The sequence below is a fragment of the Streptomyces sp. 3211.6 genome (genome assembly GCF_003634815.1).
Classification (GTDB): Bacteria; Actinomycetota; Actinomycetes; order Streptomycetales; family Streptomycetaceae; genus Streptomyces; species Streptomyces katrae_A.
Map to the genome: position 1 here is coordinate 3,899,543 of NZ_RBXC01000001.1, position 110,915 is coordinate 4,010,457.

Annotated in this window: 114 protein-coding genes and 2 pseudogenes (1 of these 116 cut by a window edge); 78 read left to right on the forward strand and 38 right to left on the reverse strand. The window is 73.1% G+C overall.

What is annotated here, in order from left to right; genetic code table 11:
• Positions 1-113: 113 nt before the first annotated feature.
• The 4 genes from BX286_RS17900 (at position 114) to BX286_RS17915 (ending at position 2,870) form a co-directional block, all read left to right on the forward strand.
• Positions 114-635 carry a MarR family winged helix-turn-helix transcriptional regulator gene (locus BX286_RS17900; protein WP_121015483.1) on the forward strand — a complete coding sequence of 174 codons (522 nt, stop codon included), beginning with the start codon at positions 114-116 and terminating at the stop codon, positions 633-635.
• A 137-nt stretch (positions 636-772) separates the two neighbouring features.
• Positions 773-1,249 (forward strand): hypothetical protein, encoded by a 477-nt coding sequence (locus BX286_RS17905; protein ID WP_100863372.1) that lies wholly within the window; start codon positions 773-775, stop codon positions 1,247-1,249.
• A 74-nt stretch (positions 1,250-1,323) separates the two neighbouring features.
• Complete coding sequence (locus tag BX286_RS17910) at positions 1,324-2,244, forward strand: NmrA family NAD(P)-binding protein (protein ID WP_121015485.1); 921 nt, start codon at positions 1,324-1,326, stop codon at positions 2,242-2,244.
• A 65-nt stretch (positions 2,245-2,309) separates the two neighbouring features.
• Positions 2,310-2,870 (forward strand): DUF1772 domain-containing protein, encoded by a 561-nt coding sequence (locus BX286_RS17915; RefSeq protein ID WP_121015487.1) that lies wholly within the window; start codon positions 2,310-2,312, stop codon positions 2,868-2,870.
• 205 nt (positions 2,871-3,075) lie between these two features.
• Here the strand turns inward: BX286_RS17915 and BX286_RS17920 are convergent, their stop codons facing one another.
• Positions 3,076-3,435, reverse strand: coding sequence for a hypothetical protein (locus BX286_RS17920; RefSeq protein WP_079428364.1), 360 nt, complete (start codon positions 3,433-3,435; stop codon positions 3,076-3,078).
• Between the two features lie 515 nt (positions 3,436-3,950).
• Between BX286_RS17920 and BX286_RS17925 the strand changes: the two genes are divergently transcribed.
• Positions 3,951-4,301 (forward strand): MerR family transcriptional regulator, encoded by a 351-nt coding sequence (locus BX286_RS17925; RefSeq protein ID WP_079428366.1) that lies wholly within the window; start codon positions 3,951-3,953, stop codon positions 4,299-4,301.
• Positions 4,302-4,385: 84 nt separating this feature from the next.
• Here the strand turns inward: BX286_RS17925 and BX286_RS17930 are convergent, their stop codons facing one another.
• Positions 4,386-4,862, reverse strand: a complete 477-nt coding sequence (locus BX286_RS17930; RefSeq protein ID WP_100863369.1) for a cupin domain-containing protein — start codon at positions 4,860-4,862, stop codon at positions 4,386-4,388.
• Positions 4,863-5,452: 590 nt separating this feature from the next.
• Here BX286_RS17930 and BX286_RS17935 point away from each other — a divergent pair.
• On the forward strand, positions 5,453-7,147 hold the full coding sequence (locus BX286_RS17935; RefSeq protein ID WP_261993458.1) for an ice-binding family protein: 1,695 nt from the start codon (positions 5,453-5,455) through the stop codon (positions 7,145-7,147).
• A 313-nt stretch (positions 7,148-7,460) separates the two neighbouring features.
• Here the strand turns inward: BX286_RS17935 and BX286_RS17940 are convergent, their stop codons facing one another.
• The gene (locus BX286_RS17940) at positions 7,461-8,351 is read right to left on the reverse strand and encodes a helix-turn-helix transcriptional regulator (RefSeq protein ID WP_079428372.1); all 891 of its coding nucleotides are present in this window, start codon (positions 8,349-8,351) and stop codon (positions 7,461-7,463) included.
• 291 nt (positions 8,352-8,642) lie between these two features.
• Here BX286_RS17940 and BX286_RS17945 point away from each other — a divergent pair, with 291 nt between their 5' ends.
• The 4 genes from BX286_RS17945 (at position 8,643) to BX286_RS17960 (ending at position 10,247) form a co-directional block, all read left to right on the forward strand.
• Positions 8,643-8,843 (forward strand): hypothetical protein, encoded by a 201-nt coding sequence (locus BX286_RS17945; protein ID WP_079431815.1) that lies wholly within the window; start codon positions 8,643-8,645, stop codon positions 8,841-8,843.
• A gap of 207 nt (positions 8,844-9,050) precedes the next feature.
• Positions 9,051-9,626: a DUF5994 family protein gene (locus tag BX286_RS17950; protein WP_079428374.1), complete on the forward strand. Its 576-nt coding sequence runs from the start codon at positions 9,051-9,053 to the stop codon at positions 9,624-9,626.
• Between the two features lie 5 nt (positions 9,627-9,631).
• The gene (locus BX286_RS17955; RefSeq protein WP_123995771.1) at positions 9,632-9,910 is read left to right on the forward strand and encodes a hypothetical protein; all 279 of its coding nucleotides are present in this window, start codon (positions 9,632-9,634) and stop codon (positions 9,908-9,910) included.
• A 52-nt stretch (positions 9,911-9,962) separates the two neighbouring features.
• A complete protein-coding gene (locus tag BX286_RS17960) occupies positions 9,963-10,247 on the forward strand; it encodes a hypothetical protein (protein WP_079428376.1) in 285 nt (94 codons plus the stop codon).
• A gap of 42 nt (positions 10,248-10,289) precedes the next feature.
• On the opposite strand, the gene BX286_RS36625 is transcribed toward BX286_RS17960, so the two are convergent.
• From BX286_RS36625 to BX286_RS17970, 3 genes are read right to left on the reverse strand one after another with little or no spacing between them, the layout of a single operon-like run.
• On the reverse strand, positions 10,290-10,460 hold the full coding sequence (locus BX286_RS36625; RefSeq protein WP_167747593.1) for a hypothetical protein: 171 nt from the start codon (positions 10,458-10,460) through the stop codon (positions 10,290-10,292).
• A 30-nt stretch (positions 10,461-10,490) separates the two neighbouring features.
• The gene (locus BX286_RS17965) at positions 10,491-10,847 is read right to left on the reverse strand and encodes a PRC-barrel domain-containing protein (RefSeq protein ID WP_079428378.1); all 357 of its coding nucleotides are present in this window, start codon (positions 10,845-10,847) and stop codon (positions 10,491-10,493) included.
• The gene (locus tag BX286_RS17970) at positions 10,844-11,338 is read right to left on the reverse strand and encodes a DUF5994 family protein (RefSeq protein WP_079428380.1); all 495 of its coding nucleotides are present in this window, start codon (positions 11,336-11,338) and stop codon (positions 10,844-10,846) included. The genes BX286_RS17965 and BX286_RS17970 overlap by 4 nt, the downstream gene beginning before the upstream one ends.
• A gap of 251 nt (positions 11,339-11,589) precedes the next feature.
• Here BX286_RS17970 and BX286_RS17975 point away from each other — a divergent pair, with 251 nt between their 5' ends.
• Positions 11,590-11,865, forward strand: coding sequence for an isoamylase early set domain-containing protein (locus BX286_RS17975; RefSeq protein ID WP_079428382.1), 276 nt, complete (start codon positions 11,590-11,592; stop codon positions 11,863-11,865).
• Positions 11,866-11,923: 58 nt separating this feature from the next.
• On the opposite strand, the gene BX286_RS36110 is transcribed toward BX286_RS17975, so the two are convergent.
• The 4 genes from BX286_RS36110 to BX286_RS17990 form a co-directional block, all read right to left on the reverse strand.
• Positions 11,924-12,115, reverse strand: a complete 192-nt coding sequence (locus BX286_RS36110) for a hypothetical protein (RefSeq protein ID WP_148710279.1) — start codon at positions 12,113-12,115, stop codon at positions 11,924-11,926.
• Between the two features lie 114 nt (positions 12,116-12,229).
• Positions 12,230-12,790 (reverse strand): type 1 glutamine amidotransferase domain-containing protein, encoded by a 561-nt coding sequence (locus BX286_RS17980; RefSeq protein WP_100863366.1) that lies wholly within the window; start codon positions 12,788-12,790, stop codon positions 12,230-12,232.
• A gap of 14 nt (positions 12,791-12,804) precedes the next feature.
• Positions 12,805-13,128 (reverse strand): plasmid stabilization protein, encoded by a 324-nt coding sequence (locus tag BX286_RS17985; RefSeq protein ID WP_079428386.1) that lies wholly within the window; start codon positions 13,126-13,128, stop codon positions 12,805-12,807.
• Complete coding sequence (locus BX286_RS17990; protein WP_121015491.1) at positions 13,100-14,371, reverse strand: cytochrome P450; 1,272 nt, start codon at positions 14,369-14,371, stop codon at positions 13,100-13,102. The genes BX286_RS17985 and BX286_RS17990 overlap by 29 nt, the downstream gene beginning before the upstream one ends.
• A 239-nt stretch (positions 14,372-14,610) precedes the next feature.
• Here BX286_RS17990 and BX286_RS17995 point away from each other — a divergent pair, with 239 nt between their 5' ends.
• From BX286_RS17995 to BX286_RS18020, 6 genes are all read left to right on the forward strand, one after another.
• Positions 14,611-15,087 carry a DUF5994 family protein gene (locus tag BX286_RS17995; protein ID WP_121015493.1) on the forward strand — a complete coding sequence of 159 codons (477 nt, stop codon included), beginning with the start codon at positions 14,611-14,613 and terminating at the stop codon, positions 15,085-15,087.
• Positions 15,088-15,348: 261 nt separating this feature from the next.
• A complete protein-coding gene (locus tag BX286_RS18000) occupies positions 15,349-15,552 on the forward strand; it encodes a cold-shock protein (RefSeq protein ID WP_079428392.1) in 204 nt (67 codons plus the stop codon).
• Positions 15,553-15,838: 286 nt separating this feature from the next.
• Positions 15,839-17,131, forward strand: a complete 1,293-nt coding sequence (locus BX286_RS18005; protein ID WP_107438279.1) for a DEAD/DEAH box helicase — start codon at positions 15,839-15,841, stop codon at positions 17,129-17,131.
• Between the two features lie 82 nt (positions 17,132-17,213).
• Complete coding sequence (locus BX286_RS18010) at positions 17,214-17,477, forward strand: CBS domain-containing protein (protein ID WP_079428394.1); 264 nt, start codon at positions 17,214-17,216, stop codon at positions 17,475-17,477.
• 76 nt (positions 17,478-17,553) lie between these two features.
• Positions 17,554-17,862 (forward strand): SCO5918 family protein, encoded by a 309-nt coding sequence (locus BX286_RS18015; protein WP_079428396.1) that lies wholly within the window; start codon positions 17,554-17,556, stop codon positions 17,860-17,862.
• A 195-nt stretch (positions 17,863-18,057) separates the two neighbouring features.
• Positions 18,058-18,396 (forward strand): MerR family transcriptional regulator, encoded by a 339-nt coding sequence (locus BX286_RS18020; RefSeq protein WP_079428398.1) that lies wholly within the window; start codon positions 18,058-18,060, stop codon positions 18,394-18,396.
• 107 nt (positions 18,397-18,503) lie between these two features.
• Here the strand turns inward: BX286_RS18020 and hisS are convergent, their stop codons facing one another.
• Entirely contained in the window at positions 18,504-19,829 is a 1,326-nt protein-coding gene (gene hisS, locus BX286_RS18025; protein ID WP_121015495.1) for a histidine--tRNA ligase, read from the reverse strand.
• Positions 19,830-20,024: 195 nt separating this feature from the next.
• Between hisS and BX286_RS18030 the strand changes: the two genes are divergently transcribed.
• From BX286_RS18030 to BX286_RS18065, 8 genes are all read left to right on the forward strand, one after another.
• Positions 20,025-20,801: a YqcI/YcgG family protein gene (locus tag BX286_RS18030; RefSeq protein WP_079428402.1), complete on the forward strand. Its 777-nt coding sequence runs from the start codon at positions 20,025-20,027 to the stop codon at positions 20,799-20,801.
• 2 nt (positions 20,802-20,803) lie between these two features.
• On the forward strand, positions 20,804-21,658 hold the full coding sequence (locus tag BX286_RS18035) for an arginase family protein (RefSeq protein WP_079428404.1): 855 nt from the start codon (positions 20,804-20,806) through the stop codon (positions 21,656-21,658).
• A gap of 61 nt (positions 21,659-21,719) precedes the next feature.
• Positions 21,720-22,688 carry a cysteine synthase A gene (gene cysK, locus BX286_RS18040; RefSeq protein WP_079428405.1) on the forward strand — a complete coding sequence of 323 codons (969 nt, stop codon included), beginning with the start codon at positions 21,720-21,722 and terminating at the stop codon, positions 22,686-22,688.
• Position 22,689: 1 nt separating this feature from the next.
• A complete protein-coding gene (locus BX286_RS37460; RefSeq protein WP_237292941.1) occupies positions 22,690-23,967 on the forward strand; it encodes a homoserine O-acetyltransferase in 1,278 nt (425 codons plus the stop codon).
• Positions 23,877-24,572: an SDR family oxidoreductase gene (locus BX286_RS18050; protein WP_237293332.1), complete on the forward strand. Its 696-nt coding sequence runs from the start codon at positions 23,877-23,879 to the stop codon at positions 24,570-24,572. Before BX286_RS37460 ends, BX286_RS18050 begins: the two co-directional genes overlap by 91 nt.
• A gap of 27 nt (positions 24,573-24,599) precedes the next feature.
• Positions 24,600-25,526, forward strand: a complete 927-nt coding sequence (locus tag BX286_RS18055; protein ID WP_079428408.1) for a RimK family alpha-L-glutamate ligase — start codon at positions 24,600-24,602, stop codon at positions 25,524-25,526.
• 5 nt (positions 25,527-25,531) lie between these two features.
• Complete coding sequence (locus BX286_RS18060; protein ID WP_121017681.1) at positions 25,532-26,506, forward strand: DMT family transporter; 975 nt, start codon at positions 25,532-25,534, stop codon at positions 26,504-26,506.
• A 221-nt stretch (positions 26,507-26,727) separates the two neighbouring features.
• The gene (locus BX286_RS18065) at positions 26,728-27,432 is read left to right on the forward strand and encodes a LuxR C-terminal-related transcriptional regulator (protein ID WP_079428410.1); all 705 of its coding nucleotides are present in this window, start codon (positions 26,728-26,730) and stop codon (positions 27,430-27,432) included.
• A 79-nt stretch (positions 27,433-27,511) separates the two neighbouring features.
• Here BX286_RS18065 and BX286_RS18070 read toward each other — a convergent pair whose 3' ends face one another.
• Complete coding sequence (locus tag BX286_RS18070; RefSeq protein WP_187344157.1) at positions 27,512-28,465, reverse strand: UbiA family prenyltransferase; 954 nt, start codon at positions 28,463-28,465, stop codon at positions 27,512-27,514.
• 135 nt (positions 28,466-28,600) lie between these two features.
• A complete protein-coding gene (locus BX286_RS18075; protein WP_121015499.1) occupies positions 28,601-29,533 on the reverse strand; it encodes an alpha/beta fold hydrolase in 933 nt (310 codons plus the stop codon).
• Positions 29,534-29,638: 105 nt separating this feature from the next.
• Here BX286_RS18075 and BX286_RS18080 point away from each other — a divergent pair, with 105 nt between their 5' ends.
• The 5 genes from BX286_RS18080 (at position 29,639) to BX286_RS18100 (ending at position 33,207) form a co-directional block, all read left to right on the forward strand.
• Positions 29,639-30,268, forward strand: coding sequence for a TetR/AcrR family transcriptional regulator (locus tag BX286_RS18080; protein WP_100863363.1), 630 nt, complete (start codon positions 29,639-29,641; stop codon positions 30,266-30,268).
• A gap of 138 nt (positions 30,269-30,406) precedes the next feature.
• Positions 30,407-30,904 carry an AMP-binding protein gene (locus BX286_RS18085; RefSeq protein ID WP_315974743.1) on the forward strand — a complete coding sequence of 166 codons (498 nt, stop codon included), beginning with the start codon at positions 30,407-30,409 and terminating at the stop codon, positions 30,902-30,904.
• A gap of 83 nt (positions 30,905-30,987) precedes the next feature.
• Positions 30,988-31,590 (forward strand): hypothetical protein, encoded by a 603-nt coding sequence (locus BX286_RS18090; protein WP_121015501.1) that lies wholly within the window; start codon positions 30,988-30,990, stop codon positions 31,588-31,590.
• A 215-nt stretch (positions 31,591-31,805) separates the two neighbouring features.
• Positions 31,806-32,213 carry a hypothetical protein gene (locus BX286_RS18095; protein WP_261993459.1) on the forward strand — a complete coding sequence of 136 codons (408 nt, stop codon included), beginning with the start codon at positions 31,806-31,808 and terminating at the stop codon, positions 32,211-32,213.
• 103 nt (positions 32,214-32,316) lie between these two features.
• Positions 32,317-33,207, forward strand: coding sequence for a sigma-70 family RNA polymerase sigma factor (locus tag BX286_RS18100; protein WP_121017682.1), 891 nt, complete (start codon positions 32,317-32,319; stop codon positions 33,205-33,207).
• Positions 33,208-33,328: 121 nt separating this feature from the next.
• Here the strand turns inward: BX286_RS18100 and BX286_RS18110 are convergent, their stop codons facing one another.
• On the reverse strand, positions 33,329-33,748 hold the full coding sequence (locus tag BX286_RS18110) for an ATP-binding protein (protein ID WP_398898645.1): 420 nt from the start codon (positions 33,746-33,748) through the stop codon (positions 33,329-33,331).
• Between the two features lie 410 nt (positions 33,749-34,158).
• Between BX286_RS18110 and BX286_RS18115 the strand changes: the two genes are divergently transcribed.
• Complete coding sequence (locus BX286_RS18115; RefSeq protein WP_121015503.1) at positions 34,159-35,508, forward strand: aspartate aminotransferase family protein; 1,350 nt, start codon at positions 34,159-34,161, stop codon at positions 35,506-35,508.
• A gap of 368 nt (positions 35,509-35,876) precedes the next feature.
• A pseudogene (gene pucL, locus BX286_RS18120) lies at positions 35,877-36,793 on the forward strand (factor-independent urate hydroxylase).
• A gap of 58 nt (positions 36,794-36,851) precedes the next feature.
• On the opposite strand, the gene BX286_RS18125 reads toward pucL, so the two are convergent.
• On the reverse strand, positions 36,852-37,307 hold the full coding sequence (locus BX286_RS18125; protein WP_398898647.1) for a histidine phosphatase family protein: 456 nt from the start codon (positions 37,305-37,307) through the stop codon (positions 36,852-36,854).
• Positions 37,308-37,549: 242 nt separating this feature from the next.
• On the opposite strand from BX286_RS18125, the gene BX286_RS18130 reads away from it, so the two are divergent.
• The 7 genes from BX286_RS18130 (at position 37,550) to BX286_RS18160 (ending at position 41,536) form a co-directional block, all read left to right on the forward strand.
• Positions 37,550-37,765 (forward strand): CbtB-domain containing protein, encoded by a 216-nt coding sequence (locus BX286_RS18130; protein ID WP_079428426.1) that lies wholly within the window; start codon positions 37,550-37,552, stop codon positions 37,763-37,765.
• A 42-nt stretch (positions 37,766-37,807) separates the two neighbouring features.
• The gene (locus tag BX286_RS18135; protein WP_121015505.1) at positions 37,808-38,560 is read left to right on the forward strand and encodes a CbtA family protein; all 753 of its coding nucleotides are present in this window, start codon (positions 37,808-37,810) and stop codon (positions 38,558-38,560) included.
• A gap of 50 nt (positions 38,561-38,610) precedes the next feature.
• Positions 38,611-38,856 carry a hypothetical protein gene (locus BX286_RS18140; RefSeq protein WP_079428430.1) on the forward strand — a complete coding sequence of 82 codons (246 nt, stop codon included), beginning with the start codon at positions 38,611-38,613 and terminating at the stop codon, positions 38,854-38,856.
• A gap of 146 nt (positions 38,857-39,002) precedes the next feature.
• The gene (locus tag BX286_RS18145; protein ID WP_121017684.1) at positions 39,003-39,983 is read left to right on the forward strand and encodes a CdaR family transcriptional regulator; all 981 of its coding nucleotides are present in this window, start codon (positions 39,003-39,005) and stop codon (positions 39,981-39,983) included.
• Positions 39,984-40,224: 241 nt separating this feature from the next.
• Complete coding sequence (locus BX286_RS18150) at positions 40,225-40,827, forward strand: class F sortase (RefSeq protein WP_079428432.1); 603 nt, start codon at positions 40,225-40,227, stop codon at positions 40,825-40,827.
• A gap of 115 nt (positions 40,828-40,942) precedes the next feature.
• A complete protein-coding gene (locus BX286_RS18155) occupies positions 40,943-41,296 on the forward strand; it encodes a hypothetical protein (RefSeq protein ID WP_121015507.1) in 354 nt (117 codons plus the stop codon).
• Between the two features lie 57 nt (positions 41,297-41,353).
• The gene (locus BX286_RS18160) at positions 41,354-41,536 is read left to right on the forward strand and encodes a hypothetical protein (RefSeq protein ID WP_100863359.1); all 183 of its coding nucleotides are present in this window, start codon (positions 41,354-41,356) and stop codon (positions 41,534-41,536) included.
• Between the two features lie 89 nt (positions 41,537-41,625).
• On the opposite strand, the gene BX286_RS18165 is transcribed toward BX286_RS18160, so the two are convergent.
• A complete protein-coding gene (locus BX286_RS18165; RefSeq protein WP_100863358.1) occupies positions 41,626-42,039 on the reverse strand; it encodes a hypothetical protein in 414 nt (137 codons plus the stop codon).
• Positions 42,040-42,188: 149 nt separating this feature from the next.
• Here BX286_RS18165 and BX286_RS18170 point away from each other — a divergent pair, with 149 nt between their 5' ends.
• The 5 genes from BX286_RS18170 to BX286_RS36630 all read left to right on the forward strand — a co-directional run bounded on the left by BX286_RS18170 (position 42,189) and on the right by BX286_RS36630 (position 49,207).
• A complete protein-coding gene (locus BX286_RS18170; protein WP_079428441.1) occupies positions 42,189-43,016 on the forward strand; it encodes a hypothetical protein in 828 nt (275 codons plus the stop codon).
• Between the two features lie 71 nt (positions 43,017-43,087).
• Entirely contained in the window at positions 43,088-45,085 is a 1,998-nt protein-coding gene (locus BX286_RS18175) for an FUSC family protein (protein WP_121015515.1), read from the forward strand.
• A 39-nt stretch (positions 45,086-45,124) separates the two neighbouring features.
• Positions 45,125-45,844 carry a hypothetical protein gene (locus BX286_RS18180; RefSeq protein ID WP_121015517.1) on the forward strand — a complete coding sequence of 240 codons (720 nt, stop codon included), beginning with the start codon at positions 45,125-45,127 and terminating at the stop codon, positions 45,842-45,844.
• On the forward strand, positions 45,832-47,091 hold the full coding sequence (locus BX286_RS18185) for a HAMP domain-containing sensor histidine kinase (RefSeq protein ID WP_079428446.1): 1,260 nt from the start codon (positions 45,832-45,834) through the stop codon (positions 47,089-47,091). The genes BX286_RS18180 and BX286_RS18185 overlap by 13 nt, the downstream gene beginning before the upstream one ends.
• Before the next feature lie 508 nt (positions 47,092-47,599).
• Positions 47,600-49,207 carry a VWA domain-containing protein gene (locus tag BX286_RS36630; RefSeq protein ID WP_315974744.1) on the forward strand — a complete coding sequence of 536 codons (1,608 nt, stop codon included), beginning with the start codon at positions 47,600-47,602 and terminating at the stop codon, positions 49,205-49,207.
• A 91-nt stretch (positions 49,208-49,298) separates the two neighbouring features.
• Here BX286_RS36630 and aspS read toward each other — a convergent pair whose 3' ends face one another.
• The gene (gene aspS / locus BX286_RS18200; protein WP_079428450.1) at positions 49,299-51,116 is read right to left on the reverse strand and encodes an aspartate--tRNA ligase; all 1,818 of its coding nucleotides are present in this window, start codon (positions 51,114-51,116) and stop codon (positions 49,299-49,301) included.
• A 194-nt stretch (positions 51,117-51,310) separates the two neighbouring features.
• Between aspS and BX286_RS18205 the strand changes: the two genes are divergently transcribed.
• Together BX286_RS18205 and BX286_RS18210 are read left to right on the forward strand one after the other, a co-directional pair.
• A complete protein-coding gene (locus BX286_RS18205; protein ID WP_100863356.1) occupies positions 51,311-53,560 on the forward strand; it encodes a SpoIIE family protein phosphatase in 2,250 nt (749 codons plus the stop codon).
• Between the two features lie 151 nt (positions 53,561-53,711).
• Positions 53,712-54,029 (forward strand): annotated as a pseudogene (locus BX286_RS18210) (AI-2E family transporter); the annotation flags it as partial.
• On the opposite strand, the gene BX286_RS18215 reads toward BX286_RS18210, so the two are convergent.
• Positions 54,026-55,036: a pirin family protein gene (locus BX286_RS18215; protein ID WP_121015519.1), complete on the reverse strand. Its 1,011-nt coding sequence runs from the start codon at positions 55,034-55,036 to the stop codon at positions 54,026-54,028. The pseudogene BX286_RS18210 and the gene BX286_RS18215 overlap by 4 nt on opposite strands.
• Before the next feature lie 119 nt (positions 55,037-55,155).
• Complete coding sequence (locus BX286_RS18220; protein ID WP_042815576.1) at positions 55,156-55,617, reverse strand: SseB family protein; 462 nt, start codon at positions 55,615-55,617, stop codon at positions 55,156-55,158.
• Between the two features lie 176 nt (positions 55,618-55,793).
• On the opposite strand from BX286_RS18220, the gene BX286_RS18225 reads away from it, so the two are divergent.
• The 3 genes from BX286_RS18225 to BX286_RS18235 all read left to right on the forward strand — a co-directional run bounded on the left by BX286_RS18225 (position 55,794) and on the right by BX286_RS18235 (position 59,908).
• Positions 55,794-57,620 (forward strand): acyl-CoA dehydrogenase, encoded by a 1,827-nt coding sequence (locus BX286_RS18225; protein ID WP_079428456.1) that lies wholly within the window; start codon positions 55,794-55,796, stop codon positions 57,618-57,620.
• Positions 57,621-57,773: 153 nt separating this feature from the next.
• Positions 57,774-58,511, forward strand: coding sequence for a hypothetical protein (locus tag BX286_RS18230; protein ID WP_079428458.1), 738 nt, complete (start codon positions 57,774-57,776; stop codon positions 58,509-58,511).
• A 104-nt stretch (positions 58,512-58,615) separates the two neighbouring features.
• A complete protein-coding gene (locus tag BX286_RS18235; protein ID WP_079431821.1) occupies positions 58,616-59,908 on the forward strand; it encodes a M18 family aminopeptidase in 1,293 nt (430 codons plus the stop codon).
• A 35-nt stretch (positions 59,909-59,943) separates the two neighbouring features.
• Here BX286_RS18235 and BX286_RS18240 read toward each other — a convergent pair whose 3' ends face one another.
• Complete coding sequence (locus tag BX286_RS18240) at positions 59,944-61,782, reverse strand: NHL domain-containing thioredoxin family protein (RefSeq protein ID WP_121015521.1); 1,839 nt, start codon at positions 61,780-61,782, stop codon at positions 59,944-59,946.
• Between the two features lie 127 nt (positions 61,783-61,909).
• Between BX286_RS18240 and BX286_RS18245 the strand changes: the two genes are divergently transcribed.
• Positions 61,910-62,488: a Uma2 family endonuclease gene (locus BX286_RS18245; RefSeq protein WP_121015523.1), complete on the forward strand. Its 579-nt coding sequence runs from the start codon at positions 61,910-61,912 to the stop codon at positions 62,486-62,488.
• A gap of 66 nt (positions 62,489-62,554) precedes the next feature.
• The gene (locus BX286_RS18250; protein ID WP_121015525.1) at positions 62,555-63,085 is read left to right on the forward strand and encodes an LURP-one-related/scramblase family protein; all 531 of its coding nucleotides are present in this window, start codon (positions 62,555-62,557) and stop codon (positions 63,083-63,085) included.
• Between the two features lie 46 nt (positions 63,086-63,131).
• Here the strand turns inward: BX286_RS18250 and BX286_RS18255 are convergent, their stop codons facing one another.
• Positions 63,132-63,911 carry a carbon-nitrogen family hydrolase gene (locus BX286_RS18255; RefSeq protein ID WP_079428466.1) on the reverse strand — a complete coding sequence of 260 codons (780 nt, stop codon included), beginning with the start codon at positions 63,909-63,911 and terminating at the stop codon, positions 63,132-63,134.
• A 139-nt stretch (positions 63,912-64,050) separates the two neighbouring features.
• On the opposite strand from BX286_RS18255, the gene BX286_RS18260 reads away from it, so the two are divergent.
• Complete coding sequence (locus tag BX286_RS18260; protein WP_121015527.1) at positions 64,051-64,878, forward strand: maleylpyruvate isomerase family mycothiol-dependent enzyme; 828 nt, start codon at positions 64,051-64,053, stop codon at positions 64,876-64,878.
• Here BX286_RS18260 and BX286_RS18265 read toward each other — a convergent pair.
• Together BX286_RS18265 and BX286_RS18270 are read right to left on the reverse strand one after the other, a co-directional pair.
• Positions 64,868-66,223 (reverse strand): nitrate/nitrite transporter, encoded by a 1,356-nt coding sequence (locus BX286_RS18265; protein WP_261993460.1) that lies wholly within the window; start codon positions 66,221-66,223, stop codon positions 64,868-64,870. The two genes, BX286_RS18260 and BX286_RS18265, sit on opposite strands and share 11 nt — an antisense overlap.
• Positions 66,220-66,885 (reverse strand): GntR family transcriptional regulator, encoded by a 666-nt coding sequence (locus BX286_RS18270; protein WP_100864180.1) that lies wholly within the window; start codon positions 66,883-66,885, stop codon positions 66,220-66,222. The genes BX286_RS18265 and BX286_RS18270 overlap by 4 nt, the downstream gene beginning before the upstream one ends.
• A 192-nt stretch (positions 66,886-67,077) precedes the next feature.
• Here BX286_RS18270 and BX286_RS18275 point away from each other — a divergent pair, with 192 nt between their 5' ends.
• On the forward strand, positions 67,078-68,253 hold the full coding sequence (locus BX286_RS18275) for a DUF418 domain-containing protein (protein ID WP_121015529.1): 1,176 nt from the start codon (positions 67,078-67,080) through the stop codon (positions 68,251-68,253).
• Here BX286_RS18275 and BX286_RS18280 read toward each other — a convergent pair.
• The gene (locus tag BX286_RS18280) at positions 68,237-68,551 is read right to left on the reverse strand and encodes a protease inhibitor I42 family protein (RefSeq protein WP_100863352.1); all 315 of its coding nucleotides are present in this window, start codon (positions 68,549-68,551) and stop codon (positions 68,237-68,239) included. The two genes, BX286_RS18275 and BX286_RS18280, sit on opposite strands and share 17 nt — an antisense overlap.
• A gap of 17 nt (positions 68,552-68,568) precedes the next feature.
• Entirely contained in the window at positions 68,569-70,428 is a 1,860-nt protein-coding gene (locus BX286_RS18285; RefSeq protein WP_261993461.1) for a C1 family peptidase, read from the reverse strand.
• Between the two features lie 136 nt (positions 70,429-70,564).
• On the opposite strand from BX286_RS18285, the gene BX286_RS18290 reads away from it, so the two are divergent.
• Positions 70,565-71,605 (forward strand): nucleotidyltransferase domain-containing protein, encoded by a 1,041-nt coding sequence (locus BX286_RS18290; protein WP_107502381.1) that lies wholly within the window; start codon positions 70,565-70,567, stop codon positions 71,603-71,605.
• Between the two features lie 78 nt (positions 71,606-71,683).
• Here BX286_RS18290 and BX286_RS18295 read toward each other — a convergent pair whose 3' ends face one another.
• Complete coding sequence (locus BX286_RS18295; protein WP_079428478.1) at positions 71,684-72,928, reverse strand: FAD-dependent monooxygenase; 1,245 nt, start codon at positions 72,926-72,928, stop codon at positions 71,684-71,686.
• 176 nt (positions 72,929-73,104) lie between these two features.
• Here BX286_RS18295 and BX286_RS18300 point away from each other — a divergent pair, with 176 nt between their 5' ends.
• The 9 genes from BX286_RS18300 to BX286_RS18340 all read left to right on the forward strand — a co-directional run bounded on the left by BX286_RS18300 (position 73,105) and on the right by BX286_RS18340 (position 81,651).
• Positions 73,105-73,416 carry an antibiotic biosynthesis monooxygenase gene (locus BX286_RS18300; RefSeq protein WP_100863351.1) on the forward strand — a complete coding sequence of 104 codons (312 nt, stop codon included), beginning with the start codon at positions 73,105-73,107 and terminating at the stop codon, positions 73,414-73,416.
• A gap of 43 nt (positions 73,417-73,459) precedes the next feature.
• Positions 73,460-74,125 carry a hypothetical protein gene (locus tag BX286_RS18305; RefSeq protein WP_121015533.1) on the forward strand — a complete coding sequence of 222 codons (666 nt, stop codon included), beginning with the start codon at positions 73,460-73,462 and terminating at the stop codon, positions 74,123-74,125.
• A gap of 48 nt (positions 74,126-74,173) precedes the next feature.
• Positions 74,174-75,400, forward strand: coding sequence for an MFS transporter (locus BX286_RS18310; RefSeq protein WP_079428484.1), 1,227 nt, complete (start codon positions 74,174-74,176; stop codon positions 75,398-75,400).
• 29 nt (positions 75,401-75,429) lie between these two features.
• Entirely contained in the window at positions 75,430-75,972 is a 543-nt protein-coding gene (locus BX286_RS18315; protein WP_121015535.1) for an isochorismatase family protein, read from the forward strand.
• A 62-nt stretch (positions 75,973-76,034) separates the two neighbouring features.
• Positions 76,035-77,240, forward strand: a complete 1,206-nt coding sequence (locus BX286_RS18320; RefSeq protein WP_079428488.1) for a DUF1266 domain-containing protein — start codon at positions 76,035-76,037, stop codon at positions 77,238-77,240.
• 74 nt (positions 77,241-77,314) lie between these two features.
• Positions 77,315-77,728, forward strand: coding sequence for a PPOX class F420-dependent oxidoreductase (locus tag BX286_RS18325; protein WP_079428490.1), 414 nt, complete (start codon positions 77,315-77,317; stop codon positions 77,726-77,728).
• A 120-nt stretch (positions 77,729-77,848) separates the two neighbouring features.
• On the forward strand, positions 77,849-79,000 hold the full coding sequence (locus BX286_RS18330) for a hypothetical protein (protein WP_187344159.1): 1,152 nt from the start codon (positions 77,849-77,851) through the stop codon (positions 78,998-79,000).
• Positions 79,001-79,412: 412 nt separating this feature from the next.
• Positions 79,413-80,477 (forward strand): gluconolaconase, encoded by a 1,065-nt coding sequence (locus BX286_RS18335; protein ID WP_121015537.1) that lies wholly within the window; start codon positions 79,413-79,415, stop codon positions 80,475-80,477.
• A gap of 10 nt (positions 80,478-80,487) precedes the next feature.
• Positions 80,488-81,651: an SMP-30/gluconolactonase/LRE family protein gene (locus tag BX286_RS18340; RefSeq protein WP_121015539.1), complete on the forward strand. Its 1,164-nt coding sequence runs from the start codon at positions 80,488-80,490 to the stop codon at positions 81,649-81,651.
• A 39-nt stretch (positions 81,652-81,690) separates the two neighbouring features.
• Here the strand turns inward: BX286_RS18340 and BX286_RS18345 are convergent, their stop codons facing one another.
• Positions 81,691-83,097, reverse strand: coding sequence for a DHA2 family efflux MFS transporter permease subunit (locus tag BX286_RS18345; protein WP_079428496.1), 1,407 nt, complete (start codon positions 83,095-83,097; stop codon positions 81,691-81,693).
• 137 nt (positions 83,098-83,234) lie between these two features.
• Here BX286_RS18345 and BX286_RS18350 point away from each other — a divergent pair, with 137 nt between their 5' ends.
• Positions 83,235-83,924 carry a TetR/AcrR family transcriptional regulator gene (locus BX286_RS18350; RefSeq protein ID WP_121015541.1) on the forward strand — a complete coding sequence of 230 codons (690 nt, stop codon included), beginning with the start codon at positions 83,235-83,237 and terminating at the stop codon, positions 83,922-83,924.
• Positions 83,925-83,979: 55 nt separating this feature from the next.
• Here BX286_RS18350 and BX286_RS18355 read toward each other — a convergent pair whose 3' ends face one another.
• The 4 genes from BX286_RS18355 to pdhA (BX286_RS18370) form a co-directional block, all read right to left on the reverse strand.
• Positions 83,980-84,744, reverse strand: a complete 765-nt coding sequence (locus tag BX286_RS18355) for a hypothetical protein (RefSeq protein WP_079428500.1) — start codon at positions 84,742-84,744, stop codon at positions 83,980-83,982.
• Positions 84,745-84,874: 130 nt separating this feature from the next.
• Positions 84,875-86,344 carry a dihydrolipoamide acetyltransferase family protein gene (locus tag BX286_RS18360; RefSeq protein WP_079428502.1) on the reverse strand — a complete coding sequence of 490 codons (1,470 nt, stop codon included), beginning with the start codon at positions 86,342-86,344 and terminating at the stop codon, positions 84,875-84,877.
• Positions 86,345-86,357: 13 nt separating this feature from the next.
• Positions 86,358-87,338, reverse strand: a complete 981-nt coding sequence (locus tag BX286_RS18365; RefSeq protein WP_079428504.1) for an alpha-ketoacid dehydrogenase subunit beta — start codon at positions 87,336-87,338, stop codon at positions 86,358-86,360.
• Entirely contained in the window at positions 87,338-88,555 is a 1,218-nt protein-coding gene (gene pdhA, locus BX286_RS18370; protein WP_079428506.1) for a pyruvate dehydrogenase (acetyl-transferring) E1 component subunit alpha, read from the reverse strand. The genes BX286_RS18365 and pdhA (BX286_RS18370) overlap by 1 nt, the downstream gene beginning before the upstream one ends.
• 325 nt (positions 88,556-88,880) lie before the next feature.
• Here pdhA (BX286_RS18370) and BX286_RS18375 point away from each other — a divergent pair, with 325 nt between their 5' ends.
• Positions 88,881-89,540 (forward strand): response regulator transcription factor, encoded by a 660-nt coding sequence (locus BX286_RS18375; RefSeq protein ID WP_045950154.1) that lies wholly within the window; start codon positions 88,881-88,883, stop codon positions 89,538-89,540.
• A gap of 346 nt (positions 89,541-89,886) precedes the next feature.
• The gene (locus BX286_RS18380) at positions 89,887-90,315 is read left to right on the forward strand and encodes a pyridoxamine 5'-phosphate oxidase family protein (protein ID WP_079428508.1); all 429 of its coding nucleotides are present in this window, start codon (positions 89,887-89,889) and stop codon (positions 90,313-90,315) included.
• A 77-nt stretch (positions 90,316-90,392) separates the two neighbouring features.
• Here BX286_RS18380 and BX286_RS18385 read toward each other — a convergent pair whose 3' ends face one another.
• Entirely contained in the window at positions 90,393-92,015 is a 1,623-nt protein-coding gene (locus BX286_RS18385; protein ID WP_079428510.1) for a protein kinase domain-containing protein, read from the reverse strand.
• Positions 92,016-92,240: 225 nt separating this feature from the next.
• Here BX286_RS18385 and BX286_RS18390 point away from each other — a divergent pair, with 225 nt between their 5' ends.
• The 10 genes from BX286_RS18390 to BX286_RS18430 all read left to right on the forward strand — a co-directional run bounded on the left by BX286_RS18390 (position 92,241) and on the right by BX286_RS18430 (position 104,138).
• Positions 92,241-93,908, forward strand: coding sequence for a protein kinase domain-containing protein (locus BX286_RS18390; RefSeq protein WP_079428512.1), 1,668 nt, complete (start codon positions 92,241-92,243; stop codon positions 93,906-93,908).
• A 140-nt stretch (positions 93,909-94,048) separates the two neighbouring features.
• Positions 94,049-94,576 (forward strand): hypothetical protein, encoded by a 528-nt coding sequence (locus BX286_RS36635; RefSeq protein ID WP_187344160.1) that lies wholly within the window; start codon positions 94,049-94,051, stop codon positions 94,574-94,576.
• Positions 94,577-94,647: 71 nt separating this feature from the next.
• Positions 94,648-95,304, forward strand: coding sequence for a PadR family transcriptional regulator (locus BX286_RS18395; RefSeq protein WP_121015543.1), 657 nt, complete (start codon positions 94,648-94,650; stop codon positions 95,302-95,304).
• Positions 95,305-95,330: 26 nt separating this feature from the next.
• Entirely contained in the window at positions 95,331-96,191 is an 861-nt protein-coding gene (locus BX286_RS18400; RefSeq protein ID WP_398898656.1) for an ABC transporter ATP-binding protein, read from the forward strand.
• Positions 96,192-96,292: 101 nt separating this feature from the next.
• Positions 96,293-99,052: an FtsX-like permease family protein gene (locus BX286_RS18405; RefSeq protein WP_261993634.1), complete on the forward strand. Its 2,760-nt coding sequence runs from the start codon at positions 96,293-96,295 to the stop codon at positions 99,050-99,052.
• An 82-nt stretch (positions 99,053-99,134) separates the two neighbouring features.
• Complete coding sequence (locus BX286_RS18410) at positions 99,135-99,674, forward strand: bacterial proteasome activator family protein (RefSeq protein WP_079428515.1); 540 nt, start codon at positions 99,135-99,137, stop codon at positions 99,672-99,674.
• Positions 99,675-99,843: 169 nt separating this feature from the next.
• Positions 99,844-100,749, forward strand: a complete 906-nt coding sequence (locus BX286_RS18415) for an NTP transferase domain-containing protein (protein ID WP_079431826.1) — start codon at positions 99,844-99,846, stop codon at positions 100,747-100,749.
• Positions 100,746-102,050, forward strand: a complete 1,305-nt coding sequence (locus tag BX286_RS18420; RefSeq protein ID WP_398898659.1) for a molybdopterin molybdotransferase MoeA — start codon at positions 100,746-100,748, stop codon at positions 102,048-102,050. Before BX286_RS18415 ends, BX286_RS18420 begins: the two co-directional genes overlap by 4 nt.
• Entirely contained in the window at positions 102,038-103,138 is a 1,101-nt protein-coding gene (locus BX286_RS18425) for a TrkA family potassium uptake protein (RefSeq protein WP_100863339.1), read from the forward strand. Before BX286_RS18420 ends, BX286_RS18425 begins: the two co-directional genes overlap by 13 nt.
• Positions 103,139-103,160: 22 nt before the next feature.
• Positions 103,161-104,138 (forward strand): NAD(P)H-quinone oxidoreductase, encoded by a 978-nt coding sequence (locus tag BX286_RS18430; protein WP_079428521.1) that lies wholly within the window; start codon positions 103,161-103,163, stop codon positions 104,136-104,138.
• Between the two features lie 6 nt (positions 104,139-104,144).
• On the opposite strand, the gene BX286_RS18435 is transcribed toward BX286_RS18430, so the two are convergent.
• On the reverse strand, positions 104,145-104,705 hold the full coding sequence (locus tag BX286_RS18435; protein WP_079428523.1) for a TetR/AcrR family transcriptional regulator: 561 nt from the start codon (positions 104,703-104,705) through the stop codon (positions 104,145-104,147).
• 82 nt (positions 104,706-104,787) lie between these two features.
• Between BX286_RS18435 and BX286_RS18440 the strand changes: the two genes are divergently transcribed.
• Positions 104,788-105,912 carry an FAD-dependent monooxygenase gene (locus BX286_RS18440; protein WP_079428525.1) on the forward strand — a complete coding sequence of 375 codons (1,125 nt, stop codon included), beginning with the start codon at positions 104,788-104,790 and terminating at the stop codon, positions 105,910-105,912.
• A 35-nt stretch (positions 105,913-105,947) separates the two neighbouring features.
• On the opposite strand, the gene BX286_RS18445 is transcribed toward BX286_RS18440, so the two are convergent.
• From BX286_RS18445 to pdhA (BX286_RS18455), 3 genes are read right to left on the reverse strand one after another with little or no spacing between them, the layout of a single operon-like run.
• On the reverse strand, positions 105,948-107,279 hold the full coding sequence (locus BX286_RS18445; protein ID WP_079428527.1) for a dihydrolipoamide acetyltransferase family protein: 1,332 nt from the start codon (positions 107,277-107,279) through the stop codon (positions 105,948-105,950).
• A complete protein-coding gene (locus BX286_RS18450) occupies positions 107,279-108,286 on the reverse strand; it encodes an alpha-ketoacid dehydrogenase subunit beta (protein ID WP_079428529.1) in 1,008 nt (335 codons plus the stop codon). Before BX286_RS18450 ends, BX286_RS18445 begins: the two co-directional genes overlap by 1 nt.
• The gene (pdhA, locus tag BX286_RS18455; protein WP_079431827.1) at positions 108,283-109,419 is read right to left on the reverse strand and encodes a pyruvate dehydrogenase (acetyl-transferring) E1 component subunit alpha; all 1,137 of its coding nucleotides are present in this window, start codon (positions 109,417-109,419) and stop codon (positions 108,283-108,285) included. The genes BX286_RS18450 and pdhA (BX286_RS18455) overlap by 4 nt, the downstream gene beginning before the upstream one ends.
• 179 nt (positions 109,420-109,598) lie before the next feature.
• Between pdhA (BX286_RS18455) and BX286_RS18460 the strand changes: the two genes are divergently transcribed.
• Positions 109,599-110,201 (forward strand): Lrp/AsnC family transcriptional regulator, encoded by a 603-nt coding sequence (locus BX286_RS18460; RefSeq protein ID WP_121015549.1) that lies wholly within the window; start codon positions 109,599-109,601, stop codon positions 110,199-110,201.
• Between the two features lie 84 nt (positions 110,202-110,285).
• On the opposite strand, the gene BX286_RS18465 is transcribed toward BX286_RS18460, so the two are convergent.
• Positions 110,286-110,873 (reverse strand): TetR/AcrR family transcriptional regulator, encoded by a 588-nt coding sequence (locus tag BX286_RS18465; protein WP_079428533.1) that lies wholly within the window; start codon positions 110,871-110,873, stop codon positions 110,286-110,288.
• Positions 110,870-110,915, reverse strand: the 3' end of a protein-coding gene (locus BX286_RS18470; protein WP_079431828.1) for a 3-hydroxyacyl-CoA dehydrogenase. The gene runs 1,517 nt beyond the window's last position; only the last 46 of its 1,563 coding nucleotides appear in the window; the start codon falls outside the window, past its right edge; it ends in the stop codon at positions 110,870-110,872. Before BX286_RS18470 ends, BX286_RS18465 begins: the two co-directional genes overlap by 4 nt.

Genomic DNA, 110,915 nt, shown 5'->3' on the forward strand with positions numbered 1-110,915 from the left:
AGGCTCCGTTGTCCTGGCCCCCCGCCACCGGCCACTCCCGGCCCTGCCACGCGGCAGGCGCCGAGCAGCCAACACGCTTGACACCCCAGTTAGTTAGGCTCCATATTATCTACATGGACGCACAGAAGGCCCCGGCCGAGGAGGCCCCGACGCTGGATCAGGCCAGGCGCCAGATCCGGCGCTACGGCCTCGACTCCGACCCGCAGGCCGTACTGGTCGCGGTGCGCCTGATGGCCGCGGGGGCCCGGCTCGGCCAGGCGAGCGAGGTTCATTTCTCCCGGTTCGGGCTGTCCACCGGCCGCTACCGCCTTCTCGCGGACCTGGAGGACAGCGAGGGCGAGAAGTCGCCCTCGCTCCTGGCCGCCAGCCTCGGCGTCTCCCGCGCGACGGTCAGCGGGCTCATCGACTCCCTGGAGAAGGACGGACTGGTTCTTCGGCGTCCGTCCGCGCAGGACGGGCGCGCCTCGGTGGTCGTCCTCACCGCTCGCGGCGCACGGAAGCTGCGCGACCTGGCCCCCGACCACTTCCGCCGCCTTCAGGCCATGGTGGCCGACCTGAGCGTCGAGGAGCGGACCGTCTTCCTCGACCTGCTCTCCCGGGTCACGCGGGGCATCGGCGCACTGACCGACCAGTAGCCCGCGCCGCCCAAAGCCCCACAGGTTCAAGGAACTCAAGGAGTTCAAGGAGTTCAAAGGATGCGCAGCATCGCATGCCCATGTAGTTAGGTGCCTAATTATTAGTGATCCAAGCAACAGCCAAGCGAGAGGCCATCGTGGGTAGACGAAGAAGCATCCCGACCGCCGAGGAACGCACCCCGCCGCGCTTCACCCTGTGGCGCGAAGTACTGGTGGCCTACGCCGCTCCCGCTCTGACCGCCGGCGCCGGGGGACTCGTCTCGGGGCAGCAGGACCTGGCCGTCGCCGCGCTCACCACCATCGCGGGCACCTCGGCGCTCGTCGCCGCCCTCACCGGCGCCCGGCTCCAGCATTCCGGCATCCGTCCCCGCTGGGCCGCCTCCCTGCCGAAGGCCGTACTGGCGGCAGGGGCAGGGCTGGTGGCGGCGGCCGTCGCGGCAGGGGCCGCGCACCTCGCCCTCAAGGGCCTGGCCGTATGGCCGGCGCCGTTCCTGTCCGGCACGCCGTGGCCCGGACGCCTCCCCCTGGACCTGCCGCTGTCCGCGGCACTCGCCGCCGCCATCACCACCTGGCGCTGGCGCGGGGCCACCCCCGTCCCCCGCGTCACCCACTGAACTCCTTCACCGCATCCGCCACATCGGTGGGGCCGTGCCTGATGCGCACGCGGGCCCCAAAGGAAGGACACGGAATGATCGTCGTCATGGGCGCCACCGGAGCGACCGGAAGCGCCCTCCTGCACCGCCTGACCGAACTCGGGATACCCACGCGGGCACTGAGCCGCAACCCCGGCCGGCTGCGCACCCGACTCGACAGCACCACCCTCTCGCAGACCGAAGTCCTGGCCGCCGACGCCGCTGCCCCCGCGTCCCTGCGGGCCGCGTTCACCGGCGCGACCCAGCTCTTCCTCACCATGGCCAACAGCCCCGCCCAGGTCGCCCTGGAGACCGATGTGATCGCGGCAGCCGCCGAGAGCGGCATCGGGCACATCGTCAAACTCTCCGCCCCCGGCGCCGGTCCCGACTCTCCCGTAGCCATCGCCCGCGGACACCACACCATCGAGGTGGCCCTCCGGAGCTCGGGGCCCACCTGCACCGTCCTGCGCCCTTACGCGTTCATGCAGAAACTGCTCCTCCTCGCACCCGGGGTCGCTGCGGGCGGCGTCATCCACGGCGCCATGGCGGACGCGGCCTGCAACTACATCGACTGCCGCGACATCGCCGACGTGGCGGCAGCCGCGCTGACCCGCCCCGAAATCGCCGGGCACACGTACACCCTCACCGGCGACCGGACCTACAGCCACCCCCAGCTCGCCGACCTGCTCGGCAGCCTGCTGGAACGCGACGTCCAGTACGTCGACCTGCCGGGCACGGACCTGCACCGCCACCTCACCGGCACAGCCCGCATGCCCGGCTGGCTGGCCTCCCACATCGTCGAGATCCAGCACATGGCCACCACCCACCCCGAAGAGCCCAACGACACCGTCACCCGCATACTCGGCCGGCCGCCCCGGGCCCTCGAAACCTTCCTCCACGAGCACCTCGACCTCTTCCGAGGGGGGCCCTGGACGGAGCCCGAGTTGCCTTTCGGGCTGCCGGAGGTCCATAACTGATCGTTCTAGTTGCGAGATGTACAAAGTCTTGGACTTATGGCGGGGCTGCCGAAAGCCTTGAGGTCATGGGGAACTTGACACACCGGAGACCAGCGGCGGACATCCAAGCCGCGATCGCAGCCGAACGCCGGGAGCCGGCGGCCATCCGACTCGTCCAGGGGCTCGCCCTGCTCGCCACCGGCCTCCTCGCCGGCGCGTTCGGCTACGGCGCGGCCAACCTCGTCCCCACCTTCAACGCCGTACCGCTCGACATGCGGCTGTCGTTCCACGCCGAGTTGATGAAGATGAACGGCATCACCATGCAGACGGCGATGGCCGCGTCGACGCTGAGCTCCCTCGCTCTCGCGGCCCTGACACGCGGCCGCGCCCGGCTGATCGCGGGTTCTGCAGGTCTTCTGACGCTCGGGTCCTTCCTGATAACCCGGCTCGGCAACGTGCCGATCAACGGCCGGATCAAGGAATGGGCGGTCACCTCGGCCCCGGCCGATCACGCGGAGATCCTGCGGCGCTGGGAACTCTTCAACAACCTGCGCACGCTCACCGCCCTCATCGCGTTCGCCCTGCTGATCGTCCTCGCCCTGAGGCCGATTGCGGGAGCGGTTCCGGGCGTCCGCTCTTCAACGTAGTCCCGGGTCAGGACGGCGACGGGCGCGGCTCGGGAGCCCGGTCGGGTTACCGGAGGTGCGCCCCGGCCGTTGCCGGGGTGGACTTCCGTCCTCGACACGATCCGGACCGCCGCGAAATCGGTCTAGGAAACCCCGACGGCAGGGGTGAGCGCCCGGGCGGACCGGGTGCTCACCCCTGCCGGCAGGTTCTGGTCGTAGGGGTGGATCAGTGGTCGGAGTAGCTGAAGTCGCCCACGGTCCAGGCGGTGACGTCCTCGATCGCTACGCGGTACATGCCACCCGTCTCCGGGATGCCCATGGTTCCCTGCAGGATCCGTGCCACATGGAAGTGCAGGTGCGTGGGCGGCCCCTCCTTGCGCGTGGCGGCGGTGAAGACGCCGGAGAACTCCCCCAGCCGGTCCGAATCCGCCAGCACCTCCGACACCCGCTGCCGCCACACGGCTTCGGGAGCCAGCCGGCCGGTGATCACAGCACCGCCGGTGACCACGGTCAGGGACATCTGGTTGCTCTGCCCGGACTCCACCAGGGCAGCGACGTTCACGAGCAGCTCGTCAGGCTTCGACATGGGAGCCGATTCTATGGCCCGCCGAGGCCCACACACCGATCAGGCCGCGTTCGAATCCGATTACCTCCTCGTCGAACACACGAAAATCTATGGCGGCCGAAGTAGACATTCGGTGATGGGGTGGCTATGGTTTCTCTCGTAGCCGAGAGATCGAGCAAGGCCCGGAGGGACGAACTACCGGGCATCAGTACACGCAGTAGCAGCAGTAGCAGTAGTAGGCAGTACGCAGTCCCCCGCTTGGTACGACATCGGTTCAGAGGGAAGAACGGAGGAGTTGACCGCCATCAGGATCGCCCGGGGCGAAAGACCGAACCCGGGTACCGCAGGACATCGATAGTGAGGTGGTCTCCGGTCAAGCAACCGCGATCCCCGCGCCCCCGGCCGAGTACAGGCCAGGTCCGCGGCAACAGAAGGCCGACGCGGTACTAGGGTCGGCAGATGGTGAAGCAGTTCCTTCGGGGCCCTGGTGCCGTACGGCACCAGGGCCCCTCCACGCGTTCCAGAGAGAGGTGCAGATGACAGCACGCGAATCGTTCGGCGATCGTCTCGACGACGACGACTACCCCGCCTACACGATGGGCCGGGCCGCCGCCATGCTCGGCACCACGCAGGGCTTCCTCCGTGCCATCGGCGAAGCCCGCCTCATCACCCCGCTGCGCTCCGAGGGCGGACACCGGCGCTACTCCCGCTACCAGCTGCGCATCGCGGCCCGCGCCCGGGAGCTCGTCGACCAGGGCACCCCCATCGAAGCCGCCTGCCGCATCATCATCCTCGAGGACCAGCTCGCGGAAGCCCAGCGCATCAACGCCGAATACCGCCGCACCAGCCAGGCAACCCAGGCAGCCGAACCCCCCGCCGCGGGGTGACGGCTGCGGCTGCCGGGTGCGTGAGGCGGCCTCGGTGGTGCCGTCGGGGCCGGCCCGCGCGGTGTCGCGGTGGGCCCCCGCCGGTCAGGCGTGCTCGTCCGAAGGCTGCCGGGCAGGCTGGACCGACCAGCTCGGCGGCTCGTCGTTGCCCGACTCCTCGTCGCGCTCCGCGTCGGCGGCCGTGGCCTGGACCTTGCCCGACGCGTGGTGGACCGGCGCGTAGACGGCGTAGAGCCGGAGGGGCTCGTCACCGATATTGGTGACGTTGTGCCACGTGCCTGCGGGTACGAAGACCGCCCAGCCGTCCTCGACCTCCCGGTCGTAGTCGAGCCGGTCCTTCGTGCTGCCCATCTGGACGCGGCCCCGGCCTGCGTCGAGCCGGAGGAACTGGTCGGTCTCCGGGTGCGCCTCCAAGCCGATGTCCTCACCCACCGGGATCGACATCAGGGTCAGCTGAAGGTACTTCCCGGACCAGGCGACCACGCGGTAGTCCGTGTTCTCGAGCGTCGCCTCCTCAAGGTCGAAGCTGTGCGGTTCCGGCCCGATGTCCTTGATGGTCATACTTCTCTCCCAGTCGACGAAGGCGACACGCGGTACACGCTCTCGGTCTTGTGCCCGCCCACGTCAACATTCTCAGAGCCATGGGCTCTTGCGGCCGCAAGCACGCGAGCCGCTACCGCACGGCCGGCAGGGAGCCGGCGAACAGAACGATGGCGCACAGCCCCCGGATCGCAGCGCGGGCAACCCATGGGCTTCTCTGGCGGGGTGTCACTCGTATAGTCCCTTTTTTCCGGTTTATTAGCTATTGCTGCGAAATATGCGTGAGTCATGTGGGGTGACGGTGCATCATCACCTCCGGCGGGGAGTCGCCTCCTCCTCGCCCAGGGCGAGCCCGGCGGCGCCGGAGCAGGCAGGAACGTGCAGCCCTGAGCAGTCATCGTCGCGGGCTCTCGGGATCCTCCTTCCGGAGGACCAGGCATCGAAGCAACAAGAAAGGTCCTGCTATGGCGTTGGATGTCATCCGGTCGGATCCACCCGACACAAGCCCTTATCGCAGTCTGCTCAGACAGGGAGCCTTTGCCCTGCTCCCCGCAGCGCTCCTGGCATCGGCCGTCCTGGTCCCGAACGTCGCCCACGCCGCGGAATCCACCGTGGGACTGGGGACCGCCACCAGTTACGCGGTCCTGGCCGGTTCGACGATCACCAACACGAACCCCACCGTCATCAATGGCGACCTGGGGCTTTACCCGGGCACATCGGTGACCGGCTTCCCCCCCGGCATCATCAACGGGGTCAAGCGCGTATTCCCCAACGCCGCCGCCGGTCAGGCGAAGTCCGACCTCGTCGTCGCCTACGACGACGCGGCGGGCCGGGGGCCCGGAACCGTGCTCGCTTCGGCCGAAATCGGCGGACTGACGCTGGCACCCGGCGTCTATACGGCCCCGTCGTTCATTCAGCTCACCGGGACGGTCACGCTCGACGGCCAGAACGACCCCAACTCCGTCTTCATCTTCCGGATCCCCTCGACCCTGACCACGGCTCCGGCAAGTGTCGTCAGCTTGATCAACGGAGCAAGTCCCTGCAACGTGTTCTGGCAGGTGGGCAGTTCCGCCACCATCGACACGACCACCCAGTTCAAGGGCAACATCCTGGCCCTGGAATCCATCACGCTGAACAACAGCGCCGTGATCGAAGGCCGCGCCCTGGCGCGTAATGGCGCGGTCACGATGGACAACAACACCATTACGAGGCCGGACTGCGCCGTTGGCCCACCCGGACCTCCCGGCCCCACCGGCAGCCCCGGCCCGACCGGCCCGACCGGCGCCACCGGCCCGACCGGCGCCACCGGCCCGACCGGCGCTCCCGGACCCACGGGCTCCCCCGGACCCACCGGCTCCCCCGGACCCACCGGCTCCCCCGGACCCACCGGCTCCCCCGGTGCTCCCGGACCCACGGGCTCCCCCGGACCCACCGGCTCCCCCGGCGCTCCCGGACCCACGGGCTCCCCCGGACCCACCGGCTCCCCCGGACCCACCGGCTCCCCCGGCGCTCCCGGACCCACGGGCTCCCCCGGACCCACCGGCTCCCCCGGACCCACCGGCTCCCCCGGACCCACCGGCTCCCCCGGCGCTCCCGGACCCACGGGCTCCCCCGGACCCACCGGCTCCCCCGGACCCACCGGCTCCCCCGGACCCACCGGCTCCCCCGGCGCTGCCGGACCCACGGGCTCCCCCGGACCCACGGGCTCCCCCGGACCCACCGGCTCCCCCGGACCCACCGGCAGCCCCGGTGCTCCCGGACCCACGGGCTCCCCCGGACCCACCGGCAGCCCCGGACCCACGGGCAGCCCCGGTGCCCCCGGACCCACCGGTCCTGCAGGGCCTGCAGGACCTGTCGGACCGACCGGACCCACCGGGCCCGCAGGACCCAAGGGGCCTCGCGGTGACAAGGGCGAGAAGGGCCACCACGACCACGGCCACGACCACGACGGCGGCCACGACGGCGGCCACGACGGCGGCCCCGACCAGGACCACGACCACGACCAGGGCCACGACGGCAACCACGACCACGACAAGGGCGAGGACGGTCAGGACGGCCGCGACGAGGGCAAACCACCGTGGGCCGACGTCATGCCGAACCACCCCGACGGTGGTCCCGGCCAGGCGGCCAAAAAGGTCAACTTCGCCCCCGTGAGCGCCGCCACCGGCCAGCAGCCTACGGCGGCCGGCTCAACCGACGGGACCGGCATCATGGCCGCCTCTGCGGCAGTGCTGGCATTCGTCGGAGGCACGCTCCGCTTCGCCAGGAAGAGAATCCGGCGAGGTACGACACCTCGACAGGGCTAGCCCCGTCGCGGACGTGGCGTCCTCACGCCCCTGACCCTTCGGTCCCGGCCACTCGGGGGACCGGCGCGTGTTCCACCCTCCCGTCACCGACGGCCGGGTACGCATCGGCGGCAGGGGCCGAAGCCCAATCCAGCACGTAGGACGTCCCGTTCGCCGTTCGGCCGCCGGGCTCCTGGACACCTCGTCCAGGAGCCCGGCGCGCTCGCGAGTGATCAGCTCCGCCCACGGCACTCGCGTCATCGACGTCACCGTCGTCGTCATCGCGTGCTCACGCGACGAGCGTCCGGGTTCACCGGCGCACTGGCCGACGGCGTCATGGTTCCGGTCGGCGAAGAGCGGGAGGTTCCGGGCCGGCGTACGCCTTGACGGCTTCGTCGATGAGACGCCGGGTACCGTCCGGACTCAGTGCCTGGGCCTGCAAGTGCGCATACATCTCCCTGTAGAGCAGCACGTCGGAAGGTTTCTCCAGATACAGGTCGCTGGTGAACCGTTCCAGATACACCACACTCACATCGGTGGCGTCGGAGAACTCGAGCAGCGAGAACTGCCCCAAGACACCCGGGTGCGCGCCTACAGCGTGGGGGAGGACCTGCACGGTGATGTGCGGCCGGCCACCGAGGCGGTTCAGATGGTCCAGCTGCTCGCGCATGACCTCACGGCTGCCTACGACGCGCCGTAGTGCGGATTCGTCCAGTACGGCCCATAAGCGCAGTGGGTCGCAGGGGGCGCCAAGCCGGTCCTGGCGCCGCAGTCGCACCTGGAGGCGTGCGGCGGCCTGTTCGGCCGTGGCATGAGGGATCGTTCCTGCGATGACCGCCCGGGCATAGGCGGGGGTCTGCAGCAGGCCGGGGATCACCAGCGGCTCGTAGAGCCGGATGGCGGCCGCCTCGGCCTCCAGGCCGATGTAGGGGCCGTAGGGGATGTCGCCGTAGGCGTTCCACCAACCCTGCTGACCCGATTCCCGGGCCAGCCGCAGCAGTCGGTCCACACTCCGCTGGTCCTGGACTCCGTACAGGCGGCAGAGATCGCGCACATCGCGCGGCTTGACGAGGCGGCGGCCGTTCTCCAGCAGACTGATCTTGGGCTGGGAGATCAGCAGTTGCTCCGCCACCTGCTGTGTCGTCATGCCGCTGCTCTCCCGGAGCCTGCGGAGCTCCGCCCCCAGCCGGCGCCTGCTGACGGTGGGATTGACCGTGACGCCCACGGGACGCTTACCTCCGCTCGAAAACCATGCACAGGCGAGCAGATTGACACGGTCGGATCGAGAGAATCCGCTTTGACGGCGTGTCGTGCACGGTGGGGGCGAAGGCCACGCCGCCCGTCTCCGGGATGACCACGGTTCCCTGCAGGATCACCGCCCCGGAGCCGCCGTGTGATGCCGGCGTCGACGTCGACCGGGCCTCGCTTCGCCGTCGACGTGATGCAGACCGTCGCTGTGCGTGTCAGCGTGATCAGAGAGGGATATCCGTACCCCGCAGAGAGAGGAGACGCCGTCATGGACGGTAGGCAGGACAAGCGTCAGGAGCCGGGCAAGGGCAGCGAGGCGCAGGAACACCGTCGCCCCGGGGACCCCGCGCAGCCCCAGCCGGGCAGGCAGTCCCGTGAGAGGGGACAGAAGCCCGGCCGGAAGGAGACCCCGCGCCGCAGCGAGAACGACCTGCTGCGCGAAGAGGACCTGCACGACGAAGGGCTCTGACCAGAGCACCGCTCGCCCGCAGGCCCAGAGCCCGTCCGCTCCGCCGCCCACGGGAAATCACCTGGTCACGCCGGTCAGAGTCCGTCGAACAGGAGTACAGTTAAAGCACCGGGAGTACTTCGCACACCGGCTTTCACGCGGGTGTCGTTTCCGGCGATCGCCTAAAGACCGGGCTGCCGACGGGCAGCCCGGGGGCAGGTCCGCATCATGACCACCATCCTCGACCGGACCGCGTCCCGCGACCTCGCCGCAGAGTTCCCGGTCCGCTTGTCCCTCACCCCGAAGACCACGCTCGCCGGCCAGCTGGACGGGGCCTGGTGGCCCCGCTCCCGCGACCTCGAGGCCGAGCTCCCACCGCTCGTCACCGCCCTGGAGGAACCCTGGGGACGCGTCACCCGCGTCACCGTCAACCCCACCCGCTGGCCCGTCATCCCGCACAAGGTCGCATGGGACGGGCGCACGCTGCACGTGGGCTGGTTCACCGAACAGGACCCCGACAAGCTGATCCTGCTTTCTTACACCGTCGGCCGCTGGGACCTCCTGGTCATCCCGCCCGAAAGCGAGCCCGCGGCCGCGGCCCGGCTGATGTCTGCCGCCGCGATCCCGGGCAGCGTCCTCACCGCGGGTGTCCTCATGGCCAACGAGACCGTCATCGGGCGCGGCGTCCGTGACGCCCGCCGCCGCGAGGCCCTCTGGGAGAGCGAAGGCGGGGCCTGCATGTCCCCCTTCGGGAACCGGATGGACAGATCCGCCCTGCCGCTGCCCGGAAACGGCTGGAGGTGAGCTTCGTGGAGACCCTCGTCCTCGTCGGGGTGATCATCCTCGCAATTGCCGTCGGAGCGCGCTGGATCCACCTGCTGAACGCCCAGCACGACGCCCGGATCGCGGTCTACCACTTCAGCGACCCCCTGCCGAGGCCTCCTGGCCTGCCGGACGACACCGGACGTCGAGCCCACCGCACGGATGCCCGCCGGCGAGGAACACACCTTCCTCCGGCCGGGGGCAGCGGTCGGGTCGCCTCGGCGCCCCGACCCGTCGACCGCGGTGCCCACTCCGACGAGACCTGAGAAGCCGGACCGGTTGCGGAGCCCGGAGCCCCGCACACGAAAGGACGCGGTCATGGCCACGTTGCGCGAACGCAAGACCTACCGCGATCAGGTGCTCCAGGTCCTGTACGGAGCCGTCGAAGGCAACCGCCTCCTCGGCATCACCGGAGCACAGCTGCGGCGCGACCTGAACGTGCCGGAACAGGACCTGGCCGCCGCCTGCACCTACCTGGTGGGCGAAGGGCTGGTCACCGTCGACTGGGATCCCGGCAACACCCCCGCGATGGTCACCCTCACCCACGAGGGGATCCGGCGCATGGAGGCCGAGGAGGAAGGGACGGACCCGGGCCCGGCCTGACCGGTGCGTTGCGGACGTTTCACCTGAGCGGGCGGTGACGTTTCACCTGAGCGGGCGGTGGCGGGCGGAGTGGCGGGTGCGCAGGGCCATGTAGAGGACGGCTGCCACGAGTACCGCGATGCCGATGAACAGCAGGAAGAGCAGTCCGTGCACGGTGGCACCGATGATGCCCAGCACGAACGCGACGATGATCAGAGCCAGGAAGAGCGTCATGGGGGATGCTCCCTCGGTCGGTCGGGGGGCTCAGCGACGGGCCAGCTGCCGTTCGCCCTTCGCCCCGGGCTCGTAGGGGAGGCCGTAGTGCTGGAAGACCGCTTCCTCGTCCTCGGCGGGCAGTACGTCGTCGGTACCGATCGACGGGCACTGTTTCACCAGCGCCTTGTCGTGAACGACCTGCACATAGCCCGGCCCCACCATCGCCCCTTCCAACGGGACGAACACCAGACGCTGCCGGGTCGGCAGGCCTACCCGGACCGTGGCCATGGCCGGCTCGTCGGTGCCGGTGTCGACGTAGATCGCCTCCAGCGCTCCGATCCTGTGGCCCCGGTGGTCCAGCACGTCGTGGGTCCGCCACTCACGGATGTCCGCCATCCGGATCATGTCGACTCCTCGCGGCCGGTCGCGGGTTCGGGAAGCGAGGCGACGAGGATCTCCGCGGCCTGGGTGACGTTGTCGGCTCGGACCGCGCGGGCCATGGCGTCACGCGCCGCCTCGGGCGTCGTGTCCGGCGGCACCACCATCAGGGCGAAGTGGTCGTTGTCGCCTCGGGTGATCAGAACGGTGTCGTCGCCGACGGGGAAGGAGTCGAGGTGCACGAGACGGTCGTCGACGACCACCCGGGTCGGGACCTCCTCCCAGGCGTCCCTGTCCAGGCCGACCCGGGTGATGGGGCCGAGGTGGGCGGTGAGCGCCTGGATCAGGTCGGGCAGCTCGGCCGCCACGTTCCGGGAGCGCGGCCACCAAGCGCCGTCGAGGACGCCTTCGCGGGAGTGCGTCGTCTGCAGCCTGAGCAGGGCCGTGCCGGGTTTCACCGCTCGGTGGATCTCGTCCGGAAGGAGCCTCGGAGGGGTGGGGGCGTCTGATTCGGCCATGGTGGGTTCGCCTGACTGCGCGGCGCCGCCGACACCTCATGGCCGACGAGATACCGCCGTGTTTCCCAGGGTACCCGCGTGCCTGCGGTCATGCTCGGGGCCGACGGCCGGTGCAGCCGACGGGAAGGGACCCGCGCGGCGCCACGCCGGGCTCGGGTCGTATGACCGTTTCGGCCGTGTCGGCGTGCGGCCGGACCGGAGCCGGAGCAGGATGAACGCGCCCCCTCACCTTCCGACAGGAGAACGCCGTCGTGCTCGAACGCAAGCAGAGCGAGGACCGCACCGAGATCACCTTCGTGCTCCCCGCGGACACCCCGCCCGGGCCGGTCAGCGTCGTGGGCGACTTCAACGGCTGGGACCCCTACGCCCATCCCCTCCAGGACAGGCAGGGGATGACGCGGGCGGTGACGGTCGCCCTGCCGCGGGAGACGAACCACTCCTTCCGGTACCTGGCCGCCGGCGACTACTGGTTCAACGACGAGTCGGCTGACGGCCAGGACGGCCCCAACAGCCGCGTCCGTACCTGAGCCGCCCCCCCCGGCCGGGCCGCCCCCGGCCGGGCCGCCCCTGCCGTCGTCCTCCCCGTCAGGCGGCCTGGGGCCGCATCAGGTCGCGGAGGACGTCCAGGCAGAACAGGCAGTGCCGTTCCGTGATCGTTTCCTCCGCAACAGCGGGAACCTGCGCTCCGCACAGGGTGGTGTCGGTGCCGTTCTTGGACAGGACGTGCCACACCGGGCCGGGGTCCGCTGCCGTAGGGCCTGCGCACATCTGGTACATGCCGCCTCCCTGGATCGAGGGGATCGTTCCTCCGACCAGGTAACCCCGTCAGCCCACCGGATGCCCCGGTGCGTGCGGCCATTCGGATGAACGGCCGCAGACGGGGCGCCGGTGTCAGGTGTGAGCGGCCGCGGAGTGGCGGGTGTCGGCGAACTCCCTCACGAGGGCGGCGCAGAACGCGTCCAGGTCCGCGGGTTTGCGGCTGGTGACCAGTACCGCGGGCGCCGCGTGGCAGACCTGCACCTCCTCGTCCACCCAGGTACCGCCCGCGTTGCGGATGTCGGTGGCCAGGCTCGGCCACGAGGTCAGCGTCCGGCCCCGTACGACGTCGGCTTCCACGAGGGTCCAGGGCGCGTGGCAGATCGCCGCGACCGGTTTGCCGGCTTCGAAGAAGGCCCGCACGAATCCGACCGCCCGCTCGTCCATGCGCAGGGCGTCGGGGTTGGCGACCCCGCCGGGCAGGACGAGCGCGTCGAAGGCGTCCGCGGTGTCACCGGCGAGTACGTGATCGACGGGGTAGGTACCCGCCTTGTCGAGGTGCCTGAACGCCTGGACCCGTCCGGGGGCGGTGGAGACCAGCTGGGGGATCCAGTGCTGGGCTTCCACGGCCTTCCAGGGTGCGGTCAGTTCGGTCTCCTCCACGCCCTCGGGCGCTGTCAGGAACGCGATGCGCACGACGTCCGCCTCCTTCAGTGGCCGAGGGCCCGCTTGAGTTCCGCCTTGTCCATCTGGGAACGGCCCTTGATGTTGCGCTGCCTGGCCTCGTTGTAGAGCTGCTCCTTCGTCGGGCCCTGGGCACCGCTGTGGGAGCGCTGCCCGCCCCGCTTGGAGGAGGACATGTCGTCGAGGGAGGAGCGGCTGGCCGTCTTCGATTCGCCCGCGCGGGCGCGTTCCTTGTTGACGGTCCGGGCGGCGATCTCCTTGGCCCGCTCGGTGCTTTCACCGCGCTGTTCGGCACTCTCCTTGATGTGTTCGTACTGGCGTTCACGCTTGGGGCTGGAACCGCGGGGCATGGTGACTCCTTGTCTGCGATGCGATCTCGATGACGAATCCGCTGCGGGGCCGGGTGGGGATCCGCTTCAGCGGAATGGACAGGTCTTGTTGCGGTACGGCGGGGTCGGTGCGGGCGAGGGCCGACGCGAGGGCGGCGAGCAGGGCGAGGGTGATGTCCTCACCGGGGCACCGGTGGCCGGTCCGCGCGTCGCCGCCGCCCTGGGGGATCAGCTCGCCGGGGCCGGGTTCGCGGTGCAGGAAGCGCTCCGGGGCGAAGTGGTAGGGCCGCTCCCACAGGGCGGGGTCGTGCTGGTGCCCGTACACGTCGAGCAGGAGGAGCGTCCCGGCCGGGATCTGGTCACCGGCGAAGGTGACGTCCCGGGCGGCCAGCCCTGCGACGAAGGGCACGAAGGGGTAGAAGCGGCGGACCTCGTGGGCGAAGGCGCGGGCGTGGGCGGGACCGCCGGTGCGCAGGTGGTCACGCTGGTCCGGGTGGCGGTGGAGGGCGTGCGCGGCGAAGGTGACGTACCAGGCGACGGCGATGGTCGGCCGGATGATGTTGAGGAGTTCGACGGCTGCCGTGTGCGGATCGAGCAGGGCGGAGTCCGGGCCGCGGTGCAGGGCGACCGTCTCCAGCACGGTGCCGGGGACCAGGTGCGGGTCCTGTGCGCGGACGCGGTTCACGGCGGCCATGAGGTCGTGCTCCTGGCGGTGCCTGGCGCGACGGGCCCGTACGTGGCGGGGCCCGGCGGTGGCGAACCCGTCGACCATGGCCACGCAGTCCTCGGCGATCCCACGGGCCGCGTCGCCCGGGGCCGGCAGACCCACCCAGTCGCAGACCGCCCCCGCGAGCAGGGTCGCCACCTCGTCGAACAGCACCACCGCGCGGCCCTCCCAGCCGGTCACGGCCTCGCGCCAGCCGCTCTCCACCCGCGCGGCCAGTCCGCCGACGGCCTCGGGTGACATCAGCAGGGACGCCAGCAGTTCCTTGCGCTCCCGGTGGCGGGCCCCGTCCAGGGTGTGCACCGCTCCCCTGCCGAAGAGGGTGTCGAGCACAGGTGACGGCAGCGCGCCGTGCCGCTCGACGCGGCTCTCGTCGTAGAAGAGGGACACGGCCTCGGGACCGTGCAGCAGGGCCGCCGGCCGCCCCATCAGGCGGGTGTGCACGAGGGGCGCGCCGTCGTGGGCGCGGCGCAGGTCCGGCGCCCATGCGTAGCCGTGGGCCAGCAGGGACAGGGTGCTGTCTATGTGGTGACCGGACATGCCGGGCGCCTACCCGGGGCGGGGGCGCGCATTCGCGAGGGGGCGGCCGGCGCGGGAACCCTTCGCCTCCCGGTGCGGCCCGGTGCGGCCCGTTCAGCCCGGCGCCCGCGTCCGCTCCCGGCGCGGAGTACGTTGGAAGTACCGGGAGCACCCCGTACACCCGCCTCCACGCGGACGTCGTTCCCGGAGATCGTTACGCCGGGCCGCTCACGGGCGTACCGGGGACGGGTCCGCGCCCCATGACCAGCACGACCGATCCCGCCCGCCAGGTGCGCCTGGCGCTGACCCCGAAGACCTCCCTCGCCGGCCTGCTGGACGGGGCCTGGTGGCCGTACTCGCGCGATCTCGCCGCCGAACTCCCGGCTCTGGTGGATGCGTTGGAGGAAAACTGGGGGCGCATCACACGTATCACGGCGAACCCCGACCCGTGGCCCGCCCTCCCTTACACGGTCGCCGTCCACGGCCGCAGCCTGAACGTCGGCTGGTTCTCCGAGCAGGACCGCGACACGATGATCCTGTTCTCGTACAGCCTCCGCCGCTGCGACCTGCTCGTGGTCCCGCCCGAGGCCGAACCCGCCTCCGCCGCGCGGCTGATGGCCGCCGCGTCCACCCCCGGCAACGTCCACGACACCGGAGTGGTCATGTCCGCGGAGAGCACGGAGGCGGAGGTGACGGACGGCATGCGCCGGCGGAGCCCATATCTACCCCCGCGGTAGGAGAATTCGACAGACGGCGCGACAAGGATTACTGCCGCGCAAAAGGAGCGGAGATTTTCGACCGGCTTTCGGGACGGTGTCGTGCTAGTCTCGATTTCAGTTGCAGTTGTGGTTCTGTTCCCGAAACTTCAGGTGTCCTCAGCCGCCCCCAAAGGCGGCGGGAGTGCTTTTTTCATCTCCGGATTATCCGGCGGGGCAATCATCACGGCGACATGGTTTCCGCACAGTGCGGACGCCGATGATCCTCGAAGGAGATACAACATGAGCACTGGCACCGTGAAGTGGTTCAACGCGGAAAAGGGCTTCGGCTTCATCGAGCAGGACGGCGGCGGTCCCGACGTCTTCGCCCACTACTCGAACATCGCCTCCCAGGGCTTCCGTGAGCTGCAGGAAGGCCAGAAGGTCAGCTTCGACATCGCGCAGGGCCAGAAGGGCCCGACGGCCGAGAACATCGTCTCCGTCTGAGCCTGACACGCACGCCGCAGCTGGGGCCCGCATCCTTCGGGGTGCGGGCCCCAGCTGCGTACGCCCCACCGAAATCCTGTCGAACGGATCCGCTCCCGGACCCGTCGTGGCCGGCGGCCGGACATCACCTCCGAGTCGCGCCACCACCCTCCGCCGAGCGGGCTTTTCGGGCCCCTTTTCCGGCGGTTCAGCTTTCATGCCCCATTCGAAGCCGTCGGGAAATACTGCGTTCCGTTCCTTCGCCGCGGACATTCCTTGACGCGTCTCGCACCGAGGAAGGTCCCGCATGAACAGCACGCACCCGCCCGGTCGTCGTTCCGTCCGGGACGACGGGGACCCCGTCCTCGGGCGGCATGAGATCACCCTCCCCTCGCCGTCCGCTCCCCCGTTGCCGGCGGTCGGGGCGTTCGCCGACCTGGACCTGCCGGACGGTCTGCTCGCCGTGCTCGCCGCCGAAGGCGTCACCGTGCCCTTCCCCATCCAGGGCGCGACCCTGCCGAACGCCCTCGCGGGCCGGGACGTCCTGGGACGCGGCCGCACCGGCTCCGGCAAGACGCTGGCCTTCGGCCTCGCCCTGGTGGCCCGTACGGCCGGAACGCGGGCCGCGCCCAGACGGCCCCTCGCCCTCGTCCTCGTCCCCACCCGCGAGCTGGCGCAGCAGGTGACCGACGCGCTCACGCCGTACGCCCGCGCCGTCGGATCGCGGCTGGCCACGGTCGTCGGCGGAACGCCCCTCGGCAGGCAGACCTACGCCCTCCGGAAGGGCGCCGAGATCGTCGTCGCCACCCCGGGCCGGCTCACGGACCTCATCGCCCGGGGCGACTGCCTGCTGGACCGGGTCTGCGTCACCGTCCTGGACGAGGCGGACCAGATGACCGACCTGGGCTTCGCGCCCCAGATCGCCGAACTCCTCGACCAGGTGCCCGCCGAAGGCCAGCGGCTGCTCTTCTCCGCCACCCTCGACCACAGCGTCGACCGGCTCGTCGGCCGGTACCTGTCGGACCCCGTCGTGCACTCCGTCGACCCCGCGGCCGGGGCCGTGACCACGATGGAGCACCACGTCCTGCACGTCCACGCCGACGACAAACAGGCCGCGACCGCCGAGATCGCCGCCCGCACGGGGCGCGTGATCATGTTCCTCGGCACCAAGGAAGCCGTCGACCTGCTGACCCGGGACCTGCTGGCCCGCGGGGTGCTCGCCGCCGCGCTGCACGGCGGCAAGTCCCAGCCGCAGCGCACCCGCGCACTCGCCCGGTTCAGGAGCGGACAGGTGCCGGTGCTCGTCGCCACGAGCGTCGCCGCCCGCGGCATCCACGTCGACGGCCTCGACCTCGTCGTCAACGTCGATCCGCCGGCCGACCCCAAGGACTACCTGCACCGCAGCGGCCGCACCGCCAGGGCCGGGAACCACGGCAGCGTCGTCACCCTGGTCACGCCGAACCAGCGCCGTGCCACCGCCCGCCTCATGTCCGGAGCGGGCGTCCAGCCCCGGATCACCCGGGTCCGCCCCGGCGAGGCGGAACTGCACCGCATCACCGGCGCGCGCACCCCCTCGGGCGTCCCCGTCCCCGGTACGTAGGCGGACGCCACCCGCCCGGGCCGGCACCCATGCCATCCCCGTCCCCGCCCCTTCCCCGTCCCCTTCCCACCAGGAGCCGCTTGTGACACCGGTACAGACACGATCCGACCACCCGTCCACCCCGCCCACGGCCGACCCGCACGTCTGGGCGGACATGACCGTCGAGGTCGCCCTGGCGGTCATGCACGGAGCCCGTACCGCGCGCCTGATCATCCTCGACGCCGACGGCCGGCGCACCGGCCTCGTCACCCGGACCCAGCTCACCGGCTTCCGCGCCAGTCCCGCGTACACCGACCGGGCCCGCCTGAGCGAACTCTCCCCCGCACAGGCCGCGCCCCGCCCCTGACCACCGCGCCGGGAACGACCGCCCGCCGCACCCCTTCCCTTCCTTCCCTTCCCTTCCTCTCCCCCTGTGAGGCCCCATGCGCTGCGTGATCGCCCGTTTCCCGTTCGAGCTGACGAAGAGCGGTGTCCAGGCCTCGATGAAGGGCATCAAGCCCGAACCCGTGGCCGGCGCGTTCGTGACCATCGGACGCCGTGACTACCCCGCCAAGCAGGTCGGCGCGGTCGTCACGCGCCAGGACCGCCGCGACTTCGGCGTCAACGAGGTCCTGCGGGCCATGACCCGGCTCGGCTTCACGTGCGGCATCCGCCCGGTCGCCTCCCCCTCGGCCGCCGCCGACCCGGTCCGGAAGGCGTCCGCCCTCCTGGGCGCACCCCCCGCGGCCTGACGGCACAGGAGCCGGCGGCGGGGCGGCTGCCCCGCCCGTCCGCTCGTCCGTCCGTCCCCCGCACGGGGGCGATTCCCCTCGTCCACCCCTCCAGCCGTCAAGAGCGCCGATACCGGCGTCGCGGACGGCAGCGTTACCCTCGGTGAGTGCCGGACCGCCGGCCCGCGCACCGGAAGGTTCGACGGAGAGGTGAGAATGACAGCAGACGATCCGCTCGGCCGTCTTGACGACGACGACTACCCCGCCTACACGATGGGCCGGGCCGCCGAGATGATCGGTACGACGCCCGGCTTCCTCCGCGCCCTGGGAGAAGCCCGGCTGATCGCCCCGCTCCGCTCCGAGGGCGGCCACCGCCGCTACTCCCGCTACCAGCTGCGCATCGCCGCCCGCGCCCGCGAACTCGTCGACCAGGGCACCCCCATCGAGGCCGCCTGCCGCATCATCGCGCTCGAGGACCAGCTCGTGGAAGCCCAGCGCATCAACGCCGAGTACCGCCGCGCAGCGGGCGAACCCCGCCCTCCGGCAACCGGCTGAACCGGGCCCCGCCGCGCCCCCGCCACCCGGGGGGGCGACACGGCCGTGTCCCGCCGCCCCGGGTGACGACGCGGCCCCAGGTCACCGGCCTGGGGCCGCGGCCTCGTCTAACGCGGGGACGGGAACCAGGCCATGGGGTCGGCCGGGGTCTGCTCGCCCGTCGCCAGGTTCTTGACCTCGTGGTTCCCGCCCTCCTCGGACGGCGGGAACCAGACGAACGGGATGCCCTTGCGGGAGGCGTAGCGGAGCTGCTTGGCCACCTTGTCGGCCTGGTGGTAGAGCTCGACGTTCATCCCCCGCGCGCGCAGGCCCGCCGCCGTGGCCCCGGCCGCGCCGCGGAGCTCGTCGCGCGGGACGGCCACGAGGACCTGGCTGGGGCAGTTGGGGCCGGAGTCGAGAAGGCCCTCCGCCAGGAGCTTGGCGAAGATGCGGGTCAGTCCGATCGACATGCCGACGCCGGGCAGGCTCCGCCGGATGAAGGAGCCGGTCAGGTTCTCGTAGCGGCCGCCCGAGCAGATGCTCCCGTAGTCCGGCCAGTCGGTGAACTTCCCCTCGTAGACGGTCCCCGTGTAGTAGTCGAGGCCTCGGGCGACCGAGAGGTCCGCGACGACGCTGCCCGCCGGCAGGTCGCCGAGGGAGTCCAGGACCTGGGCCAGTTCGCCGAGCCCTTCGTCGAGCAGGTCCGACGCGACGCCGAGGCCCTTGACCGCGTCCACGACGGCCGCGCCCTCGCCGCGCAGCCGGGCGAGGGCCAGGCAGGAGTCGACGGTCCGCGCGGGCAGGCCGAGTCCGTCGGACAGGATCCGGGCGACGCCCTCCGCCCCGACCTTGTCCAGTTTGTCGACGGCCCGGATCACCGCCGTCGGATCGGCGATGCCCAGCCCTTCGTAGAACCCCTCCAGGACCTTCCGGTTGTTGACGCTGAGCGTCCAGGCGGGCAGGTCCAGCCCGGTCATGACCTCGTGGATCATGCGCGGCAGCTCGGCGTCGAAGTGGAGCGGGAGCCGGTCGACGTTGATGACGTCGATGTCGCACTGGGTGAATTCCCGGAAACGGCCCTCCTGGGCCCGTTCACCGCGCCAGACGCGCTGTATCTGATAGCGCTTGAACGGGAAGACCAGCTCGTTGAAGTGCTGGGCCGTGTACCGCGCGAACGGCACGGTCAGGTCGAAGTGCAGGCCGATGCGGGAATCGCTCGGGTCGTCGGCGTCCTCCTGGAGCCGGCGCAGCGCGTACACCTCGTTCGAGGTCTCCCCCTTGGCGGTGAGCACGGAGAGGGGCTCGACCGACGGCGTCTCGACCGAACAGAATCCGTACCTCTCGAATCCGGAACGGACGATATCGAGCCACTTCTGCTCGACCATGCGAATTTCCGGCAGCCATTCGGGAAATCCGCTCACCGGTAGAGGGCGGACCAGTTGTGAGTCGTTCATCGCACGACCCTAACCCCACCCCTCCAGGGGGGCCATCCATTTACCGGTGCGGGGCTCCGGGCAGCCCTCTACAACTTTCGTTGTAGCGGGGTCGGCGGCTTCCTCAACCCTTCGTTTCAATCCGTTGCGGCCCTCCGCTTCCGCAGGTCACGATGGCCACCGCCACAGCCCGTAACCGCAGAAACGGATGGCTAGGTGCACACGTCGCAGCACACCACAGCAATTGTCCCCCAGGCGCAGACAAACGAATTCGAAAAGAGCTGGCAGCGCACAGCGGTCGAGGAGATCACCGGGCGCCTGACCGACTCGGAATTCCCTTGTGTGTTCTCGCGGAACGCCTTCCGCAAGCAGCTCCTCCGGTTCGTCTTCGTGCCCGACGGCGGGAGCGACGGCATCCGGCACCTGGCGGCGGCCCTGACGGAGTACGTCGAGGAGGCGAGGGACTGGGATGGGCAGCTGGACACCGCGTATCCGCTGGTCGTGGTGTTCTCGCCGGACGCCGTGGCCGGGGACTCGGTCGAGGAGCACCACGCCTTCGGCTGGCACGTGCTGCAGGAGCTGCACCGCGTCGACCCCGCGCCCTGGCCGGCCGGCGTCGCCCGGGACCCCGGCTCCGAGGCGTGGTCCATGTGCTTCAACGGAATGCCGCTCTTCTGCAATATGAGCAATCCCGGGCACCGGGTCCGCCGGAGCCGCAATCTCGGCGGGTCGTTCGTTCTCGTCATCAATCCCCGGGAACGCTTCGACGTATTCGCCGGAGACACCCCGAGCGGCCGGAAGGTGCGCGCCAACATTCGCGGCCGGATACACCGCTACGACGGCGTCCCACACTCCCCGCAATTGGGTTCCTACGGCATAGGCGCCCTCGAATGGCACCAGTACGGGCTGATCGAGGAGAACGCCGGGCGGACCGACGTCTGCCCCTTCTCACCCCGTACCGACGACGGCAACGACACGCAGAGGACGTCCTGACCATGATCGAGCTCATCGTCTCCCAGGGCCGGGTGGCCGACCGAAAGCCCCGGATGATCGAGGGCGCCGCCCGGATCGCCCGCGCCCTCGAACAGCGCTACGGGCTGGCCGGCCGCTGGATCGGGGAGCCCTCGCCGGCCGCCGACGACGACTGGACCGACAGCCTCCCGCAGGCCGAAGGGCAGCTGACCGCGCTCGGCCGCGCCGTCGGGGACGCCATCCGGGCCGGCCGCCGGACCGTCCTGGTCTCCAACACCTGCCCCGCGAGCATCGGCACGCTGCCGGTGGTGGCCCGCGAGCTGCCGGACGCCGTGGTGCTCTACATCGACGGTCACGGCGACTTCAACACCCCGGCCACCAGCAGCGGCTACCTGGGCGGAATGGTCCTCTCCGCCGCGTGCGGCCTGTGGGAGAGCGGCCACGGAGGCGGGCTGCCCACCGCGCAGGCCGTGCTGGTCGGCACCCGGGACATCGACGAGGGCGAGGCCGAGCTGATCGCGCAGGCGGGAGTCCGGGTGATCCCGCCCGCCGAGACGACGCCGGAGAACATCCTGGACGCCATCGGCGACCGCCCCGTCTGGGTGCACATCGACTGGGACGTCCTCGAACCGGGCCACGTGCCCGCCGACTACACCGTCCCGGACGGTCTGCTGCCCGAGCAGATCCGGATGGTCTTCGAGACGATCCCCGCCGGCCGGCTGCTCGGCGTCGAGCTCGCCGAGTTCGACGCCACCACCGACGAGGCCGTCAACGAACGGGCCGTCGCCGTGGTCCTCGACATGGTCGCCCCCGTCTTCGAGGACGCCGCCGCCGGGAGTACCCGCCCGGCCGGCGAACGCGCCCTCGCCGCCCGGTAGTCCGGCCGCCTCCCGCCCTCCGCCGTCCCCCCTCCCCCTCGCCAGCCCTGGAGAGATCCCCATGCCCTTGTACGACAGCATCCTCGACACCGTCGGCCGTACGCCCATCGTCCGGCTGAACCGGCTCGCCCCCGCGCACACCACGGTGTACGTGAAGGTGGAGGCGTTCAACCCCGGCGGCTCCGTGAAGGACCGGCTCGCGCTCTCCGTGGTCCTCGACGCCGAGGCCAAGGGGCTCCTCAAGCCCGGTGACACGATCGTGGAGTGCACCTCCGGCAACGTCGGCATCGCCCTGGCGATGGTGGCGGCGGCGCGCGGCTACCACTTCGTCGCCGTCATGGGCGACACCTACTCGCTGGAGCGGCGCCAGCTGATCCGGGCGTACGGCGGCAAGGTGATCCTCTTCCCCGGTGCGCTCGGCAGCAGCGGAGGCAACCGGATCGCGGACGAACTGGCCGAGAAGCACGGCTGGTTCCGGGCCCGGCAGTTCGACAACCCGGCCAACCCGGCCTACCACCGGGAGACCACGGCCTCGGAGATCCTCGCCGACTTCGCGGGCAAGCGGCTGGACTACTTCGTCACCGGCTTCGGCACCAGCGGCACCCTCACCGGCGTCGGGCAGATGCTGAAGACGGCCCGCCCCGGTGTCCGGGTGGTCGCCACCGAGCCGGAGAACGCCGCCATCCTGGGCAAGCAGGAGTGGAACGTCCACCGGATCCAGGGCTGGTCCCCGAACTTCGTGCCCAGCGTGCTGGACGACTCGGTCATCGACGAACTGGTGACCGTCGACGAGACGGTGGGACGGGACACCTCCCGCCGGCTCGCCGCGGAGGAGGGCATCTTCGCCGGCATCTCCGCCGGCGCCACCCTGGCCACCGCGCTGCGCGTCGCGGAGACCGCCCCCGAGGGGTCGGTGCTGCTCGCCATGCTGCCGGACACCGGGGAGCGGTACCTGTCCACCTTCCTCATGGAGGGCGTCAACGAGGGCTCGGACGACGAGTGGCTCGCCTCGCTGGACGCCGGGAACTGACGTGAGTCAGGAATTCGTCCCCCCGGGCGCCCGGTTCACCGCTCTGCCCGACGGCTTCCCCCTGCTGCGCGGCGGCACCCTGAACGGTGCCCGGGTGGCGTACGAGACGCTCGGCCGGCTCACCCCCGAACGCGACAACGCGGTCCTGGTCCTCCCCGGCCTCTCCCCCGACAGCCACGTCGCCTCCCACCCCGGTGACCCTTCGCCGGGCTGGTGGGAGGCCATGGTCGGGCCGGGCAAGCCGGTCGACACCGACCGCTGGTACGTGATCTGCGTCAACGCGCTGGGCAGCTGCAAGGGCTCGACCGGGCCCGCCTCCGTCGATCCCGCCACGGGCGAGCCCTACGGGCCCGGCTTCCCGGAACTGTCGATGGAGGACATCGCCGACGCCGCCGCGCACACCGTGCGCGCCCTGGGCGTCGAGCGGCTGGCCTGCGTCATCGGCACCTCCATGGGCGGGATGAGCGCGCTGTCCCTGCTGGCCCGGCATCCGGGTCTGGCCCGTGCCCACCTGAACGTCTGCGGGGCGGCGGGCTCACTGCCGTTCGCGACGGCGGTCCGCTCGCTGCAGCGCGAGGCGATCCGCTTCGACCCGCAGTGGAACGGGGGCCGGTACGACGCGGAGAACTACCCGCACCGCGGCATGCTCACGGCGCGCAAGCTGGGCATGACGACCTACCGTTCGGCGCGGGAATGGGACCGCCGGTTCGGCCGCGGCCGCATCGCCGGGGAGCGCCTCGCGCCGGACGTGCCCTTCGGCCCCGAGTTCGAGGTCGAGGCGTACCTCGAAAGCCATGCCCGGAAGTTCTCCGGCCGGTTCGACCCCAACAGCTACCTGCACCTCAGCCGCTGCATGGACCGCTTCGAGCTGGGCGAGTCCTGTGGCTGCGCGACCGACGAGGCGCTGGCCGGGATCCGCCTGGAGCGGGCGCTGGTCATCGGCGTGGAGACCGACATCCTCTTCCCGCCGGGACAGCAGCGGCAGATCGCCGACGGCCTGCGCGCCGGCGGTACCGACGCCGAGTTCCTGGTCCTGGACTGCGACGAGGGCCACGACGCCTTCCTCATCGACATCGACCGCTTCGGCCCGCCCGTCGCGACGTTCCTCAGCACGCTCTGGCACTCCGGAGGCAACACATGTCCCCCCACCCCTACCGACTGGCGCTGGTCACCGGCGCGAACCGCGGCATCGGCTTCGAGACGGCGCGCCAGCTCGCCGCCGCCGGCGTCCGCGTGCTGCTCTCCGGGCGCGACGGTGAGGCTGTCGCCGCTGCGGTGAAGGAACTGCGCGCCGACGGCCTCCCGGTGGAGCCCCTGGTCCTCGACGTGACCGACGGCGACAGCGTCCGGGCCGCGGCCGCCGAGGTGGAGCGCGCGTACGGCCGGCTCGACATCCTCGTCAACAACGCGGCCATCCGCGTCGAGGAGTACGGCAGGAAGCCCTCGGAGCAGCCGCTCGCCCAGTGGCGCCGGACCTTCGACACCAACGTGTTCGCCGTCGTCGAGGTGACCCGGGCCTTCCTGCCGCTGCTGCTGCGCTCCCCGGCCGGCCGCATCGTCAACCTGTCCAGCCTGCTGGGGTCCGTCGGCACGCACGGCGATCCCTCCTCCTACGCCTACAGCGACATGTTCAAGTCGCTGCCCGCCTACAGCGCCTCCAAGAGCGCACTCAACTCCTGGACGGTGCACCTCGCCTACGAACTGCGCGACACCCCGGTCAAGGTGAACGCCGTGCACCCCGGCTACACCCGGACCGGCCTCAATGACGGCGAGGGCGACCTCGCCGCCCCGGACGGCGCGCGGACGGGCGTGGCGATGGCGCTGCTCGGCGACGACGGCCCCACCGGCACGTACACGCACCGCGGCGAAACCGTCCCCTGGTAACCCCCGGTACATCAATGGAGCACATCTATGGGCAACCACGTGGCCCTGGCCACCGACATGACCAGCCTTCCGATCGACTACGACATGCCGCTGCTGCTGGAGGCCTGCCGGAAGGCCGGAGTACGGGCGGAGATATGCAGCTGGGAGGACCCGGACATCGACTGGGGGGCCTTCGACGCCGTGCTGCTGCGGTCCCCCTGGAGTTACGTCGAGCAGCTGCCGCGCTTCCTGCAGTGGTGCGAGCGCGTCACCGCCGTGACGCACCTGCTCAACCCGCTCCCGGTGGTCCGCTGGAACCTCGACAAGAGCTACCTGGGCGATCTGGACGCGGCCGGGGTGCCCGTCGTGCCGAGCAGTTTCGTGGCACCGGAGGCCGAGCCGGCCGCCGCCCTGCGGGCCTTCCTCGAACGGTATCCCGATGCGGCCGAGTTCGTGGTGAAGCCGACCGTCGGCGCCTACTCGCGCGACGTGCAGCGGTTCTCCCGCGCGCAGGAGCCGGAGGCGACCCGGCACGTCGCCAAGCTGCTGGAGCAGGGCTGCGACGCGCTGATCCAGCCCTACATGGACGCCATCGACCGGGACGGCGAGACCGACCTGATCTATTTCGACGGCGAGTACAGTCACGCCATCCGCAAGCGGGCGCTGCTCCTGCCCGACGGCACGGTCGACGTGCCCACGCAGGACGCCCGCACCGCGCGGGACGCCGCCCCGGACGAACGGGCGGTGGCCTCGGCCGCGCTCAAGGCGGTGGTGGCCCGGCTCGACCTGGAACGGCCGCTGCTCTACGGCCGCGTCGACCTCATCCGCGACGGCGAGGGCAGGCCGGTCCTGCTCGAACTCGAAGTGTGTGAGCCGTCGCTGAGCATGCCTTTCGCGGAGGGCTCCGCCGACCGGTTCGCGCGGGCCATCGCCGCACGGCTGGAAGACATCACCCGAGAACGCAAGAACGGATGACCACCATGGCAACGACAGAACAGCCCTCGGCGGCCGAGGCAGCCGGGGCGCAGACCCCGGCCCGGGCACAGGCGCAGGCCAAGGCCCCGGCCGGAGCCGCAGCCGCCGCAGCCGCCCCGGTCGGGGCGCGCGGCACCCTCTACGCCGCCCTCGGCGTGCTGAGCTTCTCGTTCAGCTTCCCCGGCACCGTATGGGCCCTCGACGGGTTCGGTCCGTGGAGCGCCATCGGGGTGCGCGGCGTGCTCGCCGCCCTGATCGCGGGCACGGCGCTTCTGGTGACGCGGGCACCGCTGCCCGCCCGGGGCGACTGGGCCGCGCTCGCCGTGGTGGCGGGCGGCTGCGCCGTCGGCTTCCCGCTGCTCACCACGCTGGCCCTGCAGACTTCCTCGACGGCGAACTCGGCGATCGTCATCGGCGCGCTGCCGATGGCCACGGCGGCGTTCTCCGCGGTCCTCACGCGGCGCCGGCCCTCGAAGGTGTTCTGGGCCGCGGCGCTGACCGGCGGGGCGACCGTGATCGCCTTCACCCTCACGCAGAGCCACGGCAAGCCGACGGTCGCCGAGCTCTACCTCTTCGGCGCCCTCGTCGTCTGCGCGGCCGGGTACGCCTTCGGCGGGCGGCTCTCGGCCCGCATGCCCGGCTGGCGGGTCATCGCCTGGGGCGTGGTGCTGGCGGCGCCGGTCAACATCGCCGTGTCCGCCTGGGCGCTGCCGCACGAGCCGGTGCACCTGACGGCGAAGGCCCTGGCCGGCATGGCGTACATCGCGGCCGTCTCCCAGTTCGGCGGGTTCGTCGTCTGGTACAAGGGCATGGGGCTCATCGGCGTGGCCCGGGCGAGCCAACTCCAGCTGGCGCAGCCGCTGCTGACCCTGCTGTGGGCCGTGCTGCTGATGGGCGAGCAGATCGGCGCGGCCGTGCCCCTGACCGCGTGCATCGTCCTGGCCTGCATCGTCGTCACCCAGCGGGCCAGGACGTCCTGAGCGGACCGGGCCACCGTCCAGGCCAGTCCGTAACGACGAAATGCATCGGTCCGGCACTCCTCGAACCACGAAATCCGTGGCGGTGGGGGCGCCGGACCGATGCTTTCTCATTCTTCGGACGGTCGTTCCCCTCGGATCCCCAGGGTGTTAGTTTCACCGGGTTCACGCGGCGGGTCGAACCGGAAGGCCCTGCCGCAGTTCCGGGGGAAGGTGGGCGAGAGTTGAGTCGTCAGGCAGCCGCGCAGCAGCTCCGGACCGCCGCGCCCGCGGTCATCGAGGCGTACCGGGCGGAGCTCCAGCGGCTCGGCAGCCCGCTGGCGACCCGCGACGACGCCTGGCAGCAGTGCCGTTACCAGGCGCAGAACATCGTGGCCGAGTGCGCGCAGTCGCTGGAGACCGGCCGGCCGGCGGAGGTCAGCGGGGTCGGGGAGTACTCCCGGCTGCTCGGGGCGCACCGCGTCACGCAGCGGATCCCGGTGTCCGAGTCGGTCCGGGCGGCGGAAGTGCTCTGGGAGGCCATGCGGGAGGCGGTCGCCCGGGCGGCGGAACAGCTGCCGGCCGAGCAGCGGCACTCGGTGCAGCAGGAGATCAGCACCACGTTCCGCACGGTCACCGGGGCCCGCCTCTACCAGGGGATCCGGGGCTACGAGGAGGCCGCACGGCCGGAGGGCCCCGCCGGACGCCCGCCGGGGCCGTCCGGGCTGAAGGAGCAGGCCGATCTCGAACCGCAGGCCCTGGAAGTGCTCACCCTGCGCGAGCGGGAGATCCTGGAGGCGGTCCGGGAGGGACTGACGAACCGGCAGATCAGCCGGCGTTTCGAGATCACCGAGGCGACCGTCAAGCGGCACCTGCACAACGCGTACCGCAAGCTGGGCATCAGCTCCCGGGTGCAGGCGCTGAACAAGATGTTCCCGGAGGGGCGCTGAGAAAACGGGCGACCGCGCCGCTGGTGCGGCGCGGTCGGTGATCGTCGGGCGGGCGGGTTCACCCCAGGGACCCGCGGGTTCACCCCAGGGACCCCGCCAGGGTCAGACCGGCCAGCGCGGTCAGGTTCGCGGCGTACTGGGTGACCATGAACGCCCGGTAGGCACCGCGCCGTTCCGCGCGGCCCACGCCCTCCCGGCGGGCCCCGCGCAACACCCGGACGACCACCCAGAGCGACCCCAGGGCCAGCGGCACCGCCACCGTGAGGGCGGGCCGGGCCCACAGCAGGGCCAGCGCCGGGGCGGCCGCGCCGACGGCGAGGGCGCCGGCCACGGCCAGGGCCCGGGCGGCGGCCGGACCTCGGACGACCGCGACCGTGCGGCGGCCGCCTGCGGCATCACCGCTGACGTCGCCCAGGTCCTTGGTCACGGCGCCGACCAGCGCCATCCACGCCGACATCACCCCGGCGACCAGCACGCCCGTCACGGTCCACGCCCCGCCGGACGCCGCGACCCCGGCCCCGTAGGCGGTCGCGCCCAGCCCGAACACCACCGCCGCGCAGCGCCCGCTGGAGCACTTCGCCTTCACCGGGTCGGCCGAGTAGGCCCAGCCCAGCACCAGGAAGGCGGCCGTCCAGGCGACCACCGCGGGCCCCGCGAGCCCGCCGAGGAGGAGGGCGGCGCAGGCCAGCAGGACGGTGCCCCGGGCGGCGGTCCGCTCGGGGAGGTCCCCGCGGGCGATCGGGCGCCGCGAGCCGTTGACCCGGTCCTCGTGGACGTCGGTGACACCGTTCAGCAGGTAGGCGCAGACCACCGCGCACCACAGGGAGGCCGTGCCGAGCACGGGCCGCCCCAGCGACTGCGGCAGCTGCCCCGCGGACACCACGCCGACCGCGAACCGCAGCAGGAACGCGACCTGGACGACGGGACGGGCTTCCTCCCAGCAGAGGCGGACGATGTCCGCGAGGGAGTGCCAACGGACGTCCAGGACCTGCACCGGCCTGGCGACGATCACTTGCCCACTGAGATTGATCACGGGCGCCACCCTAGGAAGTGGATCACCGCCTCGGCCATACAACCATGGGCGTACACAGGTGCACTCCCGGAGTGCACCAATCCGCTTGAAAACAGCGGAGGTTGAGGTTCCGCGCGGCGCTCCGGGCAGGCCGCGTCAGGCGGCCGAGTGCTGCAGGGTGTCCATGTCGTCCATGAACGACAGCATCCGCGCGTTGATGACGTCCGGGTGGTCGATCTGGGGGCCGTGGCCCGTGGCCGCCACGATCTCGGCGCGGGCGCCGGGAATGACCCGCGGGACGCGTTCCAGCTGCCGCTTCGGGTGGACCAGGAGGCTGCGCTTGCCCATGATCAGGTAGAACGGCGTACGGATGGAGCCCAGTTCCGCGTCCGACAGCGGCAGCGGCGCGGGACGGCGGATCCGGAAGGCCCGCACCCCGGCCCGGATCCACGTGCGCAGCTCCGGAACCACCAGGACCGGCTGCTCCAGCCATCTGGCGAGGGCCGGGCGCAGGGCCTTCGGGGCGAAGGTGGCGAAGAGGCTGGCGAAGATCCAGACGAAGAAGCGCAGACCCACCTTCTCCAGGCCCCCCGGGTCGAGCGCGGTGACCGAGGCGAGCCGCCCCGGCCGCAGGTGCGCCTGGTTGATGACGAGCCAGCCCCCGTAGGAGCTGCCGACCAGGTGCACCCGGTCCAGGCCGAGCGCGTCAAGGGCCTCGTCCATCCACTGGGCCGCGCGCTCGGGCTGCCACATGGGCTCGCGCTGGACGCTGCGCCCCGGATCGCCGGGGGTGTCGAGGGCGTAGACGGGGCGTTCGGCACTGAGGGCGCGGGTGTTGGGGTACCACTGGGCGGAGCTGCCTCCGGAGCCGTGGATCAGGACGACCGGCGTGCGGGACTCGGCCGCCGGATCGGCGGGTCCGTACCGGTACACGTGCGTGGTGCCGAAGCTGGTCTCGACGTCCGTCTCGGAGCGGATGGGGGCGCCCATCGCGTAGAGCGCGTCGGCCGCGGCGAAGTAGCGGTCGCGGAGCTCGTCGTTGACGTAGCGGCCGACGTCACGGCGTACGCGGGTCCTGTTCTCGGGCACGGCGGCACCTCCGTTGCAGTTCCGTTCTTCGTGATACGACCGTACCATATTGTTGGTACAGCGGTACCATGAAGGGGACTGCGACGACGGTGGAGGTACCAGGACATGCCCAAGCGCGTGGACCACGAGGAACGGCGCGGGCAGATCGCCGAAGCGCTCGTCCGGGTCGCCGGGCGGCGCGGGCTGCACGCCGTCGGCATGCGGGACGTGGCCGCCGAGGCCGGGGTGTCGCTGCGGCTGGTGCAGTACTACTTCGAGACCAAGGAGAAGCTGCTCCTCTACGGGCTCCGGCACCTCACCGAGCGGTTCACCGCCCGCGTCGGCGCCCGCCTCGCCGCCGCGGGCCCGGCCCCGGGCCCGCGGGCGATCGCCGAGGCCCTGATCCTGGCCTCGCTGCCCACCGACGAGGAGAGCCGCACCTTCCACCTCCTCTACTCCTCGTACGCGATCCTCTCCGTGACCGACGAGGCACTGGCCGCCCAGCCGTTCATCGCCGACCCGGACGCCGCCGAGGACGCCCTGGCCGGGCTGATCGCGGGCGCGCAGGAGGCGGGCCTGGCCGACCCCGGAGCGGACGCGCGGACGGAGGCGGTCAGCCTGCTGGCCATGGCGGCGACCCTGGGCACGAGCATCCTGGTGGGCCAGCGCGGTCCCGAGTCGGCCGTCGCCGTGCTCCGCCACCACCTGGACCGGATCTTCACCGTCCCGGAGGGCACCGGGCCGCAGCAGCCCTAGCGGGAGGCCTTCGGGGCGGGGTTCCGGGGCGTCGGCACGGAAGGCCTCCGGGGCCGGCTGCTGCTGCGCGCGCCGGGCGGCGAGGGCCGCGGCCACCGAGGAGGAGCGCTGGTTGGCGCCCCATGCGCGCTGGAGCTGATGACCGCTCACGGCTGCACGGTCGTCATGGGCGTCCCGACCATGTACCTCGCCCTGCTGGACGCGGCCGGGCGCGATCCGCGCCCCCCGCTGGAACGGGCCTACTCCGGCGGCTCCTCGCTGCCCCCGGCAGTGCTGCGGCGGGTCGAGGAGGTGCTGGGCGCGCCCGTATACGAGGGGTACGGGCTCACCGAGACCTCGCCCAGCGTCAGTTACCACCAGCCGGGCCACGAGCGCCGCGCGGGGACGGTCGGTCTGCCGATCCCCGGCGTCGAGGTCGGCATCGCGGCGGCGGACGAGCCGCGGCGGATCCGGCTGCTGCCGGCCGGGGAGCGCGGGGCGGCCGGATCCGCGGCTGGCGGAGGAGATCGCCCGCTGGAGCGGGGAACGGCTGGCGCGGTACGAGTACCCGCGCCGGATCGTCTTTTCACCGAGGCCTTTCCCGTGGGCCCCACAGGGAAGATCCTGAAGGCCGAACTGGCCGGATTCTTCCGGTAGACCGCCGCGACCGGTCTGGGTGGGAGGGCCGGTTCACCCGCTACGAGAAGATGTAAGACCCACCCACTCAGGAGGCAACACCCGTGGAAAAGACCGCCGTCCGCCCCGTCATCCGGACCCGACGGGACCAGCTCAAGAACGGTGGCCGGGCATCGCTCATCGGCACCGCCTTCGGCGTGATGTGGTTCGCCCTGGGACAGCCCGCGGTCCACGGGGCCGCCCGCCCGTTCGTCCTCGCGGCCGGGGCCCTCCTGTTCGCCGCGAGCGCCGCCACGGTCGTGCGCCTCTTCCTCCTGGCCCGGCGCACCCCCGCGAGCGTGAAGGGCGCGCCCCCGGCCCCGGGCGGCGGCGGCCCGAAGTTCCTCACCGTGCTGCTGATCGAGGTCGCCGTCCTGGGTGCGGGCAACAACTACATACGCACCACCCTGGACCGCCCCGAGATGATGCTCAGCTGGTCGGCCCTGGTCGTCGGCGCGCACTTCTTCCCGCTCGCCCGGACCCTGCGCGCCCCGATGCTGCGCTGGGTGGGCGCCGCGATGCTGGCCACCGTCGGCCTCGCCGCCCTCGCCGTCCTGGTGCTGGGTGCGGACAAGGAGGCCTGGCGCTACGTGCCGGGCCTGGGCTGCGCGGCCGTGCTGTGGGCGGGTACCGCGTTCTCCGGGATCCGGGCGGGCCGCAAGGCCTGACCCCCCGCCCGGCCGCCCCGACGGGGTGGCCGGAAACCTGCGACGGCGAAGGCGCGCCCGGGGCTCCCGGGCGCGCCTTCGCCGTCCGCCGCCCGGGACGGAGCCGGCGGTGCCTCAGATCCAGCCCCGGCCGCCAGGTAGAGCTCGCCCGCGAACGAGCGAGCCTCTAGGCGAGCGAACCCCTCGACCGCGACTCCCTGGACCGTGGTGTCCGGATGCGCACGGTCCACCTGGACAGCGTCCGCAACGACGCGGTCACCACCGAGTACGCGGAATGGCTCACCGACCTGGGCGGCGAGGTCCGCACCGTGCCGACGCTGCCGCTGCCGCTGCCGCTGCGCATGCTCGTTTTCGACCGGAAGACGGTCATCGTCCCGGCCGACCCGGAGAACACCCGCAAGGGCGCCGTCCAGTTGACCGAATCTGGCGTGGTCGTCGGCCTGGCCGGACTATTCGACCAGATCTGGGACTGCTGGGCAGCGGGCTCACCGACGAGGCCGCCGGCCGGGGCTGTCCCTGCGCACGGTGCGGCGGATGACGGCGGGGCTGATGAAACGTCTCGGCGCGGGCAGCCGCTTCGAGGCGGGCCTGCGCGCGGCCCAGCGCGAGTGGGTCTGACCTGACGAACTCGGCCCTACCGGTGGGACGTGCGCGCACCGCTGGTTAGCGTTCCCCGGGGGATCGGAAGATCGCCGGAGCAGACGATCAGCACCGGGGGACGTGACGGTGAACGAGAAGGACGATCTGGCGCGGCGGTTCGACGCACACCGGCCCCACCTGCGGGCGGTCGCCTACCGGATGCTGGGCTCGCTCGGCGACGCCGACGACGCCGTGCAGGAGGCGTGGTTCAAGCTGAGCCGCTCCGACGTGAGCGCGGTGGAGAACCTGGGCGGCTGGCTGACGACCGTCGTGGGCCGGGTGTGCCTGGACATGCTCCGCTCGCGCGCCACCCGGCGCGAGGACTCCCTCGACGGGCCGGACGGGCCGCTGCGGCTGCCCGACCCGGTGGTCGGCGATCCCGGCCGGATCGACCCCGAGCAGGAGGTCCTGCTGGCCGACTCGATCGGCATCGCGCTGATGGTCGTACTGGAGACCCTGGCCCCGGCCGAACGGCTGGCCTTCGTCCTGCACGACATGTTCGCCGTGCCGTTCGAGGACATCGCCCCGCTGGTGGAGAAGTCCTCGGCCGCGACCCGCCAGCTCGCCAGCCGCGCCCGGCGCCGCGTCCAGGGCGCGGCGCCCGCCCCGGACCGCGACCCGGTCCGGGTGCGGCAGGTCGTCGACGCCTTCCTGTCGGCCGCCCGGGGCGGGGACCTGGAGGCCCTGGTCAGCGTGCTCCACCCGGAGATCACCGCACGCTCCGACGGCGGCACGCTCCTGCCTGGCACCCTGCTGCGGGGGGCCCGGAAGGTGGCCTCCCAGGCGATCGCCTACGCCCGGTTCGCGCAGGACGGCCGCCCGGTGCTGGTCAACGGCACCCCGGGGGTGCTCGCCCTCGACGCGGAGGGGCGGCCGGTGTCCCTCATGGCCTTCACCGTCCGGGACGGCCTCATCACCGCCCTGGACATCCTCACCGACCGCGACCGCCTCGTCCGCCTCGGCCTGGGGGCACCCTGACGGCGCCCGCCGGCGTCGGCGTCGGCGTCGGCGTCGGCGTCGGCGTCGGCGTCGGCGTCGGCGTCGGCGTCGGCGTCGGCGTCGGCGTCGGCGTCGGCGTCGGCGTCGGCGTCGGCGTCGGCTAACCCTCCGGAACGGGGGACGGCAGTTCCAGCCAGACCGTCTTGCCCGGCCGGGCGGCATCGGACAGCGGCGAGGACCCCCAGCTCTGCGCCAGGTGGTCCAGCAGGACCAGCCCGTGCCCCCCGGGCCGGGAACGGTCCTGCGTGGCCCGGGCCCTGGGTGGTTCGGGGCTGTCGTCGGTCACCTCCACCCGCAGCCGGCCGCCCGGCCCGTAGCGCAGCACCAGCTCCCGCGGTCCCCCCGCGTGCAGACAGGCGTTGGTGACGAGCTCCGACACCAGCAGCAGCACGTCCTCCTCGGCCTCGGTCCCCGGCGCCCAGCGCCAGTCGGCGAGGGCGTGCCGGGTGAAGTCCCGGCACCGGGTGACGACGCCCGCCGTGGCTCCGCCCAGGACCAGCCTCCGCGTCTGTTCCGCCACCGGCGCACTCCCGTCTATGGCCTCACCCGCCCCCTCGGCGCCGCACCTACCCCCGACCAGGGGGGACAAATCCCACGGTTTCGGCCACCAGGACACCACAGCCGTCCCACAGCGGCACCACAGCGGCGCCGGAACCCCGCCGGAGTGCGCCCCGCCGCGCAGGGAAGGGTCCCGGCGGGGGCCTCCCGCCACCTTCCGAGCGGGGTCCCGAAGGCACGCGAAAGGCCCCCACCAGGGGTTTTCGGCCACTCTCCCCCGTGGAGCGGCCGGCCCGGGCGACGCTAATCCGGCCACGGCCACACCGTCGAGGAAGGCCGGACCGATCCGTCAAGTCCCCCCGCCGCCACCCCGGCCCCGCCACGCCTTCCGGGCACCCCCCTGTCCACATCCTGGACAACTACCCTCGGTATATGAACACAGATGCCGACGCCCTCCGCACCGTGAAAGACGCCGACCGGAAGCACGTCTTCCATTCCTGGTCGGCCCAGGAGCTCATCGACCCCCTCGCCGTCGCCGGGGCCGAGGGCTCGTACTTCTGGGACTACGAGGGCAACCGCTATCTCGACTTCTCCAGCGCGCTCGTCTACACCAACATCGGCTACCAGCACCCCAAGGTGGCCGCCGCCATCGCGGAGCAGGCCGGAAAGCTCTGTACCGTCGCGCCCGGTTTCGCCGTGGACGTCCGCTCCGAAGCGGCCCGCCTGATCGCCGAGCGCACCCCCGGCGACCTCGACAAGATCTTCTTCACCAATGCCGGCGCCGAGGCCGTGGAGAACGCCGTCCGCATGGCCCGGCTGCACACCGGCCGGCCCAAGGTGATGTCCGCGTACCGCTCGTACCACGGCGCCACGACCACCGCGATCAACCTCACCGGGGACGCCCGCCGCTTCGGCAACGACACCGCGACCGCCGGCGTCGTGCACTTCTGGGGCCCCTTCCCCTACCGCTCCCCCTTCTACTCCGGCACCGAGGCCGAGGAGTGCGAGCGCGCGCTGCGCCATCTGGAGGACACGGTCGTCTTCGAAGGCCCGCAGTCCATCGCGGCGATCATCCTGGAGACGGTCGGCGGCGCCCCCGGCGTGCTCGTGCCCCCGGCCGGGTACCTGGCGGGGGTCCGCGAGATCTGCGACCGCTACGGCATCGTGTTCATCCTGGACGAGGTGATGGTCGGCTTCGGCCGCACCGGCAGGTGGTTCGCCGCCGAGAACTGGGACGTCACCCCCGACCTCGTCTGCTTCGCCAAGGGCGTCACCAGCGGCTACGTACCGCTCGGCGGCGTCGCCATCTCCGCCGCGATCGCCGAGACCTTCGCCCGCCGCCCCTACCCGGGCGGTCTGACCTACTCCGGGCACGTCCTGGCCTGCGCCGCCGCCGTCGCCACGATCAACGTGATGGAGGAGGAGGGCGTCGTGGAGCAGTCGGCCCGCACCGGCGCCGAGCTGCTGGGCCCCGGCCTGCGCGCACTCGCCGAGCGGCACCCGTCGGTGGGCGAGGTCCGCGGTCTGGGCACCTTCTGGGCCCTGGAACTCGTACGGGACGCCCGTACGCGCGAGCCGCTCGTCCCGTACAACGCCTCGGGCGCCGAGAACGCGCCCATGGCGGCCTTCGGCGCGGCCCTGAAGAAGGGCGGCCTGTGGCCCCTGCTCGCCGGGAACCGGATGCACGTCGCGCCGCCCTGCAACATCCCGGCCGAGGACGTGGCCGAGGGGCTGGCGGTCCTGGACGAAGCGCTCGCCGTCACGGACGCGCACATGGCCTGAGCCGCGTGCCTGAGCCGCGTGCCTGAGCCGTGTGCGTGAGCCGTCGGCCTGAGCCTCGGCCTGGGCCGCAGGCCGGAACCGGAGCGCCGGGCGCCCCTTGTCGGGTCGCCCAATCCGGCGGGGCGGGTGTTCGGAGGTTCCGTGCGGTGGTCAACCCACCGCACACATGGTGCAATCCCGTCAGTACTTCCGTACAACAGTTACGACTCAGCACCTACGGACCGGGATGCACGTCAGTCCCGGGGCGGTCCCTCCGGGGCCGAACGGCGGGGAGCGGGACGTCCCCTCGGGGGGCGGGCGCTGGACGCCGGGCGTACGGGATCCAGAACAACGGACTCCGTGTTCCCGAGTACCCGAAGGAAGACAGCATGAGCAAGCACGTCCTGGGCCAGAACCAGTACGGCAAGGCCGAGAACCGCATCGTCGTGGTGACCCGCAAGGGCGGCGACGGCTCCTGGCACGAGATCCGGGACCTCAACGTCTCGGTCGCGCTGCGCGGCGAGTTCCGCGACGTCCACCTCACCGGCGACAACGCCAACTGCCTCCGACCGACACCACCAAGAACACGGTGTACGCCTTCGGCAAGGAACACGGCATCTCCTCCCCCGAGGCCTTCGGCATCCTGCTCGCCAAGCACTTCGTCTCCTCCCAGGCCCCGATCCGCGAGGCGCAGATCCGCATCGAGGAGTACGCCTGGGAGCGGATCCCCGTCCCCACGCGCAAGGAGCAGCACTCCTTCGTCCGCAAGGGCCAGGAGGTGCGCACCGCGCAGGTCACCTACAGCGAGACCACCGGCCTCCAGGTCATCTCGGGCCTGAAGGACCTGACCGTGATGAACTCGACCAACTCCGAGTTCCACGGCTACATCAAGGACAAGTACACGACCCTCCAGGAGGCGTACGACCGCATCCTGGCCACCAAGGTCACCTCCCGCTGGGCGCACTCGGCGCCGGCCGCCGAAGACGCCGGGTACGACTGGGACCGGTCGTACAAGAAGGTCCGCAAGCACATGCTCGAGGCCTTCGCGGAGACGTACTCCTACTCGCTCCAGCAGACCCTGAACCAGATGGCCGAGCGGGTGCTCGACAACTGCCCCAAGGTCAACGAGGTGCGCCTCAACCTGCCCAACAAGCACCACTTCCTCGTCGACCTGGAGCCCTTCGGCCTCAAGAACGACAACGAGGTCTACTTCGCGGCGGACCGGATGTACGGCCTGATCGAGGGCACCGTCCACCGTGACGGCGTCCAGCCGGTGATCGCCACTTCCGACTGGATCGTGGCGTAACGCCGCTTCCGACCGGCCCGTTCCGGCCCGGACCGCGTCGCGGGGTCCGGGCCGGCGGTCATTCCCGGGGCCGCCCGAGCAGCAGGTTCCAGCGGCCCGCGCGCCCGCTGAGGGCGGTCACGGTCTCCGGGCGGACGTCGAGCCGCCAGAACGCGGCCGCCGGCAGCTCCAGGGCGGACACCACCGCCGCCCGCACGACGGCCTGCGCGACCACCGCGTGGTGCCGGCCGGGCTCCAGGCGCGCCAGGTGCTCCCCCGTGCGGGTGATCAGCGCGGCCACGGACTCCCCGCCGCCGGGCGGGGCGAACTCCGGGTCGGTGAGCCAGCGCCGGACCGCGTCCGGGTCCTCGGCGGCGACCTCGTCCAGGGTGCGGCCGGCCCACGCGCCCATGTCCGGCGCGGCCAGGCCCTCGTGCCCCGGACAGGGTTCCGCGTACCCGAAACGTCCCTGGCGGGCGCCCTCGTCGAGCGGGGGCGTGGTCAGGTGCAGGCGCACCGGAGGAGGCAGGGGCATAAAAAAGAGCGTAAAGCGCGCGCCCGGGGCGTGAGACGGCGGCCACACGCCGTGGTGTTCAAGCCAGGAGCACGCTACCGTCTCGGACGACATGTAGAAGGTATGACGGAAGTACCGGTGAGAATCCGGCACGGTCGCGCCACTGTGAATCCTCCCGCGGCGACGGGGGAGGGAAGTCAGACCCGCCCGCCTTCGACGAGAGCACCACTGACCGGGACGCGTGTTCCCCTGGAGGTTCCGCCATGGCCCACTCCGCCGTGCCCGCTTCGGCCCCTGTCGCCGTAGCCCCCATCTCCCTTTCCGCACTGGCCCCCTGGGCCGCCTTCGCCGCCGTCGTGACCCTCTTCCTGCTCTACCTCGTCGGCGTCGAGCAGGGTGCCGCCGCGATCTTCCAGGGCGAGACCGTCCACGAGTGGATGCACGACGGCCGCCACCTGCTCGGCTTCCCCTGCCACTGAATCTCCTGCTGATCCCCCGCTGATCACGCAAGGAGCTTTCACGTGAACACGATTTCCCCCCGCGTCCTCCTGGTCCGGGGCATGCTGGCCGGCCTGCTCGCGGGCGTCGCCGCCTTCCTCGTCGCGTACCTGCTCGGCGAGTCCAAGGTGGACGCGGCGATCGCCATCGAGGAGGCCGGCGCGGCCGGGCACGACCACGCCGAGGCCGCCCCGGTCAGCCGGGCTCTCCAGGCGACGGCCGGCCTCGGCACCGGCACCCTGCTCTACGGGGTCGCGCTCGGCGGCATCGCCGCGCTCGTCTTCTGCTTCGCCCTGGGCCGCATCGGCCGCTTCGGCCCCCGGGCCACGGCCGCCCTGGTCAGCGGCGGGCTCTTCCTCACGGTCGGCCTGGTGCCCTTCCTGAAGTACCCCGCCAATCCCCCCGCGGTCGGCGACCCGGACACGGTCGTCCGGCGGACCACCCTGTTCCTGCTGATGATCGCCCTGAGCGTGCTGCTGGCCTCGGCCGCCCTGATCCTGGGGCGCCGGCTCGCGCCGCGCCTGGGGAACTGGAACGCCTCGGTCGTCGCCTCGCTCGCCTTCGTGGCGGCGGTCGGCATCGCGTATGCGCTGCTGCCGGGGATCAACGAGGTGCCGGCGGACTTCCCGGCGGCGCTGATCTGGCAGTTCCGGCTCTCCTCACTGGCGATCCAGGCAGTGGTGTGGACGACTTTCGGCCTGGCCTTCGGTTTTCTAGCCGAACGCGCTATTGCCCCGGCCGCCGCCCCCAAGGAGGCTGTACAGCCGATGAGTTGAGGACGGCACTCCGGTTGCGGACGTGCCGGTGCGAAGGGGTGGAACCGGGCATGCAGTCCGCGATCCGGGAATGGCGGGGCTGGACCGGCGCCGCACCGTTCTGGCTGAACTCGGTGCTGCTGAGCCTGGCCCCGTTCACGGCGGTCCCCCTCTTAGCCCAGATCGGCGTCATCGCCGCCCTGGCCGCCCTCGGCGGGCTCGCCCGCCAGCTCTGGTACGGGGACTACGGCCACCCCGCGATGCACCTCGCCGCCGCCCTCATGGGGGCGGCGGCGGTGGTTTTCGTGGTGTTCTGAGCCCGCCGGCTGCCCGGCCCCCGTCCTCCCCTCCACCGAACTTCCCGCCCGACGAGGAAGAATGGGGCTTTTCGAGCGGAGCGGGGACTGGTGTGACGGCGGCGGGGCGGGACATACCCGAGGAGTACCTGACCGGGTACGTACGCATGCTCGGGGAGGTCTCGGCCACCGGCCGGCGGCCCGCGGACGAGGAACTGGACGCCCTCCGCGACCTCGGGGAGCACGCCGCCGAGGCCGGGTACGGCCTCGGCGCCCTGCTCGGCGCCCAGCTGACCGCCGCCCGCGCCGCGCTCGGCGACCGGGCCGCCGTCGTGGAACAGGCCGTGGACGCCGTCGCCGAGGGCCACGGCCGCGCCACACGGCTGGCACTGCGCCAGGAGGAAGCGACCCGCCACGACTTCCTCAACGCCCTCCTCCTCGGCCACACCACCCCGGACCGCCTCGCGTCGCACGCCGGGCGGTTTGGCCTTCGTATGGCCGCGTCGTACACGGTGGCCGTCGCCCGGGCGCGGGCCCCGTATGCGGACGGCGGCCCGGAGGTGCGGCGGCTGGAGCGGGCCCTGGCCGGGACGGCCCTGCTCGCCGTCAGGGAGGGCCGGCTGATCTGCGTGGCCCCCGGCGACGACGACGCGGTACCGGCCCGCTTCGCCCGGCTGGCCCACGCGGGCTCCGGCCCCGGCGGGCTCGTCGCGACCGGGCGCCCGCACCCCGGCGTGGGCGGAGTGGCCGCCTCGTACGCGGAGGCCCTGCGCGCCATCGGCCTCGCGGACCGGCTCGGGCTCGACGGCCCCGTGCTGCGCGCCGCCGACATGCTGGTCTACCCCGTGCTGACCCGGGACCGGGGAGCCCTGGCCGACCTGGTCCTGACCGTGCTCGGCCCCCTGCGGGGCGGCCGCGGCGGAGCCGTACCCCTGCTGGAGACGCTGACCGCCTTCTTCGACGCGGGCTGCGTGTCGGCGGAGGCGGCGCGGCGGCTGGACCTGAGCGTGCGGGCCCTGACGTACCGCCTGGAACGCATCCACAGCCTGACGGGCCACAACCCCGCCGACCCCGCCCACCGGTACACCCTCCAGACCGCCACCCTCGGCGCCCGCCTCCTGAACTGGCCCGCGGACCCCCTCCCGTAGCTCCAGCCCGCTGCCTCCGGCCCCGCCGGCGTTCGAGGCGCCCCTCACCCGTTCGGCCGCACCGGCCCCTGGTTTCGCAGCCACCCCCCACCCCCCACCGCCAGCTGCGAAGACTCCCCGCACACCCCCCGACACACCGATGACACCCCGTCAACTCGGGTACGTCACCGACGCGCCGACCCCCCGCACGTGGGCCACGCTCCGAGGAACCGGCCGCCCGAGCCGGCCCAGGAGGAATGCCATGTCCCGCGCCCGATGGGCGGCCGCCGCACTGACGGTCACTCTGCTCTGTACCGGCATCGCCCTGTTGCGCGGCGCGGACGGCGCAGACGGAGCGGGCCGGGATCCGGGAACCTCGACCATCGCCGACGCCCTGCCCTCCCGCGCGCTCGGCCTGTCCGGCCACCGCCGCCTCGTGCGCGAGCTGGAGCACTCCGGCACCCACGGCCACGCCCCGGCCCGCAGGAGCCGTACCGGAGCGGCCGGACCACTGCGCCCCTCACGGCCGCTGCGGCTGCGCATCCCCAGCCTGGGGGTGGACCTCCCGCTGGCCGAGGGCACACCCGCCGGTGAGGACACGGCCGGCTGGGACAGCGCCGGCCCGGCCCCCGGCTCGGCCGGGACCGCCGTGGTCACCGGCAACGGGCTCCCGCTCTCCCAACTCCGGCGGGGCCGCATCATCGAGATCCCGCGCGCGGACCACCGTACGGCCGTGTTCACCGTCGAGCGGGTCTCCCCGTACGGGGTGACCTCGCCCGACCGGGGCGGACGGGCACGGCTGCGGCTGGTCAGCGGCGAGACCTCCGTCCTCGCACGGCTGACCGGCCCCCTGCGCACCGGCTGAACCCGGTGCGCGCGGCCGCCGCCCGTCAGCCGAGGGGGGTGTTCCCGTCCCCCGGTCGGGGGCTTCTCGGCGGCGGCCGGGGAGCCGCCGGGGACGGCGGGGCAGGGAAGACCTCATGAGCGGTGCGCGGTACGCGCGGACGGTGCCGGCGCGGGCCCTGACGGTGGCCTGCGTCGCCCTGCTGTGCCTGTTCGGCGCCGGCCCGGTGGCAGCCGCCACCGCCGGGGCCGATCCCCGTGCCGCCTCCTCCGCCCCGGCCGACCCCGCCGAGGGGCAGTCGGATCCGGCCGCGGATCCCGACGGCCGGGCGGACCTACGGACGGTCGTGCGCGGGGCTCCGGCCCCGCGCGGGCTGCCGGGGACGTTTCACGTGAAACACGCGGGCGAGTCCACCCGTGTGGCCCAGGGCGGACCGGCCGGGGCGGCCGTGTCCCCGCGGACGGTACGGAGTGTGGTCCTGCGCTGCTGAGCGGGCCGAGCACGAGAACTCCCCCCGCACGCCCCCGGACCACCGTGAGGTTCCGTCATGCCCATCGACCCGTACGCCGCCCTGAACGCCATGATCCGCGCGGAGGCGGCCCGCTTCTCCCCGGCGGCCCGCAAGGACCGGCCCGCACCACAGGTCCCGGCCCGCGAGAGCGCCGCCGAGGCCCCGGAGACCGCCCCGGCCGGCGAACCCCGGCGGCACACCGAGGGCCCGGCCGCGTAACCGGCCGGGCCCGGCCATGAGGCGGCGCCGGTTGCCGCGCCCCGGCGACGGGGTACGGCAACCGGCGCCACGGCCCGGTGCGCGGGATTTCAGTCCTCCCGCGTGTAGTACCGGTAGAAGGCGACGAGCCCGACGCCGATGCCCGAGAAGAGGCCGACGACGGTCGCGCGGAGCACGGACTGGTTGGTGAGGCTGTGCAGATAGCCGACGGCGCAGCCGATGAACACCCCGTAGGCGGCGGCGTGCACCTCCCGCTTGAGCCTCGGGCCGAGCCGGGCGAGGGCGAACATGATCCCCGCGAAGATGACGCCGCAGAGGATTCCGTAGAAGACGTTGCCCGCGTCGACCGGGCCCATCTGGCGCTTGATGAAGGCCGCCCAGACCCCGTAGACGAGGCCGGCCAGCAGCGGGCGGGCCAGGGCGCCCCTGGTGATGTCGTGTGCTTGCGCCGACGCCGTCGGACGGTGGTACCGCCGCGGGGCGGTGGGGGCCGCGTGTGCCATGGCGGGCTCCTCTCTTCCAGCCTCCAGGGCACACCCGCCGCCCCGGGGCGGCAAGTGGATCACCCGTCCGGGCGGGACTCGGCCGCCGCCGCTCCCCGTACGCAGCAACGGGGGTGGCGTCGGGCGGCGCGTCCGCCTTCCCTGGTGACGTGCGCACCTACCTGTCGGCGGCCCTGATCGTGCTCGTGGCCCTCCTCGTGCCCGCGAGCGCGGTCGCGTACTGGGCCGACCGCCAACTGGGTGACGCCGACCGCTACACCGCCGCCATGTCCCCCCTCGCGACGAACCCCGCCGTGCAGGAGGTGGTCGTCACCCAGGCCGGCCGCGCCCTGTCCGGGCAGATCGAGGCGGGCCCCTTCCAGGGCGGGGTGGACGCCCTGCTCGGGGAGGCCCTGCGCTCCTTCGCCGGGACCCCCGCCTACCGGACCGCCTGGGACGCGGCCAACCGGGCCGCCCACACCGCGTTCCTGGAGGCGCTGACCAGTGGCCACGGGAACGCCGTCACCATCGACCTCGCGCCGGTGATCGCGCAGGTCAAAGGGGAGCTGGTGGCCGACGGGGTGCCGTTCGCCGACCGCATCCCCGAGACCCACCTGTCCGTGGAGGTCATGGAGTACGACAACCTCGGCGCCCTCCGGAAGGGGTTCCGCATGCTGCAGATCGCCGGGGTGTGGCTTCCCGTGCTGACCCTGCTGCTGGCCGTGGCGGCCGTGGCGGTGGCCGTGCGGCGGCGCCGCGCCGTGCTGGCCACCGGTGTCGGGATCGCGGTCGGGGCCGTCCTGCTGGGGATCGCGGTCGCCGTGTGCCGCCGCCTGACCCTCGACGACCTGCCGGCCGACATCGACCGGGCCGCCGCCGGAGCGGTGTACGACGCCCTCACCGCGTTCCTGCGCACCACCGCCTGGGTGGTCCTCGGCGTCGGTCTGGTCACCGCTCTCACCGCATGGCTGACGGGCCGGCTCCGCCGCACCCCATAAGCTCGGAAGGTACTCATCCTCCGCAGAAAGCCCCAGAAGAACCGATTCGCGAGCGGTGACACGGAAGCGGAATGACCACCGAACGACGCACCGAGCACATACCGCACGAGCCGCCCCGGGCCCGCCCCCTGGCTCCCCCCGCCTGGCTGCTCGCGGGACTGCGGCCGAGCAGGAACCCCGTCTCCTGGGCGGCGGTCGTCCGCGCCGGGATCGCGATGGCCGTACCGCTCGCCGTCGGTTTCGCCGTGGACGAGCCCGAGTACGGGGCGCTCGCCTCGATGGGCGCCCTGTCGGGGGTGATCGGCGACACCGCCGACGCCTACCGGATGCGGGTCCTGAACATCGCGCTCCCGCAGTTGCTCGGCGCGGTCGGGGTGGCCCTGGGCACGCTCGTCTACGGCCACGGCTGGGTCGCGGTCGCCGTCCTCACCCTGATCGCCCTGGTGTCCGGGATGATCTCCTCGATCGGCACGGTCGCCTCCGCGTCCGGGCTGGTGTTCCTGCTCAACGCCGTCGTCGGGGCAGGCCTGCCGATGCCCGAGCCCTGGTGGACGGCCCCGCTGCTGCTGAGCGCGGGCGGCCTGTTCGTCCTGCTGCTCACCCTGCTGGGCTGGCCGCTGCGCGGACGGCAGCCCGAACGGGCCGCCGTCGCGGCCGGCTACCGGGCCGTCGCCGACGCCCTGGAGGCCGCGGGTGGTCCGGCGCCCGTGTACGACGAGCGCCGACAGCAGGTCACGCACGCCCTCAACCAGGCCTACGACCTCGTCCTGGGCCGCCGCGCCCGGGTGCACGGGCGCAGCCCGTCCCTGGTGCGGATCCTGGCCCAGCTGAACGTACTGATCCCGCTGGTCGAGGCCGCGCCCGCCGCCCACCTGCGCGGACGCCCGCTGCCGCCCGAGGTCCCGGCAGCGGTGCGGGAGCTGGCCGCGGCCGTCGAGGAGGGCCGCACCGGAACCCCGGTCCTCGACCTGCCCGCCCCGCAGAGCCCGTCCGAGCGGGCTGTGGACGCCGCCCTGCGGCACGCGGCGAAGATCGTGCACCTCGCGGAGCCCGACCCGTACAACGTCGACGACCGGCTGGGGCGGCCCGCCGCCCTGCGGGTGCGGGCCGGGCGGGTGGTGCGCGACATGATGCTGTCCGAGGCCTCCTGGCGCTACGGGCTCCGGCTGGCCCTGTGCATCGGCCTGGCCCAGTCGCTGGTCTCCCTGGTCGAGGTGGAACGCTCGTACTGGGTGGCGCTGACGGTCACCTTCGTCCTCAAACCGGACTTCGGCTCGGTCTTCTCCCGCGCGGTGCTGCGTGCGCTGGGGACGGCGGCCGGACTGGTCCTGGCCGCCGGCGTGCTGGCGGAGGTGCCGCGCGGCTGGTGGGACGTCCCGGTGATGGTGGTCCTCGCCGCGCTGATCCCGGCGTTCTCCGCGAAGGGGTACGTCTTCCAGACCGCGGCCATCACCCCGGTCATCCTGCTCCTGTCGGACCTCCTCAACCACCAGGGCTTCGACCTGATCCGGCCCCGGCTGCTGGACAGTCTCATCGGCTGCGCCATCACCCTCGTCGCCGGCTACCTGCTGTGGCCCGAGAGCTGGCACACCCGGATCGGCGACCGGCTCGCCGACGCCGTGGACGACGCGGCCCGTTACGTGGAGTGTGCCTTCGTCCCCGTCGCCGGCGAGGCCGAACTGCGGGCGGCCCGCCAGTCCCGGCTCCAGGCCCGGCGGCGGATCTACCGCGACCTGTCGGGCGTCCGCAGCGAGTTCCAGCGGGCCCTGACCGAACCCCCGCCGACCGGCAGCCGCGCCGCCGCCTGGTGGCCGCTGGTGGTGGCCGTGGAACGGATCGTGGACGCCACCACCGCGGCCCGCGTCCGCGTCAACCACGGAGCCCCCGCCCCGCCCCCGTCCGAGGTGGCCCGTATCGCCGGGCAGCTGCGCGAGCTGGCCGAGGGGGTCCGCAGCAGCCCCGTCCTGTACCGGGTCGACATCCCCCCGGAATCCGAGGAGGCCGGCGTCCTGTCCCCCCTCCACCAGGAGGTGGCGGCCGCCCGGGCCATCGCCCAACCGGAGCAGTAACCGGGGGCCCCGGCCCCCGCCGCACGGCAGCATCGAAGCATGCGCCCCCGCCGCCGTCTGGCCGCCCCCGCCCTGGCCGCCCTCCTGGCGGTCGCGGCGGCCGGGTGCGCGGACGTGGAGGGGCTCAAGGACCAGGGCGACCAGGGCACGGTCCACGCCCCCAGGACCCTGTGGAAGGGCTACTTCCCCGACCCCCCCGGTCCCGGGCAGCAGCCCGGCGCGGCCGCCGTGGTCCCGGGCCTGCCCAAGGTGCCGGGGCTGAGCATGCGCGGGGTGGACGCGCTGGCCGTCGTACGGGCCGACATCACCTCCGCCACCGCCGAGGACGGCGGCACCGGCCGGCTCGTGGACCCCCGGGCCGTCCAGCGGCTCGCGCTCTGCACACAGGCTGTGGACGGCGGACCCTTCTGCCCGGTGCGGCCGGGGATCCTGCACGATCTGACCGGCAACGGCAGGGAAGAGCTGATCACCGCCCTGGACGTGGACGGCCGCCTGAGCGAACTGCGGGTCTACACCGTCCAGGACGACGGCAGGATCGCCCGCATCCTCTCCCGGCGCGGCGTCCTGGAGGGCGTGGAGGTGGCCGCCGAACACCTGGCCGTCCGCGAACCGACCTCGAACCCGGTCTACATCTCCGTCTCCGACTACGTCTGGGACCCGCACACCAAGAGCATGAGCCTGTCGCAGCTGACCCTCGACGACTGTCCCACCCTGACCGACGTCCCGTTGAGCGCGGACCGGCAGCGATGCGCGCGCTGAGCAGCCTCCGCTGGAAGATCGCCCTGACCACCACCCTGGTGTGCTGCACGGTGGCCGCCGCCCTGGGGATCGCCGTGCACAACGTGGTCGCCCGGCAGGTCGTCGGGGAGGTCCGCAAGGAGGTGGACCGCGCACTGGAGCACGCCCTCGGCCACTACGAGTACGGCACCGCCCACGGCGACGTGCACGCCGCCCTCGACCCGCCCGGCCTCCCGGGCCCCCTGCGCGAGCTCGTCGCACACGGCCGCACCGGCAGCATGGTCGGCACCTACCAGGGCAAGCCCGTCATGTGGGCCGCCGGCCCCGCCGACCGGCAGGCCCTCGCGGTCTGGATCCCGTACGAGAGCACCCGTGCCCGGCTCCGGGACCTGGACACCGCCATCCTCGCCTCCTCGGCCCTCGCGGCCGGGGTGGTCGCCCTGGCCGGCCTGTTCCTCGCCAACCGGATCAGCCGCCGCCTCACGACCACCGCCGCCGTCGCCCGCCGGATCAGCGCCGGCGACCTGGACGCCCGGGTCGGCTTCCCCGCCGAGGGGGGCGCCCGAGGCACCCACCGCTCCCCCGACGAGGTACGGGACGTCGCACAGGCCCTGGACTCGATGGCCGCCTCGCTCCAGGAACGGCTGGAGGCGGAGAAGCGGTTCACGGCCGACGTCGCGCACGAGCTGCGCACCCCGCTGACGGGTTCACTGGCCGCCGCCGCGCTGCTGCCCGAGGGCCGGCCCAAGGAGATGATCGAGGACCGGCTGCGGGCCCTGCACCTGCTCACCGAGGACCTGCTGGAGATCTCCCGGCTGGACTCGGGGGTGGAGCGCGCCGACCTGGCGCGGGTGGAGCTGGGCCGGGCCGTACGGCGGGCCGTCGCCGGGTCCCGGCTCGGCGCCGAGGTCCGGGTGGTCCGGGACGCGGTGGTGCTCACCGACCGGCGGCGCCTGGACCGGATCCTGGCCAACCTGCTGGTCAACGCCCACAAGCACGGGCGGCCACCGGTCGAGGTCACGGTGGAGGGGCCGGTGGTGACGATCCACGACCATGGGTCCGGCTATCCCGCCGAACTGGTCGAACAGGGCCCCCAGCGCTTCCGCACGGGAGATCCCGGCCGCGGCCGCGGCCACGGTCTGGGACTGACGATCGCGGTGGGCCAGGCGGCCGTCCTGGACATCGCCCTCAGCTTCGCCAACGCCCCCGACGGCGGCGCCCTGACCACCCTCCGTCTCCCGGTGGGACGGCTGCCGGAGGGGAGTTGAGGGAGGTCAGGTCGGGGTGTTTCACGTGAAACACCCGGCTGGACAACTGGGCGTGCCCATCGGCCAGATCGCCCGGACGCACGGAACGTCTGATGATCGGCCGGAGCTCGCGCACGCCTTCCTCCGGTGGCTCCGTACGAAGAATCCGGCCGCGGCGGCAGACGCGGGCTGCGCCGATGCGGCGGCGCGGGGATGAACGGTGGATGAACCCGGCACGGCGGAGGGCCAGTTCGTGCGGGCGGGCGGGTTGGGTGGTAGGACGGGCACCACGAAGGGCGCCCCTGCCGTCGTTCCAGCCAAGGGGCCGATAACCTTACGTGTCCACTCTGGGCAGGGATCAACCGCGCAGCACGGACAAATGACGCACGCACTCATGCGAAAGGCCTGGCCCATGGGTATTCGGAGCTTGTTGCGCAAGGTGTTCGGAAGGACTGCGGAGCCGGTCCCCGAAACGTCGGACGCCCCAGCGGCGGCCGTTCCCAACCAGGCCGAACGCACGCCCTTGGACGTGGCGGCCGAGCTGGTGGCGGCGTCCTTCGACAACCCGACGGTCCCGCCGCAGTCGGCACCGCGCGACCGTGAGGCGGGCACCCTCCTCACCGCCCCCGCCCCCACGACGGACCCCTCCGTCCCGGAGGCCCGCCGCCCGACCCCCACCCCGCCCCCCGCCGAACCGGCCAGGGAGCCCGCACCGCAGGCGCAGGGCAACCCCGAGCCCCAGGCCGACACCGAGGCCCCCGCGGACACCGAACCCCTGGCCGCCCAGGCCGAGGAAGCCGCACCGCAGGCACAGGACACCCCCGAACCGGCGGCCGCCGAGCCCGCGCCGGAAGAGCCCCTGGCCGCCCAGGCCGACACCGAGGCCGCCGCGGACGCCGAACCCGTGGCGACCCCGGCCGAGGCCACGGCAGCGCAGGCACAGGCCCCCGCCCCCCAGGCGGAGCCGGCCCCCGCAGCCGAACCGGCCGACGAGCCCGCGGCGCAGGCGGCGGAAACCACCGCCCCCGAGCCCCAGGCCGACACCGAGGCCCCCGCAGACACCGAACCCCTGGCCGCCCAAGCCGGCGAAGCCGCGCCGCAGGCACAGGACACCCCCGAACCGGCAGCCGCCGAGCCCGCGCCGGAAGAGCCCCTGGCCGCCCAGGCCGGCGAAGCCTCGCCGCAGGCGCAGGAGGCCCCCGAGCCGGTGGCCGCAGCACCCGAGCCCCTGGCCATGCAGGCCGATGCGGAGGCCGGGCAGGCGCCCGCCGCCTCCGCGCCGCAGGCGGAGGAAGCCCCCCAGCCGGTGGCCGCAGCGGCCGAGCCCGTTGAGCCGGAGGCACAGGAGGTCCCCGAGCCCGTCGCGCCGGAGGCCCCCGCCCCGCCGGCGGAGCCGGAGGCCGAGCCCCTGGCCGCGCAGGCCGACGCCGAGCCCGAGCCCCGGCCGGAGGCGGAGCCGGAGGCCGAGCCCGTCGGCGGGCCCGCTCTGCCCGCCTCCGCGGTGCGGCGGAAGGGCGGGGCGGTCGGGGCGGCGTACAAGGCCGCCGGACAGGTGCTCCGGGCCAAGGGGAAGGCCGGGGCCCGGGCCAAGGTGTACCTGGTCCTCGACCGCTCCGGCTCCATGCGCGGGTTCTACAAGGACGGCAGCGCCCAGTACCTCGCCGACCACGCCCTGGCCCTCGCCGCCCACCTGGACGAGGAGGCCACCGTGCACACGGTGTTCTTCTCCACCGAACTCGACGGCACCGCCGAACTGACCCTCGACGCCCACGACGAGTCCTGGGTCGAGGCCCGCCACGGTGAACTCGGCCGGATGGGCCGCACCAGTTACCACGTGGCCGTGGAGGCCGTTGTCGAGCGGTACCAGAAGGACGGCGGCACCAGCCCCGCCCTGGTCGTCTTCCAGACGGACGGCGCCCCCGACAACGTCCGCCCCGCCCGCCAGGCGATCGCCGACGCCGCCGCCACCGCCCCCGGCATCCACTGGCAGTTCGTCGCCTTCGGCGACCACGACGCCAAGGCCTTCGACTTCCTGCGCAAGCTGGACGCCGAGAACGCCGGCTTCTTCCACGCCGGCCCCGCCCCCGCGGAACTGACCTCTGCCGCCCTCCTCAAGGGCGTCCTCGACCGGTTCTGACGGCCGGCGGCGGCGGACAAGACGAAGGGCCCGGGATCCGCGAGGATCCCGGGCCCTTCCCGCTCCCTACGAGAGCGCCGGCGCGGCGGCGTTACCGCGCGGCGTCCGGGTGCACGGCCTCGGCGACCGGCTTCGCGTCCGCGGCCTTCGTCTCGACCGGCTTGCGCAGCGCGATGTTCAGCTCGCGCAGACGGCTCTCCTCCAGCACCGTCGGCGCGCCCATCATCAGGTCCTGGGCGTTGCCGTTCAGCGGGAAGGCGATGGTCTCGCGGATGTTCGGCTCGTCGGCCAGCAGCATCACGATGCGGTCCACGCCCGGGGCGATGCCACCGTGCGGCGGGGCGCCCAGGCGGAACGCGCGCAGCATGCCCGCGAACTCGCGCTCGACGGTCTCGGCCTCGTAACCGGCGATCTCGAAGGCCTTCAGCATGACCTCGGGCTCGTGGTTGCGGATGGCGCCGGAGGACAGCTCGATGCCGTTGCAGACGATGTCGTACTGCCAGGCCAGGATGTCGAGCGGGTCCTTCTCCTGCAGGTCCTTCATGCCGCCCTGCGGCATGGAGAACGGGTTGTGGGAGAAGTCGATCTTGCCGGTCTCCTCGTCCTTCTCGTACATCGGGAAGTCGACGATCCAGCAGAAGCGGAAGACGTTCTCCTCGAAGTGGCCGGCGCGCTTGGCGGCCTCGACCCGGACCGGGCCCATGATCTTCGAGACCTCGTCGAACTCGCCCGCGCCGAAGAACACGGCGTGCCCGGCGGCCAGGCCCAGACGCTCGGTGAGGACCTTGACGTCGTCCTCGGTGAGGAACTTGGCGATCGGGCCGGTCAGCGAACCGTCCTCGCCCACGCGCACCCAGGCCAGGCCCTTCGCGCCCAGCGAGACCGCGTAGTCGCCGAGGCCGTCGAAGAACTTGCGCGGCTGGGCGGCCGTGTCCGGCACGGCCAGCGCACGCACGTGCTTGCCGGCGAACGCCTTGAACTCCGAGCCCTCGAAGACGTCGGAGATGTCGACGAGCTCCAGCTTGGCGCGCAGGTCGGGCTTGTCGTTGCCGTACTTCAGCATCGACTCGCGGAACGGGATCCGCGGGAACGGCGAGGTGACCTCGCGGCCGCCGCCGAACTCGGTGAAGAGCTCGGTCATCAGGCGCTCGATCGGCTGGAAGACGTCCTCCTGCTCGACGAAGGACATCTCCACGTCGAGCTGGTAGAACTCGCCCGGCGAGCGGTCGGCGCGGGCGTCCTCGTCACGGAAGCAGGGCGCGATCTGGAAGTACCGGTCGAAGCCGGAGATCATCAGCAGCTGCTTGAACTGCTGCGGGGCCTGCGGCAGGGCGTAGAACTTGCCCGGGTTCAGGCGGGAGGGGACGACGAAGTCGCGGGCGCCCTCGGGGGAGGTCGCGGTGAGGATCGGCGTCGCCATCTCGTTGAAGCCGAGGGCCACCATCTTCGAACGGATCGAGGCGATCACGGCCGAGCGCAGCATGATGTTGCGGTGCATGCGCTCGCGGCGCAGGTCGAGGAAGCGGTACTCCAGACGCCGCTCCTCGTTCACCCCGTCGTCGGTGTTGATCGTGAAGGGCAGCGGGGCGGAGGCGCCGAGCACCTCGACCTCGGTGACCTCGATCTCGATCTCGCCGGTGGCGAGCTCGGGGTTCACGTTGTCGGCACCACGGGAGACGACCTTGCCGTCCACGCGGACGACGGTCTCCTTGGTGACGCTGCTGAGGGCCTCGTTCGCCGCGGTACCGGGGCGGGCCACGAGCTGCGTGATGCCGTAGTGGTCACGCAGATCGATGAAGAGGATGCCGCCCAGGTCTCGACGATTGTGCACCCAGCCGCTCAGCCGGACGTCGGATGCGACGTCGGAGGCACGGAGCTCGCCGCACGTGTGGGACCTGTACCGATGCATCAGTCATCCAGTTCTACGCGTTTTCCAGGTGGACTCAACCCTCCCAAGGTTACCGTCCGGCAGCGGTACGTACCGGGCGTGCCCGGAGCGCGGGGGCCGACGCACCGGAGCGCAGCGGCCGGCGCACCCGCGGCGGCGCGGGCGGGGGGGCTCCGGACGGGCGGCCCGGCCGGGTGACCTGTAAAGATGGCCGGGTGCGCACCGAGGACGTCCTGGCCGCCATCGCGACCGGCCTGTGGCGGTGGGACAACGCTTCCGGAACGGTCACCCTCGACGGCGAGGCCGCCCGGCTGCTCGGGCTGCCCGCCGAGCCCGTCGTCCTGCCCGAGGCGGCCGCCCGCGCGCGTTTCCACCCGGTGGACTGGAACGAGATCAACGGCATCGTGAACCTCGCCGTGGCCGAGGGCACCCTCGCCGAGGCCCGGCTGCGGATCATGGACGAGGACGGGCGGGTGCTGCGCACCGTCCGCAGCCGCTCCAAGCCCGTGGAGAACCGGACCGCCGACGGCCGCGTCGACTACGAGCTGATCGGCACCATCCAGGAGATCGCCGAACCCCAGCCCGGCACCACGGCCGCGCACACCCCGATCACCGGCGACTGGCGGCGCTCCCGCGAGGCCTTCCTGCTGGACGCCGGCCGGGCCCTTGCCGAGGCCCGCTCCACCGCCGAGGTGCTGCGGGTGGCGGCCTCGCTGTCCATGCCGGGCTTCAGCCCGGACGGGCTGGCCGTCTTCGGGATGGAGGGCGACCAGCTGTCCGTCATCGGCCACCACGGGCACGCCCCCGGCGACGAGGGCCCCTTCTCGGCCATGGCCCTGGACACCGACTACCCGGCGGCCGAGGTCGTCCGGACCGGCCGGGCGATCTACCTCCCCACGCCGGAGGACTACAAACGGCGCTTCCCGGTCACCTGGCCGCTCGCCCGGCGCTTCGACCGGGCCTCCTGGGCCTTCCTGCCGCTGATCGTGGCCGGGCGGACCCTGGGGGCCTGGATGGCCGCGTTCAAGCACCCGGTGACCTTCTCCCCGGACGAGCGGTCGGTGCTGACGACCGTGGCCCGGATGCTCGCCCAGGCCCTCCAGCGGGCCGGGGTGGCCGAATCGGAACGGGAACTCACCACCGGCCTCCAGCGGTCGATGATGCCGCAGCTCGGCCCCGACATCCCCGGCATGACCATCGCCGCCCGCTACGTCCCCACCGGCGGCGGGCTCCAGGTCGGCGGCGACTGGTACGACGTGATCCCGCTCCCCTCCGGCCGCTTCGCCCTGGTCATCGGCGACGTCCAGGGGCACGACGTACGGGCCGCCGGGCTGATGGGCCAGCTGCGCATCGCCGTCCGCGCCTACGCCTCCGAGGGGCACCGGCCGGACGCGGTGCTCTCGCGCGCCTCCCGCTTCCTGGCGGGGCTGTGCTCGGCGCCCGCCCGGGACGAGGACCCCGGCGCGGGTTCCGGTCCGGACGCGGACGCCGACGCCGACTTCGGCAGCCCGCGGTTCGCGACCTGCCTGTACGTGGAGTGCGACCCGCGGACCGGCACGCTGGAGATCGCCCGGGCCGGGCACCCCGACCCGGTGGTGCGGATGGCCGACGGCACGGTGCTGATGCGGCCGACGGCCGGCGGGCTGCCGCTCGGGATCGTCCCGGACACCGACTACCCCACGACGCGGTTCGCCCTGGAGCCCGGCGAGACGCTGATGCTGTGCACGGACGGGCTGATCGAGACCGGCGGGCACGACCTGGACACGGGCTGGGCGCGGCTGCGCGCGATCCTGGAGTCCGACGCGCACGACCGCGCCGCCCCCGGTGAGGGCGGCGAGGGCGGCGGGGACGCGGACAACCACCTGGAGCGCCTGGCCGACCTGCTGGTCCAGGCCGTGCACGGGCCCTCCTCGCACCACACCACGGGCCCGCTGGCCGACCGCCGCGAGGACGACATAGCCGTGGTGCTGCTGTGCCGCGAGAGCCCGAGCTGCGGCTGCGGGACCCCCGCCGAGCACCCGGTGCGGCCCGCCCGGCGCACGATGCTGACCGTGGCCCAGGCCGAGCCGGCCCGGATCGCGGGCGCCCGGCGGCAGGTGCGGGAGCTGCTGCACGACTGGGCGGACGCCGAGCAGGTGGACTCGGCGGTGCTGATGGTCTCCGAGATGGTGACGAACGTGCTGGTTCACACCGACGGGGACGCGCTGCTGGTCGCGGAGGCGGCGGGCGAGCGGGGCGTGCGGCGGCTGCGCGTGGAGGTGGCCGACGCGAGCGACGAGCTGCCGCACAAGCGCCACCCGGGCGAGATGGCCTCCAGCGGCCGCGGCGTGCTGCTGATGGAGATGCTGGCCGACGCCTGGGGCGTGGATCCGCGCGGCGAGGGCAAGTCGATCTGGTTCGAGCTGTACGAACGGGCCAAGCCGGACGGTGACGAGGACCGCGAAGCCCCCGGGCCCGCCGACTGACCGGCCGGCCCCGGTTGACCGAAAGGTCGGCCCGGCCATGCCCATGCCCATGCCGACCCCGAGCCCGAGCCCGGCCCCGACGCCGGAAGGCACCCCGGCCGGGTCGCGGCCGCCGCTGCCCGAACCGGTGCGGCGGCCGGCGGCCTGGTGCGCCGTCGCCGTGTTGGTGGCCCTCGCCGACCGGGGGTGGGTGATCGGGCTGTGGGCGCTGGGCGTGGTGCTGGCGGTGCAGGTGCTGGAGGGGCACGTGCTCCAGCCGGTGATCCAGAGCCGGACGGTGCAGATGCACCCGGCGGCGGTGATGCTGGCGATCACCGCCGGGGCGAGCGTCGCGGGGATCCTCGGGATGCTGCTCGCGGTCCCGCTGACGGCGGCCGCCTTCGGGGTCCTGTCGGAACTCCGCGCCCGCTGCGCTCCCGCCGCCGCGGGGCCCGGGGAGGACCCCGCGGCGGCGGAGGACGGTCCTTAGGCCGTCGTCTCCTCCGGCTCCGCCGCACCGGCGCCCCGGTGGCCGAGGCCCGTCACGTCGGTGCTGGGGATGACGCCCAGGCGGCCGGCCTGGAAGTCGTCGAAGGCCTGCTGGAGCTCGGCGTGGCTGTTCATGACGAACGGCCCGTAGTGCGCCATCGGCTCGCGGATCGGCAGACCGCCGAGGACGACCACCTCGAAGTTCTCGCTGCGGGAGTCCTGCCCGGCGTCCGCGCGGACGGTCAGCCCGTCGCCGTTGCCGAAGACCACCGTCTGGCCCATGCCGAAGGGGCGCCGCTCGGCGCCGGCCGCGCCGCTGCCCGCGAGGCCGTAGGCGAGGGCGTTGAAGTCGCTCCGCCAGGGCAGCGTGACCTCGGCGCCCGGGCTGACGGTCAGGTGGATCATCGTGATCGGGGTGTGCGTGGCGCCGGGGCCGGTGTGCTCCGCGAGGTCGCCCGCGATCAGGCGGATCAGGGCGCCGCCGTCCTGCGAGGCGAGCAGCTTGACGGTGCCGCCGCGGATGTCCTGGTACTTCGGCGCGAGCATCTTGTCCTTGGCGGGCAGGTTCACCCACAGCTGGAGGCCGTGGAAGAGGCCGCCGGACATCACGAGTTCCTCGGGCGGGGTCTCGATGTGCAGCAGGCCGGAGCCCGCCGTCATCCACTGGGTGTCGCCGTTGGTGATGACTCCGCCGCCGCCGTGCGAGTCACGGTGGATGAAGGTGCCGTCGATGATGTAGGTGACGGTCTCGAAGCCGCGGTGCGGGTGCCAGGGGGTGCCCTTGGGCTCGCCGGCCGCGTAGTCCACCTCGCCCATCTGGTCCATCATGATGAACGGGTCGAGGTACTCGTACTTGATCCCCGCGAAGGCGCGTCGCACCGGGAATCCTTCGCCCTCGAAGCCGGAGGGCGCGTCCACCACGCCCAGCACGGGCCGGGTCCGGTCACCTTCGGCGGGAGCGATGACGCGCGGCAGCGCGAGCGGGTTCTGGGCAGTCACTGCGGGCATGGTCAGGACCTCCTTCTGGCAGAAGTTTAGTTGAATCTAGAACTTCCTGCCACCCGCACAGAACAGCGCACCCCCCGGAAGCATTCCCGGGGGGTGCGCAGGGCCTGGTACCGGCGCGACTAGCCGTACATGCGGCGCATCGCGAAGTCGACCATCTGCTCGACGGCCTTGGCGTCGAAGACCATCCGGTGGTCGCCCTCCATGTCGAGGACGAAGCCGTACCCGGTCGGCAGCAGGTCGATCACCTCGGCGCCGGTGATCACGAAGTACTTGGACTCCTTGCCGGCGTACCGGCGGAGCTCCTTGAGCGTGGTGAACATCGGGATGACCGGCTGCTGCGTGTTGTGCAGGGCCAGGAACCCGGGGGTCTCGCCGCGGGGGCAGTAGACCTTGGAGGTCGCGAAGATCTGCTGGAAGTCCTCCGCGGACAGCGACCCGGTGGTGAAGGCCCGCACCGCGTCGGCGAGCGACGGCGGCGAGGGCTCGGGGTACAGCGGCTGCTCGCCGTACCCGCCGGCCATCTGCTGCGGGGCGGCGTACTGCTGCTGCCCCGCGCTCACGTTCTGGTCGTAGCCGTACATGGGCCGAAGCCTACCGAGCGGCCCCCGCCCCCAGGCACCCTCCAGCCGGACCCGGTTGACGCTGGTCACAGTCGCCGAAGAGGGGTTGCGTCTTATTACTGGTGGGTAGCATCATGAGGTTACCGATTGGTATGTACGAGGAACCTGTCTCCCCGAGCCTTAACGGAGCCGTCGCCATGGGGCACTACAAGTCGAATCTTCGCGACATCGAGTTCAACCTCTTCGAGGTGCTCGGCCGTGAAAAGCTGTACGGCACCGGCCCGTTCGGCGAGATGGACACCGAGACCGCCAAGAGCATCCTGTCCGAGCTGACCCGCCTCGCCGAGAACGAGCTGGCGGAGTCCTTCGCGGACGCCGACCGCAACCCCCCGGTCTTCGACCCGGCCACCAACACCGCCCCGGTCCCGGCCTCCTTCAAGAAGTCCTACGAGGCCTTCATGGACTCGGAGTACTGGCGCCTGGGCCTGCCCGAGGAGATCGGCGGCACCACCTCCCCGCGCTCCCTGATCTGGGCCTACGCGGAGCTGCTGCTCGGCTCGAACCCGGCCATCTGGATGTACTCCTCCGGCCCGGCGTTCGCCGGCATCCTGCACGCCGAGGGCAACGAGGCGCAGAAGAAGATCGCCCAGATCGCGGTCGAGAAGCGCTGGGGCTCCACCATGGTCCTCACCGAGCCCGACGCGGGCTCGGACGTGGGCGCCGGCCGCACCAAGGCCGTCCAGCAGGAGGACGGCTCCTGGCACATCGAGGGCGTGAAGCGCTTCATCACCTCCGGTGAGCACGACATGGAGGAGAACATCCTCCACTACGTCCTCGCCCGCCCCGAGGGCCACGGCCCGGGCACCAAGGGCCTGTCCCTCTTCCTCGTCCCGAAGTTCCACTTCGACTGGGAGACCGGCGAGCTGGGCGAGCGCAACGGCGTCTACGCGACGAACGTCGAGCACAAGATGGGCCTCAAGGCCTCCAACACGTGCGAGATGACCTTCGGCGACCAGCACCCCGCCAAGGGCTGGCTGATCGGCGACAAGCACGACGGCATCCGCCAGATGTTCATGATCATCGAGTTCGCCCGCATGATGGTCGGCACGAAGGCGATCGCCACCCTCTCCACCGGCTACCTCAACGCGCTGGAGTACGCCAAGGAGCGCGTGCAGGGCCCGGACCTGGCGAACTTCATGGACAAGACCGCGCCCAAGGTCACCATCACGCACCACCCGGACGTGCGCCGCTCGCTCATGACGCAGAAGGCCTACGCCGAGGGCATGCGCGCCCTCGTGCTGTACACCGCCTCCATCCAGGACGCGATCCAGCTCAAGGAGGCCGCCGGCGAGGACGCCTCCGCCGAGATCGGCCTGAACGACCTGCTCCTGCCGATCGTGAAGGGCTACGGCTCCGAGAAGTCGTACGCGCTGCTCTCCGAGTCCCTGCAGACCTTCGGCGGTTCCGGATACCTGCAGGAGTACCCGATCGAGCAGTACATCCGGGACGCCAAGATCGACACCCTCTACGAGGGCACCACGGCCATCCAGGGCCAGGACTTCTTCTTCCGCAAGATCGTCCGCGACCAGGGCGCCTCGCTGAACGTCCTCTCCGAGACGATCAAGAAGTTCCTCGCCGAGGGCGTGGGCGGCGAGGAGCTGGCCCCGGCCCGCGACGCGCTGGCCAAGGCCGCCGTGGACCTGGAGGCCATCGTCGGCCAGATGATCGTCGACCTCACCGCCACCGGCGAGGACGTCAAGAACATCTACAAGGTCGGCCAGAACACCACCCGCCTGCTGATGGCCTCCGGTGACGTGGTCGTCGGGTACCTGCTGCTCAAGGGCGCCGCCGTGGCCGCCGAGAAGCTGGCGACCGCCTCCGCCAAGGACGTGCCCTTCTACACCGGCAAGATCGCCGCCGCGAAGTTCTTCGCCGCCCAGGTCCTGCCGGGCGTCTCGGTCCAGCGCGCGCTGGCCGAGTCCGTCGACAACTCCCTCATGGAGCTCGACGAGGCCGCCTTCTAAGGCAGCCCCCCAGCTGTACGCGGTGTACACGTACGCACCGGTGGCCGGACCCCTCCTGTCGAGGGTCCGGCCGCCGGTGTGTCCGGACCCCGGCAGCGGCTCCGCGGCCACCGGGTTCCCCGGTTGTCAGCGGTTCGTGGGACGCTCGTAGACATGAGTCCACAGGAGCAGCAGCACAGCGGCAGGGGGTACACGGTCCCCACCGGGCGCCCGTACGCCCTCAAGGAGCTCCAGGCCAACGTGGGCGCCCTCGGCGACCGGATCAAGGACCTCTACGACGGAGCCCACCCCGCCGAGTACGACCCCGTGGCCGACGCCCTGTACGTGGCCTTCCAGACGGCCGCCGGCCTCGCCCCCGCCAAGAGCTACACCGGCTGCCCCGAGCACCCCAACGGCGCCCTCGACCCCGAGGCCCCCGAGGGCTGGGGCCGCTGCCTCATCTGCAACGACCGCCGCCGCCTCGGCCGGCGGCTGCGCGGCGGCCGCCCGGCCGCGCCCGCCGCCCCGACGGAACAGCGGCGCCTGGGCTACCCCGTACCGGATCCCCCCTACACCCTCGACGTACTGCGGCGGTACCTGCGCGGCATCGACGAACAGCGCTTCCACCTCACGCTCGGCTCACCCGACCAGGATTTCGTCCGCCTCGCCGACGACCTCCACCGGGCGTTCATCGTCGCCCGCGAACTGTCCCGGCCGCGGGGCGCCTCGGGATGCTCCGAGCACCCCGGAGCACCCGTCGACCCCGATGCCCCGCCCGGCGAGGCCTGTATCTTCTGCGCCGGACGCAAAAGACGTGCCCAGCGCCCGCCGCAGACCCCCGAGATGCTCCCGCGCATCCGCCGGGGCGAGCGCCGGCAGCTGCAGCGCCGATTCGAGCGTCCGCCGGGCTGAGAACCCCGGAGTCCGCGGGCCACGCACCCCGCGGTACCCCGACCCCCTCGGCTATCCGCCGCAGCCCGGCCATGGCGAACACGACCGTCGTTAAGGTGAACCACATGAGCTCTCCCGCCCGCTTCGACCGCGGCCACACCGACGATCTGATGACCTTCCTGACGGCCAGTCCGTCGCCGTACCACGCCGTGGCCAACGCGGCCGAGCGGCTGGAAAAGGCAGGCTTCAGGCAGTTGTCGGAATCGGACGCCTGGGACTCGGGCACGGGAGGCCGGTTCGTCCTGCGCGGCGGCGCGCTCATCGCCTGGTACGTGCCCGAAGGCGCGGCCGCGCACACCCCCTTCCGGATCATCGGGGCGCACACCGACTCCCCCAACCTCCGCGTCAAGCCCGTCCCGGACACGGGCTCGCAGGGCTGGCGGCAGGTCGCCGTGGAGATCTACGGCGGCACCCTCCTGAACACCTGGCTCGACCGCGACCTGGGCCTGGCGGGCCGGCTCTCGCTGCGCGACGGCACCGACCGGCTCGTCAACGTCGACCGCCCGCTGCTGCGCGTCCCCCAGCTCGCCGTGCACCTGGACCGCTCGGTCAACACCGACGGCCTCAAGCTGGACAAGCAGCGGCACATGCAGCCGATCTGGGGCCTGGGCGAGGCCCGCGAGGGCGACCTGATCGCCTTCCTGGAAGAGGAAGAGGGCCTGCCCCAGGGCTCGGTGGCGGGCTGGGACCTGATGGTCCACTCGATCGAGCCGCCCGCCTACCTCGGCCGCGACCGCGAACTCCTCGCCGGCCCCCGCATGGACAACCTCCTGTCGGTGCACGCGGGCGTCGCCGCCCTCGCCGCGGTCTCCGCCTCCGACAAGCTGGACCACATCCCGGTGCTGGCCGCCTTCGACCACGAGGAGAACGGCTCCCAGTCGGACACCGGCGCGGACGGCCCCCTCCTGGGCAACGTGCTGGAACGTTCAGTCTTCTCACGCGGCGGCACCTACGAGGACAAGGCCCGCGCCTTCGCCGGCACCATCTGCCTCTCCTCCGACACCGGGCACGCCGTCCACCCCAACTACGCGGAACGGCACGACCCTTCGCACCACCCGCGCGCCAACGGCGGCCCCATCCTGAAGGTCAACGTCAACCAGCGCTACGCCACCGACGGCAGCGGCCGCGCGGTCTTCGCCGCGGCCTGCGAGCGGGCCGGGGTGCCGTGGCAGACGTTCGTCTCCAACAACTCCATGCCCTGCGGCACGACCATCGGCCCCATCACCGCCGCCCGCCACGGCATCCAGACCGTCGACATCGGCGTGGCGATCCTCTCGATGCACTCGGCCCGCGAACTCTGCGGCTCCGACGACCCGTTCCTCCTGGCGAACGCCCTGCTGTCCTTCCTGGAGGGCTGACCCCCAGGAAGGACCAGGGCCCGCTGCCGCCCGCGTCAGCCGTCCATGCCTGCCAGCACCAGCGGCAGGCGGGCGGTGCCGGAGGCCGTGACAGTGACCGGGACACCCCAGTCCTGCTGGTGGACGTGGCAGGCCGGGTACTCGTTCGCCGGGTCGTCGTCGCAGGACGCGGCCATCGCCGAGACGTGCAGCACCCCTTCGGTGACGTCAGGGTTCAGCTCCAGGTCCCGGAACAGGTCCGTGCCGGCGCCCTCGCCCGCCGCCAGGAGCTCCGGCGGGGTCGAGGAGACCAGCAGGCGGGTGGAGGGCCCGTAGCGGGTGTCCAGCTTCTGGCCCGCCGGGGCCTGGAAGACCACGTCCAGGCGGAGCGTGCCCGGGGCCACCTCGGTGGCGGCCCGCTGGGTGCGGTGGGCGACCGCGTCGACCCGTACGGCCTCCTCCGGCAGCCGCAGCCGGGTCAGCCGGTGCCGTGCGGACTCCACGACCACGATGTCCTCGCCGGCCAGCACGGCGTCACTGGGCTCGCGCAGATCGGTGGCCAGGGTGGTGACCTGGCCGGTGGCCGGGTCGAACCGGCGCAGGGCGTGGTTGTACGTGTCGCAGACCGCGACCGAGCCGTCGGGCAGGGCGGTCACCCCGAGCGGGTGCTGGAGCAGGGCCTGGGCGGCGTCACCGTCGCGGTGCCCGAAGTCGAACAGCCCGGTCCCGACGGCGGAGCGGACGGCGTACCCCTCCCCGTCCTCCTCCACGTACCGCAGCGCGCTGGTCTCGGAGTCGGCGATCCACAGCCGGTCCCCGGCGGCCGAGAGCCCGGACGGCTGCGCGAACCAGGCCTCGGCGGCGGGCCCGTCGACCAGCCCCTCGTTGGTGGTCCCGGCGGCCACCTGGACGGTGCCGGCCTCCGGGTCCCAGGTCCACAGCTGGTGCACGCCGGCCATGGCGATCCACACCCGGCCCTGCCACCAGGCCACGTCCCACGGCGAGGACAGGTCCACCTCCAGGGCCGGCCCGGAGGTCGGGGACCCCTGCCACCACTGCCGCCCGGTCCCGGCGACGGTCTCCACCGCACCCGTGGCCGGGTCGAACACCCGCAGCGCGTGGTTGACGGTGTCGGCGACCACGACCCGCCCGTCGGGCAGCAGAGCCAGCCCCTGCGGCTCGCTGAAGGCCTCCGGCCCGAACCCGCGCTCCCCGCTGCCGATGCGCCGCACGACGGTCTCCCCGTCGGCGGCGAGCTCCACCAGCTGGTGCCGCGTGGAGTCGGACACGAGCAGGTTCCCGGAGGGCAGCACGAGCGCCTTCCCGGGGAACCGCAGGTCGGTGGCGACGGGCTCGGGCGCCACGTAGGGCCCGTCCCCGCGCCGCAGCGTCCCCTTGGCCTCGTGCTCGGCCTCCAGCTCCTCCACGAGCCGCTCGATGGCGTGCGCGTGCCCCTCACCGGCGTGCTGGGCGACGACGTACCCCTCGGGGTCGATCACCACGAGCGTGGGCCAGGCCCGCACGGCGTACTGCTTCCAGGTCGCGAGCTCGGGGTCGTCCAGCACCGGGTGGTGCACCTCGTACCGCTCGACGGCGTCGACGACGGCGGCGTGCTCGGCCTCGTGGACGAACTTCGGCGAATGCACCCCGATGATCACCACGGTGTCGCGGTGCTTCTCCTCCAGCTCGCGCAGCTCGTCAAGGACGTGCAGGCAGTTGATGCAGCAGAAGGTCCAAAAATCCAAGATCAATACGCGACCTCGGAGGTCGGAGAGCTTCAGGTCCTTGCCTCCGGTGTTCAGCCAGCCCCCCTTGCCGATCAGCTCGGGGGCACGGACACGGGCACGCTTGCGGGGTGCGGGCGCGGGGGTGGGCGCCGGGGCAGCATCGTTCATGTTTCAAGCTTGCCATCCGCCCTCACGCCCCGGCGGCCCCCACCCGGACGGGTGACCGGTCCCGCCACCGGGGGACCGCGGGGCGGGCGGCGTGCGAGCGTGGAACCGTGACGGAAGGAGCTGCCTGATGGCCACCGCCGCCGAGTCCGGCGACTACACCCAGGGTGTGGATCCCGAACTGGCTCTGAAGTACGCCATCCAGCACATGCAGGGTGACCGGGTGGAGATCGTCGAGGGGGTCATCCAGGGGGGAAGCGGCGAGGTCAGGACGCCGACATGGGACCACGAACGGGCCGCCGAGCGGATCCGGTACCAGATCACGGAGCGGGTCCGGGAGCTCGGCTGCATCACCGGCTCGGGCAACCTGGACTGCCCCCGGTCGCCGAACTGGTACGTGCCGGATCTCACGGTGGTCCCGGAAGAGCTCGCCGCGGGCGCCGCGGCGCTGGTTCCCGATCAGACGCTCCTGATCGTGGAGGTGACCTCGGAGACCAACGCGGAGACCGACCGCATCGTGAAGCGCAGGCGGTACGCCGAGTACGGCGCGCCGCTCTACCTGCTCGTGGACCGGATGACCCGTGAGGTCACCCTGTTCTCCGAGCCCGGGCAGCTCGGGTACCAGGCCGTGGACGGGCCGCACCCCTTCGGGACCCCGGTGGCTCTGCCCGAGCCCTTCGGGATCACGCTCGATACCGACGGGCTCTAGCCGCCGCCGGGCCGGGCGCGTGGAGAAGGGGCATGGCGGCGGCCTGTTCCGGGAAGCGATCTGCGTGTGAAATACCTCGTTCGGGACAAAATGCTGGCCATCGGGGACGACTACTGGATCGAGGACGAGGACGGGCGGCACGCCTTCCTCGTCGACGGGAAGGCGCTGCGGCTGCGCGACACCCTGGAGCTGGAGGATCCGGCCGGGCGGGTCCTGATCACGTTGCGGGAGCGGCTGTTCGGCGGGTTCCCCGGCGTCCGCGACGCGATGACCCTGGAGCGGGACGGGAAGCGGCTCGCGGTGATCCGCCGCAAGCGGCTGTCGCTGCTGCGCAACCACTTCCGCGTGACCATGTCCGAGGGGACGGAGCTCGACGTCAGCGGGCGGATCCTGGACCGGGAGTTCAAGGTCGAGTACGAGGGGGAGCTGCTGGCGCTGATCTCGCGCCAGTGGTACCGGATCCGGGAGACGTACGCGGTGGACGTGGTCCGGGAGGAGGCGGACGCGGCGCTGATGGTCGCGGTCGCGGTGTGCGTGATCCGGATGGCCGAGCGGGAGCGGGACGGGGAGGGGGAGCGGGAGGGTGGCGGGGACTGAGGGCGGGCGGGGGGCCGCCGGTGTGGAGCGGCCCCCGGGGCCGGCGTCAGCGGCCCAGGGTGCGGTCCTTGAGGGCCGGGAACTGGTCGCGGGTCTCCGCCACCTTCGCCGGGTCGAGGTCCACCGTCAGGACGGTCTCGCCCGGGCCCGCCTCCGCGAGGACCTCGCCCCACGGGTCGACCACCAGGCTGTGCCCGGACTGCTCGACGCCCGCGTGGGTGCCGGCTGTCGCGCAGGCCAGGACGTACGCCTGGTCCTCCACCGCCCGGGCCCGGCTGAGCAGGGTCCAGTGCTCGCGCCGCCGGGCCGGCCAGCCGGCCGAGACGACCATCGTCGTGGCGCCCGCGTCGACGAGCCCCCGGAACAGCTCCGGGAAGCGCAGGTCGTAGCAGGTGGCCAGGCCCAGGGTCTGCTCGGGCAGGGTCACGGTGGTCAGGGAGTCCCCGGCGGACATCAGCACCGCCTCGCCCTGGTCGAAGCCGAACCGGTGGATCTTGCGGTAGGTCGCGGCGAGCTCGCCCGCCGGGGAGAGCACGAGCGCGGTGTTGTAGAGGGAGCCGTCTCCCGCGCGCTCCACGACCGAGCCGGCGTGCAGCCAGACCCCGGCGTCGCGGGCGGCCTTGGACATGGCCTCGTACGTCGGCCCGTCCAGCGGCTCGGCCTCCGTCTCGAACTGCTCGTAGGCGAAGGCGCCCACCGTCCACAGTTCGGGCAGCACGACGAGGTCGGAATCGCCCTGTTCCCGGACGAGTTCGGCGGCCCGGGACCGCCGTGAGGCCACCGACTCTCCGTCGGTCACCGCGATTTGGATCAGCGAGGCGCGCACAGTACCACCGTCCTGGCATGTCAGCCGGTCAACTCAAGGCCTACGATCGTCACACGAAAGCGCTGCCGGGGTGCTCATCGGCAGCGTAGCTTTGGGAATAGTCCACAACGCGCCACTGAACAGCCAGCGAGGGGTCCCGTTGACCGTCCATCCCACTCTTGAGCCCTACGTCGACGCGTGGACACACTCGATCGAGGCGATAACCGAACTGGTCCTCCCCCTGACGGAGGGCCAGTGGAACCTGCCGACGCCGTGCCCGGGCTGGTCCGTGCGCGATGTCGTCTCGCACATCATCGGCCTGGAGCTGGAACAGCTCGGCGACCCCCGGCCGATCCACACGCTGCCGCGCGACCTGCGGCACGTGGTGAACGAGTTCACCCGCTACATGGAGGTTCCGGTTGACGTCCGCCGGCACCACACCGCCCTTGAGATGACCTCCGAGCTGGAGTACACCGTCATCCGGCGCCAGCGCCAGCTCCGCAACGACAAGCGGGACCCGGCCACGACGCTGGTACGAGGCCCCCAGGGCGACCAGATCCCCCTGGAACTCTCGCTGCGGCTCCGGGCGTTCGACGTGTGGATCCACGAGCAGGACCTGCGGGCGGCGCTGGGCGTGCCGGGCAACTGGGGCACACCGGGGGCGCATGTGGCGCGGGACGTCCTGCTGGCCGGGCTGCCCAAGGTGGTGGCGAAGGGCGCCGGCGCGCCGCCGAACACGGCGGTGGTGCTGGACGTGCACGGCGAGCTGGAGTTCCTGCGGACGGTCCGGGTGGACGCGACGGGCCGGGCCACCCTCGACTCGACGCCCTCGCTGGGCCCGGCGGTGTCGCTGTCGCTGGACTGGGAGACGTACGTCCGCCTCGCGGCGGGCCGGGTGCGGCCGCGGACGGTCGCGGACCGGGTGAAGGTGGACGGCGACACGCAGCTGGCGGACGCGATCCTGGCGAACTTCGCCGTCACGCCGTAGGGGCGGGGGCGGCGGGCGCGGCAGGGCCGGCGGGAGCGCTCACCGAGAGCGGGCGCTCCCGCTCCCGCTCGCGTTCCCGCTCGCGTTCCCGCTCGCGCCCGAGGGCCTTCGGGCGGAGGCGGAGGATCTGGGTGAGGCCGAGGAGTTCCACGACGAACACCGACGCGAAGGCGATCCGGTAGTCGTCCCCGGTGGCGTCCAGCAGGACCCCCACCGCCAGCAGGGTGGTCATCGAGGCGAGGAAGCCGCCCATGTTGGTGATCCCGGAGGCGGTGCCCTGCCGTTCGGCGGGGTTGGCCGGGCGGGCGAAGTCGAAGCCGATCATCGAGGCCGGCCCGCAGGTGCCCAGGACCACGCACAGGGTGCCCAGCAGCCACATCGGGGCGCGCTCGTCCGGGTAGAGCAGGACGGAGGCCCACAGCAGCGCGGTGACGCCGACCGTGCCCAGTGCCAGCGGCAGCCGCGCGGCCGGACGGCGGCCGATGACCTGGCCGTAGACCAGCCCCCAGCCCATGTTCGCGGCGACGATCAGGGTGAGCAGCCCGGCGGCGGTCGTCCGCTCCAGGCCCTGCGCCTCGACCAGGAACGGCATGCCCCACAGCAGCAGGAAGACCATCGCCGGGAACTGCGTCGTGAAGTGCACCCACAGCCCCAGGCGGGTACCGGGCTCCCGCCAGGAGTCGCGTATCTGGCGCCGTACGAACCCGCCGCCGCCCGAGGGCGCGGGCGGCAGGGCGTGGCCCTCGGGGTGGTCGCGCAGGAAGAGCGTGAGCGGGACCAGGACGACCAGCCCCGCCACCGCGCTGCCGGCGAAGGCGGGCACCCAGCCGGCGCCGTGCAGCACGGGCGCGAGGACGAGGGTGGAGACGAGGTTCCCCGCCATCCCGACCAGCCCGGCCAGCTGCGCCATGAGCGGCCCGCGGCGGGCGGGGAACCAGCGGGTGCCGAGCCGCAGCACGGAGATGAAGGTCATCGCGTCACCGCAGCCCAGCAGGGCGCGGGCGGCCAGCGCCATCGCGTAGGTGGGCGAGAGCGCGAAGCCGATCTGCCCGGCGGTGAACAGGACGGCGCCCAGCGTCAGCACCTTCTTGGTGCCGAGGCGGTCCACCATCAGCCCGACCGGGACCTGCATGCCCGCGTAGACCAGGAGCTGGAGGAGGGAGAACGTCGCCAGGGCCGAGGCGTTGACGTGGAAGCGGTCGGCGGCCTCCAGTCCGGCCACGCCCAGACTGGTACGGAAGATCACGGCGACGAAGTAGACGGCGACGCCGATCGACCAGACGGCCGCGGCCCGCCGCCCGCCGGGCGGGTCCTGGACGGCCGCCGGGCCGGCCGGGGTGCTCATCGGTCCGCCCCCCGCACCAGTGCCTCGACCCGTCCGATGTGCCCGCGCACGGCGGCCGCGGCGGCCTCCCGGTCACCGGCGCGCAGCGCGTCCAGGATCTCGGCGTGCTCGGCGAGGGTGCGCTCCACCCGGTCGGGGTGCGCGTGCAGCAGGGCCACGCCCATGCGCAGCTGGCGGTCGCGGAGCTGGTCGTAGAGGCGGGAGAGGATCTGGTTCCCGGCGGCCCGGACGATCTCGGCGTGGAAGCAGCGGTCGGCGGCCATCATCGCGGCGAGGTCCCCGGCGGCCGCGTGCCGCCGCAGCTCCTCCAGCAGCTCCGTGAGCCGGTCCAGCAGCGCGGGCGGGGCGGGCACGGCCCTGCGCACGGTGAACTCCTCCACCAGCAGCCGGGTTTCCACCACGTCGGCGATCTCCTGCGCGGAGACCGGCAGCACCAGGGCGCCCTTCTTCGGGTACAGCTTCAGCAGCCCCTCGGTCTCCAGCCGCAGCAGCGCCTCGCGCACGGGGGTGCGGGAGACGCCGACGGCCAGGGCGAGCTCGCCCTCGGTGAGGAGCACCCCGCCCTCGTAACGGCGGTCGAGCACGCCCTGCTTGACGTGCCGGTAGACGCGTTCGGCGGCGGTGGGGGCCTGGGTGGCGGGCGGCGTGGCGGCGGCTGGCATGCGCACAGGATAGATACATGAGGGATACACACGCCCTCCCCGTCCAGGATGTGGACCCCGCCCGTGCCGGGGAGCGCACGCCCCAGAGCCCGTACTGAGGAGCGCGCGCTCCCGACGCTCCGCCGAAGGATGTAGCGCGGCTTCGTCCACTGGCAGGACGTACCGGGCCCGACCCGCCGCGAGGCTGGGGAGATGGCCCACACCACCCTCGTCGCCCCCGGGGTGACCGCGACCCGGCTCCCGCTCCTCGACGTCCTGCGCGGCGCCGCCATCCTCGGCACGCTCATGACCAACGTCTGGATCTTCGCCTCCCCCGGCTCCGAATGGAACGTGCTCCGGGGGAGCATGCACCTGCCCGACCCGCTCGCCGACCCGTCCGCCGCGACCGTCGCCGAAGCCGCCTTCCGCTTCCTCGCCGACGGGAAGTTCCTCTCGCTGCTGACGGTGCTGTTCGGGGTGGGCCTGGCCATCCAGTACGACTCCGCCGCCCGCCGGGGCGAGCGGTGGCCCGGCCGCTACCCGCGGCGGGCCGCGTTCCTCTTCCTGGAGGGGACCGTCCACTTCGTCCTCGTCTTCGCCTGGGACGTGCTGATGGGATACGCCGTCACCGCCCTGCTCGTCGCCTGGCTGCTGGCCCGCTCCGAGCGGGTGCGGCGGGTGGTGATGTGGGGCGCGGGCGGGCTGCACCTGACCCTGATCGGCCTGGTGACGCTGGGCGAGGTCCTCACCCCGGACTCCGCGCCCGAGGGCCCCGACCCGCGGGCCGTCCGGCTGTACGCGCACGGCGGCTGGGCCGAGCAGATCGGCTTCCGGCTCGACCACGCCCTCGCGCTGCGCATCGAGCCCGTGTTCTCCTTCGGGCTGCTCGTCTTCCTCTTCCTCCTCGGTGTCCGCCTCCACCGCGCCGGCGCCTTCGCCCCGACCGACGCCGGGCGCCGGATCCGGGTCCGGATGGCCGCCTGGGGGCTCGGCCTCGGCCTGCCGCTGGGCGCCGCCGCCGCGCTCGGCGGCCACGACTTCTTCGTCCTCGGCCGCTACGGCATCGCCCCGCTGATCGCCCTCGGGTACGCCGGGCTGATCGGCTGGGCCCTGGACCGCGGCGCCGTCCCCGCGGCCCGCGCGCTCGGCTCCATCGGCCGCACCGCCCTGTCCTGCTACGTCGGCCAGAACCTGCTGTGCGTCCTGCTCTGCTACGGGATCGGCCTCGGGCTCGCCGACCGGTTCGCCGGGTCCGGCCCCTGGTGGGTGATGGGCCTGTGGGCGGCGGTGAGCCTGACCCTGGTCGCCGCGTCCCGTCTCTGGCTGCGCCGCTTCGAGCGGGGCCCGCTGGAGGCCGTGCAGCACTGGGCGCTCAGGCCCCGCCGGTGACCACCTCCACGTCCAGCACGAACTCGTCGTACGGCGCCTCCTGCGGGTAGGGCGGCCGGACCTGCGCGAACCGGATCCGGGCCCGCCCGCCCGGGCTCCGGCCGCGGACCTCGTACGTCCGCTCCACCGCCTCTCCGGGCAGGGCCCGCGCCGCCCGCCCGGGCCCGGTCTCGCGCACGGAGACGGCGTCGGCGTGCCCGGAAACCTGCCAGGTCCACACGTACCCGCGCGCCCCGCGGCCGGTCAGCCTCAGCTCGTACGCCTCTCCGGCGCCGAGGACGATGCTGCGCACCTCCACCCGTGGGACCTCCTGGTTCACGCCGGGCCGATGACGGCCCCCTCGTGCCATCCCGCGCCGTCGCGCCAGTAGTGCTGGAGCATGCGGTCCGTGCGCAGGACGACGACTTCCAGGTTGAACCCGAAGCTGCCCTGGAGCATCCCGGTGACGGCCAGCGCGTCGTGGCCGAACACGGCGCCGCGCGCCCAGGGCGCCCCGGCGGCGTTGCCCCGCCACCAGTGCTCGATCCGCCCGCCGGCGACGGCCACGCACAGTTCGTAGTTCCCGGCGGTGTCCTCGTCCGCCGCCCCGTACTGGCCCTCGATCAGGCAGGGCGCGGAGGTGACCCCGCTGCCGAAGACCTCTCCGGCCCGCCAGACGAAGCCGTTGGGGTCGTCGCGCCACCACAGTTGCATCCGGCCGTCGGTGCGGGCGGCGACCAGGTCGAGGGTGCGGGCACGGGTCTGGACGAGGGCGGGGCCGTAGTGGGCGATGCCGGAGCCGAAGCGGCCGCCGTCGTTCCAGGTCCAGGGGGCGCCGTTGATCCGCCACCAGTGGTTGAGGCGGCCGTCGGCGGTGCGGACGACCACCTCGAAGTTGCCCGGCTTGCCGTAGTCGCTCTGGATGAAGGCGGGGGTCGAGCCGATGGCGGCGTCCCCGGGCCCGAAGGCGCCGCCGTCGCGCCATACGCCGACGGCCTGCTCGTAGTACCAGTGGCGGAGCCGGCCGCCGGTGGTGACGTGCAGGGTCTCCATGTTCCGGTTGTAGGTGGTGCCGGTGAAGGCGGGCTGCCCGGAGGCGTCGCCGGCGAAGGTCTCGGCGCGGGCCCAGGCGTAGGGGGCTTCGCCCTCGCGCCACCAGTGCCGCAGGCGGCCGCCGCCGGCGGTCGCGGCCAGCTCGAAGTTGCGGTGGGCCCGGCCGTTGCCGCTCTCGTAGACGCTGCCCGCGTGCAGGCGGCGTTTGCTCCAGGGGTCGATGTTGGTGTCGCGCAGGCCGCACTTGGCCCAGTAGTCGATGTTGACCTCGCCGTACGCGATCCGGCCGTAGCCGCCGACGTGGTAGCCGGTGCCCCAGGAGTTCTTGAACAGCCAGCAGCCGGCCGCGTCGTCGTAGCCGACGACGAGCACGCAGTGGCCGCCGGCGAGCCGGCCGCCGGTGCGGTGGTAGACCCCGGCGCCGAGCGCGAAGAAGTCGTCGTACACGTCGAAGCAGGCGGTCAGCGGCCCGACCGTGTCCAGCCAGACCTTCTGCTGCTCGACGTCGCCGAGGCGTACGTAGTCGGTGATCCGGACGGTCCGTCCCGAACGGTCCCAGCTGGGCGTGTACTCGGCCCGCCAGGCGTCGCGCCGCTCGGCGGGCAGGCCCGGCGGCGGGGTGCCGTACGGCCAGCAGCCGGGGTCGGCGAGACCCCCGTTGTCCTTGATCCAGTCCAGGGCGGTCTCGGGGGTGCCGCCCTGCCCGCAGGCGCACTTCAACCCGTCGTGCACGTCGCCCTCGGAGCGCGCCGCCCACACGTCGTGCTCGATCCGGGCCATCGACTCGACCAGCCCGGCCGCCCCGAACGCCCAGCAGGACGCGCACGGGTTCTGGTCCTTGACCTTCGTCAGCCAGGGCCATCCCCACCGGTTCCGCCAGTCCACGGCCACGGGCCGCCCGGGCCCCGCGACCGTCCCCGGCAGCAGCCCGTGCGCGGCCCTGCGCCGCGTCAGGTGCGGGTTGCCGCTCTCCCTCCCCACGAGCGCCCGCAGGTCGACCGCCCCCGCCTCCGCGGCGGGCGTCAGCTCCCTTCCCGGCTCCAGGCCGAGCGCGGGCCTCGGCACGGGGTCCTCGTCGGCCAGGTGCTCGCTGACCGACCACCGCGCCCCCAGCGCCGCGAGCCGCGCCCGCAGTTCCCCCACCGTATGGACAGACTCCTCCGGCATCCCGGCCCCCCAGCCACTCGTGTGTGAGCCCCGGGAGCGTCCCCCCGCCGCCGGACCCCGTCAAGGGGGGCCGCGCGGTCGCGCGGACGCACGGGGGTCGTACGGTTCCGGGATGGACGCACGACGCACGCAGCGCCAGCTCTCGATGATCGGGGAGGTCCGCGACCTCGGCCCCGAGGTCTGGCTGCGGGGCGGCTGGGCGATGGACTTCTGGCTCGGCGAGGTCACGCGGGAGCACGAGGACGTCGACTGGTTCGCGTGGGCCGAGGACGCTCAGCGGCTGGGGGACCTCCTCGTGGCCCGCGGGTACGAGGTCCTGAGCGCGGACGACCAGCAGCTGGACGTCGTACGCGACGGGGAGGAGCACGGCTTCGCGTTCGTCACCCGGCGCCGCAGCGACGGCCGGGTCCTGGTCGCGGGCGGCCCCTGGGCGGGCACGCCCTGGCCGGAGGGGCTGCTGGACGGGGTGGAGCCGGGGCGGCTGGGCGGCCTGGAGTGCCCGGTGGCGTCACCGGAGGCGCAGATCGAGATCAAGCGGATGATGCCGGTGTGGGTGCCGGAGCGCCCCCGCCGTCGGAAGGACGCGGTGGACACGGCCCGGCTGGAGGCCGCCCTGGCGGCTCTGCACGCGACGGACGACACCCTCGTCCACGAGGGCAGCGCGTTCGTCAACTTCCGTACGTACGCCCCCGGGGAGGACTGGGGACACGGCTTCCGCTGGCTCGACACCAAGCACTTCCGCCTCCCGGCCGCCCCGCTCCCGGACACGGGCCTCCTGGCCGCCCTCATCGCCCACGAGCAGTTCCGGGACGACTACGCGGGCGGCGGCGTCCTGCCGCTGGGCCGGCGGCACGGTCCGTTCTGGCGGCGTCTGATCACCCCGGCCGCCTACGCGCCGGTCCCCGCCGCCGACGCGGCGCACCTCCTGCGCACCTGGGCGGACCAGTACGGGCCGGTCCCGGAAGAGTTGGAGGCGGACCTGCGGCGGGAGGCGTTCGCCCGCCTGACCCCGGCCACCACGATCCACCACCTGACGGGGGTCGGGGAGGACGACTTCCACGACTGGGGCGGCGTACACGGCGAGTTCCACGAACTGGTCGTCATCGACCGCGCCGCGGGCCACCTGACCCTCCTGGTGGCGGCCGACGACTGACCACCCGGCCCGCACCCGCCCCGGCACCCGCACCCGCACCCGCACCCGGGACCGAACCGGCAGCCCCCGTCCCCGTCCCTACGAGGACATGGCCTGCCCCCCGATCCCCGCCGCACCCGCCAGTTGCCCCTCCCACCAGCCCGCCACCTCGGCGGCACTCATCCGCGCCCACACCGGCGTCTCCTCCACCTGCGCCCGCCCCAGCCGCCGCGCCAGCGCGACCAGCTCCCGCCCGGCCCCGCCCCGCGCCGCCTGGTAGCCGGCGACCAGCTCCTCCCAGGACCCCGCCCGCGCCCAGGCCGCGCCGAAGGCGGTGGCGTCCTGGAGGGCTTTCGCGGCCCCGCTCGTGTTGTGCGGCCGCACCACGCTCGCCGCGTCGCCGGCCAGCAGCAGCCGCCCCGCCGCGGCGGGCTCCGTCACCAGGTCGTAGATGGGCTGCACGAACGTGTCCCCCGGCGCCGTCAGCGCCAGCGCCCGCCCCCAGTACTCCGGGAACTCCCGCTCCAGCAAGGCCCGCAGGTGAGCGGCGAGTTCCTGCCCCAGCGCCCCCGGCGGAAAGCTGGTCGGGTCGTCGAAGCGCAGCCCCGCGCCCGGCGGCGGCGCCGCGTACAGCACCCAGTTCACCCGCAGGCCCTCCGGCCCGGGGATCCGGTAGATCACGCAACTGCCCCCGGGGAAGCACACGGTGGTCACCGCCGCGGGGTACGACTCGGCTCCCCCCAGCCCCTCCAGCAGCGCGGCGTCGAAGTTCCCCCGCCAGCACACGTACCCGGCGTAGTGCGGCGTCGCCCCCGGGCTCACCGCCTCCCGCACCACCGACCGGTACCCGTCGGCCCCGACGACGAGGTCGAACCGCTCCACGCCCCCGCCCCCGAACCGCACGCCGACCCGGCCCCTGCCGCGGCCCACGCCCCCGGCCCCGTCCCCGTCCCCGTCCACTCCCGCAACGGCCACGCCCTGCCGGTAGTCCACCGCCCCCGGGACCGCCTCCCGCAGCCCCCGCCACAGCAGCCCCCAGTGGTACGAGTGGAACGGGAACGGCTGCTCCCAGATGAGCCGCCCCCCGGCCCCCGCCCCGGCGTCCCGCACCACCCACCGCCGCCGCTCCAGCCGGTGCGCGGGGATCCCCGGCGGCAGCGCCCCGGCGGCCACCAGTTCCGCGGCCCGGTCGTCGTGCACGCACAGCCCGACCCCCCGGTCCGCGAGCCGCCCCCGGGTCCGTTCCAGTACGACGACCTCCCCGGCTCCCGCCCGCACCGCGGCCGACGCGAACGCGCACCCGGCGATGCTCCCCCCGACCACCGCGACCGTCCCACCACGCATGACGCCCTCCGCCCGCCGCCCAGTTGTCCGGCCGGCCAGCCTACTGACGCGGAGGACCGTGCCCCGGGCGACAGAACGGATCCGGCCACCGCCGGCCCGTGTCCCCGGCCGGGGCGCCGACCCGCCGCGGCGCGCGTAGCGTGGGGAGGGGCGGGGAGGTCAAGGAGGCGAGGACCATGGCCGGACAGGTGCTGAGCGAGGTCAGCGGGGTCGTCGCGGCCGGGCGCGAGGCCGACCTCGTGGCCGCCTACCGCGAGCTCGTGAGCCATCCCCTGCCCGACGGGCTGATCCGCTCGGAGCTGCTGCGCGGCCAGGACGGCGTCTGGCGCATCCACACGCTGTGGCGGGACCGGGCCGCCCTGGAGGCCGTACGGAACGTTCCCGGCGACGCCCCGGCCCCCCGCCTCTTCCGCGAGGTGGGCGCCGAGCCCGCCCTGGCGGTGTTCGAGATCGCGGTCCACCTCACCGCCCAGGTGGGCCCGGTCTGACGCGCCGGATCCGGGTCCGCCCGTGCCGCCGTAGGGTCGGGGCATGAGCGGACCCGGTGAGCTGGACGAAGACGACGAGGCGCTCGCGGCGCGGTGCGCGGAGATGACCGTCGAACAGCGAGGTCACACGGCCCTGCTGGCGCTGTGGCGGCTGCGCGCACCGCTGCTGGTGCTCGGGCTCGATCCCGGCTGGGGGATCCACCGCTCGGCGCTGGAGGCCGCCTTCCGGGGGATGCTCCTCCCCCTGCACGACGAGCCGCTGCCGGATCCGGGCCCGCTCTTCACGAGCCCCCCGGAGGCAGAGCCGGAGGGCGTCGTCGCGGAGGTCCAGCTGGAGGTCCTGGCCGAGCTCCACGCGTGGACGACCGCCCGGGAGCCGGGCGCCGAGGAGGCCGAGCGGGTCATCCGGCTGGCCCGCGACCTGTCCCGCTCGCTCGACCGCTCCTGCGAGGACTCCCTGTGGGACCACCCGGCCCGGCACGCCCACGCCCGGTACCTCGCGACCGTGGCCGGCGGCGGCACCGCCGTGGGCTACCACGAAGCCCGCAACCTCCGCGTCGAGGCCGCCTGCCAGGACCTCGTGGCGGCGCTGCCGCCCGGCGCGGGGCTGCCCGGCACCGCCGCCGGCCGGGAGGCGCTCGCGCTCTGCGAGGCGTTCAGCGCGGAGCTCGTCTCGACCCTGGCCTGGCGCGAAAACCTGGGGTACTGACTCCTCCCGGCCCGTAGGGTGCTCATCGCACCGAGCCCGAGGGAGATCATGAAGAGCACCGCCGAGCTGTCGGAGGACACCCGGACGCCCTGGAGGACGGCCGCCTTCCGGCGGTTCGTCTCGGCGAACCTCATCTCCGCCGCCGGGTCCGCCATGGCCCCCCTCGCCCTGGCCTACTCCGTGATCGAGCAGGGCGGAGGAGCGGGCTCCCTCGGCCTGGTCCTCGCCACGAACACCGTGCCGACGATCGTGTTCCTCCTGCTGGGCGGCGTCTTCGCCGACCGGCTCTCCCGCAGCCGGATCCTCTTCCTCGGCAACCTCCTGGCCGCCGCCGCACAGGGCGTGCTCGCCCTGACCGTGGCCACGGGACACGCGACGACGCTCTCCATAGCCGCCTGCGGCCTGATCTCGGGCACGGCGGCCTCGTTCATCGTTCCGGCCATGCAGGGCGCCGTCGCCCAGATCGTCCCCGAGGAGCACCTGCAGCAGGCCAACGCGCTGCTCCGGCTCCCGGGCAACGCCGTGAAGGTGGTGGGCCCGGTCGTGGGCGGGGTCGTCGTCGCCGCGAGCGGCGCCGCCTGGGCCCTGGCCTGGGACGCCCTCACCTTCGCCATCGCCGCCGTCCTGCTCCTCAGCCTCTCCCTGGAGACCCCGCCCACCCCGGCCAGGGGTGTCCTGGCCGACCTCCGCGCGGGCTGGGACGGCTTCTGGTCCCGTACCTGGCTGTGGACGTACACGGCCGCGGGGGCGGTCCTCGTCGCGGCCTGGCTGGCCGGCTTCCAGCTCCTCGGCCCCCTGGTCGCCGCCGGGGAGTACGCCGGGGCGCGCGACTGGGGCCTGGTCCAGGCCGCGTTCTCGTGCGGCCTGCTGGCCGGAACCCTGGTCTGCCTGCGCTGGAAGCCGTACCGCCTCCTCACGGTCGCGGTCGTCACCTCCGGCGCCCTCGCCCTCCCCCTCGCCGCGCTGGCCCTCGCCCTGCCGCTGCCGCTCGTGCTGGCGGCCGCCCTCCTCGCCGGGATCGGCCTCGACGTGGCGATCGTCGCCTGGAACACCGCGTTCCAGCAGCACGTCCCGCAGCCGGAACAGGGCCGCATGAGCGCCTTCAACGGAGTCGGCGAACGCCTGGCCATCCCCCTCGGCTACCTGATCACGGCCCTGGCGGCCGAGCTCTGGACCACCCGCACGGCCCTCCTGGCCTGCGCCGCCCTGATCGCCGCGGCGGCCGCCCTCAACCTCTGCGTCCCGGCGGTCCACCGGATCAACCGCCGCTCCTAGCCCTCCGGCTCCGTCGATAGGCTCCCGGGATGCATGACACCGCACTGCTGGTCATCGACATGCAGGATGCCCTGCTGAACGACGCCCATGACGTCGAGGCCTGCCTGCTCGAGGTCGGCCGCCTTGCCGAGCAGGCTCGCTCCGCCGGCGCAGCCGTGGTCTACGTGCGCCAACGCCTCGATGACGTGCCCGCCGACCTGGCCGATGTCCATCCAGCGGTGGCGCCCCGGCCCGGCGATGTGGTGCTGGACAAGGACAGCGCGGACTCCTTCCTCGGCACCGGGCTCGCCGAGTTGCTCCACGAGCGGGCAGTGCGTCAGGTGATCGTCACCGGCTTCGCCACCGAGTACTGCGTCGACTCCACCAATCGCGCAGCGCTCTCCCGTGGTTATGACCTCGTGGTGGTCTCGGACGGACACACCACGCCGGAGCGTCCGCCCGGTGCCGCGCTGACGGCCGCCCAGGTGATCGCGCATCACAACGCGACCTTCTCGGCCATCCAGTACGCCGGGCGTTCCATCACCGTGACACCGGCGGCCGAGATCCGCTTCGCCGCCACGCTGACGGGTTAGGCGGCGAGGGCCTCGCGAGGGGGGCCAGGAGGGCTGGCCGGGCCCCCGTATAGGGTCCCCGTGTGGACGAGTGGACGGCGCCGAGCGTGATCGAGCGCGAGCTGTACGGGGCGAAGGCGCGCGGGGACTGGGGCGCCTACATGGACGCCCTCGCGCGGGCCGAGCTGTTCCTCCCGCAGCCCCGGGCGCAGGTCGACGCCGATCCCGCCGCGGCCCGCTTCCACCGGGCCGCCGACAACACCCTCGCCGTCTACACCCGCGGCATGCTCCCCGCCCCCGACGCGCACACCGTCTACCTCCGCCAGAGCCTCGCCTGGTTCGCCAACGCCTGGGACCACCGGGACCCCTCCCACCTCGCCGTGAACCCCGGCAGCCCCGTCGAGGCGTACCTCACGACCACCCCCGCCGACCTCGCCCGCTGGCGCGCGCACTGGGACGCCGCCCCCTCCTGGGGCCTGGCCCCCGGCGCCGTGCACGCCCTGTACACCGGCGGCCCGCTGCACGGCCCCGTGGCCCGCGGCCTGGCCGTCGGGGCGCACCTGGCGGTGTCCAACGGCGAGTTCTGGAACGCCCTCGCCTACCACGGCAACGGCTACACCCGCGAGCGCGAGCGCCTGCGCACCTCGTGGGAGATCGACGACGCCGCCGGCTGGCTGGGCGTGCTCCAGCGCATGCTGAACGCCGATGTCGTCAGCCCCGTCTGGGAGTTCGCGCTCCGCGTGCGCCGCGTCCTCGCCTCCGACTTCGCCGGGCCGGTCGACGTCGAGCACTGGCGCCACGCCGCCGAGGTCAGCCTGCGCCGCAGCGCCGAGCAGGCCGCCCAGCCCCGCCTCACCCCCGACGGGGTGACCGTCGCCGAGCCGCGCCCCGCCGCCGAGGTCGAGGGCGAGATCGCCGGGGTGCGGCGGCTCATCGGCCGGATCACCCGCTACGAGCAGCGCTTCCGCGCCGACGGGCTCCTCCCGGCCGGCGGCTGGGTGCGCTCGGTCGAGGGGTGGGACTACGGGCGGGCCTCGCAGATGGCCCGCTGGGGCGTCGCCTGCCGCTACGGCACCCTCCAGGACGCCGAGCGCGCCGTGCTCCGCGCGGGCGAGAAGGCACGGGGCGCGTACCGGTCGTGGACGGACTTCTCCGCCGGGTACGCGCTCGCCCGCTGCCTGCACTTCGACGAGGAGGAGTTCGGGAGCTGGTACGAGTCCTCCCTCGCCACCCACCTGACGCTGACCACCGACCCGGCCAGTCCCTTCCTCAACATCCCGTGGGAATGACCGACTTCGGGTAGTACCCGGTCCTGCGTCCGCTACGGCGGTGCCCCGCGGGCCGCACAACTAGGCTGCACGGCATGACGATTGCCCTGAACGACACCGTGCGGCAGCTGCTCGACTCCCCGCACCCCGCCGTGCTCTCCACCCTCAACCCCGACGGCAGTCCGCAGAGTTCCGTGGTCTGGGTGATCCGCGACGGGGACGACCTGCTGGTCTCCACCGAGCGCGGCCGCCGCAAGGAGCGCAACCTCGTCCGGGACGGCCGGGTCGGGCTGACCGTGTTCGACCTGGCCAATCCCTACCTGTACGCCGAGATCCGCGGCACCGCCACCGTCAGCGAGGACACCGGCCGGGCCGTCGCCGTCCGGATCGCCGAGCAGTACCTGGGGCCGGGCGCCGGCAAGGAGTACGGGGACGCCTCCGACGGGGCCGTACGGGTCGTCGTGCGCATCACCCCGTCCAAGGTGCTCGGCAACGCCGCCAAGGGCTGAGCCAGGCGGGCGGTTCGCGCGGCGAGCCGTGCGGGCGGCGGGGGCGGACCCGGAGCGGAATCTGATATTCCGATCCATGCCGCCCGCCCGCCCGCCGCCCACCGAGAGGGGCCCCGGCCCATGCCGCACACTCCGAGGATCCGCCGACGCCTGCGCACGCTGCTCACCGCCTCCCTGGGCGCCCTGCTCGCCTTCACCGCCGCCACCGTCCCGGCACGGGCCGGGTCGGGACACGTGGTGAACGTGGGAGACGTGACGGAGTACCCGCTCACCACCCCCGACAGCTACCCCGCCGGCCTCACGGCCGGCCCGGACGGGGCGGTGTGGGTCGCCGAGTCCGGGGTCAACCGGATCGCCCGCCTCACCACCCGCGGCGCCGTCACCGAGTACCCGCTGCCGACCCCCGACAGCTTCCCCCAGGGCATCGCCAAGGGCCCCGACCGGGCCCTGTGGTTCACCGAGGGGAGCGTCGGCAAGATCGGCCGGATCACCACGAAGGGCCAGGTCACCGAGTTCCCGCTGCCCGGCACGGACCGCTTCCCCACGGGCATCGCGCTGGGCGCCGACCGCGCCCTGTGGTTCACCGAGCCGGGGACGAACTCCATCGGACGGATGACCACCGACGGCCGGGTGACGGAGTACCCCGTCCCCACGCCGGACAGCGTTCCGTACTACATCGCGGCCGCCCCGGACGGCTCGCTGTGGTTCACCGAGCTGTTCGGCGGCAAGATCGGCAGGATCAGCCGCTCCGGCAGCGTCACCGAGTACCCGCTGGCGAACGACTCCGCCTTCCCCTCCGGCATCGCGGCCGGCCCCGGCGGAATGTGGTTCACCGCGAGCGGGCTGAACGCGGTCGGGCGCGTCACCGCGCGCGGTGCGGTCGAGCTCTTCCCGGTGCCCGTCCCCGACTACCAGGTCTACGACATCACCCGCGGCCCGGACGGGCACATGTGGTACGCCGTGCAGTCCGGCCGCATCGGCCGGATCGGCCACGACGGTGCGATCACCGAGTACACCGTGCCGGGGGGCGAGGCGAAGGTGCCCTTCAACATCGCGACCGGGCCCGACCGGAACATCTGGTTCGGCGAACTGCTGGCCAGTGCCGTCGGCCGCGTCCAGGCCCGTCCGGGACGGGGCGCGGTCCACACGACCCTCCCGGCCCCCGTGACGCACCCCGCTCCCACGAAGCACGCCGTCCCCGCCGGCCACGCCGCCCTCCGCCTGCGCCTGGCCCCCGGCCTGGAACGGCTGGTCCACGCGCGCCACCGCTAGGGCCCGCCCCCGCCCCGCCCCAACCCCCGCCGCCGCCCCGGCAGCCGCCCGCCCGGCACGCCGCCCGCGGCGGCACACAGGGTCCGGTCGAACGTACGGCCGAGGCGGGTTCCGGGCGGAAGCGGCGGCCCGGCTACCGCCAGACACCCCAGGGGCGGTGGATCCGGACACCCGCGGCGCGCGGCCGGGCCGCCGGCCCGGGAGCCCGCTCCGCGATCTTGGCCTCGGATGATCAAGTAAATGCGCACCCGGGACGGCCCTCCGGCCCGGGTGCGCCGCCCGCCGACCGTGATCAACTCCATGGTCAGCGGCGTCTGTCCGGATATCCCCCCGTGGCCGGTTCCGGGCGCTGCCGCCCCGCCCGCCGGTTGCGTAGCGTCACCGTCCTGCGACACAGGGAGGGGACGAGGGCATGGGACAGGGCAGCGCGCGGAACGATGTGGGCACGGCCTATATCAATGACGTGTTCATGCGGCATCCGCTGACCACGAAAAACCAGAAGGAACTGGACATCGGCGCCAGGGCCGCCGGGATCCTGGAGCGGAACCTGCGCAGGGGGGTGTTCAAGCGGAACCGGCAGGGCGAGGGGCAGCCGCTCGACCCCATCGGGTTCTCGCTGAACAAGGAGCGCTACGGCGACTTCCCCGCGGAGGAGCCGACCGCGCAGGACCGCGGCTGGCGGGCCTTCATGAACGTCGGCGTACCGGTCATCGAGGAGATCGGGGACGTCCGCCAGCCGCCCCCCGACATGGTCTCCAGGCAGACGTACGTCAACGGGACCGACCCGATCGAGATCACCGTGACGGACACGGTCGAGTTCACCGTCTCGAACACGGTCAGCTGGTCCCTCCAGGGGGAGGTGAAGCTCACCTTCGGCGCGAAGTCCATCGCCTCGCTCCAGCAGCAGATGGCCAAGAGCATGGAGATGAAGCAGTACCAGAAGACCACCCTGCTCAACAGCAAGGACAACCAGGGCGTCAACACGGAGAGCCAGACCGAGGCGACCAGCAACACCACCGCCACGAGTTCCGTGACCGGCACCGGGGAGCTGTGGGGCGAGCTGGCGCTCGGGATCACCGGCTCCGTCAGCGGATCGCTGACGACCGAGTGGAAGCACGTCTCCACGGTCAGCTTCCTGATCAAGAGCCGGGCCGACGTGATGGCCACCACCCGGCGCGAGATCCGGCAGTTCGCCTACGAGTTCCCCGTCACCTTCGGCGGCTGGGCCGCCCTGTACTACCCCGAGCCGGTCGAGGTGAAGGAGACCGGCAAGCAGGGCGCCGAGCCCCGGTACTCCAAGGTCATCGCGTGGAAGCTCGGCGAGGGCGACCTCGACTCCAGCCGCTTCGACCTGGCCGACGAGGGAAAGCGGTTCCTGCAGAAGGGCATCGCCGAGACCGTCGCCGTCCGCACCGGCGAACACCGGGTGTTCCAGCCGGAGATCCTCGACTACCAGACGCAGAAGCAGCCGCTCTAGGGGGGAAGCCATGTCCTTCAAGAACATCTTCGACAACGGCGGGGACCAGGCCGGTTCCGCCGACCAGTCCGCGCAGAAGCTGGGCCGGGACACCCCGGGAGCCGGGAGCGTCTCGGAGGAGGTGCGCAGGCTGGAGAGCGAGCGGGACCCGTGGCTCGTACGCCAGACCGCGCACGGGGCCTTCGACGTCATGGGCTTCCTCGGGCCGCTCTTCCAGAGCACCCAGGGCGTGGCGGCCGCCCAGCGGGAGGTCACCGAGAACCCCGGGTCCGCGACGGCGATGGCCTCCTCGGCCTCCAAGGCGTTCGGGCCGCCGAAGGTCTCCATCCGCGACGAGGACATGCCCAAGCTGGAGGAGCTGTCCAAGCTCATCGCCAACAAGCGGAGCTACTCCCTGATCGCGACGGGCCTGGGCACCTCCGAGGGCGTGGCGGTCGACCCGTCGGGGAGCCCGGTGTACGTCGCCGACCGGGGCGGCCAGCGGCTCATCGCGGTGAAGCCGGACACCGGCGCCCAGCGCGTGGTCGCCAGCGGCCTGGGCGACCTCGGTGACGTGGCGCTCGACACGGCGGCGGGCAAGGCCTACACCACCGACTGGAGCGGCGGACGGCTGCTCGTGGTGGACCTGGCCGGCGGCACCTCCGCCAAGGTGGCCGACGTCCCCGGCGCGTACGGCGTGGCGCTGGACACCGCGGCGCGCAAGGCGTACGTCGCCAACTGGACCGACGGGCAGCTGATCGAGGTGGCCCTGCCGGGCGGGCAGAAGACCACGCTCCTCTCCGGGCTGGGACAGGGCATCGGCGGGGTCGCCCTGTCCGGCGACGGCAAGGCGTACATCGGCCAGAAGGACAACGGCGGCAAGCTGTTCGAGGTGGACCTGGCCAAGCGCACGTACCGCGTCCTGACCGCCCTCACCGGCGCCACGACCATCCGCGTGGCGCTCGACGGCTCCGGCCGGGCCTACACCATCGACCACGCGGGCGGTCGCCTCTACGAGATCACCCTCGCCGACGGCGCCCAGCGGGTGGTGGCCTCCGGCCTGGAGACCTGCGAGGGGCTCACCCTGGACACCGTGAACGGCTGGATCTACGTCACCAACCGCGAAGGCCGGCTGTGGCAGATCGACCGGAGTGCCGTCCAGGCCCTGGGCGGCGTCGGCAAGGTCGTGCCGTAGGGGCCGGGGCCCCGGGGTGTCCGGCCGACACCCCGGGGCTCAGCGCCGCCCCGGCAGCCGCAGGGCCGGGAGGAGGGACAGGGCGAGGAGGCCCGCCGCGACCGCGTACGCGGTGCGGAAGCCGGACGGGGTGGTGCCCGCCGCGCCCAGGACCACCGAGGTCAGAGCCGTTCCGACCGAGGCGCACAGCTGGGAGTTGATGCTGAGGGCCGTGCTCGCCGCCGCCATGCGGGCGGCAGGCAGGTCCCGGCCGGCGGTGGTCATCGTCGGCATCAGCACCATCCCGGCGCCGACGCCCATCACCATCAGCGAGCCCACGACCTGCCACCCCGGCACCCCCGCCGTGCCGGTCCGCAGCCCGGTGAGCAGCATGCCGAGGGCCGCCACCGCCACCCCGGCGGGGATCAGCCGGCGCGGGGCGACCCGGTCCACGCGCCGGGAGGCGATCTGCATGGTCGTCCCGACCACGAGCCCGACGGGCGCCACCAGCAGCCCCGCCGCGCTCGCGCTCAGTCCGCGCGCCTGCTGCCAGTACACCGGGGCCAGCAGCATCGAGCCGAAGTAGCCGCAAGTGAACGGCGCGAGCGTGCCGATGGCGGCGGCGAAGGTGCGGTCGCCCAGCAGCCGCAGGTCGAGCAGGGGCTCCGGCACGCGCAGGGCGCGCCGCACGAAGGCCGCGACGAGGACGGCCCCGCCCAGCAGGGGCAGCAGCACCCCCGGGGAGAGGAACGCACCGCTCCCGCCGCCCCGGGACAGCCCGTACAGGAGCAGCGCGAGGCCCGGGGACAGGCTCAGCAGTCCCGGCAGGTCGAGCCGCGGCGAAGCCGCCGCACCCGGGGGGGAATCCGGGCGCAGCAGCTTCGCCGCGAGTATCAGGGCGGCCGCTCCGACGGGCAGGTTGACGAGGAAGATCCACTGCCAGGAGGCGGTGTCGATCAGCCAGCCGCCCAGCACCGGCCCGGCCACCGGGCCGACCAGCACGGGCAGCCCCAGCAGGGCCATGGCCCGCCCGAGCCGGTTGCGGTCGGCGGCCCGCATCACCATCGTCATGCCGACCGGCATCAGCAGCCCGCCGCCGAGCCCCTGGACGGCGCGGAAGGCGATCAGGCTGCCGGCGTTCCACGCACAGGCCGCGAGCAGGGAGCCGAGGGTGAACAGGGACAGGGCCGTCAGGTAGGTGCGCTTGGCTCCGATCCGGCCCATCGCCCAGGCGGCCGCCGGGATGACGGCCGCCAGGGCCAGGGTGTAGGCGGTGGCGGTCCACTGGATGGTCTCCAGCGGGGCCCCGAAGGACTCGGAGAGCCTGTCGAGGGCCACGTTGACGATCGTCATGTCGAGGACGGACATGACGGCGCCGGTGATCACGACGGTGAGGATGCGCCCGAGCTGCCCGGGCGCGGTCCCTAATGCGGCGGGCGAGTCCTCGGCGGTGGGTGTGGTCGGCATCGTGCGACGTCCCTCCCTGGAGAACGGTGAACCAGACCATTTGGTTTGTTTGTGCGGCCCTCCGGTAAAGTACAACGACCGTTGTAAAAGGCACAACGACCGTTGTAGAGAACGGGTCGAGAGACGCTGGAGGCGTGATGGAGGGGGAAGCCCCGGACCGCGGACCGGACGGGACGGCGGACGTGCTCCCGCCCCGCAAGCAGGCCAGACGGATCGCCCTCGCCCGCCCCACCTGCGCGGTCTTCGGCCGCGAGGGGTACGCGCGCGCGTCCGTCGACGCCCTCGCCGCGGCGGCCGGCGTCTCGACGCGGACGCTCTACAACCACTTCCCCGGCGGCAAGTCGGAGCTCTTCCGCGCCGTGGTCACCTGGAGCTCGGGCGAGGTGCGCGACGCCCACGTGGCCGTCGTGCGCGCCCTGCTGGACCCCGGGCGCCCGCCCCACCCGGACAACCTGGAACGGGACCTGGCCGCCGTCGCCCGCGCGCTGATCGACGTGATGGTGGAACACCCCGACCACTTCGCCCTCGTCCGCCACATCCACGCCGAGGCCGACCACGTGCCGCCCGAGGTGCTGGCCGCCTGGAAGGCCGCGGGCCCCGGCCCGGTCGCCGACGCCCTCGCCGATGCCCTGGCGGCCCTGGAGCGGGCCGGGCTGCTCGACCTGCACGGCGACGCGGCGCTGGCGGGCGCCCACTTCACGGCGCTGACCTCCACCTCCGTCGCGCAGCTCTCCCACTACGGGGTCCTGCCCCTGTCCCCGGCGCAGACCGACCGGATCGTCCGGGGCGGCACCGCGGCCTTCGTGCGTGCCTACCGCGTCCGCTGAGACCCCGTCACGTCCGCTTCGGGCGTGCACGGGCCGCGGCGGGGCGGACGGGATCTCAGGGCAGCTCCCTCCCCACCCGTGACCAGGCGTCCAAGGCCAGGGCCAGCGGGTCGCCCGGCGCCAGGTACGGCCGGGCCGCGCCGGTCCACCGCACGAGGTGCCTGATCCGCCGCAGGTGCACGATCCGCTCCCGGGGCAGCTCACGCCAGACGCGGGCCCGCGCGGCCGCCTCCGCCGGGGTGAGGTCGATCAGCGCGAGCGCCTCCCGGCACACGGCGGCCGGGTCCCCGCCCGGCCCGGGGCCGAACTCCCGCAGCAGGTAGGCCCGTACGAAGGCCAGCTCGATCCCCCGCACCAGGCCGGACGCCCCCTCCGCCGCCGCGCAGCGGTACGCCGCCGCCAGGGCCACCCGGCCCCAGCGCAGCCGTACCCCCTCCGGCAGCCGCTCGTCCTGCATCCCCCCGATGGCCAGGGAGCGCAGCGTTCGCGGCAGGGGTTCGTCCGCGAGCGGGGGACCGGTGGCCAGCCAGGCCTCCAGTTCCGCGAGGCCGTGCCCGTCGGGCGGTACGGAGGTCAGCACCTGGCCCCGGCTGAGCAGCGCGACCACCGGTCCGGCGAGGCGGACCCGGGCGGTGTGGCCGGCGCCGAAGGCGTCGACCGCGCGCCCGTGCCGCTCTATCCCGCGCAGCCAGACCCGCGACTGGCCCGCCGCGTACACCTGCCCGGACCGGGCCGTGCCGCCGACGCACCGGACGAGGCACAGTCCGCCGGTGACGTCGGCCTCCTCGACGCGATACACCTGCAACTCGGCGATGGGCATGGCCGGGAGGCTACCGCCCCGGGGCCCGGGCGGGGCCGGCTTCCCACCACCCGGCCCGCGAACGCCCGATGGCCGGGCACCCTCCCTGCGGAGGGGCCCGGCCATCGGCGGGTGTCGGCTGCCCGGGCGGCTACGACCAGGTGACCAGCCGGCGCGGGTGCTCCAGGACCGCCGCGATGTCGGCGAGGAACTTGGAGCCCAGTTCGCCGTCGATCAGGCGGTGGTCGAACGACAGGGCCAGGGTGGTGACCTGACGCGGCTTCACCTTGCCCTTGTGGACCCACGGCTGGAGCTTGATCGCGCCGACCGCGAGGATCGCGGACTCGCCGGGGTTCAGGATGGGCGTACCGGTGTCGACGCCGAAGACGCCGACGTTGGTGATGGTGATGGTGCCGTTCTGCATGTCGGCCGGGGAGGTCTTGCCCTCGCGGGCCGTCGCGACCAGGTCCGACAGGGAGGTGGACAGCTCGGCCAGCGTCTTGGCGTGGGCGTCCTTGATGTTCGGGACGATCAGCCCGCGCGGGGTGGCCGCCGCGATGCCCAGGTTCACGTAGTGCTTGAGCACGATCTCCTGGGCCGCCTCGTCCCAGGACGCGTTGACGTCCGGGTTGCGGCGGATGGCGACGAGGACCGCCTTGGCGATCAGGAGCAGCGGGTTGATCCGGAGCCCCGCGAGGTCCGGGTCGTCCTTGAGCTCCTGGACCAGCTTCATCGTGCGCGTCACGTCGAGGGTGATGAACTCGGTGACGTGCGGGGCGGTGAAGGCGGAGCCGACCATGGCCTGGGCGGTGACCTTGCGGACGCCCTTGACCGGGATACGGGTCTCCCGCGCGCCCGGCGCCGCCACGGCCGCGGCCGCCTCGGCGGGGGCCGCCACGGGGGCCTGGACGGGCGCGGGGGCCGCGGCCGGGGCCGGGACCTGGGCGGGGGCCTGCGGGGCGAGCGCGGCCGCGGCGGCGGCGTGCACGTCCTCGCGGGTCACGACACCGCCGTCACCGGTGGGGACCACCGAGGCCAGGTCGATGCCGAGGTCCTTGGCGAGCTTGCGCACGGGCGGCTTGGCGAGCGGCCGCTCGGCGGTGGCCGCACCGTGGCCGTTGGCGTACGCGGTGCCGTTCTGCGCCGCCGGAGCGGGCACGACGGGCGCCGGGGCGGCGGGGGCCGGCACCACGGGGGCGGCGACCGGAGCGGCGGCGGGGGCACCCGCCACCGCCTTGCGCGGGCGGCGCTTCGTGGAGGACTGGGAGACCCCGTAGCCCACCAGCACGGGCTGGCGGCCCTCGGGCGCCGGCTCCTCGGCCGCCTCAGGGGCGGCCGGGGCGGCGGCAGCGGCGGCCGGGGCCTCCGTCGCGCCGGCCCCGCCGGTCTCGACGGAGATGATCACCTGGCCGACGTCGACCGTCACGCCCTCTTCGAAGAGCAGCGCGTGCACCACCCCGTCGAAGGGGATCGGCAGCTCCACGGCCGCCTTCGCCGTCTCCACCTCGCAGACGACCTGCCCGTCGGTGACCGTGTCACCCGGCTGGACGTACCACTTGAGGATCTCGGCCTCGGTCAGGCCCTCGCCCACGTCGGGCATCTTGAATTCGCGGATCGTCATGGGGCGGCTCTCCTCAGAACGCCAGCGAGCGGTCGACGGCGTCGAGCACGCGGTCCAGGCCGGGCAGGTACTCGTCCTCCAGGCGGGCCGGCGGGTACGGGGCGTGGAAGCCGCCGACGCGCAGCACCGGCGCCTCCAGGTGGTAGAAGCACCGCTCCGTGATGCGGGCGGCGATCTCGGAACCGGTGCCGAGGAAGACCGGGGCCTCGTGGACCACGACCAGCCGGCGGGTCTTCTCCACCGAGGCCTGGATCCCGTCGAAGTCGATCGGGGACATCGAGCGCAGGTCCAGGACCTCGACCGACTTGCCCTCCTCGGCGGCCGCGGCCGCCGCCTCCAGGCAGACCTTCACCATCGGGCCGTACGCGGCCAGGGTGAGGTCGGCGCCCTCGCGGACCACCCGTGCCTTGTGCAGCTCGCCCGGGATGGCGTCGGTGTCGACCTCGCCCTTGTCCCAGTAGCGGCGCTTCGGCTCGAAGAAGATCACCGGGTCGTCGCTGAGGATCGCCTGCTGGAGCATCCAGTACGCGTCGCTGGCGTTCGACGGGGAGACCACCTTCAGGCCCGCGACGTGCGCGAAGAGCGTTTCGGGGGACTCGCTGTGGTGCTCGACCGCGCCGATGGCGCCGCCGTAGGGGATGCGGACGACGACCGGCAGCTTGATCTTGCCGAGGGCGCGGGCGTGCATCTTCGCGAGCTGCGTGACGATCTGGTCGTACGCGGGGAAGACGAACCCGTCGAACTGGATCTCCACGACCGGCCGGTAGCCGCGCAGGGCCAGGCCGATGGCGGTGCCGACGATGCCGGACTCGGCCAGCGGGGTGTCGATGACCCGCTCCTCGCCGAAGTCCTTCTGCAGCCCGTCGGTGATGCGGAAGACACCGCCCAGCTTGCCGACGTCCTCGCCCATGATCAGGACCTTGGGGTCGGTGTCCATGGCCTTGCGCAGCGACTCGTTGAGCGCCTTCGCGATCGACATCTTCTCGACAGCCATCAGTGACCCTCCTCGGCCGGCTCGAAGGAAGCGAGGTAGGCGGCGAACTGGGCGCGCTCCTCGTCGACGAGCGCGTGCCCGTCCGCGTAGACGTTCTCGAAGATCGCCATGGTGTCCGGGTCGGGCATGGCGCGCACGACCTCGCGGACCCGCTTGCCGAGGGCTTCGCTCTCCGCCTCCAGCTCCTCGAAGAACGCCTCGTCGGCGCCGCCGGAGGCCAGCAGGTGGGCCTTCAGGCGCAGGATCGGGTCCTTCGCCTCCCAGGCCGCCGTCTCCTCGTCCGCGCGGTACTTCGTCGGGTCGTCGGAGGTGGTGTGGGCGCCCATGCGGTACGTGAACGCCTCGATCAGGGCCGGGCCCTCGCCGCGGCGGGCGCGGTCCAGCGCCCAGCGGGTGACGGCCAGGCAGGCGAGGACGTCGTTGCCGTCGACGCGGATGCCGGGGAAGCCGAAGCCCTGGGCGCGCTGGTAGAGCGGCACGCGCATCTGGCGCTCGGTCGGCTCGGAGATCGCCCACTGGTTGTTCTGGCAGAAGAACACCACGGGGGAGTTGTAGACGGCCGAGAAGTTGAAGGCCTCCATCACGTCGCCCTGGCTGGAGGCGCCGTCGCCGAAGTAGGCGATGACCGCGGAGTCCGCGCCGTCCTTGGCCACGCCCATGGCGTAACCGGTCGCGTGCAGCGTCTGCGAGCCGATGACGATCGTGTAGAGGTGGAAGTTGTTGGTGTTCGGGTCCCAGCCGCCGTGGTTCACGCCGCGGAACATGCCGAGCAGGTTCGTCGGGTCGACGCCGCGGCACCAGGCCACACCGTGCTCGCGGTAGGTCGGGAAGACGTAGTCGTCGTCGCGGAGTGCCCGGCCGGAGCCGATCTGGGCGGCCTCCTGGCCCAGCAGCGAGGCCCACAGGCCCAGCTCGCCCTGGCGCTGGAGGGCGGTCGCCTCGCCGTCGAAGCGGCGGGTCAGGACCATGTCGCGGTACAGGCCGCGCAGGTCCTCGGTGGTGACGTCCGCGACGAAGGCCGCGAACTCGGCCACCTCGGGGTGGCTGTCGACCTCGACCCGTTCACCCTCGGGCGTCAGCAGTTGTACGAGCTGAGGCTCGGCGTCGTGCGGCTGTGCGGTGGCAGCGGCGGTCTTGCGGGCGCTCGCCGCGCCTGCCGCCCGCTTGGTGCCGCTGCTGCGTCGCGGCTTGCGCGCGGCAGTGCTCTCCACGGTCACGTGTGCTCCTCCGTCGGTCCGGCACCCGGGTTCTCCGGGGACCAGTGCGGCTCACCTGTATCCGTACCCGCACACGGGGTGGGTGCACGGCGCGATTCGGATTCAGGCGTGACAGGTGCCCCGGCGAGTGCCCTGCGCACAGCACGTTACCCAGTGCGACGCATAACTGCGAAACCCCGTTTGACCTGCGATTTTGCTTGGATATCCAAGTAAATCGGCCGCTGCGGGAACAACCACTGGTCACAGCCTTGCAGGGGGCCGGAACAACGGCACGTTATCCCGGGTAACTCCGGCAGGGAAGAGGTGAGTGTGTGAAGATGAGCTTGTGCGCGAAAACGGAAAAATCAAGGTATTTCTCCTGGACGACCACGAAGTAGTACGTCGGGGCGTTCATGAGCTTTTGTCGGTCGAAGAGGACATCGAGATCGTCGGCGAGGCCGGTACCGCCGCGGACGCCCTGGTCCGCATCCCGGCGACCCGCCCCGACGTGGCCGTGCTCGACGTGCGCCTGCCGGACGGCAGCGGTGTCGAGGTGTGCCGCGAGGTCCGCTCGCAGGACGAGGACATCAAGTGCCTGATGCTCACCTCGTTCGCCGACGACGAGGCGCTGTTCGACGCGATCATGGCGGGCGCCTCGGGCTACGTCCTCAAGGCCATCCGGGGGAACGAGCTGCTCAGCGCGGTGCGCGACGTGGCGGCGGGCAAGTCCCTGCTGGACCCGGTGGCGACCGCGCGGGTGCTGGAACGGCTGCGCGACGGCAAGAACGGCAAGGGCGACGACCGGCTCGCGAACCTCACCGAGCAGGAGCGCAAGATCCTCGACCTGATCGGCGAGGGCCTGACGAACCGGGTCATCGGCGAGCGGCTGCACCTGGCCGAGAAGACCATCAAGAACTACGTCTCCAGCCTGCTGTCGAAGCTGGGCATGGAGCGCCGCTCCCAGGCCGCCGCGTACGTCGCCCGCCTCCAGGCGGAGAAGCGCTAGCCGCACTCGACCCGGCCCCGAGACGGCGCGAGAGGCGCTCGATCCGGACGCGAGACGGCGCGAGAGGCGCTCGACCCGGAGCCAAGGCCGCGCGAGAAGCGCTCGATCCGGCGTCGAGCGGAGGCGAGGCCTCCGCGACGGGGCGCCGCGCGGGGCGCAACCCTGTTCGAGCGCTTCACGAGCGGGCGCCGAGTGGACGTCGACGGGATCTCGGGCGGCCTTCGAGGGTGACGCCCCGTGGCCGCCCGCTTCCCCGCGGCACATGGTTCGATTCGGGACCAACGTCCTCGGTGATCGGGGCGGGCTCCTCTGTCCCGGCCGCCCGCCGGGGCCCGAGAGTGGTCGCATGTCACCGGAGGAAATAAACGCCGTCGAAATGCTGCGCCGTGTGCCGTACGGCCGCGTCGCCACCAGCATGCGCGCGCTCCCGTTCCTCGCCGTCGCCCGTCACATCGTGGTGGGCGGCAGGATCGTCCTGAGAATGCACGCCGGTTTCGGCTATCACCACGCCTGCAATGGAAGCGTGGTCTCCTACGGGGCCGACAACGTCAATTCGGGCGCGCCCCGGCTCTGGTCCGTGCAGGTCACGGGCACGGCGCAGCTCACCGAACCGACCACCGCGGAACTGGAACTATTCGGCCCGGCACCGCATTTCGTGGACGGGGAGGTGTTCGATCCGGTGTACATGCGCATCGAACCCCAGCTGGTCACCGTGCACACCCTCGGGGCGCAAAATGCCGGTCGCTGCGACCGGCCCCGCCTGCACGCGCACTGACGGCCGGAAAGGCGAGCGGATGTGAAAGGGGCCCGGCGGAATGGGAATTCCGCCGGGCCCCTTTGACGTATGCACCGCTAGCCGGCGCCCTCGGCGCCGGCCGGGCTGCCGCCGCCGCCCCCGCTGGGCGGGGTCGGCTTGTTGGTCGGCGGCTCCGCCGTGGGGGACTTCGGCGGCGGGGTCGTCGGGTTCTTGGTCTCCGGGCTCGACGAGCTGCCCGAGGAGGGCGACAGGCTGGTGCTCGGAGTGGACTTGCTGCGGCTCGGGGTGGGCGTGAAGGTGTCCTCGTCGTGCGAGCCGCCCGTCTCCGGGCTCGGCGAGGTCGACGGGGTGTCCTGCGAGCCCGGGCTGCTCTGCGAGGTGCCCGGGCTGCTCACGCTGGTCTTGGGCTTGTTGCCGCTGCCCGTGCCGAGGCCGTTCTTGACCGCGTACGCGGCCCCGCCGGCGATGGCCAGCACTGCGAGCAGGACGAAGAGCCAGACCTTCCACTTCCCGCCGCCGGAGCGGTTGTCGTACCCGTCGTAGCCGTCATAGCCGTCGTACCCGCCGTGGCCGCCCGGTCCGCCGCCGGGGCCGTGGCCGCCGCCGGGGAAGGCGGTGCCGTCGTCCGGGTTCAGCGGGGGCACCATCGGCCGCTGGAACTGCGAGGTGGTGCTGGGCGAGGGGTAGGGGGTGTGGGGGCCGCCGCCCGGGCCCGCGGGCATCATCGAGGTCGGCGCGCCGCCGGGCTGACCGTGCGGGAGCGCCATGCCGACCGGCCCGGTGTTCCAGGTGCCGGTGTTCGGGCCCTGGTCCTGGAGCATCTGGAGGGCGTACTGGACGAGCCCGCGCATCTCCTCGGCGCTCTGGAACCGGTCGTCCGGGTCCTTGGCGAGCGACCGCATGACGAGGCCGTCGAGCTCCTGCGGGATGTGGTGCCCCTCGGGCAGCTGCGAGGGCGGGACCGGCGCGTCCTGGACGTGCTGGTAGACCACCGATAGCGGGGTCTCACCGGTGAAGGGGGGCCGCAGCGCGAGGAGTTCGTAGAGCAGGCAGCCGGTGGCGTACAGGTCGCTGCGGTGGTCGACGGCCTTGCCGAGGGCCTGTTCCGGCGAGAGGTACTGCGGGGTGCCCATGACCATGCCGGTCTGGGTCATCGTGGACTGCGCGCCGTGCAGGGCGCGGGCGATGCCGAAGTCCATCACCTTCACCGCGCCGGAGTGGGTGATGATGACGTTCGCGGGCTTGATGTCGCGGTGCACGATGCCGTGCTGGTGCGAGTACGCCAGCGCCTCCAGCACGCCCGACACGATGATGAGCGCCTGCTCGGGCCCGGGGGCCTCGGCGCTGATCAGCAGGTCGCGGATGGTGCGGCCCTCGACCAGCTCCATCACGATGTACGGAACCACGTTCGGGCCGACCCGGTCCTCGCCGGAGTCGTAGACGGCGACGACGGCGTGGTGGTTGAGGCCGGCGACCGACTGTGCCTCACGGGTGAAGCGGGCCTTGGACACCGGGTCCTCGGCCAGGTCGGCGCGCAGCAGCTTCACGGCCACGGTGCGGCCCAGCCGGACGTCCTCGGCGGCGAAGACCTCCGCCATGCCGCCGCGGCCCAGGCGGTGGGTCAGCCGGTAACGGCCGTCGCCCACGAGACCGCCCGCGCCCCAGTGCTCAGGACCGTCGGCCATCCCGGCGCCGTTTCCCTCGGGTTCGGGTGCCATCAGTCCTCGCCGTCGTCTCTCTCGTCCGCTCTAGCGGTGGGCCTCTTCGGGTGCTCCGGTGAACGCTACAGCCTCCGAACCCGTCACCGTTCGGCTACAGACACCGCGTAGGCCCGTGGTCACGCAGCGGGCACCGGCTTGACGTGTGCTTGCCCTCCGGCAGACTGGGCGCGACATGCGCTCAGCCAGACGCGTAGCAACAGAGCCCGAGGGGAAGCAACAGTCATGAGCCAGGACGGCACACAGGGCCGGTACGCAGGCGGCTCCCTGGCCGGTGGCCGTTACCAGCTAAGGGATTTGCTGGGCGAGGGGGGCATGGCCTCGGTCTACCTCGCGTACGACTCCGCGCTCGACCGCCAGGTCGCCATCAAGACGCTCCACAGCGAGCTGGGGCGCGAGGCGTCCTTCCGCGAGCGCTTCCGGCGCGAGGCGCAGGCTGTTGCGAAACTGTCGCACACCAACATCGTCTCGGTGTTCGACACGGGTGAGGGAACCGTCACCTTCGGCGCCGGCGGCGGCGACGAGGCGGTCATGCCCTACATCGTCATGGAGTACGTGGAGGGCCGGCCGCTCGGCTCGGTCCTCGACGCGGACGTGCAGCAGTACGGGGCGATGCCGGCGGACAAGGCGCTGAAGGTGACGTCCGACGTGCTGGCCGCGCTGGAGACCAGCCACGAGATGGGCCTGGTCCACCGCGACATCAAGCCGGGCAACGTGATGATGACCAAGCGCGGCGTGGTCAAGGTGATGGACTTCGGCATCGCCCGGGCCATGCAGTCGGGGGTCACCTCGATGACGCAGACCGGCATGGTCGTCGGCACCCCGCAGTACCTGTCGCCGGAACAGGCGCTGGGGCGCGGCGTGGACGCCCGCTCCGACCTGTACTCGGTCGGCATCATGCTGTTCCAGCTGCTGACGGGCCGTATCCCCTTCGACGCCGACTCCCCGCTGGCGATCGCGTACGCGCACGTCCAGGAGGAGCCGGTGGCACCTTCCTCCATCAACCGCTCCATCACCCCGGCGATGGACGCGCTGGTGGCGCGGGCGCTGAAGAAGAACCCGAACGAGCGCTTCCCCACGGCCGCGGCCATGCGGGACGAGATCGTGCGGATCCTCTCGGCCGGCCAGACCGGCGCCCCGGCCATCGTCCCGGGCGTGGCCACGGGCGGCAGCGGCGCGGGCGTGGGCTCGACGGTGTTCCCGCCGGTGGACGCCGCCTTCCAGGCACCGCCCGCGCACTCGCTCCAGCAGCCCTACCAGGCCCCGCAGACCCCGGCGCCGTCCCCGTACGCGCAGCCCTCGGCGGCGCAGCAGCAGCCGGGTTACGCGTACCCGCCCACGGCGCAAGCGCCGCAGCACCAGCACCAGTACGCGCCGCAGACGCCGCCGCCGTTCACCATCTCGCCCAGCCCGGCGCCCGCTGCGGCGGCCTCCTCGGGCGGCGGGAAGAAGAACATGCCGGTCGTGGTCGGCGCGATCGCGGTGGCCCTGGTGGCCATCGGCGGGCTGATCGCCGTGCTGAACATGGGCGACGACCCCAAGGACAAGAACAAGGCGGCGGGCCCCGGCGCCTCGTCGTCGGCGTCCGCCTCGGCCGTGGCGGGGCACAAGGGCCCGGACCCCTCGCGCACGATCGACGCGGAGCAGTGCAAGAGCCCGACGAAGTCCTTCCGGGACGCGACGAAGGTCGTCGCGCCGGACTTCCGGTACAAGAACCTGCTGTCGGTCAAGCTGTGCATCCAGGCGGCCGGCTGGAGGTACAAGATCACCGAGCGCGACGAGGCCATCTACGGCCAGGACACGGTCCTGGAGCAGCTGCCCGAGGCCGGGACGGACGTGGCCAAGGACGGCACGGAGTTCACGCTGATCGTCTCCACCGGCGATCCGTCGTAGCGGACGGCCCCTCGGCTCCCGGGCATCCCGGGGCACCCTGACGGGTGTCCCGTGATGCCCGTTTTGCCCCCCTGTGCCAATCTGAGGGCGGCGCCTCGACCTCACGGCGCCCCGGCCGCACGGAACGGGAGGGGCACCCCGTGAACCGACGCCTCCGCGCCCCGCACTGGACGGCCGGAGCCGCCCTGGCGGCCGCCGCGCTGCTGGCCACCGCCCCCGCGTGCGCGACCTCCGCCCGCGCGCCCGCGGTCCGCCTGCCCGCCGCCCACCTGCCCGCCGCCGCGGTGCGGGCCGACACCGACCAGGGCGACCCCGTGCCCGAGGAGGCGTACGAGGAGCTCGCCGGAAGCGCCGCAGGGGTCGGGCGGGAGCACCCGGGGCGGCCCGCGAACGCCCCGGCCGACCCCGAGGCCACCACCGCCTCCCGGCCCGTGCACCCGGTCCGGCCGGCCCCGCGCCCCGAGCGCCGGGAGCCCGCCGCCGCCCGGCGGCCCGCAGCCCCGCCGAGCCCCTCCCCGGGCCACAGCGCCCCGGTCTCGGCACTGGGCACCGAACCGAACGAACGGGTCGCCGACCTGGCCGCCCACCTGCTGCCCCTGGGCACCGGACTGGCCCTGATGGGCGTGGGGCTGGGGTACATGGGCGTACGGCTGCGGCGGGGCCGATAGGGGCGAAAGGCCGTCCGGCCACGGGCATACTCGGTATACATACCGAGTATGCCCGTGTATACATACTGAGTATGTCGATCCGTCACGGCCTTCTCGCGCTGCTGGAACGGGGCCCCCGTTACGGCTCCCAGCTGCGCACCGAGTTCGAATCCCGCACGGGCTCCACCTGGCCCCTCAACGTCGGGCAGGTGTACACCACCCTGGCCCGCCTGGAACGCGACGGGCTCGTCGCACCCGGCGGGGAGGACACCGCCGGGCACACCCTCTACGCCATCACCGACACCGGCCGCACCGAGCTGCACGCCTGGTACGAGCGGCCGGTGGACCGCACCAGCCCGCCCCGCGACGAGCTGGCCATCAAGCTCGCCATGGCCGTCGGGGCCCCCGGCGTGGACATCCGCGCCGTCATCCAGTCCCAGCGGCACGCCACGATCGGGGCGATGCAGGACTACACCCGGCTCAAGGCCCAGGCCCTGGCCGCCATCGAGAGCGGGCGGGCGAACGAACGCGACGACGTGGCCTGGCTGCTGGTCCTGGAACAGCTGATCTTCCAGACCGAGGCCGAGGCCCGCTGGCTCGACCACTCCGAGGCCCGGCTCGTCCGGCTGGCCGCGCTCGGCGCGGTCACCGGCCCTGCCGCCGCGCCCGCCGACGACGCGGGCGCCCCGCCCCCGGCAGCCGCCACCGGCCCGACCACCGGCTCCGCCCCCCGCACGCGGCGGGGCTGAACGACCCTTACAAAGGGGGACCCTTCATGCCCGACCAGCAGCACAGCTCCCACCCGAACCAGCCGAACCAGCCTGGCTACGGCGGCCCCTCCGGCCCCTCCGGCCGCCCGACGCATCCCGGCCGCCCCGGCCACCCGGGAGGTCCGCACCAGCCCGCGGCCGCCCAGCCCGTGCTCCGGCTGGAGAAGCTGGTCCGCACGCACGGCAGCGGCGCCACCGAGGTGCACGCGCTGCGCGGCATCGACCTCGCGGTCCACCCCGGCGAACTGGTCGCCGTGATGGGGCCCTCCGGCTCCGGGAAGTCCACCCTCCTCACCCTCGCCGGCGGGCTCGACACCCCCACCAGCGGCCGGGTCGTGGTCGAGGGCGTCGACATCACCACCGCCGGACGCCGCAAGCTGTCCGCGCTGCGCCGCCGGAGCATCGGCTACGTCTTCCAGGACTACAACCTCATACCGGCCCTCACCGCCGCCGAGAACGTCGCCCTGCCCCTCGAACTCGACGGGACCTCCGCCCGCAAGGCCCGCACCGCCGCCCTCGCCGCCCTGGAGGAGATCGGCCTGCGCGCCCTCGCCGGCCGCTTCCCCGACGAGATGTCCGGCGGCCAGCAGCAGCGCGTGGCCATCGCCCGCGCCCTGGTCGGCGACCGCCGCCTGGTCCTGGCCGACGAACCCACCGGCGCCCTCGACTCCGAGACCGGGGAGTCCGTACTCGCCCTGCTGCGGCTGCGCTGCGACGCGGGCGCGGCCGGGATCCTGGTCACCCACGAGCCCCGCTTCGCCGCCTGGGCGGACCGGGTCGTGTTCCTGCGCGACGGCAGCGTCGTCGACGAGACCCTGCGCAGCCACGCCGACTCGCTGCTCACCGGGCGGGCGGCCGGCCTGTGACCTCACCGCTCGCCTCCTGGTACCACTCGTGGATCGCGGCCCTGCGCATCGCCCGCCGCGACGCCTGGCGCTCCAAGGGCCGCAGCGCCCTGGTCCTCGCGATGATCGCCCTCCCGGTCGTCGGGGCCAGCGCCGTCGACCTCACCCTGCGCAGCGCCGAGCTCACCCCCCAGCAGACGATCTCCCGCCAGATCGGCGCCGCCGACGCCCGGATCGACCGGACGGGCCTGGACGCGCCCCTCTACCAGCGCCCCGACGCGCAGAGCTACGCGCCGGTCGGCGGCTTCGACAAGTACCGTCCCGACCCGGACAAGAAGCCCGCACCACTGAAGGACGCCGTCCCGGCCGGTGCCGAAGCCGTCCAGATGAGCTCATCCGACGTCAAGGTCCACACCCGGCACGGCCTGCTCGGTACCCAGCTGCGCGAACTCGACGTCCACCACCCGATGTCGCAGGGCATCTTCACGCCCCTGCGCGGCCGGCTGCCCCACGGGCCCGGCGAGGTCATCGCCACCGCCGCGTTCCTGGAGCATTCGGGGCTCTACGTCGGCTCCGCCGTGACACCGCGCGGCTCCACGGCCCCGTACCGGATCGTGGGCTCGTACGAGCTGCCCTCCGAGCTGAGGCGCGACGAACTCCTCGCCCTGCCCGGCACCCTGCTCGCCCCGCTCGACAAGGCGCTGGCGGCCACGGGAGCCCCCGGGCTGAACGTCACCGACTCCTTCCTCGTGAAGGTCGGCGGCGATGGTTTCACGTGGAACATGGTCAAGGAGGCGAACGCCAAGAGCGCGCTCGTCCTCTCCCGCGCCGTCATGGCGCACCCGCCCGCCGACTCCCAGGTGCCGCTGTACGCGCAGGAGGGCAAGGAGCGGTTCGCCGGTCCCGGTCTGAACGTGGGCCGGTTCACGGAGCAGGCCACCGTGGCCACCGTCGTGGGCCTGGCCCTGCTGGAGGTCTGCCTGCTCGCCGGGCCCGCCTTCGCGGTCGGCGCCCGGCGCTCCCGACGCCAGCTGGGCCTGGTCGGCGCCAACGGCGGAGACCGCCGGCACATCCGGGCCATCGTCCTGTCCGGGGGCCTGGTCATCGGCGCCGTGGCCGCCGTCATCGGCTGCTCGGCCGGCATCGGCCTCACCGTCGGACTGCGGCCGCTCCTGGAGCAGAAGATCGGCGTCCGCTTCGGCGGCTTCGACTTCCGCCCCGCGGAACTGGCCGGCATCGCCGTGCTCGCCCTGCTGACCGGCCTGCTGGCCGCGTTCGTCCCCGCCGTCACCGCCTCCCGGCAGCCCGTCCTGGCCTCCCTCACCGGGCGACGCGGCATCCGGCGCGCCAACCGGGTGCTGCCGCTGATCGGACTGCTCGCCGTCCTCGGCGGCGCCGCCGTCGCCCTCTACGGCACCCGTTACCGGGTCAGCCCCAGCCTTGTCGCGGCCGGCAGCGCCCTCGCCGAACTGGGCATCGTCGCCCTCACCCCGCTCCTGGTCGGGCTGTTCGGCCGGCTGGGCCGGTGGCTGCCGCTGTCGCCGCGGCTCGCGCTGCGCGACGCCGTCCGCAACCGGGGGCGCACGGCCCCGGCCGTGGCCGCCGTGCTGGCCGCCGTCGCCGGAACCGTGGCGGTGTCCACGTACCAGCACAGCCAGGACGTCCAGGCCCGCCACGAGTACGTCGCCGAACTCCCCGACGGCACAGGCCTGCTCAGCGTCAACGAGAACAGCGCCCACAAGGAGGTGCCGCCCACGCGCGAGATGCTCAGCAGGAACCTGCCGGTGGCGGTACGGGCCGACGTGGACCGCCTGGTGGTCGGCAACCCGAACTGCGAGGACTACGGGGCGTCCCCCGGCTGCGGTCGGGTCGAGCTGATCGTCCCCAAGGAACAGCGCTGCCCGCTCTTCGAGTCCGAGCACGGCCCCGCCGACTTCCCGCCCGCGGAGGCGAAGAAGCTGCGCCAGGACCCGCGCTGCGCGATGCCGGACCGCCCGGGCTCCTCGTTCAAGACGATCGTGGCGGACGAGAAGCTCCTCCAGGTCCTGGCGGTCACCGACCCCGGCTCGGTGGCGGCCCTCAGGGCGGGACAGCCGGTCTCCTTCGACCACCGCGACGTGAAGGACGGGAAGGTCACCCTCCGGCTGATCACCGACCCGGAGGCCGCGCAGAAGGCCTCCGCGACCCACGCCGAACTGCCCGGACAGGACAAGGTCCTCACCGTCCACCAGGCGCCCGCGGGCCTCAAGTCCTGGGGAGTGGGGCTCGTCCTGCCGCCCTCCGCGGCGAAGGCCGCCGGCATCGCCACGGCCCCGTTCGGGGCCTTCTTCAGCCTGGAGAAGGCCGCCACCACCGAGCAGCGGCAGCGGCTGGACGGGGAGATCGACCGGACGGGCGCCGACGTCCGCGTCCGCATCGAACGCGGCTACCAGGAGCAGAGCACCATCGGGATGCTGGCCCTCGCCGTCTTCGCGGGCCTGGTCACCATCGGCGCGGCCGGTATCGCGACCGGGCTGGCCCAGGCCGACTCCGAGGCCGACCTGAAGACCCTGGCGGCGGTCGGCGCGGCCCCGCGGGTGCGGCGCACCCTCAGCGGCTTCCAGTGCGGGGTGGTGGCCCTGATGGGCGTCGTCCTCGGCTCGGCGGCGGGCATCCTGCCCGCGGTCGGCCTGCGCCTCACACAGGAACGCGAGCAGCAGAGCCTCCTGCTGCGCAGCATCGAGATGGGCTACTCCTCGCCGGACCAGCCCCTCTACGTCCCGATCGCCGTCCCCTGGGAGACCCTGGCCGGCCTCCTGGTCCTCGTCCCGCTGGGCGCGGCCCTCCTGGCCGCCGTGGTCACCAAGTCGAGCGGGGCCCTGGCCCGCCGCGCGACCGGATGACGCCGCCGCCCCCGCACAGGGTGGATCACGCCCGTGCGGGGGCACACCGTGTGAGAACGAAGGTGTGCGAGAGAATGACGGCATGGAGATGCCGAGGAGTGAACGGTCGCAGGACAGTCCCCCGCACGTCCTGATCGTGGGACAGGACGGGAAGGCGGTCGGCGGCGCCGATGACGAGTCGCGCGAGGTCCCGGTGACGGAGATGGTCGAACAGCCCGCCAAGGTCATGCGGATCGGCAGCATGATCAAGCAACTTCTGGAAGAGGTCCGCGCCGCACCTCTGGACGAGGCCAGCCGGGTCCGTCTCAAGGACATCCACGCGGCGTCGGTGAAGGAACTGGAAGACGGCCTGGCCCCGGAGCTGGTCGAGGAGCTGGAACGGCTCTCCCTTCCGTTCACGGAGGAAGCCGTTCCGTCCGAGGCCGAACTCCGCATCGCACAGGCCCAGTTGGTGGGCTGGCTGGAAGGCCTCTTCCACGGCATCCAGACCGCCCTGTTCGCCCAGCAGATGGCGGCGAGGGCCCAACTGGAGCAGATGCGCCGCGCCTTGCCCCCCGGCACCCCCCACGAAGACGACGAAGACGGCCCCCACGGCGCCATCCGCTCGGGCCCGTACCTGTAACCCCCCGACGGGGCTGGACGCACCCACCGCATTCCAGCCCCGCCGGCGTTTGAGGCGCTGGGGTCTGGGGCGGAGCCCCAGGTTCTTTCCAGCCGCACCGGCGTCTGAGGTGGAAACGGAGAAAGGGCGGGGCGGGGAGAGCACCCATGACCCGCGCATACTCATGGGCATGAGCTACGACGCCATCGTCCTCGCCGGCGGCGCCGCAAGGCGCCTCGGCGGGGCCGACAAGCCGACCCTCCCGGTAGGCGCCCGCACCCTCCTCGACCGCGTCCTGGCGGCCTGCCAGGACGCCGCCGCCACCGTCGTCGTCGGCGGCCGCAGGCCCACCGCCCGCCCCGTCGACTGGACCCTGGAGTCCCCGCCCGGCGGCGGCCCGGTGGCCGCACTGCACGCCGGGCTGCGGCGCACGACCGCCGCCGTGGTCCTCGTGCTCTCCGCCGACCTGCCCTTCCTCGACCGGGACACCGTCCGCGCCCTGCTCACCGCGGCCGCCGCAGGCCCGGGCGACGGGGCCCTGCTGAGGGACCCGGAGGGCCGCGACCAGCCCCTCGTCGCCGCCTACCGCACCGAATCCCTGCGCCGCGAGATCGCCCTGCTCGCGACCGAGCACGGCACCCTCCACGGCCTCCCGCTGAAGGCCCTCACCGCCGAGCTGGACCTGGCCAGGGTCACCACCGCTGCGCCACTCGCCTCCTTCGACTGCGACACCTGGGAGGACCTGGCGACGGCCCGCGCCCGGATCAGGGAGCATGGGAACGTGCTGGATCAATGGATCAACGCCGCCAAGAACGAGCTCGGCATCGACCTCGACGTCGACACCAAGACCCTGCTCGACCTCGCCCGTGACGCCGCCCACGGGGTCGCCCGGCCCGCCGCCCCGCTGACGACCTTCCTCGTCGGCTACGCGGCCGCCCGCGCCGAGGCCGCCGGCGCCGACCCCGCCCAGGCCGTCGCCGAGGCCTCCCGGAAGGCCGCCGACCTGGCACTGCGCTGGGCGGCGGAAACCGAGCCCACCCACCCCGGGCCCACCGACCCCACGCCCACCGACCCCGAGGGGAACGGCTCTCCGTGACCCGTACCGACGCCGACGGCGACCTGGACGAGGCCCTGGCCCTGGTCAGCCGCACCCCCGCCGCCGAGGGCGGCGCCGGCGGCCACCGTGCCACCGCCTGGCAGCGCGCCCGGGAGACCGCCGCCCTGGCCGGCACGACCGTGCGGTCCCGCAGCCACCGGCTGCCCCTCGCGGACGCACTCGGCGAGGTGCTGACCACCTCCCTGGACGCCCTCGGCGACCTGCCCCCCTTCGACACCTCCGCCATGGACGGCTGGGCCGTCGCGGGGCCCGGCCCCTGGGCGATCCGCCCCGGCGAGGGGGTCCTGGCGGGGGGCACCGCCGACGGAGCCCCCGCGCCCCTCGGCGACGGCGAGGCCGTCCGGATCGCGACCGGCGCCCGGGTACCCGCCGACACCACCGCCGTGATCCGCAGCGAGCACGCCCGCGAGTCCGGCAGCCAGCTGTACGCCACCCGCCGCGTCGGCACGGGCCAGGACATCCGCCCGCGCGGCCAGGAGTGCCGCTCCGGCGACCCGCTGCTCCCGGCCGGCTCCCTCGTCACCCCCGCCGTCCTCGGGCTGGCCGCGGCCGCCGGATACGACGAGCTCGTCACCCGGCCCCGGCCCCGCGTGGAGATCCTGGTCCTCGGCGACGAACTGCTCACCGAGGGCCTGCCGCACGACGGGCTGATCCGCGACGCCCTCAGCCCCATGCTGGACCCCTGGATCACCCGCATCGGGGCGGAGGTGGTCTCCACCCGCCGCCTCGGCGACGACCCCGCCGGGGCCGAGGCCCTCTTCCAGGCCGTCACCGGTTCCACCGCGGACCTGGTCGTCACCACCGGCGGCACCGCCTCCGGGCCCGTCGACCACGTCCACCCCGTGCTCCGACGGGCCGGCGCCGAACTCCTCGTGGACGGGGTCGCCGTGCGCCCCGGGCACCCGATGCTGCTGGCCCGTATCGGCGACCGGACGGACGGCCGCCACGTGGTCGGCCTGCCCGGCAACCCCCTGGCCGCCGTCTCCGGCCTGCTGACCCTCGCCGAACCGCTGCTGCGCTCCCTCGCCGGCCGCCGCCAGCGCCCCCGCTACGCCGTCCCGGTTGAGGGGGACGTGCCGGGGCACCCGTACGACACCCGGCTGGTGCCGGTCCTGCTGACCGACGAGCACGCCGTACCGCTGCGCTACAACGGCCCGGCGATGCTGCGCGGGGTGGCCGCCTCCGACGCGCTGGCCGTCGTACCGCCGCACGGTGCGCGGAGCGGGCAGGAGCTGGAAGTCCTCGACCTGCCGTGGGTGGCAGGGGGATGTTTCACGTGAAACTCCACGGCCAGGACGCGATGGCGCGCGGCGCGGACGAGAAGCTCGTCGCACGCCGCGTCAAACTCCCCAAGCGGGTGGTGGAAAGGCCTCTGCGTCAGGTCACGCGACGGCTGCTGATGGCGCTGTTCGTGCTGTGCCTGACCGTCCTGATCGTGTGGCTCGACCGGGAGGGGTACCACGACAACGCCAACGACTCGGTCGACTTCCTCGACTGCGTCTACTACGCGACGGTCACCCTGTCGACGACCGGCTACGGCGACATCGTCCCGTACAGCGACGGCGCCCGGCTGGTCAACGTCCTGCTGATCACCCCGCTGCGCGTGCTGTTCCTGATCATCCTGGTCGGCACCACGCTGGAAGTCCTGACCGAACGCACGAGGGAAGAGTGGCGGTTGAACCGCTGGAGGAAGAACTTGCGCGAGCACACGGTCGTCGTCGGCTTCGGCACCAAGGGCCGCTCGGCGCTCCAGACCCTGCTGGCGACGGGCCTCCCGAAGGAACAGGTCGTCATCGTCGACCCCAGTGCCAAGGTCATCGACATGGCCAACTCCGAGGGGTTCACCGGGGTCGTCGGCGACGCCACCCGCTCGGAGGTACTGCTGCGCGCCGAACTCCAGAAGGCCCGTCAGATCATCATCGCCACCCAGCGGGACGACACGGCGGTCCTCGTGACGCTGACGGCCCGGCAGCTCAACCGGGGCGCGAAGATCGTGACGGCGGTCCGCGAGGAGGAGAACGGGCCGCTGCTGAAGCAGTCCGGTGCGGACGCCGTCATCACGAGCGCGAGCGCGGCCGGCCGCCTGCTGGGCCTGTCGGTGCTCAGCCCGCGGGCGGGCGCGGTGATGGAGGACCTGATCCAGCAGGGCAGCGGCCTGGACCTGATCGAGCGTCCGGTGAACCGGGCGGAGGTGGGCCGGGGCGTCCGGGAGACCGAGGACCTGGTGGTCAGCGTGGTGCGCGGGCACCGGCTCCTGCCGTACGACGACCCGCACGCGAGCCCCCTCCAGCTGACGGACCGCCTGATCACCATCGTCCGGGCGACTCCCCCGACGACCCCTCAGGTCACCCTGGGCCCGGCCGAGTAGCGGGCGCGGTAGATTCCGGGCCATGCATGCGATCACCATCGAGCAGCCGGGCGGCCCCGAGGCCCTCGTCTGGGCCGACGTACCCGATCCGGTGGCGGGCGAGGGCGAGGTGCTCGTCGAGGTCGCGGCGAGCGCCGTGAACCGCGCCGACGTCCTGCAGCGGCAGGGCTTCTACGATCCGCCGCCGGGAGCTTCGCCCTATCCCGGCCTGGAGTGTTCCGGACGCATCGCCGCGCTGGGGCCCGGGGTGTCCGGCTGGGCGGTGGGCGACGAGGTGTGCGCGCTGCTGTCCGGCGGCGGGTACGCGCAGCAGGTCGCCGTCCCGGCCGGCCAGCTCCTGCCGGTCCCGCAGGGCGTGGACCTGGTGTCGGCCGCCGCGCTGCCGGAGGTCGTCGCGACGGTGTGGTCCAACGTGTTCATGGTCGCCGGACTCCGCCCGGGCGAGACCCTGCTGGTGCACGGCGGCTCCAGCGGCATCGGCACCATGGCGGTCCAGCTGGGCAAGGCCGTGGGCGCGCGGGTGGCGGTGACGGCGGGCGGCAAGGAGAAGCTGGAGCGCTGCGCGGAGCTGGGCGCGGACATCCTGATCGACTACCGCGAGCAGGACTTCGTGGAGGAGCTCAAGGCCGCGACCGACGGGGCCGGAGCCGACGTGATCCTGGACATCATGGGCGCGAAGTACCTGGGCCGGAACCTGGAGGCGCTGGCGATGAACGGCCGGCTGGCGGTGATCGGCTTCCAGGGCGGGGTGAAGGCCGAACTGGACCTGCGGATGCTGCTGGCCAAGCGCGGCGCCATCACGGCGACCTCGCTGCGCGCCCGTCCGCTGGAGGAGAAGGCGGCCATCATCGCGGCGGTCCGCGAGCACGTCTGGCCCCTGATCGGCTCGGGCCGGGTCCGCCCGGTGGTCCACGCGACGTACCCCGTGGAGCAGGCGGCCGAGGCCCACCGCGTCCTGGAGTCGAGCACCCACGTGGGCAAGCTCATCCTGACGTTCTGACGGCGCTCAGCGCAGGGCGGCGGCGACCAGCCCCTCCAGGGCCTCCCGGGGGATTTCGGCCACCCCGGCCGGCAGGTGCTCCAGCACCAGGCCGTCGACGCAGGCCAGGAGGCTGAGGGTGCGCCCCTCCGGGTCGGGGACGCCGTGCGCGGCCAGGAAGGCGCGTACGACGTCCCGCCCGGCGTTCTCGCGCGGGACGAGGATCTCGCGCAGCTCAGGGTCGCGGACGCTCTCCAGTACGCAGGCGTAGCGGGCGAGGGAGCGCCTGCGCCCCTCGCCCGTGAGGCGGGCCGTCGTGAGCGCGGCGAGGCCGTCGGTGAGCTCGGCGGGGGTGCGCGGCAGCGGGGTCCGCTCACCGGCGGCCTGGAGTTCGGCCTGGTCCCGGTCCACGAGGCGGCGTACCAGTGCCGTCAGCAGGGCGGCGCGGGTGCGCAGGTAGGCGGAGGTGCTGCCCGGGGGAAGCCCGGCGGTCCGGTCCACCGCGCGGTGGGTCAGCCCGCGCATGCCGAGTTCGGCCAGCACCTCGATGGCGGCATCGGCCAGCAGGACCCGTCGCTCTTCACTCACCCCCTCTTTCTACACCTGTAGAAGCACGGGGTACCCTCCACCCCAGGCCTTCTACAGGTGTAGAAACGGGAGGGGCGGCATCATGACGACGGCTCGTCGGGCTCTGGTCATCGGCGGCGGCATCGGCGGACTGGCGGCGGCCATCGGGCTGCACCGCACCGGATGGGACGTGCAGGTCCTGGAACGCGCCCCGGTACTGGAGGACGCGGGCGCGGGGATCTCCCTCGCCGCCAACGGGATGCGCGCACTGGACGCGCTGGGCGTGGGCGCGGCGGTCCGTGCGGCCGCCCACCCCCAGTACACGGGCGGAACGCGCACCCCCGGGGGGCGTCCGCTGTCCCGCATGGACGGCAGGGCCCTCGAACGGGCCCTGGGCATCCCGGTGTCCGGCATCCCCCGCGCGGCCCTCCACCGCCTGCTGCGGGACGCCCTCCCGGCGGACTGCCTGCGGGCGGAATCCGGCACCCTCGCCACCGACCCCGGCGCCGACCTGGTCGTGGCGGCCGACGGGCTGCGCAGCGGAATCCGTTCACAGCTCTTCCCGGACCACCCCGGGCCGGTCTACAGCGGCTCGACGGTGCTGCGCGCCATCACCGCCGAACCGATCCGCACGGACGAGGACTTCGCGCTGACCTGGGGGCCGGGGGCGGAGTTCGGGCACATCGGCTTCGCGGACGGCCGCGCCGAATGGCACGCCGTGCTGAAGGCCCCGGCGGGGATCCGGCACGCGGACCCGCTGCGGTTCCTGGGGCGCCGCTTCGCGAACTGGCACCCGCAGGTGGGGCGGCTGCTGGCGGCGACCCGGCCGGAGGACGTCCTGCACCACGACGTCCACGAGCTGGTGACTCCGCTGCCGGCGTACGCCGTCGGGCGGGTCGCCCTGCTGGGGGACGCGGCACACGCCATGACCCCGAACCTGGGGCAGGGGGCCTGCCAGGCCCTGGAGGACGCGGTGGTCCTCGCGGCGGAACTGGCGGCCGGCGGGCCGGTTGCCGCCGGCCTGGCCCGCTACGACGCGGTGCGGCGGCCCCGTACCCAGGCGGTGGCCCGGGCCGCGCGCCGGGCGGGGCGCATGGGCCACGCCCTCACCCACCCCGTCGCCGTCGCGACCCGCAACACGGCCCTCCGCCTGGCCCCTTCCGGCGCAACCGTCCGGGCCCTCCTCCGCCCGGCGACCTGGACCCCGCCCACGTTGCCGCCCGCCTGACGCCGGGGCTTCGCTCGGCGGCGCCCGCCGTTCCCCTACAGGCTCCTCAGCAGCACCGCCGGGTTCTCCACGCAGTCCGCGACGTACCGGAGGAACCCCCCTGCGGTGCCCCCGTCGCACACCCGGTGGTCGAACGTCAGCGAAAGCTGCACGACCTGACGGACGGCCAGCTCACCCTGGTACACCCACGGCTTCGGGATGATCCGCCCCACCCCCAGCATGGCCGCCTCCGGGTGGTTGATGATCGGCGTGGAGCCGTCCACCCCGAACACCCCGTAGTTGTTCAGCGTGAACGTGCCCCCGGTGAGGTCCGACGGGGCCAGCTTCCCGGCCCGCGCCAGCTCCGTCAGCCGGGCGAACTCCGCCGACAGGGACTCCGGGCTGCGCGTCTGGGCGTCGCGGACGACCGGGACCATCAGCCCGCGCTCGGTCTGCGCGGCAAAGCCCAGGTGCACGGCCGGGAGCCGGACGATCTCGTTCGCCGCGAGGTCCACCGTGGAGTTGAGCTCCGGGTATCGCGCCAGCGCGGCCGTGCAGATCCGGGCCAGCAGGGCCAGTACCGAGATCTTCGGGCCGTCCACCGCGTTCATCGCGGCCCGCGCCGCCATCAGCTCGGTGGCGTCCGCGTCGACCCAGCAGGTGGCCTCGGGGATCTCGCGCCGGCTGCGCGACAGCTTCTCCGCCACGGCGCCGCGCAGCCCCTTGAGGGGGATCCGCTCGGCCTGCGGGGCGGAGACGGAGGCGGCAGCGGCGGCGGCGGGCGCGGCCACCGGTTCCGCGACCGGACGCATGGCGGCCTCCACGTCCGCGCGCAGGATCAGCCCCTCGGGGCCCGAACCGCGCAGCGACCGCAGATCGACCCCGTTGTCCCGGGCCAGCTTGCGCACCAGCGGCGAGATGACGGGCACCGGCCCGGCCTGAGCCGCCGGAGCCGCCGGGACGGCCACAGCGGGAGCCGCGGCCACCGGCGGCGCCGACACCGCGGCGGCAACGGGTCGCACCCGCCGCCGACGCGCCGGGCGCGCGTGGTCCGAGCCGTAACCGATCAGCGGCCGGGGCGCAGCGGCAGGGCCTTCGGCATCAGCCGCCGCGGCCTGCGCCGCCCCGGCGGTATCCGACTGCGCACCCACCACCACGGTGATCAGCGGGGCGCCGACCGGAAGCTCCTCGCCCTCCTCGCCGAACCGGGCGGTGACCACACCGCCGTACGGGCAGGGCACCTCCACCATCGCCTTGGCCGTCTCGACCTCGACGACCGGCTGGTCGACGGCCACGACGTCGCCCACCGCCACCAGCCACCGCACGATCTCGGCCTCGGTCAGCCCCTCACCGAGGTCGGGCAGCTTGAACTCCATCACCTGCGGCATCAGTTCTCCCACTGGAGGCGGGCCACGGCGTCCAGGATCCGCTCCACACCGGGCAGGTGGTACTTCTCCAGCATCGGCGGCGGGTACGGGATGTCGAAGCCCGTCACCCGCAGCACCGGCGCCTCCAGGTGGTGGAAGCAGCGCTCCGTCACCCGGGCGGCGATCTCCGCGCCCGGCCCGCCGAAGCCGCCGGCCTCGTGGACCACCACCGCGCGCCCGGTACGGCGTACGGAGGCGACGACCGTCTCCTCGTCGAAGGGGACGAGCGAGCGCAGGTCGACGACCTCAAGGTCCCAGCCCTCCTCGCGCGCCGCCTCGGCCGCCTCCAGGCAGACCGGCAGCGAGGGCCCGTACGTGATCAGGGTGGCGCTGGTGCCCGTCCGCCGGACCAGCGCCTCGCCGATCCCGGGGACCGCCACCGGCGCGTCCGGCGACCACTGCGCCTTCGACCAGTAGAGCCGCTTCGGCTCCAGGAAGACCACCGGGTCGTCGCTGGCGATCGACGCGCGCAGCAGCCCGTACGCGTCCTCCACGGTCGCCGGGGTCACCACCGTCAGGCCGGGGGTGGCCGTGTAGTACGCCTCGGAAGAGTCGCAGTGGTGCTCGACGCCGCCGATGCCGCCGCCGTACGGCACGCGGATGGTGATCGGCAGCGGCATCGCGCCCCGGGTGCGGTTGCGCATCTTCGCCACGTGCGAGATGAGCTGCTCGAACGCCGGGTAGGCGAACGCGTCGAACTGCATCTCCACGACGGGCCGCAGCCCGTACATGGCCATGCCGACCGCCGTGCCGAGGATCCCCGCCTCGGCCAGCGGGGTGTCCGTGACCCGGTCCTCGCCGAACTCCTTCGCGAGTCCGTCGGTGATCCGGAAGACCCCGCCGAGCGTGCCGACGTCCTCGCCCATCACGTGGACGGTGGGGTCCTCGGCCATCGCGTCGCGCATGGCCCGGGTCAGTGCCTGCGCCATCGTCGCGGGCTTGACCGCCTGCTGAGCCACCGTGGTCATGCGTCGTCCTCAGCTTCCAGTTCCGCGCGCAGCATGGCCGCCTGCTCGCGCAGCCGGCCGGTCTGCTCGGCGTAGACGTGCGCGAAGAGGTCCATCGGGTTCAGTACGGGCTCGGCGTTCATCCGCTCGCGCAGGTCCGCGGCCATCGCCTCGGCCGCGTCGCGCGCCTCCCGGACCGCCGTCTCGTCCAGCCAGCCGCGTCCGGTCAGCTCGCGCTCCAGCAGCTCGACCGGGTCGTGCGCCTTCCAGGCCTCGACCTCGGAGTCGGTCCGGTAGCGGGTCGCGTCGTCGGCGTTCGTGTGGGCCTCCATCCGGTAGGTGACGGCCTCGATCAGGGTCGGGCCGCCGCCCGCGCGCGCCCGCTGCACGGCCTCGGTCAGCACCTCGTGCAGCGCGGCGACGTCGTTGCCGTCGACCAGCCGGCCCGGCATGCCGTAGCCCACGGCCTTGTGGGCCAGGGTCGGGGCGGCCGTCTGCTTGGCCAGGGGGACGGAGATGGCGAAGCCGTTGTTCTGGACCAGGAAGACCACCGGGGCCTGCCAGACGGCCGCGAAGTTCAACGCCTCGTGGAAGTCGCCCTCGCTGGTGCCGCCGTCGCCGACCATGGCGAGCGCGACCACCTCGTCCCCGCGCAGCCGCGCGGCGTGCGCCACGCCCACCGCGTGCGGGAGCTGGGTGGCGAGGGGGGTGCAGAGGGGGGCTATCCGGTGCTCGCGCGGGTCGTAGCCGGTGTGCCAGTCGCCGCGCAGCAGGGTGAGCGCCTGCACGGGGTCCAGTCCGCGCGCCACGGCCGCGAGGGTGTCGCGGTAGCTGGGGAAGAGCCAGTCCTGCTCCTCCAGGACCAGGGCGGCCGCGATCTCGGCGGCCTCCTGGCCGACGGTGGAGGGGTACACGGCGAGACGGCCCTGCCGGGTCAGCGCGGTGGCCTGCGCGTTGTAGCGGCGGCCCCGCACCAGCTCGGCGTAGTAGCGGCGCATCAGCGCGGGGTCGAGGTGCTCGGCGGCCGCGGTGCCCAGGACCCGGTAGGGCTCCGGGTCCGGAAGCAGCGGAGCGGCCTCCGTACGGGGCCTCCAGGCGGGCGGCGGGGTGACACGGTGGGACGCACCGGCACCGGGCAGCTCTTGGACCGTCATGGCGGCGTACACCTCCTCGTGGGAAGCGGGCGGAAGGACTCCCCGGTTGTGGGGTGCCTCACCTACCGATTGTTCGGTCGTCGGCGCAATTTGGCTACAGGCGGCGTCAGGCTGTGGACAAACTGGCGACGGGGCCCTGGGATGGGTGCAGGACGTCCAGGAGAGGAAGGCAGTGGGCAATGCCGGATGAACAAATGGCCGGAGCGGGCTCCGTACCGGCTTCACCGGGGGGTGCCCCGGCCGCCCCACCTGCACCGCCGGCCGCGCCGGTCCCCACCCCGCCCGTGCCGCCGCCGGCCGCCGCGCCCCGTCCCCTCGACCCGATCGACCGGTCGATCATGCGGCTGCTCCAGGCGGACGGCCGCGCCTCGATACGGTCGGTGGCCGAGCAGGTGCACGTCTCGCGCGCGAACGCGTACGCCCGGATCAACCGGCTGATCGACGACGGGGTGATTCGCGGGTTCACCGCCCGGGTGAACCACGAACGCGCAGGTCAGGGCGCATCCGCCTATATCACCCTGAAGATCGTCCAGAATTCCTGGCGGACCGTGCGGGAGAAGCTGCGCGAGCTGCCGGGGGCCGCCCACATCGCGCTCGTCAGCGGGGACTTCGACGTCCTGCTGCTGGTCCACACGGCTGACAACCGGACCCTGCGGGAGCTGGTGCTGACCCGCCTGCAGTCCATCCCGGAGGTGCTCTCCACCCGGACGCTGCTGGTGTTCGAGGAAACGGACCTGCTGGATCCGGGCCCGGGCGGCGGCCCGGCGCTCGCGGAGGACTGAGAGACGGCAGGGGGGCGGGACCCGCCCCCTGCCCCCGTACCGCGCGCCCGTACCGCCCGCGTCCCGCCCCGCCAGGCCTGCCCGCTAGGCCTTCGTGCGCAGGCCGTCCAGGGCCATGCTGACCACCGCGTCCGCGAGCTGGTCGGGAGTGGTGCCCGGGTGCGGGCGGTACCACTCGACCAGCGAGTTGACCATGCCGAAGAGCAGCCGGGTGGCCAGCCGGATGTCCACGTCCGCCCGCAGGTCCCCGTCCGCCGCGGCGGCCTTGAGCAGCTCCGCCACCTGGTGGTCGAACTCGCGGCGGCGCTCCAGCGCCCAGCGCTCGGTGCGGGTGTTGCCGCGCACCCGCAGCAGCAGGGTGACGTAGGGGAGTTCCGCGACCAGGACCTCGACCGTGCGGCGGGTGACGTACTCGACGCGCGCGACCGCCCGGCCGCGCAGGGCGCCGGGCTCCTCCAGCACCGCGAAGAGCTCGTCCAGCGCCCGGCTGACGGCACGGTGCAGCAGCTCCTCCTTGCCCGCCACGTGGTGGTAGATCGAGGACTTGGAGATGCCGGCGGCCTTGGAGAGGTGCTCCATCGACGTGCCGTCGTAGCCGCGCTCGTTGAAGACGCGCACCGCCACCGACAGGAGCGTCTCGGGGGTGTAGGTGTCCCGCCTGGCCGTGGTCATCCGGTGCCCTCCTCCGCCGCGTCGCCCTCGTAGTCCCCGTCG

Coding starts and splice junctions, on each gene's coding strand:
- pdhA (WP_079431827.1), bottom strand. CDS start 109,419: ATGACGGTCCAAGAGCTGCCCGGTGCCGGTGCGTCCCACCGTGTCACC.
- BX286_RS18385 (WP_079428510.1), bottom strand. CDS start 92,015: ATGGCACCCGAACCCGAGGGAAACGGCGCCGGGATGGCCGACGGTCCT.
- BX286_RS17915 (WP_121015487.1), top strand. CDS start 2,310: ATGGGGAACTTGACACACCGGAGACCAGCGGCGGACATCCAAGCCGCG.
- BX286_RS17990 (WP_121015491.1), bottom strand. CDS start 14,371: ATGTCCGGTCACCACATAGACAGCACCCTGTCCCTGCTGGCCCACGGC.
- BX286_RS18140 (WP_079428430.1), top strand. CDS start 38,611: ATGCAGTCCGCGATCCGGGAATGGCGGGGCTGGACCGGCGCCGCACCG.
- BX286_RS18145 (WP_121017684.1), top strand. CDS start 39,003: ATGCTCGGGGAGGTCTCGGCCACCGGCCGGCGGCCCGCGGACGAGGAA.
- BX286_RS18235 (WP_079431821.1), top strand. CDS start 58,616: ATGAGCTCTCCCGCCCGCTTCGACCGCGGCCACACCGACGATCTGATG.
- BX286_RS17995 (WP_121015493.1), top strand. CDS start 14,611: ATGACCAGCACGACCGATCCCGCCCGCCAGGTGCGCCTGGCGCTGACC.
- BX286_RS17945 (WP_079431815.1), top strand. CDS start 8,643: ATGGACGGTAGGCAGGACAAGCGTCAGGAGCCGGGCAAGGGCAGCGAG.
- BX286_RS18395 (WP_121015543.1), top strand. CDS start 94,648: ATGTCGATCCGTCACGGCCTTCTCGCGCTGCTGGAACGGGGCCCCCGT.
- BX286_RS18465 (WP_079428533.1), bottom strand. CDS start 110,873: ATGACCACGGCCAGGCGGGACACCTACACCCCCGAGACGCTCCTGTCG.
- BX286_RS18180 (WP_121015517.1), top strand. CDS start 45,125: ATGCGCCCCCGCCGCCGTCTGGCCGCCCCCGCCCTGGCCGCCCTCCTG.
- BX286_RS18125 (WP_398898647.1), bottom strand. CDS start 37,307: ATGCCCCTGCCTCCTCCGGTGCGCCTGCACCTGACCACGCCCCCGCTC.
- BX286_RS18340 (WP_121015539.1), top strand. CDS start 80,488: ATGTCCTTCAAGAACATCTTCGACAACGGCGGGGACCAGGCCGGTTCC.
- cysK (WP_079428405.1), top strand. CDS start 21,720: ATGCCCTTGTACGACAGCATCCTCGACACCGTCGGCCGTACGCCCATC.
- BX286_RS18060 (WP_121017681.1), top strand. CDS start 25,532: ATGGCAACGACAGAACAGCCCTCGGCGGCCGAGGCAGCCGGGGCGCAG.
- BX286_RS18185 (WP_079428446.1), top strand. CDS start 45,832: ATGCGCGCGCTGAGCAGCCTCCGCTGGAAGATCGCCCTGACCACCACC.
- BX286_RS18240 (WP_121015521.1), bottom strand. CDS start 61,782: ATGAACGATGCTGCCCCGGCGCCCACCCCCGCGCCCGCACCCCGCAAG.
- BX286_RS18230 (WP_079428458.1), top strand. CDS start 57,774: ATGAGTCCACAGGAGCAGCAGCACAGCGGCAGGGGGTACACGGTCCCC.
- BX286_RS17965 (WP_079428378.1), bottom strand. CDS start 10,847: ATGATCCGGATGGCGGACATCCGTGAGTGGCGGACCCACGACGTGCTG.
- BX286_RS18355 (WP_079428500.1), bottom strand. CDS start 84,744: ATGCCCATCGCCGAGTTGCAGGTGTATCGCGTCGAGGAGGCCGACGTC.
- BX286_RS18225 (WP_079428456.1), top strand. CDS start 55,794: ATGGGGCACTACAAGTCGAATCTTCGCGACATCGAGTTCAACCTCTTC.
- BX286_RS18460 (WP_121015549.1), top strand. CDS start 109,599: ATGCCGGATGAACAAATGGCCGGAGCGGGCTCCGTACCGGCTTCACCG.
- BX286_RS18445 (WP_079428527.1), bottom strand. CDS start 107,279: ATGCCGCAGGTGATGGAGTTCAAGCTGCCCGACCTCGGTGAGGGGCTG.
- BX286_RS18155 (WP_121015507.1), top strand. CDS start 40,943: ATGAGCGGTGCGCGGTACGCGCGGACGGTGCCGGCGCGGGCCCTGACG.
- BX286_RS18335 (WP_121015537.1), top strand. CDS start 79,413: ATGGGACAGGGCAGCGCGCGGAACGATGTGGGCACGGCCTATATCAAT.
- BX286_RS18315 (WP_121015535.1), top strand. CDS start 75,430: ATGCATGACACCGCACTGCTGGTCATCGACATGCAGGATGCCCTGCTG.
- BX286_RS18290 (WP_107502381.1), top strand. CDS start 70,565: ATGGACGCACGACGCACGCAGCGCCAGCTCTCGATGATCGGGGAGGTC.
- BX286_RS18130 (WP_079428426.1), top strand. CDS start 37,550: ATGGCCCACTCCGCCGTGCCCGCTTCGGCCCCTGTCGCCGTAGCCCCC.
- BX286_RS17930 (WP_100863369.1), bottom strand. CDS start 4,862: ATGACCATCAAGGACATCGGGCCGGAACCGCACAGCTTCGACCTTGAG.
- BX286_RS18165 (WP_100863358.1), bottom strand. CDS start 42,039: ATGGCACACGCGGCCCCCACCGCCCCGCGGCGGTACCACCGTCCGACG.
- BX286_RS18085 (WP_315974743.1), top strand. CDS start 30,407: ATGACCGCTCACGGCTGCACGGTCGTCATGGGCGTCCCGACCATGTAC.
- BX286_RS18275 (WP_121015529.1), top strand. CDS start 67,078: ATGGCCCACACCACCCTCGTCGCCCCCGGGGTGACCGCGACCCGGCTC.
- BX286_RS17985 (WP_079428386.1), bottom strand. CDS start 13,128: ATGCCCCGCGGTTCCAGCCCCAAGCGTGAACGCCAGTACGAACACATC.
- BX286_RS17970 (WP_079428380.1), bottom strand. CDS start 11,338: ATGGCCGAATCAGACGCCCCCACCCCTCCGAGGCTCCTTCCGGACGAG.
- BX286_RS18000 (WP_079428392.1), top strand. CDS start 15,349: ATGAGCACTGGCACCGTGAAGTGGTTCAACGCGGAAAAGGGCTTCGGC.
- BX286_RS18035 (WP_079428404.1), top strand. CDS start 20,804: ATGATCGAGCTCATCGTCTCCCAGGGCCGGGTGGCCGACCGAAAGCCC.
- BX286_RS18300 (WP_100863351.1), top strand. CDS start 73,105: ATGGCCGGACAGGTGCTGAGCGAGGTCAGCGGGGTCGTCGCGGCCGGG.
- BX286_RS18295 (WP_079428478.1), bottom strand. CDS start 72,928: ATGCGTGGTGGGACGGTCGCGGTGGTCGGGGGGAGCATCGCCGGGTGC.
- hisS (WP_121015495.1), bottom strand. CDS start 19,829: ATGAACGACTCACAACTGGTCCGCCCTCTACCGGTGAGCGGATTTCCC.
- BX286_RS18415 (WP_079431826.1), top strand. CDS start 99,844: ATGAGCTACGACGCCATCGTCCTCGCCGGCGGCGCCGCAAGGCGCCTC.
- BX286_RS18215 (WP_121015519.1), bottom strand. CDS start 55,036: ATGCCCGCAGTGACTGCCCAGAACCCGCTCGCGCTGCCGCGCGTCATC.
- BX286_RS18115 (WP_121015503.1), top strand. CDS start 34,159: ATGAACACAGATGCCGACGCCCTCCGCACCGTGAAAGACGCCGACCGG.
- BX286_RS18175 (WP_121015515.1), top strand. CDS start 43,088: ATGACCACCGAACGACGCACCGAGCACATACCGCACGAGCCGCCCCGG.
- BX286_RS17925 (WP_079428366.1), top strand. CDS start 3,951: ATGACAGCACGCGAATCGTTCGGCGATCGTCTCGACGACGACGACTAC.
- BX286_RS17910 (WP_121015485.1), top strand. CDS start 1,324: ATGATCGTCGTCATGGGCGCCACCGGAGCGACCGGAAGCGCCCTCCTG.
- BX286_RS18095 (WP_261993459.1), top strand. CDS start 31,806: ATGCGCACGGTCCACCTGGACAGCGTCCGCAACGACGCGGTCACCACC.
- BX286_RS18430 (WP_079428521.1), top strand. CDS start 103,161: ATGCATGCGATCACCATCGAGCAGCCGGGCGGCCCCGAGGCCCTCGTC.
- BX286_RS18305 (WP_121015533.1), top strand. CDS start 73,460: ATGAGCGGACCCGGTGAGCTGGACGAAGACGACGAGGCGCTCGCGGCG.
- BX286_RS18015 (WP_079428396.1), top strand. CDS start 17,554: ATGCGCTGCGTGATCGCCCGTTTCCCGTTCGAGCTGACGAAGAGCGGT.
- BX286_RS18450 (WP_079428529.1), bottom strand. CDS start 108,286: ATGACCACGGTGGCTCAGCAGGCGGTCAAGCCCGCGACGATGGCGCAG.
- BX286_RS18055 (WP_079428408.1), top strand. CDS start 24,600: ATGGGCAACCACGTGGCCCTGGCCACCGACATGACCAGCCTTCCGATC.
- BX286_RS18405 (WP_261993634.1), top strand. CDS start 96,293: ATGATCGCCCTCCCGGTCGTCGGGGCCAGCGCCGTCGACCTCACCCTG.
- BX286_RS36625 (WP_167747593.1), bottom strand. CDS start 10,460: ATGACGCTCTTCCTGGCTCTGATCATCGTCGCGTTCGTGCTGGGCATC.
- BX286_RS18160 (WP_100863359.1), top strand. CDS start 41,354: ATGCCCATCGACCCGTACGCCGCCCTGAACGCCATGATCCGCGCGGAG.
- BX286_RS18325 (WP_079428490.1), top strand. CDS start 77,315: ATGACGATTGCCCTGAACGACACCGTGCGGCAGCTGCTCGACTCCCCG.
- BX286_RS18005 (WP_107438279.1), top strand. CDS start 15,839: ATGAACAGCACGCACCCGCCCGGTCGTCGTTCCGTCCGGGACGACGGG.
- BX286_RS18360 (WP_079428502.1), bottom strand. CDS start 86,344: ATGACGATCCGCGAATTCAAGATGCCCGACGTGGGCGAGGGCCTGACC.
- BX286_RS18440 (WP_079428525.1), top strand. CDS start 104,788: ATGACGACGGCTCGTCGGGCTCTGGTCATCGGCGGCGGCATCGGCGGA.
- BX286_RS36110 (WP_148710279.1), bottom strand. CDS start 12,115: ATGTACCAGATGTGCGCAGGCCCTACGGCAGCGGACCCCGGCCCGGTG.
- BX286_RS17950 (WP_079428374.1), top strand. CDS start 9,051: ATGACCACCATCCTCGACCGGACCGCGTCCCGCGACCTCGCCGCAGAG.
- BX286_RS18410 (WP_079428515.1), top strand. CDS start 99,135: ATGGAGATGCCGAGGAGTGAACGGTCGCAGGACAGTCCCCCGCACGTC.
- BX286_RS18150 (WP_079428432.1), top strand. CDS start 40,225: ATGTCCCGCGCCCGATGGGCGGCCGCCGCACTGACGGTCACTCTGCTC.
- BX286_RS17960 (WP_079428376.1), top strand. CDS start 9,963: ATGGCCACGTTGCGCGAACGCAAGACCTACCGCGATCAGGTGCTCCAG.
- BX286_RS18245 (WP_121015523.1), top strand. CDS start 61,910: ATGGCCACCGCCGCCGAGTCCGGCGACTACACCCAGGGTGTGGATCCC.
- aspS (WP_079428450.1), bottom strand. CDS start 51,116: ATGCATCGGTACAGGTCCCACACGTGCGGCGAGCTCCGTGCCTCCGAC.
- BX286_RS18310 (WP_079428484.1), top strand. CDS start 74,174: ATGAAGAGCACCGCCGAGCTGTCGGAGGACACCCGGACGCCCTGGAGG.
- BX286_RS18345 (WP_079428496.1), bottom strand. CDS start 83,097: ATGCCGACCACACCCACCGCCGAGGACTCGCCCGCCGCATTAGGGACC.
- BX286_RS18425 (WP_100863339.1), top strand. CDS start 102,038: ATGTTTCACGTGAAACTCCACGGCCAGGACGCGATGGCGCGCGGCGCG.
- BX286_RS18270 (WP_100864180.1), bottom strand. CDS start 66,885: ATGCCAGCCGCCGCCACGCCGCCCGCCACCCAGGCCCCCACCGCCGCC.
- BX286_RS18020 (WP_079428398.1), top strand. CDS start 18,058: ATGACAGCAGACGATCCGCTCGGCCGTCTTGACGACGACGACTACCCC.
- BX286_RS18350 (WP_121015541.1), top strand. CDS start 83,235: ATGGAGGGGGAAGCCCCGGACCGCGGACCGGACGGGACGGCGGACGTG.
- BX286_RS18265 (WP_261993460.1), bottom strand. CDS start 66,223: ATGAGCACCCCGGCCGGCCCGGCGGCCGTCCAGGACCCGCCCGGCGGG.
- BX286_RS18220 (WP_042815576.1), bottom strand. CDS start 55,617: ATGTACGGCTACGACCAGAACGTGAGCGCGGGGCAGCAGCAGTACGCC.
- BX286_RS17920 (WP_079428364.1), bottom strand. CDS start 3,435: ATGTCGAAGCCTGACGAGCTGCTCGTGAACGTCGCTGCCCTGGTGGAG.
- BX286_RS18380 (WP_079428508.1), top strand. CDS start 89,887: ATGTCACCGGAGGAAATAAACGCCGTCGAAATGCTGCGCCGTGTGCCG.
- BX286_RS18400 (WP_398898656.1), top strand. CDS start 95,331: ATGCCCGACCAGCAGCACAGCTCCCACCCGAACCAGCCGAACCAGCCT.
- BX286_RS18390 (WP_079428512.1), top strand. CDS start 92,241: ATGAGCCAGGACGGCACACAGGGCCGGTACGCAGGCGGCTCCCTGGCC.
- BX286_RS18365 (WP_079428504.1), bottom strand. CDS start 87,338: ATGGCTGTCGAGAAGATGTCGATCGCGAAGGCGCTCAACGAGTCGCTG.
- BX286_RS18330 (WP_187344159.1), top strand. CDS start 77,849: ATGCCGCACACTCCGAGGATCCGCCGACGCCTGCGCACGCTGCTCACC.
- BX286_RS17900 (WP_121015483.1), top strand. CDS start 114: ATGGACGCACAGAAGGCCCCGGCCGAGGAGGCCCCGACGCTGGATCAG.
- BX286_RS18080 (WP_100863363.1), top strand. CDS start 29,639: ATGCCCAAGCGCGTGGACCACGAGGAACGGCGCGGGCAGATCGCCGAA.